Source organism: Clostridium sp. AF32-7AC, from assembly GCF_003477925.1.
GTDB classification, from domain to species: domain Bacteria; phylum Bacillota; class Clostridia; order Lachnospirales; family Lachnospiraceae; genus Otoolea; species Otoolea fessa.
Genome location: NZ_QUEG01000003.1, coordinates 135,926 through 251,268, shown reverse-complemented (window position 1 = coordinate 251,268; position 115,343 = coordinate 135,926). Strand labels below are relative to the sequence as shown.

The following is a 115,343-nucleotide window of genomic DNA, read 5'->3' as shown; positions in this document are numbered from 1 at the left end:
ATATTTGAGGTGATTTTATGAAGCTTTTATTTAAACAGCGGTTATTTTCGTGGTTTGACAGTTATGATATTTATGATGAGTTTGGCAATACAGTATATGTGGTAAAAGGCCAGTTATCCTGGGGCCATAAGCTGGTGATATATGATGCAGACGGCAATGAAATTGGAATGGTTGTTCAGCGTGTACTGACATTTCTGCCCAAATTTGAGATATATAAAAACGGCACCTATATCGGATGTCTGAGTAAAGAAATCTCTTTTCTGACACCGCATTACAACATTGATTACAATGGCTGGCATATCGATGGTTCGATTATGGAATGGGATTATAATATCCTCGATCAAAGGGGATATTCGGTTGCCAGTGTCAGCAAAGAGCTGTTCCATATGACGGACACGTATGTTATTCAGGTAAATGAGCCGGAATATGCATTGGATGCATTGATGTTTGTGCTGGCGATCGATGCGGAAAAATGTTCGAGGACGTAAGAAAGGGTGCGTCTGCTTTTTGCTACAAGAGCACCGAGGCATTCTTGAATAATGACAGGACGATATGGTGAACACAAAAAAGAAACGAGCACCCCGCTTAAGCAATAGCTGTACGGTAACAAACCCATTTCTTGATTATATGATCATTGAACAGTATTAAATGTCAACGAAAAAAAGCATAAGAAATTTCAATGAAAAGCCAGCCAAGCTATTCATCGGAAAGACCATAGAAAAGCTAGGTTCAGATACACTGATTACTCTCCGTGCGTCCGGACCTGTTTTTTGTTGCTATCGTTTCTTTCAGTTGCCTTTGCCACGCCTGCTCTTGGGAGATTTCAGCATATCAGATTTACGAAGAATGCCCATGTTCGATATGGAGAATGTACAAGCCGCCTGGGAAGAGCGAGATAAGAAAATGTTGAAAGTTCTACTGCATGGGTATGTGTGGAACCATATAGAAGGTTAGTAAAAACATTCTTGAAATTGTTGATTCGTTACAGGTTGACAGTTACTGTCATCCTTGGTTTGTAATTGCATTTTTGTTAGATATAATTGATTTTATGAATTATCAATTGCATTGCAAAAAGAGTTCAGCATATATGGGCGTGTATCTTGAAAATGACATTTAGTTTTCTAAAGAAACAAATTATGTGAAACGCGTTTTGGCGATTTTTACGAAAATATAAAGATATTTTGTTGAAAAAACCTATTGAAAACAGAATAATAAAAGTGTATTTTATATATAAATCCTCTTGCTTAATACGAGAGGTAATTTTTAAAAGAATTAGTAAGTGCACTGAACTAATTAAGTGAGTAAGGGGTGTAATATGGAGAAGAATGGAAATTTAGGGCATTTAGAATTAATACGAAAAATTAATCGGACATTGATTCTGAATATGGTCAAGGAGAAACAGCCGATTAGCCGTGCACAGATATCAAAGGCATTAAATTTAAGTAAAACAACAGTTAGTGCGATTGTAGATGAATTAATTAAGAAAAAGCTCCTAGTTGAGTATGGAGACTGTATGTCTCCATCAGGGGTTGGACGCCCATCTACTATGTTGGGATTTAATCCAAAATCTGCGTATTGTATTGGCATGGATATTGGCGGAACAAAACTTTTGTTTTTGATAACAGATTTGGTGGGTAATATTGTGTACGAAAAAAAAATACCAACCAAAAATCAGTTTGAGGAATTAGTCCAGATTGTAGAGGAGTCATTAGAAGCAGCAGGAATTAAACGAGAAATGATATTTGGCATGGGAATTGGAGTCCCGGGAACGGTGGATTCAGATGGAACAGTGGTGCGTGCCAAAGCATTATCGTGGAATCAATTTCCTTTGCAAAGTTTAATGAATGAATATTTTTCATTTCCAGTGTATGTCGGAAATGATGTGAATCTGGCAGCATTAGGTGAACGTTGGATAGGTTCAGGTGAACAGACGGATGATATGTTGTTTATTGCATTGGGAACAGGTATTGGCGGAGCATTAGTATGTGGTGGACAGTTGGTATTGGGGGCTCAAGGAAGAGCAGGAGAATTAGGATATTATTTAGAAAGTTCTGATGTGGAAAAAGGGGAAATTAATAAATTAGGACAACAGGGAATTTTAGAAAAAAAATGTTCTGGCTCGGCACTGGATCAAATTGTTGGTTCGGCAGAAGCATTATTTACAGCATATAGCCGAGGAGATGCCTCAGTAATACCGGTAATAGACAAATTTGTTCGTGATTTTTCAGTTGCGATAGCCAATACGATTAGTCTTTTAAATCCAGAGAAGGTTGTAATAGGCGGTGGAGTTTCTGATTCTATGGGATCTGTGATTCAGCGGATTCGAGAGGAGGTTGGCAGGCTTACGCCAATTCAGGCGGATATTTGTTTGGCAAACTTGGGAGGAAAAGCAGGAGCTCTAGGAGCAATTAATTTTGCTTCAAAAAAAATCGAAGAGCAGGACATACAGGTAAAAAAATAAAATAGAGAAAAATACAAGAGTTGGGAGGCATACATAGAATGAAGCAAACCATGAAGAGCTGTATATTGGAACAGCCAGACACAATTAGAAGAGTTTGCCAAAATGCAGAAAAAGTGTGTGATAGTGTGTATTCTATAGTGGGAAAAGGTCCATTTGATAAAATCTATTTAATTGGTTCTGGAACCTCACTTCATACAGCAATTGCGGCTAAATATGCATTTACAAAATGGTTCAATGCAGAGGTTCAGGTGTTTACCCCATTTGATTTTTTGTATTACTATCCACATTATCGACTAGATGAGAAAACGCTGATTTTAGGAATTTCACAGACGGCACGTAGTATTGGGACGATACATTGTTTGGAAAAAGGAAGAGAGTATGGGGCTAGAACCGTTATGGTAACAGCCGAGCCTGATAATCCTGGCGGAAAAAGTGCTGAGGCAATTTTGGATACATGTACAGGAGAAGAACTGGTAGGGGCCAAAACGAAGGGATTTACTTCGACTATAGCAATGTTGTATTTATATGCTGCGGGATTAGCTGGTAAGGAATTAGACATTTCGTTAGTTCCAAAATGGATGGAGCAAAGTTTGAGATGTACATCTGAAGAAATTGAAGATTTTGCGGAGGAGTATAAATCTGCTCCATCTGTGACAATTATCGGAGGTGGTACTTTAACAGCTGCAGCTAAAGAAGGGGCTCTTAAGGTATTAGAAGGAGTGCGAATCCCGGTAGAGGTATATGATGTGGAAGAGTACATGCATGGTCCGTATCATTGTCTTGAAAAGTGGTCATATTTGATTTTTTTGGTAAACGAGGGACCTGGAGTAGAGCGAATAAAGAGAATGATTCAATTTGCTCAGGAGCATTCGGATCACGTGACAGTTATTGGTTACGAGGGCTTTGAAAAAGAGATTGAAATAAAAGGTCGTTTTATCTCGCTTCCAGGAGGAATGGATGAAATTTTAACTCCATTATTTTACATTATTCCATTACAATGGCTGGCTAATGATGTAACAGAAAAGAAAGGACGTCACCCGGAACAATCAAGATACCCAGAATTTCATAAGATGCTAGGAAGTAAATATATGCCGAAAGTAAATTATTACCAGGGATAGAGATAAAGGAGGATGAAAAATGGCTAAATTGAAATTAGGTGTAGATGTAGGAGGAACGTTTACCGATGTAGTCGGAATAAATGAAGATGGTAAGGTGTATTTTGCAAAAACGCCTTCTACACCTGAAGATCAAAGTATAGGTGTTCTGAACGGAATTAGAGCACTTTTAGAAGAGTTGGGAGTAGCACCAGATTGTGTGACGGGTGTTGCACATGGAACGACAGTGGCTACAAATACACTTTTGGAACGAAACGGCGCTGTAACAGCATTAATAACAACAAAAGGATTTAGAGATGTTTTAGATATTGGTCGCCAGAGCAGACCAGAACTTTATGATTTACATGCTAGAAAACCAGCTTCATTAATTCCCCGATATCTTCGTCGGGAGGCAGACGAAAGAATGGATTATACGGGAACTGTATTGGTGCAGTTGGATATGGAGGAATTAAAGAAAACGATTCATGAATTAATGGAAGAGGGAGCGGAATCCATTGCAATCTGTTTTCTTCATTCTTATGCGAATGATGAAAATGAGAAAAAAGCGTTGGAAGTTATTCGTGAAATCGCACCAGATTTTCCAGTGTCTGTATCTAGTGAAATTTTGCCGGAGTTTCGTGAATTTGAACGAATGAATACAACCGTTATGAATGCATATGTTCAGCCAAGAATGCAGAAATATGTATCCCAGTTGCGTAGACGATTAGATGAAAATGGGATTAATTCTCCATTGACTATTATGCAATCTTCTGGAGGTATGATGACCGATCAGATTGCAGCTCAGAAGAGTGTGAATACGTTATTATCTGGTCCGGCTGGAGGTGTTTTGGCTGCCGAATTTCTTTCCAAGATTACGGATTATCATAATATTATTACTGGAGATCTTGGAGGAACGTCATTTGATGTAGGAATTGTGCAGAATGGTTCTATTGGTATCACAGGTGAAGGAGTGATTGAGGGATTTCCGGTAAAATTCCCACATATAGATATTACTACGATTGGAGCAGGAGGAGGCTCTATAGCATGGCTGGATGCTGGCGGAGCGCTTCGGGTTGGTCCTCGCAGTGCAGGAGCAGTACCGGGACCGGTTTGTTATAGCAAAGGAGGAACAGAACCAACAGTAACAGATGCTCATGCTGTGTTAGGTCGTGTGGGTGAAAAATTGCTAGGTGGAAAAATGCACCTGGATGTGGCGGCTGCACGGAAAGCGATAGAAGAAAAATTGGCCGTAAAATTAAATATGACAGTGGAGGAAGTAGCAGAGGGAATTCTTCGTGTAGCGAATTCCAACATGGTCAGAGCAATTAGAGTTATGACGGTAGAAAGAGGAATCGATCCGAGAAAGTTTGTGCTTCTGCCATATGGAGGAGCGGGAGCACTTCATGCGGTTGAACTGGCAAGAACTCTGGATATAGGAACAGTTGTTATTCCTATCGCACCTGGAAACTTTTCTGCTTTTGGATTATTAGTTGCACCAATTAGATATGATGAAGTATGCACGTATCATAAACATGAAAAAGATGTTTCTTTCGACCATATGGAAGAAAAATTTGAAAAATTAGAGGCTGAAGCAAGAAAAGAAATGGCTCGAGATGGCGTATCAGAGAGTAGCGTAAGTTTTGAGAGAAAAATAGATATCCGTTATTTTGGTCAGGCCTACGAATTAACGATTTCGGTACCCAATAGCCCGGTGAATCAGCTGGTTTGGGATAAGCTTGTGAATGATTTCAGTGATGCACATGAGCGTTCTTATGGATTTAAGAAGAATGATCCCATGGAGTTGGTTAGTTTGCGTCTTTCTGTAGTTGGGGAAATGGACAAAAGTAACTTGTATTCAAAAGGAGAAATTAGCAAGGAACTTCCAAAACCAGAAGAAATTCGAAAAGCTTATTTTATGGGAGAGTGGCTGGATACAGCCGTATATAAACGAGATGCTTTAAAAGCAGGTAACAGCTTTATCGGTCCGGCAATCATAGAGGAAACAGGAGCTACGTCCGTAGTAGGGCCTGGCGATAAGGTGACAGTAGATGAGAGAATGAATTTGGTTGTGAAGATTGCAAATCATGAGACTGGGAAGATGGAAGCATTAGAAGAGAACTAAAAGGAGGAATGAAAAGATGGATGCAATCACATTGGAAGTTATGCGAAATCGTTTTTTTGCAATTACAGAAGAGATGGGAGCAGCATTAATTCGGACAGCCTATTCCACAAATATTAAAGATAGAAGAGATTGTTCGTGTGCGTTATTTGATGTAAATGGAGAGACGATTGCACAGGCAGAGCATATACCTGTTCATTCAGGAGTGTTGCCTTGGGGAGTAAAGGGAGCTTTAAAGCATATTAACAAAAAAGAACTGAAACCTGGAGATGCTATCATGCACAATGATCCATTCATTGGTGGAACTCATTTGCCAGATATTATTATCTTTTCTCCGATCTTTTTTAAAGGAGAGCTAGTAGCTTTTGTAGGAAATCTGGCGCATCATGTAGATGTGGGAGGAAAGGTTCCGGGTTCGTTAACACCAGATGCAACGGAAATTTTCCATGAAGGGATTTGCTTCCCACCAGTAAAGATAAAAAAAGAAGGAAAAGTAGATCCTGAGATTTTTGCTATGTTTCGCTCTAATATCCGAACAAAATACGAAAGTAGCGGAGATTTGATGGCTCAGATTGCAGCAAATAATGTAGGAGAAAAGCGGTTTGAGGAATTATGTGATGAGATGGGCGTAGAAGTAGTTCTTGAGGCAATTGCAGAGTTAGAGAACTACTGTGACCGGCGAATGGGAGCAGAGTTAGAAAAACTTCCGAAAGGGACATTTGAATTTGAGGATTTCTTAGAGGGAGATGGAATTACGACAACAGAGCCATTAAAAATCAAGGTAACAATTACTACAGGAGGTCCACATATTAAAATTGATTTTACGGGAACATGCCCTCAGGTAAGAGGACCTTTGAATTGTGTTCGTCCGATGGCGTTGGCTTGCATTTATTATGTTGTTCGAGCAGTGACGGATCCCACGATTCCACCGAATTCTGGAACATATCGCCGCTTTGAGGTTATAACACCGGAAGGTTCCTTGGTAAATGCGGTATATCCAGCAGCTACCGGTTCTGGAAATTCTATTACGTGTCAGCGTTTGGTAGATGTACTGCTTGGTGCACTGGCTCAAGTGGTTCCAGAAAAAGTATGTGCGGCTGCTTGTGGATCTATGAATGGAATTCAGCTGGGTGGTTATAATCCAGAAACACATTCGTTCTTTGCTAATGGTGAAACTGTTGGAGGAGGATATGGTGGAATGTGCGATCAAGATGGAACCAGTGGAGTTAATACGCATATGACTAATACCAGAAATACACCAGTAGAAGTTCTTGAAAGAATCATGCCGGTTAAGGTAATACGATATGGTTTAGCTCCAAATTCTGAAGGACCTGGTAAGCACAGGGGTGGATTTGGAATTGAGCGAGTCCTGGAATTCCAGACAGATGAGGTGGACTGCTTTATTGCCTCTGATCGTGTTAATACGGCACCGTGGGGATTGAATGGTGGAAAAGCAGCATTAGGAGCTCGTTTTACAGTAAATAGAGCTGATGGAACGGAAGAACATTTGCCTTCGAAAGCAAGGGTGCGTTTTTATAAGAAAGATAGACTCTATATTCAGACAAGTGGCGGCGGAGGTTGGGGTAATCCGCTTGAGAGAGATAAAAAAGCATTAAAGTGTGATGTGAAAGATGGCTTGATCAGCCAGGAACGAGCAGAAAAAGAATATGGTGGATGTTGAAAAAGGAGGAGTACAATGAAAAAATTAATTGCAACGACAATGGCAGCAATGATGGCATTAACTATAGTTGGATGTGGAGGTAATAATACAGTTGCACTGCAGAGCGATAAAGCGGAAGAAACTACGAAAGCAGATTCAGATGCAACTCATCTTGTTTTGACAACATCAGCGTTAGATCCAGAGGTTGCCCCGGATTATAATCCCTGGGCTGATGGACTACTGAAATTTAAAGAAGAGGTGGAGAAAAATAGTAATGGCCGTTATGTAGTAGATATTTATTGGTATTCCAGTTATGCCAGCGATGCGGAATCCTTTCAGATGATTCAGGATGGGGAGACGGATTTTAACTTTGGTGCCGGAATGTCTAATGTAGATAAGAGATTTGCATGGCAAAGAATTCCATTTTTATTACCTGATTTAGACACAGTGAGGGAAAAGCTTGCTAATCCGAATGCAGAAGGATTTGCTATTAATACAAAGCTTTATGAAGAAAATGGAATTAAACTTTTGGCACAAAACAGTGGCTTACAGCGCCACATCTTTTCGACAGATAAATTGATTAAAGTGCCGAAGGATCTGGCGAATGAAACGTTTCGAACATATGAAGATGCTATTGTTAACGAATTTTATGGCGGTTTGGGAAATATCGCAATTATGCCATACGGAGAGTTATATACATCGCTGCAGAATGGTTTGATTACGGCTACGGATCAGCAGATACCTTCATATATTATTGAAAATTATTATGAAGTAGCACCATTTTATTCATATGTTGGAGCTCAGTGGACTTCGTATAGTTTGATGATGAATTTAGATAAGTTTAATCAGTATAGTGAAGAGGATCAAAAGATATTTGTAGATGCTGCCTGGGCGTGTTCAGAGGCTGAATATGAATCTTATAAAGATATGAAAGCAGACGCAGAAAAATTCTTTGATGAAAAAGGAATTACATATTATCAGCCAACAGATGAGGAATTGAATCAATGGAAAGAGTATGCGGCTTCTCTGTCGGATAAGTGGAGAGAACTGATTGGAGAAGAATTATACAATCAGGTATCTGAGCTGTTTAATTATTAATGGTATGGGGGATGCTGCAAGTGGATTGATATCTATGTTTGTAGTATCCCCTGCTTTTTTATTTACCGTTAAAGAGAGGAGGAACGTGGTGAAATTTTTAAAAAAATTAGATCATATAGTTGAATTTGTGGTTGGAAATTTAGCGGGTATTTTGTTGATTGTGATGATGATTATGGTTAATCTGACAATCTTCAGTCGTTGGGTATTTAATATTAATATGCACGGCTATGAGGAATTGCCAACAATTCTATTTATTGTATTTGTATGGCTTGGAGTAATACTGGTTGTGCGTGATGACAATATGCTAAAAGTCGATTTCTTCTTGAATCTGTGTAAGACGGAAAAGTCAAAAGAAGCACTTCATTTGTTTAGTTTGATTATTTCTACTATAATATGTGGATTATTTATGCCATTAACATTTAATTTAATGATGACACATATTGAACGTAATACGGTGTCTCCGGCTGTTGGATTTAGCATGTGGTGGGTATATGCTTCTGTATTTTTAGGAGCTTTGGGGATGATGGTTTATTATGTGGTGAATGTTTGTAAATCTATAAGGAGGTTACGCACATTATGATATTTGGAATAGCTGCAGTATTAATTTTACTCATGATTTTTTCCGGCGTTGCAGTTCCGTTAGCATTTTTGGGCGGCTCCTTTTTTGTGGCATATATGGGGCTTGGAAGTACAGGAACGTTTGCAACGAATGCGTTTTACATTTTGAACTCTATTTCTATGTTGGCGATTCCGCTTTTTATAGTAGGAGGTTCTTTGATTGAGCGAAGCGGAATTGCAAATGTGCTGATTCGGGTAGCGGATAAGATGCTACATAATGTAAAGGGAGGATTGACGGCCACAATTCCAGTAGTTTCCTGCTTTTTTGGAGCCCTTTGCGGTTCAGCATTGGCAACGGCTAATACACTGTCAACAGCTATGGTGCCAGAATTGGAAAAGAAAGGATATGATAAAGCATATTTAGCGGCATTAATTGCAGCTTCCAGTCCTTTTGGCTTTATGATTCCACCAAATGTAAATGCTATTATCTTTGCATCCGTGTCCTCGGCATCGGTTGGTGCTTTATTTATGGCTACGATTGTGCCGGGATTAATATGGGCAGGGCTCTATTTGATCATTAATCGGATTATTTATATAAAATATTATCATCCAGAATATGCGGGTAAAACAGTTGCATCCGTTTCTGCATGTACTGAAGATAATGAGCCTAAAGAAGAATCAGAAAAAAATGCGCGTGAGACTATAAGCCGGAATAGATTTTTTTTAGAGCTTGTTGTAGCAGTTTTAATGCCGGTAATTGTGTTAGGGGGTATCTATGGCGGCATTTTTACAGCGACAGAAGCAGGTGCAATTACCTGTTTATATGGAGCGATCATGGGAGTGGTAGTTTATAAAAAGCTTTCTCTGGTTCAATTGATGGGCGTTTTTTCTAAGGGAGTCAAGGATGTTTCGGCATTGGTTATAATGTTTCCAATGACTTTGATTTTCAGTCGCTTGATGACACTTAACCATATTCCTGAGTTGGTGGCAGAGTTAATGTTGGGAATTACCAATAATCGTATTGGTCTTATCCTGTTAATAGATCTTCTGCTGTTTTTTATAGGTTTTTTCTTGGATGGAAATGTTATTATTTTGACGCTGGTGCCGCTTCTTACACCGATTGCTACTGCATGTGGGATTGATACAATTCAGTTAGCAGTAATCGTTTTTGTTTCGATCGGTATTGGCTCAATTACACCGCCAATGGCTACTTGTCTGATGGCATGTTCCAGAGTTTGTGATGTTCCGATTCATAAACTTATTAAACCTATTCTTCCATTTTTGCTTTTTGGTGCATTACCTATTTTGCTGCTGGTATCGTTTGTTCCTGTCGTATCAACCTGGTTGCCGGGCTTGTTTTATAGTTTCTAGTCAACGCTATTATAACGAATGGATTGCTTTTATGAGTTTTTTTAGCTGAGGCGCTGAACTATCAAGGTGTTGTCAAGTGATTGTTGAGTTATTGGTAGAAAAAAGAAAATTTTTTTCAAAGAAATTCTCTAAGTAAATGATATTGCCTGTGGAGAGAACGTGAAATTTGAAAACAGGAAACACAGAAAAAACAAAAATTTGGATTATTGAAAAAAATATATATCCAGTCTTTGGCAGTTGAGTGAAAATAAAATCGCTGTAACCCTTGTATTTGCTGGGGTGCAGCGATTTTTGTTGCTGTTGCAGACTATAGTATTTTTTCTTCCTTGTCCATTTTTGGAATTGTTCTCATTTTACTGTTCGTTATGAAGTGATAATCCGTTCGGAAACCGGAAACATTCTTCGAGCTGTCATCTGCTTTCATTTACTTTCAAAATTTCACTAACCTGATTATGCAACTATTAAACTCCCGTGCCAAGAATTAACAACCAGATCTGTCCGTAACTGGAACCGTACAAATTGGAAAAGAATGCATAATCATACAAAACCCTGTAAAAAACAGGAATTCAGGCTTGATTATTTATAAAAATGCGGTATAATGTATTCCTAGATACAGTAATAAAAGTAAGAATATTCGTATTTACTGCATAAAAATACAAAAGCAGCGAATAGAAATGAGGAGGAATTTATTATGAAAAAGAAATTAGCAGCAATCGCTATGGCAACTGCTATGGCAGCATCGTTAGCAGCATGCTCTTCCAAACCGGCAGAGACAACCGCAGCCGCAGAGGAGAATGAGGAGACAACCGCAGAGGCAGCAGAGGGCAGCGAGGCAGCAGAAGCTGGCGACAGCGCATTTGCAGGAAAGACTCTGGTTATGTCCACCAACGCTGAGTTCGCACCGTATGAGTACCACGATGGAAATGATATCGTAGGTATCGACGTAGATATTGCAAACGCTATCTGCGAGGATATGGGAGCATCTCTGGAAATCACCGACGTAGCATTCGATTCTATCATCCCGGAGGTTCAGTCCGGCAAAGCTGATTTCGCAGCAGCAGGTATGACTGTTACCGAGGATCGTCAGACCCAGGTGGATTTCTCTGACACTTACGCAATCGGCGTTCAGTCTGTTATCGTAACAGAGGACAGCGACATCGCATCCCTGGATGATTTAAAGGGCAAGCAGATCGGCGTTCAGCAGGGTACCACCGGCGACCTGTACTCCACCGATGATTTCGGCGAGGAGAGCGTACAGAGATTTTCCAAGGGCGCCGATGCAGTACAGGCGCTGTCCACTGGCAAGATCGATGCAGTTATCATTGACAACAAACCGGCACAGGTATTTGTAGACGAGAATGAAGGCTTAAAGCTTCTGGAAACACCGTATGCAGAAGAAGAGTACGCAATCGCAGTTAAGAAGGGCAATACAGAGCTTCTGGACGCTATCAACGCATCCATCGCAAACCTGAAAGAGTCTGGAAAACTGGACGAGATCGTTGAAAAATACATTACCGCTGAGTAATATAAAAGAGAATTGAAATGAATCGTCAGATGGATGGATTCAGGTGATCCGGAAAACACCCAGAGTGCTTCCGGTATCTGACGGAACGGAAAAAGGTTGCTGCAGAATGGCGAAAACACGGTTCGGCGGCAGCCCTTTTTCAAGTCTATATCACCTTACAAGGAGGAAAACAGATTGGAGAAACTCAAGCAGGCCTTATATTTAAACCTGATCAAGGATGACAGGTGGCAGTATCTGACAGGGGGCCTGAAAAATACCCTGATCATCACGTTATTTGCGACCCTGATCGGCATTGCCCTTGGTCTGCTGATTGCGATTGTTCGTGCAACTCACGACAAAACTGGAAAAATGAAATTTTTAAATGGTGTCTGCCAGGTATATCTGACGGTCATCCGGGGAACGCCGGTTGTCATCCAGCTGATGATTTTCTACTACTGTATTTTTGTATCGCGTGTATTTGCTGGCGTCTTTGTCGGTGTGATCGCGTTTGGTCTTAACTCGGCAGCGTATGTAGCGGAGATCTTCCGTTCCGGTATCATGTCGATCGACGAGGGACAGATGGAGGCAGGTCGAAGCCTTGGTTTTAACTATGTGCAGACGATGCGCTATATCATTATGCCGCAGGCATTTAAAAACGTACTTCCGGCACTTTGCAATGAGTTTGTTGTTCTTCTGAAAGAGACTTCGGTAGCCGGTTACGTGGCGGTGCAGGATCTGACGAAGGGCGGCGATATCATCCGTTCCAGAACGTATGACGCGTGGACACCGCTTCTGATAGTGGCTGCTGTTTATCTGGCGCTGACGATGATCTTCAACCACTTTGCACAGAATCTGGAAAGGAGCCTGAGAAAGAATGAACGATAAAGTACAAAACGGAGAAGTGATAATTGACATCAAGGATCTTTCCAAGGCATTCGGTGATTTAAAGGTCCTGACTAATATTTCTACCCAGATACGCAAGGGGGATGTTGTCTGTGTGATCGGACCATCCGGTTCCGGTAAATCCACATTTCTGCGCTGCATGAACCTGCTGGAAACCCCGACCGGCGGACACATCTATTTTGAGGGAACGGATATCACGGATCCGAAGACAAGCATTGATAAACTTCGTCAGAAAATGGGAATGGTATTCCAGCAGTTCAACCTGTTCCCGCACATGACGATTCTTGATAATATGACGCTGGCACCGATGAAACTGCTCGGACGCCCAAAGGACGAGGCAGAGACGGAGGCACTGAAGCTTCTGGAACGCGTCGGATTAAAGGAAAAAGCATCCGCCTATCCGGGACAGCTCTCTGGCGGTCAGAAACAGCGTGTGGCGATCGTCCGCGCCCTGGCGATGCATCCGGATGTGATGCTCTTTGACGAGCCAACCTCCGCGCTTGACCCGGAGATGGTAGGTGAGGTATTAAATGTAATGCGCCAGCTTGCCGAGGAGCACATGACGATGGTCGTGGTTACCCATGAGATGGGCTTCGCCCGCGAGGTGGCAACCCGCGTCATGTTCATGGAGGGCGGCAACTTCATCGAAGAAAACGAACCGAAGGAGTTTTTCGAGCATCCAAAGAGCGAAAGATTGAAGGCATTTTTGAGTAAGGTGCTGTAAGGAAATTTAATATTAGGAAAAGTCCGGTAGGGAGAGAATGTCATAGCACATTTTCTTTCTGCCGGGCTTTTTTTATGCCTGTAATATCTTTATGCGTTTTCTATTATCCATCTGGTTCTTCTAACTTCCGTTTTGAAAAATGTTTATTTGGAAAGAAAAGTTGTTAAAAAAATTGCAAATATATAAAACCAAATGAAATCTCCCATCGTCTTATTAGTAGAACAGCAGAAAAGGAGGAAGATTCTGAAAAGAAGGCGGAACAGAATGTTGAGACAAAGCTGGACAGTGGGAAGCAGGAGAAAAAAGAGAATGCGGTAGAACGGTCGGGTGAAAACATTAGAACCGATAGCGCTGAGGAAGCACTTCCATATGAGCTCGTGATTGTGGAGGCAGAGAAAAAATAAATCTATAATAAAGGGGAAAGAATTGTGGAAAATGGCAGTTCTTTCCCCTTTTATGGTTTTCACACGCCTGTGCCTACCACGTCACCACCCGGTCAATCACTGTCTGCTGTTCCTGACTCGATTTCATCAGGTAAATCCGGGTTGTCTCGATGCTGTCGTGTCCTAACAGATCCGCCAGCAGGGAAATGTCATTGAACCGTTTCAAAAAATTGATGGCGTAGCGGTGCCGGAAAGAATGCGGGTACATTGTTGCCGGATTGATGCGGTAGCGCTTTGCGATATTTTTTAACTGCATCTCGATGGCGCGTGCGGAGATGCAGGTGCGGCGGCGGGTCAGGAAGAGAAAGCCGCTGTCGATGCCGCGAGAGGCAAAGTAGGGGATTGCTTCCCCGCAGAGGGAGCGGGGGAAGAACAATCGCCGTATCTTGCCGCCTTTGGAGTAGAGATCGAGATAGCCAAGCTGCAGATCCTCCATTTTGATCTGGCGCAGTTCACTGACGCGCGCGCCGGTGGAGGCGAGAAAACGCACGATGAAATACCAGAAGTAATTTTCATCCTTTTTTAGCCGCCGTTTGAGCCGGTCATAATCTTTCTGGGAGATCACTGTATCAAGGTAGGTGTGCTTCTGCTCCCGGATGGGGCGCAGGCGGTAGTGACCCGTGGGAGTGATGCGGAGTGAATCTGTGGGGGCGGATATGGGGGATTGAAAATTCGCCTTTTCATTATCCAACAATCCTCTGTTTTGCATAAAATCCAGAAACCGGTTCATCCCCAGAATCCGCGTATTCACTGTCGATGGCTTATAACATTCCAGCAGCCAGCGCCGGTACGACTGCAGGTGCTCGACTGAAAGGCTGTTATAATGCGAAAAAAACAGCCGGACGGAACAGCTGTAGACCCGGATGGTGATGGCGGCGTGCCCCTGTTTTTCAAGGTAAATGCCAAAGTCGGAAATAAGTGTTTCAAAATTCATATGTGCTTCATTTCCTCCTCTCTACCAGGTGACTACCCGGTTGACAATCTCATACTGCTCGCTGCTGGAACGACGCAGGTAAATCCGGGTTGTTTCGAGATTTTTGTGTCCAAGCAGATCGGAGAGCAGGGAAATATCGCCGCATTTTTCGATAAAACTCTTGGCAAACCGGTGGCGGAATGCATGCGGATGTACCATTTCCGGTGTCATGTGGTAGGAGAGGGCGATGGTTTTGAGCTGGCTGCGGATGCCGCCTGGAGAGATGGGGGAATCGAAGCGGTTGAGGAAGATGGGACCGTGGGATTTGTGGAGAAAGGAAAGCCATTTGAGGGTATCGGTTCGGAGTGACTGTGGGATGTAGATGCGCCGGACTTTATTTCCTTTGGAATAGATGTCCTTATAGCCGGAGAAAATATCTTCTGCCTGGAACTGAATCACCTCGCTGACCCGGACGCCGGTTGCCGCCATGAAACGGATGAGAAAATAGTAAGTGTACCGTTCATCCCGAAGCAGGCAGCGTTTCAGGTATTCATAATCCGCCTCGCTGATCATGTGATCCAGATATGTTTTCTGCTGGATTTTTACCATGGGAAGATGCCCGGGATAGAGCTTTTTAAAATCCAGGTAGGCATTCAAAGCCCGGATCCGCTGGTTGATGGTCTGCGGCTTGTAGTGCTCGAGCAGAAAGATTTTGTATAGCTTTAAATTGGGGTAGGTAATGTCACGGTAATAGGTAAAATACTGCCGTACCGCATAAGTGTAAGCGCGGAGTGTCTCATCGGCAAGGTTGCGCGTGAGCAGGTAGCGGGCAAATTCGTCCGCGGCCTTTTGGGCTCTTGCAGGTGTGGCAGCACGCGTTTGACCGGAAAGGCGTGGAATGGCAGCAGAAGTTTGCCTGGATGAGAGGGGGAGAGTGTGCTTGCTATGAGTAGCGTGTGGAAAAATATGATTTTCTATCATTTGTGGCATAATATGTAGGAACCTTCTTTCTGTATCATTGAGAAACGTCCATTGGCACAGAAAGAAAACTCTGCCGAGGTGTGGAACACACCGGAACGGATGAAAGGATGAAATGGCAGAGAAATCAATCCGGAATGCTGCTGGACGTTACAAAAGTCAATTATACAGGATTTAAAAGAAAGCGGAGAAAAAAGTGTCTCCGGTGTCTTTATCATATGGATACATTCTTCGCAGGTTCATCGGTTTCACAGTTGAATTTCTTCATTAATTCCATCAGGCGGCACAGGCACTCGTCCATCGATGCCAGTTCTTCCGGGGTGTAAGAGCGCAGCCCAAACAGGGTGGAAGACAGCATTTCCTGCTTCATCTGGTTCATCATCTCACGGCCGGAATCGCAGATGCGGATGTAGACGCGGCGGCGGTTGGCTGTATCATGGATCCGCTCGACCAGACCGCGTTCCTCAAGAACCTTGATCATATGGGAGAGCTGCTGCTTTGTGATACTCAGCTTGTCCGCCAGCTCAGACATGGTATAGTCCTGATCTGCCCAGCTGTCGAGCGCGATCAGGGCAAAAAATGGAAGCGAGTTGACTTTCATATCATGGCTTGGCTGGTAGTGGCATTTCGCCAGGGAGAGAAAGCCGAGTGCAAACTCCAGGAAGTGGATACCGGTGTTTTTTAAAAGATTTGAATTTTTTTTGCCTGGATTCATAGGAAAACCTCCAAATTTAAATATCAAAGTAATAAAATGCGGTCCATTTCACAAACATAAATTGCAAACAAGGAAACATCAATTTACTTGTACTCTAGCACATCCAGACAAAAAGGTCAACAAATATAAAAAGTAAATAAATATTTACTATTATGGATTGACAAATAACAAAGAATGCTGTATATGTTAATGTATCACGAAACGATGTGACAGAAACACAGAAACCATCTGTCACAGACTCACAATAAGGAGAACAATCTATGGTAGAGAACACGAACGGCGGCGGAAAGCAGCCGCCCAGAAAATCATTTTTATATTATTATGGATTGGTTATGCTGATTGTCATGCTGTTAAATATTTTCCTCTTTCCATCTATGATGGATCGGACGCAGCAGGTGCGGTTTGACCAGTTCAGCGATCAGTTGAAGGAAGATAATGTCGATGAAGTGTATGTGACGACGAACAATGAGATCGTTTATACGCTAAAAAATGACAATAAAAACACAGCGTGGAATGTCACCTATAAAACCGGCGAGATTCCGGGTGTCAACCTGTATGATCTGCTGGATGGTAAGGATGTGAAATACAGTGCGGAGATCAACACACAGGCGTCACCGCTGCTGAATTTCCTGCTGACCTGGATCCTGCCGCTGGTTCTCTTTGTGGGAATCGGACAGCTCATGGGACGTTCGTTGATGAAACGGATGGGTGGCGGACCTGGCAACGCAATGACGTTTGGCAAGTCGAATGCGAAGATTTATGCAGAATCCGAGACGGGTATCACATTTGCAGATGTGGCTGGCGAGGAAGAGGCGAAGGATGCATTAAAAGAGATTGTCGATTTCCTGCATAAGCCGGAAAAATACTCGGAGATCGGTGCGGTGCTGCCGAAGGGCGCCCTGTTAGTCGGACCTCCAGGAACCGGTAAAACGATGCTGGCGAAGGCCGTTGCCGGGGAAGCACACGTTCCGTTCTTCTCGATCTCCGGTTCGGAATTTGTTGAGATGTTTGTCGGCATGGGTGCGGCGAAGGTGCGTGATTTATTTAAACAGGCCAATGAAAAAGCGCCGTGTATCGTATTTATCGACGAGATCGATACGATTGGTAAGAAGCGTGACGGCGCCGGCATGGGCGGCAATGACGAGCGCGAGCAGACGCTGAACCAGCTTCTGACTGAGATGGATGGTTTTGACGGCAAGAAGGGTGTTGTCATTCTGGCGGCGACCAACCGTCCGGAATCCCTCGATCCGGCGTTGCTTCGTCCGGGACGTTTTGACCGCCGGATTCCGGTAGAGCTGCCGGATCTGAAAGGCCGTGAGGCAATTCTGAAAGTCCATGGCAAAAAGGTTAAAGTGGATGAGAGTGTGGATTACAATGAGATCGCCCGTGCCACCAACGGTGCGAGCGGCGCGGAGCTGGCAAATATTGTCAATGAGGCGGCGCTGCGGGCAGTCCGGATGGGACGAAAGACCGTGTCCCAGCAGGATCTGGAAGAGAGTGTCGAGACGGTTATTGCCGGATATCAGAAGAAGGATGCCGGTGTTTCCGGGGATGAGAAGAAGATTGTCTCCTACCATGAGATCGGTCATGCGCTGGTAGCGGCGCTGCAGACGCACTCGGCTCCGGTCCACAAGATCACGATTGTGCCGCGAACCTCCGGGGCACTCGGATATACGATGCAGGTGGAGGCGGATCAGCGCTTCCTGATGAGCAGGGAAGAGGCGTTCAACAAGATCGTGACACTGACCGGCGGCCGTGCGGCGGAGGAGCTGATCTTCCATTCTATCACGACAGGGGCTTCGAATGATATCGAACAGGCAACCAAGATCGCCCGTGCGATGGTGACGCGTTACGGCATGAGTGACCATTTCGGCATGGTAGCGCTCGAGACGGTCAACAACGCCTACTTAGGCGGCGATACTTCCCTGGCTTGTTCGGCAGAGACGGCGGCGAGGGTCGATGAGGAAGTGATTGCGCTGGTAAAGAGCGCGTATGAGAAAGCGAAAGCTATTCTTTCCGGGCATGAGGATAAGCTTCATGAGCTGGCAGACTATCTTCTGGATAAGGAGACGATCACCGGTGAGGAGTTTATGAAGATTCTGGAAGAGAAGAAAGAAGATGGCGAGGCAGAGGCTTAAAACAGAGCCGTGTATTATAAGGTGGACGGTTACGTGTTTGCCGAAGTTATAAGAGAAATCAGTTACAGTGAGCTGAGCAGGTATCAGGCATTTTGAAAGGAAATGTCTGGTGCCTGTTTTTGTGTTGTCTGCGTCGAAAAAAGATGCTGGCAGCTGATTCCTCCGGTGTTCCCTTCCTGCATATCGGGGGATTACAGGAGAGAAAAAGAAATAAGTAAAACTTATGAAAAGAGATTAATAAATATCACAGTAAAAATCAGGCAAATTCCTTGAAAATCGTCTGTAAATATGCAATAATATCTCCTGTATCGATCTAAATTTTCGGGAATGCGGTTTTATTTTCGGATTTCAGGTTCTGCGAGGGAATTCTGACAAACGATGAGAAAGGGAGAGAACCGCATTCGCAGGCATTCTTAGGAGGAAATGTTATGAGAAAAGTAGTAAGCGTGTTACTGAGCGCTGCCATGGCGCTGTCCCTGTGTGCAGGCTGTTCTTCTTCGTCTTCTGATACAGCAGATACGAAGGCAGCGGAGGAAAAGGGAGCTGACGCGGCAGACACAGAAGCAGGCGAGGCAGCAGAGGGCGTGATGCCGGCAGTTGCTAAAGAGGATCTGAAGGTCGGAGTGATTCATATTGGAAATCCGGCGGATGGTTCCGGTTACAGCTATACGCATGATCAGGGTATCGTAGCGATGCAGAAAGCCGTTGGTCTGGAGGATGATCAGATTATCCGCAAGAACAACGTAGCGGACGATGATCAGACTGCCATCGAGACAGCAATGCGCGAGTGTGTCGAGGAAGGATGCCAGATTATCTTCGCGACAAGCTGGGGCTACATGGATGCATGCGAGGCACTGGCAGAAGAATATCCGGACGTTATCTTCTCCCATGCAACCGGCTACAAATCCAACGGTGTGAACTTTAACAATTATTTTGGACGGATTTATCAGTCCCGTTACCTCACTGGTATCGCGGCTGGTTTAAAGACAGAGAGCAATAAGATCGGTTATGTCGGCGCCTGGGGCAAGGACAATGCCGAGGTTACCGGCGGATGTGACGCATTTGCAATGGGTGTATATTCTGTAAACCCGGATGCAACCGTTTACATCAAGACCACCAACAGCTGGTACGATCCGGAAGGTGAGAAACAGGCAGCCGTAGCCCTGATCAACGAGGGCTGTGATGTCATTGGACAGCACTGCGATACACCGAACCCGCAGCTGGCAGCTGAGGAAGCTGGCGTATTTGGTGTTGGTTACAACTCTGATATGAGCAAGGATGCTCCGAAGGCAGTTCTGACCTCCACCGTTTGGAACTGGGGCGCTTACTATACCAAAGCTGTACAGGATCTGATTGATGGTACATGGACAGGCGAGAACTACTTCGGCGGTCTGGAGGAAGGTCTGGTAGACATTTCCCCGTTATCTGACCTGTGCGTAGATGGTACGCAGGAGAAGATCGATGAGGCACGTGCGAAGATCGAGTCTGGCGACTGGGATGTATTTGATGGCGTGATCGAGTGCAACGACGGAACCACCGTTGGCACCGAGGGCGAGCATATGTCTGATGCAGATATCACAGGCAATATCCACTGGTACTTCAAGAACATCGTAGAGAAATAATCACGGAATTATATACCTGGAAGCGATGCTGAAACAGGTTCGGAAACGCTTCCGGGTGTTGCAGATTTCAAGAGTATATAACAGATAAAAGGAGGCAGCTTCAAATGGATCCACTTTCATTTGCGGCACCTCTTTTTTCTTTTTTAGGAAATTGATAAAAAATTGGTTAAATATTCATTTGAGGTGACGATATGACAGAACAGTATGCCATTGAGTGTAGGCAGATCACGAAAGCATTCGGAAGCGTCGTGGCGAACGATAAGATTGATCTGACCGTCCGGTACGGCGAGATTATGGCACTTTTGGGAGAAAATGGTTCCGGTAAGACAACGCTCATGAACATGCTTTCCGGTATCTACCACCCAGATGCCGGTTCGATTCTGGTTGGAGGAAAAGAAGTCTCCATAAATTCGCCGGTAGATTCGAGAAATTTAGGAATAGGTATGATTCATCAGCATTTCAAACTGGTGGATGTGTTCAGTGCGATGGATAATATCGTGCTGGGAACCAAGGGAAAACGGCTGGGAAGAAAGGCGTTGCGGGAAAAAATTGAAGCGCTTGGACAGTCATTTGGACTTGAAATTGAACCGGAGAAAAAGGTCTACGACATGTCGGTCAGCGAGAAGCAGACGGTCGAGATCCTGAAGGTATTATATAGAGGCGCCCAGATCCTGATTCTGGACGAGCCGACGGCAGTCCTGACGCCGCAGGAGACGGAGCGGCTGTTTAAAATCCTGCGCCGGATGCGGGAACAGGGCTGTGCGATTATTATTATTACCCATAAATTAAATGAGGTCCTTTCTATCAGTGACCGTGTCACGATTCTGCGAAAAGGAAAGAGCATCGAGACGGTGGAAACTGCCGGATGTGATGAGAAGAAACTTACGGAGCTTATGGTTGGACGACCAATCAGCCTGAATATCGAGCGCCCGGAGATGGAGAAGAGAGAGACTATTTTGAAGATTGTCGATCTGACCGTCGATAAGAGTGACGGCGGCGTGGCGCTGGATGATATTTCTTTTGAGATTAAAACAGGCGAGATTCTGGGCGTTGCCGGTGTTGCCGGAAGCGGCCAGAAAGAACTCTGCGAGACGCTGACCGGGTTGATGGACGCGAAAAAGGGCGCTATTTTGTACCGTAAGGAAAATATCATCGGTAAGACTCCGGCGGAGATCATCCGCCTCGGAATCAGCATGAGTTTCGTGCCGGAGGATCGTCTCGGCATGGGACTGGTTGCTTCAATGGGTATGGTTGATAATATGCTGCTCAAGTCCTATTCGGAAGGGAAAGGATTGTTTGTAGACCGGAAACCGGCGAGGGAGATGGCAGAACGCCTGATCGGAGAACTGGGAATCGTGACGCCGGGCGTTGATACGCCGGTGCGTATGATGTCGGGGGGAAATGTCCAGAAGGTACTTTTGGGACGTGAGATTGAGTCGAGCCCGCAGGTGCTGATCACGGCTTACCCGGTGCGAGGGCTTGATATTAATTCTTCCTATCTGATTTACGACCTCCTGAACCAGCAGAAGAAAAAGGGCGTGGCGGTTGTCTATATCGGTGAGGATCTGGATGTGCTTCTGGAGCTTTCAGACCGGATCATGGTACTCTGCCATGGAAAGATCACGGGTATCGTGGATGCGAAGAAGCTCACGAAAGAACAGCTGGGACTGATGATGACCGGTACCGAGGCGGGCGAGCTGGGGCTGGATAAGAGTATGGCATCCGAAAAGAAGGAGGAACAGGCATGAAAGAACCGTGGATCCGCGTTGTAAAAAAGGCGGAACTTGGAAAAAGAGAAACATTGATCCTCCGTCTGGAGGCGATCGTGCTGGCTCTGGTGGCAGGCGGATTCTTTATCCTGCTGATTGGGCAGAATCCATTTGTCATTTATCAGACGATTGTAACCGGAGCGCTGCGAAGCGAGATGGCGATACAGGCGACGGTCAAAATCATGATTCCACTTTTAATTGCGTCGCTGGGCGTGACGCTGGCATTTAAAATGAAATTCTGGAACATTGGAGCCGAGGGACAGATCATTATGGGCGGTATTTTTGCCTCGTATTTTGCCCTGTTCCATGCAAACTGGAATCACTGGCTGCTGGTGATCGTGATGTTTCTGGCAGGCGCGATCGGCGGAGGTCTGTGGGGACTCATTCCGGCGTGGTTTAAGACCCGGTATGATACGAACGAGACGCTGTTTACGCTGATGTTAAACTATATCGCGCTGAATGTCATCGTATTTTTGAGAGAGGGCGCATGGCGTGACCCAGGTTCCCAGGGATATGCGAAGATTGCCCGTTTCAATAAGAATGCGGCGCTCGATAAGGTGTTCGGCATCCAGTTCGGCTGGGTGATTGCGCTGATTCTTGTGGTAGTGATAGCGGTTTACTTAAATCGTTCCAAGCAGGGATATGAGATCAGCGTCGTGGGAGAAAGCCAGGAGACAGCCCGCTATGCCGGCATGAATGTAAAAAAAGTGGTTCTGCGGACGATGTTTCTGTCCGGCGCTGTCTGCGGCATCGGCGGCATGGTGCAGGCGACCGGTTCGGATGTCACTCTGACGACGGCAGTTGCCGGAGGTGTCGGATTTACGGCGATCATCGTGGCATGGCTGGCACAGTTGAATCCGCCGGTGATTCTGCTGGTTACCTTTTTGTTCAGCGTGCTGGAAAAAGGAAGCAGCGTAGTTCAGTCTTCATTCGGATTGTCCTCGGACTGCGCGGATGTGCTGCAGGGAATCATTCTGTTCTTTATTCTGGGATGTGAACTGTTTATACGGTATCAATTTGTATTTCGCGGAAAAGGAGGTACACGCGCATGAGCAGCGAGATCGTAATTAAATTTCTGGTGGCGGCTGTATTGGCGGGTACGCCTTTTCTGTTTGGCACGGTTGGCGAAATTTTGAGTGAGAAGGTCGGACACCTGAATCTGGGCGTCGAGGGCATGATGTCGATTGGCGCGTGCGCCGGATTCATGGTCGGCTATCAGACGGATAACTTTGTTGCGGCGCTGTTAGCTGCGGCGGTGGCTGGAATGCTGTCGGCATTGATTTACGGTGTTTTGACTGTCACATTTATGGCAAATCAGAACGTAACGGGATTGACCCTGACGATTTTCGGCGTCGGATTAGCCAATTTTATCGGCGTCTTTATGCTGGAAAAATCAGAGAACGGCACCCTGAAACTTCCGGATGCGGTGACGGCACAGATGCGTAACATCCACATCCCGGGACTCAGTGATCTGCCGGTGGTCGGAGAATTATTATTTTCCTATAACCCGTTCGTTTATCTTGGAATCATCATCGCGATTGTGGCGAGTTTCTACTTATATAAAACACAGGTTGGTTTAAATGTGCAGGCGATCGGAGAAAATCCGGGCGCAGCAGATGCGGCAGGTATCGAAGTTACAAAGTGGAGATACATTAATATACTGCTATCCGGTGCGATCTGCGGTATCGGCGGCGCATATTGCTCGATGATCATCAACGGCGGCGTGTGGCTGCGCGACAGCGTCGGCGGTCTTGGCTGGATTTCCGTTGCCCTCGTTATCTTCGCGGCGTGGAAGCCGATCAATGTTATTTACGGTTCCTTTATTTTCGGGGCGCTGCGCGTGCTGAAATACTATGTGCCGAAAAACACGTATGCGATTCCAACGGCATTTTTCGATGCCCTTCCGTTCATTATCACCGCATTGGTGCTGGTGATCGCGTCGATGCGTAAGAATAAAGGGGCACATATCCCGGCGCATCTGGGCGAGAATTATTTCCGGGAGGAACGGTAGGAAAATGAAGGGGAACTTATAGGATTTGTGGGAGGGCTGCAAAAAGTAGTCACATGAAATAATAAGGGAAGCCCTTGATAGGTGATGTCAGATGGCGGCTTGAGATGATAGGACGACATCAGAAATGATATAGCAATAATAGAAAAGACGGTTTTTTGTCAAAGATTTTAAAGGGATAGAACAGAAAGATCGGACGAAAACCGTCTTTTTCTGTTTGAAATGGAAGGAAAGGTTATAAAACGATGTGGCAGGTTCGGAAATTCAGAAGATAAAAGGAAGAATTTGAAAAATGAATTTCGGACATAGAAAGGCTGATGGGAGGAAAATCTATGGTTGCATCGAAACAGATTGCAGAAAATTATGTGGAGACGGGCAGAAAAAAGGCGGAACTTCCGGTGTCTCATATGCTGATACTCGGCTTTTTCGCCGGAATGTTCATCGCGCTGGCAGGCGCAGGGGCGTCGGTTGCCTCGGCAGCAATGACAAATGCCTCGGCATCGCGGATTGCTTCGGCACTCGTATTCCCGGCAGGATTGGCGCTGGTGGTCTGCACCGGGGCGGAACTTTTCACTGGGAACTGCCTGATGACGATCTCGGCGCTGCAGAAACGGATTTCCGTGGGCGGGCTGTTTAAAAATCTTCTGTTTGTCTATCTGGGAAATCTGATTGGCGCGATCTTTGTGGCGGTTTTATTTGTCTACGGGCATATTCCAAGCCTGTACGGCGGCGATCTGGCGCAGGTTCTTCTGAATACAGCCGTTTCCAAGGTGACCCTGACTCTGCCGGAGGTGCTGTGCCGTGCGATCCTCTGTAATGTGCTGGTTTGTATTGCAGTCTGGGCGGCGATGAGCTCCGAGCAGGTATCTGGCAAAATTCTGGCGCTTTATCCGCCGGTGGCGATTTTCATTCTCTGCGGCTTCGAGCATTGCATCGCCAATATGTTTTACATCCCGGCGGGGCTGATGATCATGGGCGAGTACGGTCTGGCAGCGGAAGGGCTGACGATCGGAACCTTTATTCTCAATAATCTGATTCCGGCTACGATCGGAAATATGATCGGCGGGATGCTGGTGATTGGAGGCGGGTACTGGCTGGTGTATCTTCGGGGAACGAAAAATCGTGAAATAAAATGAATGCGTGAAAAAATGAAATAGGACGAAAGGGTATTTTTGTCTGGTCTCCATGCTAGGTTTGGAGCCGGGCGGAGGTGCCCTTTTTGTATTAGAATTGATGAAAAGTTTGACTTCTACTCCCAAGGAATATCTATGTTTAGCTGATTCAATTTTATCAAACAGAACAAATGTTTGCAAAGGCTTTTGGAATGTGTTATACTAAGCATAATTACAGGGAAGACTGTGACTATAATGACTATAAAATAAGTCAGCAGCGACATGATAAAACAGAGCAGAGTCAATGATAATTGAGGTACAGATATGGCGAAGCAATATATAAAGATACGAGGTGCCAATGAGCACAATCTGAAAAACATTTCCATTGATATTCCGAGAAACGAGCTGGTCGTCCTGACCGGACTTTCTGGTTCGGGTAAATCATCTCTGGCATTTGACACGATCTATGCCGAAGGGCAGCGGCGGTATATGGAGTCCCTGTCGTCCTATGCGCGTCAGTTCTTAGGTCAGATGGAAAAGCCGGATGTCGAGAGCATCGAGGGCTTGTCCCCGGCGATCTCTATCGACCAGAAATCGACGAACCGGAATCCGCGTTCGACGGTCGGCACAGTGACGGAGATCTATGATTATATGCGTCTTTTGTACGCACGGATCGGTATTCCGCATTGCCCGAAGTGCGGTCGTGAGATCCGCCGCCAGACGGTTGATCAGATGGTTGACCAGATCATGGAGCTGCCGGAGCGCACGAAGATCCAGCTTCTTGCCCCGGTCGTGCGCGGGCGGAAAGGACGCCACGAGAAAGTGCTGGAGCAGGCAAAGAAGAGCGGCTATGTCCGTGTGCGGGTGGACGGCAGCTTATACGAGCTTTCCGAGGAGATCACGCTGGATAAAAACATCAAGCACAATATTGAGATTGTGGTCGATCGTCTGGTGGTCAAGCCGGGGATTGAGAAGCGCCTCTCGGATTCGATTGAGACGGTCATGGGACTTTCCAATGGCCTGATGCTGGCCGATACGGCGGTTCGGGATGAAAACGGCGAAGAAAAGCACGATACCCTGACGTTCAGTCAGAATTTCTCCTGTCCGGACTGCGGCATCAGCGTGGATGAGGTCGAGCCGCGCAGCTTCTCCTTCAACAATCCGTTCGGCGCGTGTCCGGATTGTTTCGGTCTTGGTTATAAGATGGAGTTTGACGAGGATCTGATGATTCCGGACAAGAGTTTGAGCATCAACCAGGGTGCGATCACGGCGATGGGATGGCAGTCCTGCACGGACAAAACGAGCTTTTCCGGCGCGATCTTAAATGCATTGGCAAAAGAATACGATTTCAGTCTGGATACTCCGTTTGAGGATTATCCGAAGGAGATCCATGATATTTTAATTTACGGAACCGGCGGCAAGGTTGTGAAGGTGTATTACCGTGGACAGCGTGGCGAGGGAATTTATGATATTGCCTTTGAGGGGCTGATTCAGAGCATGAACCGCAAATACCGTGAGACGTTCTCTGATTCAATGAAGGCGGAATATGAGACATTTATGCGGATCACACCGTGTCCAACCTGCAAGGGGCAGCGGTTAAAAAAAGAATCTCTGGCGGTCACGGTCGGCGGGAAAAATATTTTCGAGGCGACCGATATGTCGATCGTCAAATTCCGCGAATTTATCGATGCGTTGGAGTTGACGCCGATGCAGCAGGCGATTGGTGCACCGATTTTGAAAGAAATTCGGGCGAGAATCAGCTTTCTTATCAATGTCGGTCTGGAATATCTTTCCCTGTCGCGTGCGACTGGCACGCTGTCCGGAGGCGAGGCGCAGCGAATCCGCCTGGCAACCCAGATCGGATCCGGTCTGGTCGGTGTGGCATATATTCTGGACGAGCCGAGTATCGGACTTCACCAGCGGGACAACGACAAGCTTCTAGATACCCTGAAACACCTGCGGGATCTGGGAAATTCAGTTCTGGTGGTTGAGCACGATGAAGACACGATGCGCGCGGCAGACTGTATCGTGGACATCGGTCCGGGCGCGGGCGAACACGGCGGCGAGGTCGTGGCGATCGGCACAGCGGAAGAGATCATGAAAAATGAAAAATCGATTACCGGTGCATATTTGAGCGGGCGCATTCAGATTCCGGTGCCGTCCGAGCGGCGGAAACCGACGGGATGGCTTACTGTCAGAGGAGCGGCAGAAAATAATCTGAAAAATATCGATGTTAAATTTCCGCTGGGCGTGATGACCTGCGTGACGGGCGTTTCTGGTTCGGGAAAGAGCTCACTTGTCAATGAGATTCTTTATAAAGCGCTGGCAAAGAAGCTGAACCGCGCACACACGATTCCGGGAAAACATAAGTCCATTGAGGGCGTCGAGCAGCTTGACAAGATCATCGCGATCGATCAGTCTCCGATCGGACGGACACCGCGTTCCAATCCGGCGACCTATACGGGGGCATTCGATTTGATACGCGATCTGTTTGCCGCTTCCACCGATGCGAAAGCTAAAGGTTACAATAAAGGCCGTTTCAGCTTCAATAAAAAAGGTGGACGCTGTGAGGCGTGCTCCGGCGATGGAATCATCAAGATCGAGATGCATTTCCTGCCGGATATCTATGTGCCGTGTGAGGTTTGCGGCGGCAAGCGCTATAACCGGGAAACGCTGGAGGTCAAATATAAGGGGAAAAGCATCTATGATGTCCTCAATATGACGGTCGAGGAGGCGATGAAATTCTTCGAAAATGTGCCGTCCATACACCGGAAGATTGCGACACTCTACGATGTAGGACTTTCCTATATCCGTCTGGGACAGCCATCCACCGAGCTGTCCGGTGGAGAGGCACAGCGAATCAAGCTGGCGACGGAGTTGAGCAAGCGTGGAACCGGCAAGACGATCTATATTCTGGACGAACCGACTACGGGACTTCATTTTGCCGATGTACACCGTCTGATTGAGATATTAAGACGTTTGTCGGATGGTGGAAATACCGTGGTTGTCATTGAGCATAACCTGGATGTCATCAAAACTGCTGACTACCTGATCGACATCGGACCGGAAGGCGGCGAGGGCGGCGGAACCGTGATTGCGAAAGGAACACCGGAAGAGGTGGCAGCGACGCCGGGATCGTATACGGGGAAGTATGTGAAGAAATATTTAAATGTTTAGGACAATAAGCGGGAATCCTCGGCAATTCAATTACCGATATGAAAGCGCAGGGGGTGCATATCTGCACAATGCAAATAGTATAATAATTCTCATCCTTTGCTCTCAGTTGAGAAGCCCCACCTCTTTAGGTGGCGAGTAATAACAAATTTGTCTCAGTGGGAGTTAGGTCTCCGATTGAGATAAACGCTCCGCGAGGATGCGCAGTGATTCTGCATAGAATATGCATTTTTACTTGCGGATAGGAATTTTCTGCACTGAAAATTCCGTACGATATCATACTGGTAGCGGATTTTGCCGATGCTTCGCTGACCAGAATCACGCGCCAAGTCTCACGGATGTTCGACTTGAATTGAATCGAAAAGCATTTTTCTGAAAAAAGTGCCTGAAAATACCGTAAAAATGGCTTGTCTTTAATTGCCGGGTATTTTATAATAAAAGTTACAGGAATTGACAGGAAGAGAACGTGGTATAGCTGCTGAACAGATTGCGACCGGTTATTTTTCGATTGGCGGCGATGGGGCTGGAACGGAGTGATTACCTGCGGCAGCAGTATGACTGTTACAGTTCACATGTTGTGCAAGCGTGTGACCATAAATCCTGGAAGTTGATTCGAAGCTACAAGTTGATGAAGTACGGATCGCAGCATAAAATTATAGGAGGAATACTCGTGGAGAAAGAGATGATCATTGTACTGGACTTTGGCGGACAGTACAATCAGTTGATTGCCAGAAGAGTAAGAGAGTGTAACGTATATTGTGAGGTTCATCCTTACACCCTGCCGCTGGAAAAAATCAAAGAGATGAACCCGAAGGGTATCATTTTCACCGGCGGACCGAACAGTGTATACAAGGAGGAATCTCCGAGATGTTCAAAGGAAATCTTTGATCTGGGAATCCCGGTACTGGGTATCTGCTATGGCGCACAGCTGATGTCCTACCTGTTAGGTGGCGAGGTTGCCACAGCACCGGTCAGCGAATACGGAAAGACTGAGGTAGAGGTAGACACAACATCTAAGCTGTATGAGGGTGTATCCCCGAAGACCATATGCTGGATGAGCCATACCGACTATATTTCCAAGATGCCGGAAGGTTTCCGTGTGACAGCCCATACTCCGGTCTGCCCGATTGCAGGTATGGAAAATGAAGAAAAAGGCTGGTACGGCATCCAGGCACATCCGGAGGTACTTCATACACAGGAAGGCTCCAAGATGCTGCATAACTTCGTATACAGTGTCTGCCATTGTGCGGGTGACTGGAAGATGGATGCGTTCGTAGAGAAATCCATCGAAGAAATCCGTAAAAAAGTAGGAAATGGTCGTGCCCTTCTGGCTCTGTCCGGCGGTGTAGACTCTTCCGTAGCAGGCGTCCTGATGGCGAAAGCGATCGGCGACCAGCTGACCTGCGTATTCGTCGATCACGGTCTGCTTCGTAAAAACGAGGGTGACGAGGTAGAGGCAGTATTTGGTCCGAACGGTCCGTACAAGCTGAACTTCATCCGTGTCAATGCACAGCAGCGTTTCTACGACAAGCTGGCAGGTGTAACCGATCCGGAGCGCAAGCGTAAGATCATCGGCGAAGAGTTCATCCGCGTATTTGAGGAGGAAGCAAAGAAGATTGGCAAAGTAGATTACTTCGTACAGGGTACGATTTACCCGGATGTGATTGAGTCCGGTCTTGGAAAATCCGCTGTTATCAAGTCCCACCACAACGTAGGCGGACTTCCGGAACACGTAGATTTCAAGGAGATCATCGAGCCTCTGCGTATGCTGTTTAAAGATGAGGTCCGCCGCGCCGGTCTGGAGCTTGGTATTCCGGAAAATCTGGTATACCGTCAGCCGTTCCCGGGTCCGGGACTTGGCGTTCGTATCATCGGTGAGGTAACCGCAGAGAAGGTACGCATCGTACAGGATGCAGACGCTATTTACCGCGAGGAGATCGCAAAAGCAGGTATCGACCGCACACTCGGTCAGTACTTCGCAGCCCTGACCAATATGCGTTCCGTAGGCTGCATGGGCGATGTCAGAACCTATGACTATGCCATCGCACTTCGTGCCGTCCTCACATCCGACTTCATGACCGCAGAATCCGCAGAACTTCCGTGGGAAGTACTTGGAAAAGTCACAAGCCGAATTGTCAATGAGGTAAAAGGTGTAAACCGCGTACTGTATGATTGTACGGGGAAACCGCCGGCTACGATTGAGTTTGAATAAATCGAGTTGCTTAAAAAAGCCAGTGTTTATGCGGGTTTCAGCGATTTCGATTAGTCTTTTGATAACAAATTGATAACAGTCATAGCAAGTGCCATTATTCTTGTTATCCAGTGGTTTATGGGTAACGGAACAATTAACAGGTGGCTTGCAGACTAAAGTTCGGAGCTTGGCTCTGAACAAATTCCATATTATAAACTAAGCCCTTAGCTGTGGTTAATAACCATAGTTAAGGGCTTTTTTGTCGTTGCCAAAGCATCTGTAGGGAGCTGCCAGTGGCAGGTCCTGTAGGTGCTTATTTATCTTTCAAGTGGTCTTTGAATGCTTCCACGAGAGCGTCACTTAATTCCTGTGATGGAACTTTTGCCCAACGCTGTGTGGTGTCGAACTCTGGATAATGGTAACGCCAGTTATCGTATTCTTCTCTGTTGATTTCTTCGGAAGATAGCTTGTCTGCCTGTTCTTTCCAAGCATACAGCATTTTGAGGAGTTCATATGCTTCTCTGCCTTTGTCCTTGTTGACCTTTAAGCATACCTCTCCGTCTGCTTCACTGACAGTAAGACCGTAAATATCTTCAAGGGTAAACAGAGTGTGCATAAGACCGATATAGCTGTCTATGTCAGGAACATCAAGAGCCTGTGGAGAAACATCAAGCACCTGTGCCAATGCATTTGTAAGGTCTGCTTTCGGTTTGCGTGTACCAGTTTCGTACTGTGCCAAACGCACATCAGCACTCTTTTCTGGAAAACCGATTGCTGTACCGAGATACTTTTGTGTCATACCACGCATTAGTCTGAAAAAATGTATTCTTTCGCTGATAGCCATAATGATACGCTCCTTTTATATTTAGTGAAATAAGTATAGCAGAAATGTTTAGTGGAAGTCAAGAAAAACCGAAACAAAAATGTTTAATATTTTCTTTGCAACCACTTGACAATAGCAAATATGTTTAGTAAAATAAATTACGAATTAAACAAATATGCTTAATGCGACAACTGAATGACCGTCCGAAAAGCCAAACCGCCAAGACCTCGTCGGAGCAAGTTCCGTATCGTTCGCTTGTGTGCAAGCACAAAAGCTCATTCGCTGCACTGCTCCTCCTCTTCCCCAAAAGTCTCCGACTTTTCGGGAACCCCTATACGAGCGAGCGCCTGATGTACTGCGGTGCATTGGGACAGCACAGCGCCTGCCGACAAGCAGGAGTGCCTGTTGGAACTTTAACACGGAGAAAGCGGCAAGCAAAAAATTATTTTAAGAAAGGAAGAAAAAGGATATGGAAAACAGATTTATCCGAGCCGAAGATGTGGCTCAGGAACTAAACGTATCAAAACCTTATGCATATAAACTCATCAGACAATTAAATGAGGAATTGAAAGCAAAGGGCTTTATTACGATTGCAGGGCGTGTAAATCGCCAGTATTTTTACGAAAGGCTCTACGGAGCAGGAAAGGGGGAAATGTAAATGCCGGTATTTAAGAATGAAGATAACGGTACTTGGTATGTGATGGCAAGGTATGTGAACTGGAAAGGGGAACGCAAGCAGAAATGCAAGCGTGGCTTTGCTACCAAACGAGAAGCACAGGAATGGGAAAGAATGTTCAAATTGCAGACTTCTTCAGACCTTGATATGAGTTTTGAAGCCTTTACGGAGCTTTATATCAATGATGTGAAGAACCGTTTGAAGGAAAACACGTGGCTTACCAAAGAGCATATCATACGCACAAAGATACTTCCGTATTTCGGGAAACTGAAAATCAGCGAGATTTCCACAAAGGAGATTATTACTTGGCAGAATGAAATGCTTGCCTATCGTGATGAGAAGAAAAAGCCTTATTCACAGACGTATCTGAAAACGCTGCACAATCAGTTGTCCGCCATTTTCAATCACGCTGTCCGCTACTATGAACTGCGTTCCAATCCTGCGGCAAAGGTGGGAAATATGGGACGTGAGGAACACAAGGAAATGCTGTTCTGGACAAAGGAAGAATACAAGAAATTCTCTTTTGAGATGATGGACAAGCCTGTTTCCTTTTATGCGTTTGAAATGCTTTACTGGTGCGGTATCCGAGAGGGCGAGCTGTTAGCTTTGACTCCGGCAGATTTCAACTTTGATAAGGAAACAGTCACAATCAATAAATCCTATCAGCGTTTGAAAGGGCAGGATGTGATTACTTCTCCGAAAACGAAAAAGAGCAACCGCACGATTAAAATGCCGAAGTTTCTGTGTGAGGAAATGAAAGAATATCTCGGTATGCTTTACGGATTGAAGAAGAAAGACCGTATCTTTACGGTGACGAAAAGCTATCTTCATCACGAGATGGACAGAGGGGCAAAGGCGGCAGGCGTGAAGCGTATCCGCATTCACGATCTCCGTCACAGCCACATTTCACTCTTGATTGATATGGGCTTTTCTGCGGTGGCGATTGCTGACCGAGTTGGTCACGAAAGTATTGATATTACTTATCAGTACGCACACCTCTTTCCGTCAAAGCAGATTGAGATGGCAGAAAAATTAGATGATTTAGGGAAAGGAGATTTTGAAAATGTCAGCTAAGAACAGAGATAACAAAAATCGTTGGAGGAATATCACAGTAGGGTTTCGAGTATCGCCCGAAGAAAACGAACTCATTAACAGAGCTGTAGCTCTATCAGGATTGCCAAAACAGGAGTATTGTTACCACCGTTGCTTAAATCAGGATGTGGTGGTACAGGGCAATCCGAGAGTGTATAAGGCGTTGAAAACGGAATTTGCCACAGTCCTTGCGGAACTGAAAAGGATTGAAGCAGGAAAAGGTGTGGATGATGAACTGCTGAGTGTAATAGAACTGATTTCCATTATTCTCGGCGGTTTGAAAGGAGAGGATGCGAATGGAGAATAAAAAAGAAATGACTATTCCAAATGTATCTGCGGCAACAGATGCGGAACAGTCACTTTCCAAATGTACTGACAATAGTATAGTCAATCAGGATACGGATTTCAAGGGGTACGAGCAATCTTTTGAAGAAATGCAAAGGGAAATACTCAGACAGTTAGACCCTTCCTATCTGAAAACAGTATCAATGACAACGCTGTATGATACGGTGTTTGAGGTTCAGACACCACTTATCGACGGTCTGCTCCAAAGGGGAACTTACCTTTTCGTAGGTTCCCCGAAAGTGGGAAAGAGCTTTATGATGGCACAGCTTGCCTATCATATCAGCACAGGCACACCGCTTTGGGAGTATAAGGTGCGTAAGGCAACGGTGCTTTATTTTGCCCTTGAAGATGATTACCCACGTTTGCAGAAGCGATTGTTTCAGATGTTCGGTGCAAAGGAGACAGGCAATCTGTATTTCGCAACGGAATGTAAAACGGTCAATGGCGGACTGGAAGAACAGATAAGAGGGTTTATGAGGGAACACCCAGACACAGGCTTGATTATCATAGACACCTTAAAGCGTGTGCGTGAAGCAGGCGGAGCAGATTACAGCTACGCAAGTGATTATGATGTTGTGGCAAGGCTGAAAGCGTTGGCAGACAGTTACAAGGTTTCAATGCTTATTGTTCATCATACACGCAAACAAAAATCGGAAGATATATTCGATATGATTTCAGGCACGAATGGTCTGATGGGTGCGGCAGACGGTGCATTTGTTCTCAGTAAGGACAAGCGTACTTCCAACAATGCCACACTTGATGTTGCTGGCAGAGACCAGCAGGATATGAAAATCCATCTTGTAAGGGACAGCGAGCGATTGGTGTGGAACTTTGCAAAATCGGAAACGGAGATGTGGAAAGAACCGCCCGAACCTCTGCTTGAGAAGATAGCGGATACGCTCTTTTCGGAAAGTGACAGATGGGAAGGAACTGCTTCGGAACTTTGCGAAAGGCTTGCGGTGGATATAAAGCCGAATGTACTTTCTTTAAGGCTCAGTATCAACGCAAGCAGGCTGTTTCGTGATTACGGTATCCGTTATCAGAACAGCCGCACACACGACGGAAGAAAGGTTTCACTTTGGAAAGAAACCGAGCAGACGGCGTGACAAACGGTGTCAAAGGTGTCAATGTTTTTGAGAGCAGCACGCTGTGAAAAACATTGTCACCATCGTCACACTTTGACACCGGATAAAGTTTAGGGGAGTGTGCAGAGAGTGCCTTTTCAAAGGCGGCTCTTTGGTCTCGCCTGCTGGCTCGGTCGGTTCGCAGGCGTGTGTGCCACCGGCACACGCTCACCCCTCGGAGAGCCTTCGGAGAACGCAAAACCTGTTTACAGGTCGCATTTTTGATGGGTGTACCCGTCAAAAGTGCTTTTGCGTTACTTTTGACAAAAGTAACAAAACCTGAGAATGTTGAAATTTACAGATGGGAGATGAAAAAATGCAGAGAACGATAAGTGCAATGGTCGGTAAAGGCTCGGTCAATCACAATAGCCGAAAGTTCCGAGCAGAAAATGTAGACGGAACTCGTACTCATCTCAATATCGACTACTGCAATGAAAATATAAAGACAGTTTATCACGAATTGTTTGATGAAGCATTGGAAAGATACAATGCCAAGCAGATAAGGTCAGACCGAAAGATAAAAGATTATTATGAAAAAATCCGAAGTTCCAAGCAGGAAAAACCGTTCCACGAAATCATTTTACAGGTGGGCGGTAAGGGAAATATGAACGCCGATACGGAAAACGGAGAACTGGCAAAGCAGATTTTAGATGAATACTATCAGGGTTTTCAGGAGCGAAATCCACAGCTTCGGGTGTTCTCGGCTCATCTGCATATGGATGAAGCTACACCACATCTGCACATAGATTTTGTACCTTTTACCACAGGCAGCAAGCGTGGACTTGATACAAGAGTGTCACTAAAGCAGGCTCTTGCAACGCAAGGTTTTAAGGGCGGCAGTCGTGGCGATACGGAGTGGTCGCAATGGATACAGTCCGAAAAAGAACAGCTTGCGGCGGTGATGGAACGTTATGGGATTGAGTGGGAACATTTAGGCACACACGAAAAACATCTTTCTGTTTTGGATTATAAAAAGCAGGAAAGAGAAAAAGAAGTGGCGGCATTAGGTGCGAAAATCGAGCAGAAACAGATTGAATTTGATGTGTTGTCGGAACGAGTATTGAACTATGATAAGGCAAAAGACGAGCTGTCAAATCTTGAAATAGAGCTTGATACTGCACCGAAATATCAGTTGCCAGAACCAGAGAAATTTATGACTGCAAAGGCATATAAAACCAAAATGGCAGAGCCGGTTGTAAGGAAATTGAAGCAACTTGTCAAAACGGTGCTTGCCCGCTGCTTTGAGGGGTGGGACAACTATCATAGGCTGAATACAGCGAATGCACAGTTATACCGCACCAATCAGCGTTTGGAGAAAGTCAATGAAAGATTGACCGAAGAAAACAAAATCCTAAAAGCAGAAAATAAAGATTACAGCCTGCTCCGTAAGGTTTTTGGTCGCAAACAGATAGATGATTTGTTGGAGCAGGCAAGAACAGTTAAAGGTCGCAAGCGTGATAATACACGATCACGATAGACAAAAATCACAGGAGGAAAAGGAAAATGACAAAGACAATTTTTGAAGAAATGGGCGGAACTTATAGACAGGTGGGTGATTATTTATTGCCGAACATCACAGTACCAGCCGAAGAAGAAATAGAGCCGATTGGTTTATGGGGGAAACGACATGCAAGGCATTTAAAGGAACACTATAAAGTGTTATATATGAACCTGCTGACAAGCGGAAAGCTGCATAGTTATCTTGCAGAAGTCGATAAGCAAGCAGAGGATATGTTTCTTCGACTGGTAAAGGAATATGCCGACAGACAAGATGTGACGGAACAATTAAAGAAAGATAATCCCTACGAATGGATTGGAAGAATGAATAATATTCAGGCTTGTGTGAGGGAAGTTGTAGGAACGGAGTTGATTTACACATAAGCGTTTTACGGTATGGTGCTCCTGCGTTTGCTGGAGTGCTGTGGTTGTGGTTGTAAAGAGGTTGTGAAAGATTGAATTTCGTAATGGTTGGATGTATAATTAGGAAGTGAAAATTTTAATTTGCACTTCCATAAGGTGAAATGTATTGACACAAAAAATACAGTATGATAGTATTGCCATTAGAAGAAAGAAAGGCACATTTTGTGTAAGGTGAGGAAATGATTAATAGATAATTTGATTTAAGTAAGACACATATAGTTATTGAGCCTGTAGAGAATAGGTTTGTTTTGTGTACGCTTAAGTTGGATTATCGCAAGAGGCATTTCCTTTGTTTTCCTTTTGGAAAAGAAATAAGGGTCTATTTAGCGAGTCTATTTTTGCGTATGCAAAAAAGACTCGTTTTTGTGTGTTCAAAATAATAATTGGCTCAGACTTCGAAAAGGAGAAACTTTAATGTTGCAGATAAAAAAATTAAATTTAACACATAAAAAAGACCTGAGAATAATTCTTAATGATTTCAACCTTGTGCTAAATGATGGAGATAAGGCAGTTATTATTGGAGAAGAGGGAAATGGGAAATCGACATTAATGAAGTGGATATACAATCCGTCGCTTGTAGAAAACTATATAGAAGCAGATGGGGAAAGGATAATGGGACACGAACGTCTTGGTTATCTTCCGCAGGAGATGCTCGATGAAGATAAGGAAAAAACAATATACGAATATTTTTCTGAAGAGGAAATATTCTGGGAGAAAACGCCTAAAGAATTGTCTGTTATTGCGGGAAAATTTGGAATGAAAAATGATTTTTTCTACAGTAACCAGACAATGGGTAGTCTTTCAGGAGGCGAAAAAGTCAAGACACAACTTATGAGGCTTTTCATTCGCGATGTTTCTGTGCTGTTGTTGGACGAACCTTCCAATGACATCGACATTGCGACGCTTACATTACTGGAAAAAATCATAAATGACTGGAAGCACATTGTGCTTTTTATTTCACACGATGAAACGCTGATAGAGCGTACTGCCAACATGGTGATACATATCGAGCAGATTATACGAAAAACAAAGGCGAGATATACCGTGGCAAAGCTTCCCTATAGACGCTATGTGGAAGAACGGCTTCATAAATTTGAAATCCAAAAACAGCGGGCACTGAGTGACCGTAGGGAGAAAAAGATTCGCGATGAAAAATATCAAAGAGTTATGCAGAGTGTACAAGGTGCATTAAGAAGTTGTACCAGACAAGCACCGTCTGTTGCCAAAAACTTAAAGGACAAAATGCATACGGTTAAGGCAATGGAACGAAGATTTGAAAAAGAAGATGAAAATATGACTCAGATGCCGGAACAGGAAGAAGCAATCTTTGTCAAATTAGGGGATGAAAACTCACACATTCCCGCAGGAAAAACGGTCATAGAATATGAACTTTCAAAGCTTGTGACTCCGGATGGCAAAAGAATTTTAGCAGAAGGAATTCATTTAAAAATAAAAGGTTCAGAAAAAATCTGTATGATAGGAGCCAACGGGGCAGGAAAAACGACTCTTCTAAAAAAGATAGCGGAAGAACTCCTAAATCGGAATGACATTAAAGCAGAATATATGCCTCAAACTTATGAAGACCTGCTGGATTTGGATGTTACACCGGTTGATTACCTTGATAAAACAGGAGATAAAGAAGAGCGTACAAGAATTAGAACATACCTTGGTTCACTTAAATACACACCAGATGAAATGGAGCATCCGATTCGGGAGTTATCAGGCGGACAAAAGGCGAAAGTGCTTCTCTTGAGGATGAGCTTAAGTGGTGCAAATGTTCTTATTCTGGATGAACCGACAAGAAATTTTTCACCATTGTCCGGTCCGGTAATAAGAAAAATGCTCCGAGAATTTCCGGGGGCTGTCATTAGCATTTCTCACGATAGAAAGTATATTGAAGAGGTGTGCGATAAAATATATCAGCTAAATCCTAATGGATTACAGCTAATTGGTGATTGATAACAAAAAGGATGAAAGACTGACAAATTTCAGGCTTTTAGTGAGTTGGAAAGCATACAAAGATTTGAATTTGGAGGATAGATTATGGTACGTACAGAAGATGCATGTGAAATTATAAAATATGCTTTGCAAAACGAAATTAAAGTATATTTAGATGGCGGATGGGGTGTTGATGCACTTCTTAAAAGAGAATCAAGAATACACAATGATATTGATTTGTTTGTTGAACTGAAACATTATCATGATTATATTTATGTGATTAAGCAGCATGGATTTGAGGAAGTAAATACTGATTATACAACGGATGGTCATACTGTCTGGAAAGATGATAAACAAAGAATCATTGATTTACATTGTTTTGAATTTACAGATGACGGAATTGTTTATGAGGGAGATATATTTCCATCAAAAACTTTTTCCGGTATTGGAAAAGTTGGAGATATAACTGTTTCTTGTATTGAACCATTGAGTCAGGTAATGCTTCATTTGGGATATGAACACGATAAAAATGATGTGCATGATGTGATGCTGTTGTGTGAAACATTTCAAATAGCAATACCAGATGAATATAAGGAAAAGTAAAATTTCAGTTTTGTGTTGAATCTCTAAGCAAAATAGCTTATAATTTGACATGCTACATATAGTTATTATCCACAGTTATCGAGTAGGTGTTATCAATGCCGATAACAAAATGATAACATTAGCTCGTATAGGCAGGATAATATGGATATATCAAATAATCAAAAGAACGAGAAACATTACAGAGAATAATTCCTAAACAAAAAGCGTTAGTCTTTGTAGAGTTTGAATAATCCACACAACCAAAAGAAACCAGTATTTATGCGGGTTGCAAGCAAATTTGCTTAGTGATTGGCAACAAAATGGCAGCATTTTGTGATTATTCAAGAGATAGAAATTTTATTTCATAACGTATATAAAGAAACCTTACTGATTTTCAGAAGTAAAAAACTGAATATCGGTAAGGTTTTTCTATTCTCTTCTTTTATTTTTCTTTTTTAGTCAATTCTTTTACGAGGTAATCACTCAGCTTCTGAGATGGTACCTTGGCACGTTTCTGGTAAGTATCCAGTTCCGGGTACTTATATCTCCATTCATCATATTCTTCCTTGCTGATTTCATCGTTTTCCAGTTTGTCAGATTGTTCCATCCATGCACGAAACATTTCATCGACAGATGAGCCGGGAGCAGATATGGAAGAGTCAAGGCAGAGATGAGGTTGTCCATCTACATTTTTTACCTTCAGACCATACATATCTTCCAGTGCAAATAGTGTATGCATCAGACCTATGTGAGTATCAATATCTGGAACTGTTAAGGCATGAGTATTGATATCAAAGATCTGAGACATTTGTTTTACAAGATCAATCTTAGGAACTCTGGCTTCAGATTCATACTGAGCCATGCGGACATCTGAGGTTTTTCCCATGAATCCCAGTTGTTCTCCGAGTTGCTTTTGTGTCATGCCTTTGCGGTTGCGAAAAAATTTGATACGTTGTCCGATTGCCATTCTTGTTTGCCTCCTTATAGTGGTCATTCGTGTTGCCGTAATTAATTGTGATAGAAAATAAAACAATTCTGTTTAGGTTCAGTATAGCATGAGCAATTTTGGATAGCAAGAAGAACTTAAACAAAAAAATTTAATGTCCTCATAAAATCGCTTGACTTAAATTAAAATGTTTAGTATCATGCAAATGTAGTAACTTAAACAAAATGCGTTAAGATAGAAAGGAGAGATGAGATGTGACGAACAGAACTTTTATGACAGTAGAAGAAGTTGCAGCGGAACTGGGAGTTTCCAAGTCTTATGCTTATAAGATTGTCAAACAGTTAAATGATGAATTACAGAAGCTGGGTTATCTTACGGTAGCTGGCAGAGTAAACACCAATTATTTCCGCAAAAAAGTATGTTACAGCGAAGTGTAAGAGAGAGGAGAATTTGTATGAGTATTTACAAAGATAATGTCACTGGGAAGTGGCGAGTGGTTTATCGGTATACCGACTGGACAGGGAAAACGAAACAGACTTCAAAACGAGGATTTCCTACGAAGCGAGAAGCGCAGATGTGGGAACGAGAGCTATTGCTGAAGAAAGAAGCCAAATTGGATATGACTTTCGAAAGCTTTTATGAGATTTATGTGGAGGATATGCAAAATCGAATTCGTGATAATACCTGGGGAACGAAGACAAATATTGCCAGAACTAAAATTCTTCCTTATTTCGGAAAGCGTAAAATAGGAGAAATTGAGCCAAGGGACATTATTGCATGGCAGAATGAATTGCTTGCGATCCGGCAGCCAAATGGAAAGCCATATTCCACCTCTTATCTGCAGAAAATTCACAGTCAGTTAAGTGCTATTTTCAATCATGCAGTTAATTTTTACCATCTCCCATCTAATCCAGCACAGAAAGCTGGAAATATGGGAAAAGAGGAACACCGGGAAATGCTGTTCTGGACAAAAGAAGAATATCTGAAATTTGCAGATGCCATGATGGACAAGCCTGTTTCCTATTATGCATTTGAAATACTTTACTGGTGTGGGCTTCGCATGGGCGAGTTATTAGCACTTACACCGGCAGATTTCAATTTTGAAACGCATACACTACGGATTAATAAGTCCTATCAGAGACTGCACCGGGAAGATGTGATTACACCACCAAAGACGTTAAAAAGTAATCGAACCATTAAGATGCCGCAGTTTTTGTGTGATGAGATGCAGGATTACCTGAAAATACTGTATGAGCCGAAAGAGGACGAACGGATTTTCAAAATTTCCAAATCTTATCTGCATCATGAAATGAACAGAGGATCAAAAGTGTCTGGGGTAAAACGAATTCGTGTGCATGATTTGCGACATTCCCATGTATCGTTATTGATCAATATGGGATTTACGGTATTGGCAATCGCAGACCGAATGGGACATGAGAGCATTGATATCACTTACCGATATGCACATCTGTTTCCAAGTGAGCAGACGCAGATGGCAGAACAGCTGGATATTGAAAGGATGGAAAAATCAAATGGAGAAGAATCTGGACAGTAAAGGAAGATGGAGAAACAAAATCGTAGCATTTCGGGTATCACCGGAAGAAGCAGAGCAGATTGATGCATGTGTCCGATTGTCAGGACTTAGCAAGCAGGACTATATCACAAAACGATTAACTGATCGGGAAATTGTGGTACAGGGAAATCCGAGAGTGTATAAAGCATTGCGAAATCAGATGGCAGAGATTTATGAAGAATTGAAACGTCTGGAAAAATGCAATGAGGAAAATGAAGAGTTGCTAAGTACCCTGAGATTGGTCGCAGAGACATTGTATGGATTGAAAGGGGAAAATGAATGACAGCAAAAGAAAAAATGACTGCTCCGATTGCATCTGTTGGCGCAGATGTGGAACAGCCATCAAGTAATAAATTAACCAACCAAAGTATAGCAGATTTGCCCGGTAAGGGCAATCTGCAAGCCACAAATAATGCGAAAAATACAGCAAAATCAGCAAATAAAAAGAATCCAGATGATCTGGAAACAGTTTCCATGATGGAATTATACGACACCGCATATCCACCAAAACTGCCGATTATAGATGGACTTCTGTATAACGGAACTTACCTGTTTGTTGGTTCGCCGAAAATTGGAAAATCATTCTTTATGGCACAGATCGGGTATCACATCAGTAAAGGACTTCCATTGTGGGAATTTTCAGTCAGACAGGGGACGGTTCTGTATCTGGCATTGGAAGATGATTATGCAAGGTTGCAGAAGCGGTTATCACAGATGTTTGGAATGGAAGGCAGTGAGAACTTTTATTTTGCTACAAAGTCTAAATCATTAAATGCCGGATTGGAACAGCAGCTTGTGCAGTTTGTAACAAATCATAAAGACGCAAGGCTCATTATTATTGATACGCTTCAGAAAGTCCGGGAAGTCGGTGGAGATAAATTCAGCTACGCCAGTGACTATGAGATTGTGACGAAGCTGAAAGCATTCAGTGACCATTATGGAATTTGCTTTCTGGTGGTGCATCACACAAGAAAAATGGAATCCTCAGACAGTTTTGATATGATTTCCGGCACAAACGGACTGCTGGGAGCTGCGGATGGAGCATTCGTTATGCAGAAAGAAAAAAGGACAGATAACAAGGCAGTGCTGGAGGTGGCAGGTCGTGACCAGCAGGATCAGAAGCTGTGGCTGAATTTTAATCGGGAAAGATGTGTCTGGAAACTTACCAAGACAGAAACAGAACTTTGGAAAGAACCAGAAGATCCAGTGTTGGAAAAAATTAAAGAACTTGTAACAGAAACTACGCCAGAGTGGGCAGGAACAGCAACAGAGCTTGTGGAAGTATTGCAGCTGGAAATGCAGCCGAACGCATTATCACGAAAATTAAATGTCAGCCTGGAACGATTGATTCTGGAATATGGAATCCAGTATAAAGCGGAACGAGGACATGATGGAAGAAAGATCAGATTAGCCTTTGTAGGAAAATAAGCGTGACGATATGTGACGGTTGTGACGGTATTTTATATAGCGTGTCGGTAGTGAAAATATCGTCACTATCGTCACGACCGTCACGGAAAGGAGAAACATGGAAAGAAAATCACAGGTGCAGATACCAAAAGATTTATTACTGGCATTGTTCCAGTATCATCTTGCCGGGAACGAGGAATATTTGCCGGAGATAGAAAAAGCATTGATGGAAAAATTAGACAGTATGGTAAAGCGTCAGTTATATACAACATTCAAAACAGCACCAACCGAGGAAGAACGGGAAAAGGCAAGACAAGAGTATTTGGATAAGTGTGGAATGCATGAGAACTTTCGTTGGTAAAGATTTTGCCTGATTACCTAATAACAGGAGCGTGGCACGCACCTGTGGATAGCAAACAAGGAGAAAGCGGTAAGGTGCAGTCGGGAGTTGGCTGGCGAAGTAAGGAGATTTTCAAAAGGGAGCCCTGATTCAGGGCGTCCTTGCAGGAACGATAAATGAAGGGAGAATAATCAAATGAGAGAAGGAAGATTAGGTTACAACAGTTATAACAAGAGATATGGCTTATTATCATCAGACTTATGGATTGATACGGGACTTCATTGCGGAGAATGTCTGGAAGTTCTAGTTGATGATCAGTGGGTAAAGACACGAATGGAAATGAATCTGGCGAGAGAATGGTATTTGGTTGGAACACCATATTGTGGAGATCTGGAGTATGTACGGGTAAGGATACCGGAATAAAGCAGACAGGAGAGTAATAGTCGGTTTGTTGTTAGTGAAAAAATAAGCCCGGATACGGGCAGAAAAAGAGGGCGGATACGCCCAAAATGAAAAGCGAAAGCCAAGTTGTGGTAGATGTAAGAAGCATCTCACAAAGCCCTCGGCGTTTGAGAGCGAAATACACCCATCGCACAAATTAAAGATTTGTACTCAGGATATTTCGCCCTGCCGGGAGCTGTTCCGCCGACAGGCGGATAGTTCGTAAACGGATGCCGATGCATCCACTCACAAATGATATGGCAGAATTTATTTTGCCGAAGACAAGGAGGGAGTGCCTATCGGAAGAAATTCATTTATTCAAATGACAAAACTAAGCAATGTAAAAGGCAGGATCACTTATATATCCAGTCATGCAAAACAGGAAAACCTCTATGCAGTTTATGAAACCACAGAACGGAAATTCTGGCGGGAACTTGCAAAATGTAATCAGGAAGAATTTGCAAAAAGTGGAACAGAAGGAAAATGTATTGAGGCAAGAGAACTGATCATTGCTTTGCCAGAGAGTTTTACAGAATATCAGCCGGATAGATTGCTACAGCTTTTTACAAATCATTTTAAACAGAATTATGGAACAGAGTGTATTGCTGCTTTGCACCACAATAAAAGAAAGACCAATTATCACATTCATTTGATATTTGCAGAACGGAAACTACTGGATGAACCAATCATTAAGATTGCCAGCAGAAATATGTTTTATGATGAAAATGGAAAACATGTCCGAACCAAGAAAGAGATATTAGGAGAAGATGGCGAGATCCGAGAAGGCAGCAGTATTGTGAAGAAAGGAGAAGTCTATGAGAAGAAGCTGTTTACTGCGAAAGATGAACGCTTCAAGTGCAATTCATTTCTGGATGAGGTAAAGCATTCTTATACAGATTTAATCAATATTTATGTGCAGGACGAGAAACAGAAACTACAGGTATTTGAGCGTGGCAGTGTTTATCTTGCAACAAAGAAAATCGGAAAAAATAATCCGAAGGCACAGGAAATAGAAGTGGATAATCAAAAACGCCGGGAATGGAACAGAGCTGTTGATATGGCATTGATTAGTGGAGTGCCGGAACCGAAGATAATGGAAGTGAAGCGGAAAGAAATCACGGAGCCAATCAGGGAATCAATTGCCCGGCGTGGAAACAGACCACGATTATTTTCCAGAGTTGTAACAGTGGCTGTTGAGGTATTGGAGTTTTTGATAGCAAGTGTGCTTTTTAAGAAACCCAGGGAAGTGCCAAAACAGACAGAGCAAACGGAAGCAGAACACCCAGAGCATGTTGCTGAAAATAGCACGGCAGCAGTCAAGACAACAAAAGAAGAAAAGGCAGAACCGGAACAACCTAAAATGACGAGGCTTGCATCAAAGTATCCGAAACTATTTAAAGTGAATAAAGAACTGGAAGATCAAAACGGTGCAATTCAACAGAAACAAAAACAGCTTTCTGCAAAGAAGAAAGAACTGTCAGAAGTCACGGGATGGTTTAAAGGAAGAAAGAAAAAAGAATTGCAGAAAGAAATTGATGAACTGAAAAGCCAGATTAGAGATATGAAAGATTATCTTCCAAGGATTGTGCAGAAAATCGGATATAGAAGTGTACAGGAATTTTTAAAGGATTTTAAGGCTTCTCAAACTGAGTATAGTCAGTATCGAACTGCAATAGAAAAATGGAAGAAAGAAACAGGAAAAGAGCCAGTAGCGCATGGTATTAGGGCGAAGCTGGCAGAAAAGAAACAAGAAATACAGAATGAACAGAAAAATAAACAGCATACCCATAGTCAGAATAAAGACCGGGGAGCAAGATAGGAGGACAATCATGGAGAAACACATTATGGGAGAAAATGGAATCAGTTATACTTTAGGAGAGGACGGTCTGTATTATCCAGACCTGTATCTCCCGGAAGAGACAGAGTATCCGATTGGGAAGTATGGAATGTTGCGAAAGACGTATTTAAAGGAGCATCGGAAAGGACTATATCTGGAGCTGGTGCTTGCTGGAAAGTTAAATAAACATTTGCATCAGATTGACGAAGAGTGTAATCAGATGATGGACAGACTGGTGGAGCAGATGAAAGAAAAGCAGGGAATGACAGAACAGTTGAAGGTAGAAAATCAGATGTTGTGGGTTGGAATGTGTAATAATATCCAGCATAGTGCGGAGGAAGCAGTGTTGAAAGAAATTGTATATGCGTAGATTGGAGGGCGGTCTGATGACTGCCCTATTTACGATTTTATGGCGTATTATAATGGAATTATAGAAATGTATGTGGTAAACTATTTATGTATTCATTACAATTTTGAGGAGGGTTGTCATGGGAAAAGAAGAAAAATCAAGTTCTATTGAGCAACAAATGGCAGAGCAGATTATTTTTCAGAAGGTAAATGACTGGTTGGGCGTGGAGTTGGTAGAAAATGCAAAAATCTTTGTAGGCAATACATTCATGCAACCCGATTTTTATTCTAAAGCGGATGGGATAATTGGAGAAATTTATGCACATATTGGAAAACCCAAGAAAGCTCAAGATAATAAGATTGCAAATGATATTCTGAAAATGCTTCTCCTTGAAAAAATTGAGGGAAAGATATACAGAAAAATTATTGTAGTATGTGATGAAGATGAGATAAAAAAATTAAAAGGTACATCTGTTCTTGCGAAATGTATCAGACAATTCGATATTGAAGTGAAAATGATAGAGATAGAGACCGATTTACGAGATACCTTGATTGAAGCACAGAAAAGGCAACGAATGGTAAATGCGTAAAATATAATAAATTTAGAGGTTACGAATGATGGAAAAAGATTACATAGAAGTGAAATCGTTTGGAAAAGTGTTTCCTAAAAAGGGAGCAAATGCGAGAATACCATATGAACATCAAAAATGTGCAATGGAAAATCTCGATATTATGAATAAAAATGCGAAGTATAGCACCATGATTGTACTTCCTACTGGTGGAGGAAAAACGTACACAGCTTCTATGTGGCTTTTAAGAAATGCACTGGACCAGAAAAAGAAAATATTGTGGATTGCACATCGTCAGATGTTACTTGACCAAGCAGCAGAATCTTTTCAGAAGTTTGCGTATTCAGAGGTAATACCACATATTCCGTCCTTCCAGTATAGGATTATATCTGGGGCATCTACCCATGATAGAACTATTGATATTCAACCCACGGACAATTTGTTGATTATGAGCAAGGATAGCATAGGTAGAAATTTACAGTGCTTAGATGTATGGATCGAGGGCGAAAAGGAAATCTTTTTAATTGTAGACGAAGCACACCATTCTACTGCCAAAACTTATCGAAAAGTAATTGATTATGTAAAAACAAAGGTATCAAATGTAAAATTGATTGGATTGACTGCTACACCATTCCGTACTGCTGATGGGGAACAGGGACTTTTGGCAAAAATTTATGAGGACGGTTTACAAGGTGGAAAGGCGGTTCATGGAAACATAGGTATTACATATCAGATAGGGTTAAAAGAGTTGATAAATCGACGTATTTTATCAAAACCTATTTTTGAAAGTTATTACACAGATGAAATGTATGGAGAATCATTAGGTTTGAATGGTTGGGAGAGTATCCAACGATTGGACGTATTGCCGGAAGATGTAGCAGGACAAATGGCAGATAGTGCAGCACGAAACAAGCTGATTGTCCAGACATACAAGGCAAAAGAGAAAGAGTATGGACAGACTATAGTATTTGCAATCAATGTAGTTCATGCAATTCATCTAAGTGCGTTGTTTAATAAAGAGGGAATAAAGTCGGAGTTCATTGTGTCTGATGTAAAAGATTCTGTGACAGGAGTGAGAATCAGCAAAGAAGACAACGAGAGGAAATTAGAAGAATATAGAGAAGGAAAAGTAAAGGTACTTGTGAATGTAAATATTTTGACAGAGGGAGTGGACTTGCCACAAACCAAAACAGTATTTTTAGCAAGACCAACTGTTTCTACAATCCTTATGACACAGATGATAGGACGGGCACTTAGAGGAGAAGCTGCTGGCGGAACTTCTTCAGCATATATAGTTTCTTTTGTAGATAATTGGAATGAACATATTGCGTGGGTAAATCCAGACAGTCTGTTCAGTGGAAATAATGAATTTACAGATAATTCAACAGAGCATATGAAGCATGAATTACGCATGATAGCGATTTCTAAAATAGAAGAGTTTGCTTCTGTGCTTGACGATTCTGTAGATACCACAGTATTAGAAAAAGTACCATTTGTACAAAGAATTCCGATTGGAATGTATGCGTTTACCTATTTGGAAGAAAATGGAGTGGATTCTTCCTATCAAGTGATGGTATATGACAGTACGAAAAAAGCATATGAAGAATTGATGAAAGGCTTACCAAGTCTGTTCCAAAGTTTTCAGTGTGAAGAAGAATATCCGACAGAAGAATTGCTTGAGGAAATGGCTGAGCAATGTAGAAACACGTTTTTCTTAGGAGAAATGATACCGCCATATGAAGAAAAAGATGTGATACGAATTTTAAAGTATTATGCCCAGTACGAAACTTCTCCTCAGTTCTATTCATTTGATGATATAGACAGAAGCAAGTTAGATGTCGCTGCGATTGCAAAACATATTTGGGATGAGGATATGGGGCAGAGACAGAAAACAGAATATGTAAATGCCTTATGGGAAAATAGTGATGATAATTTGTTAAAACTGTTTTTTGGACGAAAATTGTATTTCTGGAGGCAACTGGATATAGAGTTAACAAAACTGTCTAATCCGCATATTTATGATGAAGAAGAAAACGTGCAGCGAGGTATTAGAAAGCTGGAGGATTTACCATTGTTTGAGATTGGAAAGGTAAATCCGGAACTGGAAAAAAATCTTCGAGATACAGCATTTGCTAAGTCAAAAGATACAGATGGAAATTATACCTGTGCTTGTTGTGGAGCAAAAGGCAAAGACCGTATTTTCTTTCAGGTAGACCACGTGATACCAATGAATAAAGGTGGAAAAACTGTGGCAGAGAATTTGCAGATACTTTGTAGACAATGTAATGGTGTGAAGGGGGATAAAATTGATAGAGTTATATTATGATTCATTTGATCTTGCTTGTATCATACATAGTCTGGACATGGGAACTAAGACAGCGAGTATCATGTTGGAAAAAATTTGGAAAGAAGATAATCAATATTTAAGTCCATATTATCGAACAAATTTGCGTCAATTATATTTGGATGTGCATTATTGGACAGATTATTTGTGCGACAAACCAGAAATAGATAAGGAGTTTCCAGCTATTCAGAAAGATTTTCATTCTTTTGGTAAGGATGTGGAAGAAGAAGCCTTCATTACGGATTATTTTGATATTGATTTATTTTTCAAAATGAAACGAGTGCAGATTCTTTATTTGGACGGACAAGATTATGTGAGAATGAAACTACGGACATTATTAAAAGCATATGGATATAAACGTCGGACACAAGAGTTGTTGAAATACCTTAGGGAGTGTATGATGTTTTACCATATGCAGACATATCTTCGTGGAAAAGAAGAATGTGATATTGGAGAGATTGGACTTGATGAGATGATAACGATTCGGGTGCTCTGATACATTGTGTTTTTTAATATAAAATAGGAAGGCAGGGATGAGTCAAATGTCAATAGAAGATGAAGTTTTATTGGAAAATGAAGAAGAATTAAATGAGTTAGAGTACTTTGGAGATGAGGAAAAGCCAATTTTTGAGTCTGTTAGGGTAACGAAAAAGGATTTTTCAATATATGAACTTTACAGGAAATATAAGAAAAATCAATTGATATTAGAAGTTGATTTTCAAAGAAATGAAGTTTGGGGTCCTAAACAGAAGTGTGAATTGATAGAAAGTATTTTAATGGGCTTACCATTACCAATATTTTATTTCAAACAGCAGAATAATTCTACATATGTAGTGGTTGACGGAAAGCAAAGATTATCAACATTATTTGATTTTTTAAGTGATGGTTTTCCATTAAAATCATTAAAGATATTGAAATTTTTGAATGGAAAAAAATTCAAGAATTTAGTAGATGAATTGGGAATATATCAGTCTCAGTTGGAAGATTATCAAGTATATTCACATGTGATTTTACCACCTACGCCGGACAAAATATTATTTGATATTTTTGATAGAGTTAATAGGGGTGGAACAAAATTAAATAAGCAAGAAATTAGAAATGCTCTGTATCATGGCAGAGGGTTAAATATGATAACTGAAGTAGTTGCATCACAGGAATTTTTGCAAGCTACACGTATTGAGTATAAAAAAGATCAAAGGATGAAAGGCTCTTATTTAGTTACAAGATTTTTAGCATTTTATTTGTTTTTTAATGACTTGTTATTTAAAGATGGAAAAAAATATGAATATACAGGCAATCTGGACGATTTGATAGAAACTACATTGACAAAGTTAAATCAGTCATCATTGGAAGAATTAGAAGAAATTAGACAAGTTACTATAAAGAGTTTAGAAATGGCAAGAGATATTTTAGGAAAAGGTGCATTTAGAAAAGAAAACAATGAATCAAAACCAATTAATATGAATATTTTTGAAACTACACTATATTTTATGACATTATTACCAAAGAATAATATTGCAGTATCAAGAGAAGAACTGTTAGAGAAAATAAAAACTGTAATAAGTAGTGAAGAGTTTTTGTATTATATCGGAAATAGTAGGGATAATACTATGAAAGTATATGGAAGATTTCAATTGATGGAAAAATTATGTAAGGAGATAAGCGATGATTGATAAAGTTCATATTCTGGCCTTAAAATCTATCAAAGATTTGAGTGTTGAATGTTCAAAATTAAATTTGTTTGTGGGAACAAATTCATCTGGAAAATCCACATTTTTACATGCATTATTAGCATTGACTCAAAGGAGTCTTAATGGGAAATATATTTCCATAGGAGATTTTAGAGAAGTAAGAAATTATTATATGTCAAATTCCTCAATAAAGATTGAAATATTAGAAAAGGGCAAAACGAAGCCAGCTTGGGTAGAATTTGTTGAGGACAAGGAAAATGAGGCATATAAAGTATGTACATCTTCGGATGATATATCTGTGACAGAACTTTTATTGGATGGAGAATGTGATGATCCAGAACAATCAGATTTGTTATTGGAGGATTTTGGATTTCATTATTTGTCTTGTCATCGAATGGGTGTCAATGACATATATGCTAAAAATATGTTAAATGATAGTGACTTTGGAATAGATGGAGAGTACGCATTAGCCTATTTATTACAAAACGAGGGTATGATAGTTGATGATAATCTTGTTGTAAAGGATACAGATTTTACTAATACTTTATTGGATCAAGTAAATTATTGGTTGAATGATATTATAGGTACTACATTGTATATAAGTGATTTAAAAAAAACAAATTATCTACAGGTAAAATATAACAATAATCCCGCTAATGCAGTCTCCGAAGCGTTGTATTGCAGACCGGTAAATGTTGGGTCTGGAATTAGTTATTTAATAAGTATTATAATTTTGTGTCTGGGTGCGGAAAGTGATTCTGTTATAATTATAGAAAATCCAGAAATTCATTTGCATCCAAAAGCTCAGTCAAAATTATGTGAATTTTTGTATTTTGTTAGTCAATCAGGTCGTCAATTATTCATTGAAACACATAGTGATCATATCTTTAATGGATTAAGAGTAGGCGTTGCCAATGGAAGTATGAACCAAGAAGATATTTCTGTTAATTTTTTTGCAATGAATGAACAATATGAGACACAGTGCAATCCAATTATATTTAAAGAATATGGAAAAATAGTAGGAACCAATGAAGACATGGATATAGATGATTTGTTTGATCAGTTTGAAATTGACTTGAATAGAATGTTTGGATTGTAGGAAAAGGAGTCTACGAAAGAAAATGGATTATTATTTGAATGAATATTCATTGAGAGGACAATTTGCGAGTGTAGAAGATTTTTTTGAATCTCTTAGAAATTATACTTTTCCTATTTTAAATAAAATAAAAGACAAAAATGAAAATATCATATGGAAGAAGGATACATTTTGGCAATCAGAAATCTGTAAAGGGGTATGCCTGACGAATATACCTAAAAAGAGGAATGAACGTTCATCAGAAATTGCACAGTTACAAATGCAGTTAATGAAGATTGCTTACGAAGAACCTTTTTATGGTGCCGATTCTGCTTCTGATTTAAAGGTAAAAGAGTATCAATTTGATGAAGAGTATAGAGAATATTTTGAAGAGAGAAATTGTTTTACAAATGCAATAGAAAACGAGGGAATTATAATATCGTTTATTCATCCAGCATATTCTTGTATGAAACTTCCTCTTTGTGTTGAATATAACGATACAGAGAGTACGTATAATATTGATAATATATATTCTTTAGAGTGGTGGAAGCGTGAGCCAGAAATAAAGACATGGAGAATTGGAAGAAAGTACCTTGTTGAGGTACGTGCCAATGAATTTGAATATCACCCACCACATTTTCATGTAAGTTGTAATGAGTTTTCAGCAGTATTTAAAATGAGTGATGGGAACTTATATAAAGATGGTAAGAAGAAATGGACATACCAAATGGTCACTGAAATAAAAGATTGGTATGAAACAAATAAAGAAGAATTACAAGAGGCGTGGAAAAATTTACATAGTAGTTGCTTTTAAAGAGAAACATGGTTATAATCAATTTAATAGCAACAATTTGGCAACAGAAAATCAGCAAGCCAAAATAATATATGTAATTGAGATAAAATATCGGCAGAAAAGATATAAAACTTAAACAAAAATATTTAAGAATAATTATGGACTTGCCGAGTTTGAATAAGAGCCACAAGTCTTGGAATCCGCTAAACAAGCGGATTCCGAGACTTTTTCTTTTGCTCTGCTACTAATTTGCTACTAATAGCAACTACTCTTTTTCTATCGTTTTCAGTTGGTTGTCATTAACTTTAATAGCAAGAAACCCTGATGACTGCTGGGTTTCTTTTATATGATCTTTCTTTGTGGCATCTGGATGATTTTCCCTGATGCGGTATTTGGTGGTACTAACGCAGGTCCAAACTGAGGTCGGATTGTTACATCTGAGCCGTTGTCTTGAGTCTGAGACACTTCACATGTGATACCTGCTGCTTTAAGCAGAGGGTTATCAGATGGTGGTTCAGGTGTTGGCGAATCTGTCGCCTGCAATGATTCCAGACTATGCACAAGCTCCTGCTGTTTATGTGGAAACAGATGAGAGTATGTGTTAAGTGTTGTGGATACTTTCTCGTGTCCGAGCCTGTCTGCTAACATCAGCGCATCACAGCCCTGATTAATAAGTAAGCTGGCGTGCGAATGCCTGATATCGTGGATTCGTATCTTCTTTACACCTGTTTTTTTGCAACCTCTTATCATCTCGTGTGAGAGATATGATTTTGTTACCGGGAACAGCCTTTCATCTGCGTCAAGCATATACCTTGACTGGATATAGTCTGATAGCTCCTGGCAGAGAAAATCCGGAATCGGAATCTTTCGCTTACTTTTTCTTGTCTTAGGTGATGTAAATACATCTTTTCCTTCTATCCGCTGATATGTTCTGTTGATGGATATTGTCTTGTTATCAAGGTCAATATCAACAGGTGATAGAGCAAGCAGTTCACCTTCTCGCATACCAGTCCAGTACAGGACTTCAAAGCATATATACGATAGCGACTTGTCTTTTACACCCTCACGGAAAGCAATATATTCATCGTAAGTCCAGTAATCCATTTCCTCAGCCTTTGCTTTTCCAATGGTGCCTGCCTTGCTGCAGGGATTGGTGTTAAGGTCATAGAAACGCTTGGCGTAATTGATGATGCTGTTAAGCTCCGTGTTAATCTTTTTCAGATAGGTCTGGGAGTAATTATTCGGCGAACTCATAAGCTTCGCCTGCCATCTTCGTACATCAGAGGCTTTGATTTCATTTATCGGCTTGCTACCGAAGAATGGAAGAATATGCGTCTGTAGTACCGCCTTTTTTGTCAGAAGAGTTGACTGCTTAAGTCTTGCAACCATATCCTCCATATAAATTTCATAAAGGTTTTGAAATGTCATGTCAGGGTTGGCAGACTGTTTTTCCAGAAAATCCCTTTCAAATCCTAAGGCTTCCTTTTTGGTGGCAAAGCCTCTTTTCCACTTCTGTTTTTTGATTCCCTGCCAGTTCGTATAATAGAACTTGGCGAACCATTTACCAGTTTTTTCATCTTTGTAAGCTGGCATAAATATCATCTCCTTTTTGTAAAATTGTTGTGCAATCATCAAAGGCTATGATATAATCTACTTGTTCAGGGTGATTATAAAGCCTTCGGGTCAATCACTTACATAGCTTCGGTTATTCCTTTTGCGAGAAGGAGTGTGCCGGAGCTTTTTCTTTACTAAAGGTGTAAGCCTGCAATTATTCAGTTTTTAATCGGCTTCATTATCCAGTCTGGAATCCTTATAATATGCCAACATATCTGATTTCCATGAATCAAACTTTTCTTTTGAAATTTTTCCTGTCTGAAGCATATTCTTCTTTTCTATCCAGTTTTCCATAAAGAGACAGAAGTCTGCATCATATTTTCCATTGCCTTTGCCATTAACCTTGATCCCGGCAGTCCATTCAGGATTTTCAGGAGGTTTGGTGTTGGTCAGCTCAAATGAAAAATCAGTAAGTTCAGTTATGGCAAAGAGAGCGTTGATAACATCTGACATAGTGTGGAATTCATATGCCGGATATTTAGTAGTCGTATTATCTTTGGGAATATTATTATCTTCTGGAGATAAAAGCTCCTGCCATGGAACATTTAATTCATTAGCAATCTGTTTTAAAACATCTATCTTCATTAGTATTTCACCAGACTCATATTTCTGGATAGTGCGTTCTGATTTACCAAGATGCTGTGCAAACTCTTTTTGAGTAATCTTCTGTGCTCTGCGCTGTTTCTGTATTGCCTTCCCGATTTCTTCTGGAGAAGACATAGTGATTTTAATGGAATGAGAATTAGTCATTCTGTCCACCTTCCTTTATATGAAATAGTCCGTTGTAAAGATGCGTATAAGATTGATAATAAATGAAATACGTATCAGTAAGTGACTTATTTATGATTGTAAGATTACTTTATCATAAGCAAAAACGAATTGCAAGTGCGTAATTACAAAAAATTTTATTGACAAATTTTGAAAAGGATATTAAGATAAACACGAATTAGAAATGCGGATTAGATAAAGAACAGGATAGTGACTTTGTGAAAAAACGTATTTAAAATAACAATTTATGAAAGGAGGAGCTGCATGAAGGGTATAAAGGAAGCATTCATAGATGCAGGTGAGATAAGCCAGATGCTTGGTATCGGGATGACAAAGGCATATGCGATTATAAAGGAATATAATGCAGAGCTTGAGGCAAAAGGTTATTTCACCATGCGGGGCAAATGTCCAAGGAAGTACTTTGAACAGAAAATCTATGGTTACGAAGATTATTACAATCCGGATTATGAGCCACAGCGTAACCGAAGCAAGGTTGTAGAAGAAATGGATTATGAAGCGGCAGTTGGGGATTCTGTGATAAGTGAACAGGATGAAGTGGATATACCGCCTGAAACAAATGAATTGTCGGAAGATGGTGCTGAGATAGCAGAAAATGTGATGTTGGATGCAGATGTAATGGTGAAAGAGACAACTGAATAGGTGAATCCAGCGAGTGGGGGCAAAAAGCGCCACCACTCAGATAAGCGAGAAAAAAGTCATGGTGGCGGAAAGTGCCATCAAAATGGAAAAGTGGTGGCGGAAAACGCCACTAAAACAGTAAAATGATGGCAAAAAACGCCACCATATCAGTAATTGTGGTGGGATATTAACCACCACATATTATATACAGGGTGCAGGTGCTCCTGCCAAGACGGAAAACTGTGTAAACGCTGATGCGTTTATATTTTTTCGGGAAAAGGTCCGACCTTTTCCACATCTTGCAAAACCTATGAACACATTTTTAAGAAAGGTTGGAAAAGCAATGGTACAGATAAAAAGAGATTGGTTTGATACAGCATTAGAAAACTACGAAAGGGGAGAAACGCATGGCAGATGGAAAGAGAAGATACAAGTCTGACAGGAAAGATTATAAGGTATCTGTGAAGCTGTCGGAGAAAGATATGGATATTCTAAAAGAGGCACTTAAACGGACAGGAATGACAGCAAGTGTTTATATAAGAGAATTAATACGGACAGGTGGCAATATAGATACAAGTTATCCAGAGGACAGGGCAAGAGTAATCCGTGTTATTGCCGGTATTGCAAATAATATTAATCAGGCAGTAAAGCTTGGCAATTCACAGGGAAAGTTATATTACAGCGATATTGATAAACTGCAGAGCGGTCTGGATGATGTAAAGAAAACAGTGCTGGAAATATGGCGATTACAAAGATCCTGAATATCATGGAATCGGAAGGCAGAAATCCGGCATCGCACCTGAAGAATGCTTTGGAATATATTCAGAATCCGGATAAGACAGAAGAATGTGTACTGGTGGGCGGTATTAACTGCCTGCCGGATACAGCATTTGAGCAGATGGAAGAGACAAAGAATATATTTCATAAGACAGGTAAAAGGCAGGGCTATCATGTGATTATATCGTTTTCACCGGAGGAAAAAGTAACAGCAGAGCAGGCAATGTATGTACTCGAGCATTTCGCAAAGGATGTGCTTGGTGATGATTATGAGGCGGTGTATGCAGTCCATACTGACAGGGAACATATGCATGGGCATCTGATCTGGAACAGTGTCAGCATGACAACCGGTAAGAAATACAATTCACCTAAAAACAATTGGAAAAATCATCTCCAGCCTATTACAAATAAATATTGTGATGAGCTGGGACTTTCCGTCATGCCGGCAGAGTACAGCAGAAACCCAAAGAATATCAGCAGGGACAAATGGGAAAAGGAAATGTCAATGAAAGAGATAATTCTCAGAGATGCTAAGATGCGTGCATATGCTGCCGGGAATGTGGAGCATTTTAAATATCTGATGAAAAGACTTGGATATGTATTCAAGAAAGATGCGTGGATGGAGGTGCAGGCACCGGGATTCCGATATTATCATAGTCTGGCAAAGATGGATGAAATGTTTGCAGAGGATAGGCTTAGACATCATGTGGATATGCCTTGGATGGCAAAGCCTTATTTTTATTCGTCGGATATTAGAGGATTGCATAGGGAGAAACTATCACCATACCAGAAACGATTTTATGCAAAGCTGTATCAGTTAAGGATTGTAGAGCAGAAGCGCTTTGTAGTTGGTGGAGCAAAGTACACAGAGGATTTGAAGAGGTTTCATCAGTTACAGGATGAATATCTGCTGCTTGTGAATAATGACATCAAAAGTGTTGTGGAGCTTGTGGATTTCATAAGTCAGCAGGAAGAAAAGATTCAGCAGATTGAGAACAGACAGCATGAGATATACAGAGAAAGTTCTAGCCGGAAACGGAAGATTAAGACGGATGAGCAGTATCGCGAGTATCAGATATGGCATGTGGGAGTGCAGGAAGAACTGGACGAGTTGAAGCAGGAGAAAAGGGAAATTAAGAGGCAGATACAGCTTGTGGAAGGTATTATGCAAGAGGATTTGTATACGGCATATTATGTGGTATCGGAGGATGAGGAGATTGTTGGTGATAGGGAAATTGAGATACCGGGGATGGAAGAAGAGACTGAGGTTGAGAAAGTAACAGGAGCAGTTGTTTATCCGGATATAAATGTAACGGGAATGAATTCTGCCAATATTCATAATGATGGAAATGGGCAGAAGGAGCAAACTAATATAACGGGTAAAAGTGAATTTGGGGGAACAAAAGAAACTGTGCCTGTGGGCAAAGCAAGTTGGATTGTTAAGAAAATATCAGAACTTGGTGATTATGAGAATGTCAGTGATTCCGTTAAGGCTGATATATTCGGATTTGATATTGCTGATGTTAGTGGAAGCATAAGGTTGTTCTCGGATGTAATGAAAAGGCTGGGGATAAAACTAGACGGAGATGAGCTTTATGAGGAGTTTCAGAGAATTTACGATGAGTGTGTTATTAGAAATGCTGATAAAGTAAAGGCCGAAAATAGGTTGTGGAATAAGGGAAGAGGGAGATGATTCCTCTGCTCTTATTCTATTAGGATAGGTGGAGCAGGTCAAATATACTACAGATTGAAAAAATCAATTTGAGATTGAAATAGAATAATTCAAATGATATACTAAAGAAGTAATAAATAGTTGTGATGTCATGAAAGGGATTAATAATGGCAATCAGATACAATAAATTATGGAAACGATTAATAGATGAAAATATGATGAAAGTTGACCTTAGAGACCAGGCAGGAATTACAACAAATGCGTTGGCAAAACTAGGGAAGAATGAACATGTGAGTACACAAGTATTGGAAAAAGTATGTAACGTATTGCATTGTGAGATACAAGACATTATGGAATTCGTTCCAGATGAGGAAAGGGAAGAAAAGTAATATGGCTAAGAAGAAAACAGTTGAAAAAGCATTGAACTTAGATAGTATTTTATTTAATTGTAGGGATTACCTACGTGCGGCACGTAACTCAGGCTCATTCTTTGAAAAGAGAGATATGATGCTTACACTTGTATTCTTAAGATTTATTGGAGAAAAGTATGAAGACGGAATTGAAAGGTTAAAGCAAACGCTGATAGAACAGGGATTAGACCCGGAAGATGAAAATATAAGAGCAGCCTTTTTTGATGATGCTACTTTCGCAGATGGAACATATAATTTACCACCAGAAGCAAGATGGTCGACAATCATTAATACACCGGCTCCGGGATTAAATGTTGCACTTGATACTGCTTTGCAAAGACTCGAGGAAGAAGATTCACAATTAAAGGGGTGTTTTGTTAAAGGAACATTTATTGCACGAAATCTAGCTGCCAATGATATAAAGAAAATTGTTGATGAGGTAAACAAAATCAACCATAAGGCATTTGGCGAAGAGAAGGATCTTATTGGTCGTGTATACGAATATTTTCTTAAAGAATTTGCAGTAAATGCAACAAAAGAAGAAGGAGAATTCTATACACCGCATGACGTGGTTCAATTGATTGCAACTATGATTGAGCCTTATGATGGCACTTTATATGACCCTTGCTGTGGTTCGGGAGGAATGTTTATTCAGAGTGCTGAACTTGTAAAGTCAAAGCAGGGAAACTTAAATGGCATCAATATTTATGGTCAGGAAAAAGAACCAGCAACATATCGTCTTGCAAAAATGAATCTTGCACTTCGAGGAATTAGCCATAATCTTGGTGATGAAGCTGATTCTTCATTCACTCATGACTTGCATAAGGGATTGTATTTTAATTATATAATGGCAAATCCCCCATTTAACCTTAAAGGCTGGTATAACGACAATTTAAAAAATGACGCTCGTTGGACAGACTATGTAACACCACCGGAAAGTAATGCTAACTATGCCTGGATTCTGCATATGCTTTCGCATTTGAAGAAAGCTGACGGAGTTGCCGGTTTTCTTCTTGCAAATGGTGCATTAAACGACAGTGACACTTTAGAAATTCGTAAAAAATTAATTCAGAAAGATAAGGTGGAAGCTATTATTGTTCTTCCTAGAGAATTGTTCATTACTACTGATATCAGTGTTACCTTTTGGATACTGAATCAGAATAAAAAAGGCGGTAAATATCACGGTAGAAATCTTCGTAATCGTGAACATGAAATTCTTTTTATGGATTTACGTCAGTGGAGGGAAAACCCAGTTAAAGGCGAGAACAAAAAGAAGGTACGTTTGGTAACGGAGCAGATTGAAAGAGCAGCAGACATATACCATACATGGCAGAGCGAAGGCACTGATGGTACGAATTATGAAGTGCCTGAACTTTGTCGTAGTGTGGGTATTGATGAGATTGAAAGCAAGGGATGGACACTTACTCCGAGCAAATATATAGAATTTATTGACCGTGATTTGGATATAGATTATGAAAAGGAAATGGCTCGTATTCAGGCGGAAATGAAAGAAGTTTTGGCGCAGGAAAAGAAATCCCAGCAGATGCTGGAAGATGCATTTAGGGGGATTGGTTATGGAATTGACTAAATATAAACTTGGGAAACTGATTGAACAATGTGATAATCGAAATACCGATGAAGAATATACGGCTGATGATGTTAGGGGAATCTCTACAGGTAAGGAATTCATTGAAACTAAAGCTAATATGGATGGAGTTAGCTTAACATCGTATAAGATAGTTAAAGAGAATGAATTTGCTTATGTAGCAGATACCTCAAGGCGTGGTGATAAGATTGCTGTTGCATTTAATAGAAATGAAGGCAATATTTTGATTTCCTCAATATATACCGTTTTTTATGTAAGTAATCCAGAATTACTCCTTTCCGACTATTTATTTATGTTTTTTAATCGTTCTGAATTTGATCGTTATTCACGATTTAATTCTTGGGGGTCTGCAAGAGAAACTTTTAGTTGGGAAGATATGTGTGATATAGAAATCGACCTCCCACCACTTCCAATTCAGCAAAAGTATGTTGACATTTACAATGCTATGCTTGCAAATCAGCAAAGCTATGAGCGTGGGTTGGAGGATTTAAAACTGGTTTGTGATGCGTATATTGAAAATTTAGGACGAAAATTGCCTTGTGAGATTATTGGTGCGTATATTGAGGAATTTAATCAGAAAAATGGAGGTGGTCTGACTTTAGATTCTGTAAGAGGAATTGCAACAAGTAAAGAATTTATAAATACTAAAGCTAATATGGATGGAGTTTCTCTGAATAATTATAAAGTAGTAGAGCCTGGGATGATTGCTTTTATTTCTGACACTTCGCGAAGAGCAGATAAAATGTCGCTAGCCTTGAATCAGTCAGATGAGAACTATTTGGTATCCTCAATATCAACTGTAATGCAAACTGATAGTGCTAAGCTACTTCCTAAGTATTTGTTTTTATTCTTTTGTAGAGCTGAATTTGATCGTTATGCTCGTTTTCATTCATGGGGGAGTGCAAGAGAAACATTTAGTTTTGAGGACATGAAAGATGTATCGATTCCAATACCAAATTTGGAGATTCAGAAATCTATTGTGGAGATACACGAAGCATATATAACGCGTAAAGAGATTAACGAAAAACTCAAAGCGCAAATAAAAGATATCTGCCCGATTCTTATTAAGGGTTCTATCGAAGAGGCGAGAAAAACAAAGGAGGCGTAATCTATGGCTAGGTTAAAAGAATACAATGGTTACTATTGTGAATCGGAATATGAGTATGCCTTCATTGGTTTTTTGGAGACTGAGGGCTGGATATATTCTTCTGGTAACAACATTTCTCGCGTAACCAAGAGAGATGTGCTGATTGCTGATGATTTCAAGAAGTTCATAGTCGATACAAATCCAGATTTAACCGAAGATGAGGTGACTCAGATTTTTGATAATGTTCGACTTGTCGGAAGCGAAAGTGACTTTGCTACCTTGCATAAGGTTTATGGCTGGATGGTTAATGGCATTCAGTTTACACCTCAAGATGGTATTGCAAGGATGATACCTCTCATCGATTTTAAAAAAGATAGCAATAAGAATATTTTTCGAGTAGTAAACCAGTTCACAGTGGAATATACAAACAACGGTCAGAAAGAAAATCGTAGACCGGATGTACTCTTATTTGTAAATGGTATGCCACTGTGTGTTATTGAGTTAAAAAATCCTGCGGATGCAAATGCGACCATTTATGATGCGTGGGAGCAAATTAATATCCGCTATTGGAGAGATATTCCACATCTTTTGCATTACTGTACTTTGGCTTGTATCTCCGACGGTGTTAAAACAAGACTGGGAACAGTCCATACTCCTTATGAGCATTTTTATGCATGGAGGCGTGTGAATGATGGTGATGCAGTATATACTTTGCCTTTTGAAGAAACCGAAACAATGATAAAGGGTGTTTATGCACCTGAGCGATTCTTAGAGATTTTCAGAGATTATATTTATTTTCAAGATAGCATTTACGATAGTGACGAAGTTGAAATTGTATGTCGTTATCCACAGTTTTTTGCTGCAAGATTACTCAGGCAAAGTATTATTAATTCTGTTGTTCAAAAAAGCGGTAAAGGTGGAACATATTTTGGTGCGACAGGATTCGGAAAAACATATACTATGGCTTTTCTTGCCCGTCAGCTTGCACTTCGCTGTACAGATATACCGGAAATCGGCTCACCGACAATTATCCTGATTGTTGACCGAGATGAACTTCAAAAGCAGGGAGCAAAGCTTTTTACAAAGAGTAAGGAATTTTTGAACCTTGGTGAAGTAGCTGTTGTAAAAAACAGAGCACAGTTAAGACAGGAACTTGGCGCAAGGCAAAGTGGCGGCTTTTACATTTGCACAATTCAGAAGTTCTGCGACCGGGAAGATGACAAAATCGGTCTTATTAATGACCGACAGAATATTATATGTTTCTCTGATGAAGCACACAGAACTCAGCTTGAACATTCTAAGAAGATTCAATTCAGCAAGGATGCTGATGAAAATATGAAAGCTATGGTTTCAAAGCCATACGCAAAGGTTTTGAAAGAAGCATTCCCACAGGCTACTTTTGTTGGATTTACCGGTACTCCTATTGCAGAGACTTATCAGACTTTTGGTGATGAAATTGATAGATATACCATGGATCAGGCAGTTGCAGACGGATTGACTGTTTCTATCAAATATCATCCTCGTATTGCAAAGGTTTTACTTGATAAAGTAAAAGTAAAAGAGATTGAAGATTACTATAAAAAATGTGCTAATGATGGTGCAACATATGAGGATATCGAAGCAAGTAAAAAAGCAATGAGTTCTATGGAGGTAATTCTCGGAGAACCTTCACGATTAGAACGTCTTGCTACAGACATTCATGATCATTATATTTCTTCCTGTGCAGGTGATCCGGATAGAATACAGAAAGCAATGGTTGTTTGTTCAAACAGAAAGATTGCGTATGCGTTACTTCAGAAATTCAAGGATAAATATCCAGAATGGTTTGAAGAAAAGAAATCACCTGACGGAGTTGCTGTAACCGAAGAAGAATTGAAAGAATTGAAGCCAATGCCATTTATCGCAATGGTGTCTAGTGTTGGTAGTAACGATGAAAAAGATATGTATAATTATTTGGGCGGTGTTAAGAATGATAAGCGTTCTGAAGAACTAGACGCTGCTTTTAAACAGGAAAAATCAAACTTCCATATTGTTATTGTTGTAGATATGTGGATTACAGGCTTTGACGTTCCTTGTCTTACATACTTATATAATGACAAGCCTCTTAAGAAGCATTTGTTGATACAGACGATTAGTCGTGTAAACAGAAAATATCCTGGAAAACAATTTGGTATGGTAATTGACTATATCGGCATTCGCAACAATATGCGTGAAGCAATGAAGGTTTATGGTGGAGATACTTCTGTTGCACCTACATCTGATGATGTCGAACAGGCTACATCAGTGTTCAGGGAAGAGTTAGAAATTTTAAAAACGCTGTTTAGTGATTATGATTTATCACCTTTCTTAAATCCAGATTGTGCTCCTATCGAGCGTTACAGACTTCTTGCTAAAGCTGCCGAGTATGTATTTGCATCAACGCAGAAATTACAAACAGAAGGAAATAAGGGGACTCAGAAGGTTTCATTTAAAACCTATTTTTTAAAGACAGTAAAACGAATGAGGGCAGCTTTTGATATTTGTCAGCCTTCCGGTTATCTTGGGGAAGAAGAATCTGCACTTGCACAATGCTTTATGGCTATAGCAGGTTTTGTTCGTAAGATGAGCGGAACAAGTGAAGTAGACACTGATACGATGAATCGTGCAGTTTCAAAGATGGTTGAAGAAGCATTAAAATATAATCAGGTGGAAAGTGTTCTTGAAAGCGGAGAGGAAGAAGATATTTTTTCTCCGGAATATTTTGAAAAATTATCTGATGTCAAAATGCCAGCAACTAAATTGGAACTTCTTGTGAAAATGCTCCGTAAACAAATTAAGGAATATGGAAAAGTTAATCAGTTAGCTGCAAAATCATTTCAGGAAATGTTGGAAAAGACGATTGCAGAATATCATGAAAGACGTAAACATCTTACTGCTGAAGAAGCCGGTGAGACACAGGAAAAGGCATCAGAGGATATCATTAAGATTGCAACGGAACAGGCTTTAGCTATTCTTCGTCAGATGAACGAAAATAGAGAGAGTTTTCGAAAAATTGGCTTAACATTTGAGGAAAAAGCATTCTATGATATTTTGATTTCTCTGCGTGACCAATATAACTTTGAGTACGGAACAGATAAAGAGGTAGATGGTGTTGCAGTCAATGATAAATGTAAAGCATTAGCTAAGAAGATAAAGGATATTATTGATACAAAATCCTCATTTGCTGATTGGCTCAATAATCAGAATGTTCGTAACCAATTAAAACTTGATATAAAAATCTGCTTGGTGAAGAATGGTTATCCACCACAGTATAGTCCGGAAGTATTCAATAAAGTTATGGAACAGGTGGAGAATTTTGAGGAGTATTCCATAACAGAAGATATAGGAAATGAAGTAGATAATTCTGCAAAGATTTATCAATATGAGCCAGAGTATAGGGTGATGAAGGTTGCGGAAGATTCGGCAAAATATGGAAAAGATTAAATGAAGTATTATTTCTAGGAGGAGTTAAATTGGATTACATAGATATTATTGAAAAGAGTATATATAATATTGATTCAAAAATCTGTGGAATAATTGATGACTATAAAGTATTGCAAGATTCTCAAAAAGTTGCAGACTATGTAATTCAATTTTTTCGCACTTATTTAGAACATATTGCAGCACGTATATATGCTCATGAAAATCCTAATAAACAAGTACCAATTAGAGGAAAAGATAAATGGTATACCCAATATATGAAACCGCTCAAAGAGAATAATGAATATGGATATATATGGAATTTACATCATTCACTCCAGATTACGACATCTCATTATGTACCTGCAGAGGATGGGGCTATTCGTTTAATGGATGGTTATTTATCTCAATTATATCAGTTAAGAGATCAGATGAGAGAAAAGTTTGGATTAGTTCTGATGAGTAATCTCGACGAGTATCCGCAGGAGAAGAATTCTGAATTAGATCCATATTATGAAAAAATTTATTTTGCATTAAAGGGTATACATTTGGAATATGGCACAAAACATACTAACGATAGATATTACATTACAAGGAAAAAATACCGAACGGTAAATGGAAAAGGCTTTTTTGAATATACACTGTCATATGCACAGGAAGAAATAACTAAATTTGATCGATTTGTTGCATATTCATTTAATGATATTCCGGATAATTATTCTATTCAATGTGATTTCGCTCAAGCAAATGTAGATTTTAACGGAGTTGATATTGACATAAAGTGCCTCATTGCTTGGAATGTTTCTATACGTCCGTGCGAATTGGAGAAGTTAGCTGCAATATGTGGATATGAAATTAAAGTAAGATCTGATGATTTGTATTACAAAGCATTGATGAAATTTCTTAGTAGAACTGGAATGAATCTGATGGACATTCTTTTGGCAGATGAGGGGGACTATGAGATTTATATTCAGCAAGTGGAACTGAGTAAGAAACCTGAATTGGAAGAAACTTTTGATAAAATAAGAGAGATTATCATTGGTGAAAAACCAGGAAGTAACATTTTAAGATACATCACCGCTTATTTGAAGAATGATGTAATTAGAGACCAGTTGTCGGATCGTTCAAATAATCGTCTATCGTATTTATATCTGAAGAATGAGGCAATACCATTTGATGAAATGCCGTATGCTTCAAGTTTATGTGGACATAATTTACTAAAATCAAGATTGAATAAATGTTTAGAGATATATAATTGCGAACATCAATATGTGTCGGCAATGGTCAATAGAGAAGCATATGATAGTAATACATTATATGTAACGGTGGATGAAAATCAATTGGATTATTATCAGTATGAGGTGGAGAAATTTAATCAAAACTTGTATGAAAGCACGAAACAGCAACTTAGAAAAATTGAGACATTTACAAACCATTTGTATGTTAAGAATTATTATGAGATAACCAAATCTGTTATAGAAAAGTTACAGCAATATACTTCGGAAGCTGTCGATGGTTATTCTGATATGCTTGCAGACAAAGCAGAATTTATGAATGAAATTGATGATGTTGAAAAGCAAAAAATATTAGAAAATATCTTTATAAATTCTAGATTAGGAATGGTTTATGGTGCAGCAGGAACAGGTAAAACAAGAGTAGCAGAGTATATTGCGAAATTATTTGATGATAAGAATATTCTTTTGCTTGCTAACACAAATGCTGCGAAAAATAATTTGGAGAGAAGAATAAATTCTTCTTGTGATTGCTACACAGTATATGACTATTTGAAAAATGGATATAGCTGGAAAAGGTATGATCTGGTTATTTTGGACGAGTGTAGTACAGTATGTAATGAAGATGTTTTTAATCTGTTTGAAAAGTGTAATGCGGAAGCATATTTACTTCTTGGAGATATATACCAGATAGAAGCAATAAAGTTTGGAAATTGGTTTAGTTTTGCAAGATATTTTGTTGATAAAAAATCTGTTTATGAGCTATCAACTCCGTACAGGGCAAAGGATAAAGCAATTTTGCTTGATATGTGGACTTGCGTGAGGAAATTTGATGAAAATATGTTTGAAAGACTACAAGCAAATGGATTTATATCAACTTTAAATGAATCTATTTTTGAAAAAGATGATGAGGAAATCATTTTATGTTTAGGATATGATGGATTGTATGGAGTCAATAATATTAATAGATATATGCAGAAAATCAACCCGTCTAAGCCGATTGAATGGGGGAATTGGACATATAAGATCGGAGATAAAGTTTTGTTCAATGAGAGTAGAAGATTTGGAAACGTCTTATATAACAATTTGAAAGGTCGTATACTATCAATTGACAAGAAAACGGATGAAATAGTATTTCAAGTATTGGTTGATAAAGTTATTGATAAGACAGAGGCTGGTTTTGCAGGTATTAAACTTGTTGAGTGTGCTTATGATGATAAATCCATTGTTGAGTTTAATGTGAAAAGGCGAGTTGAGCGTGATTCTGATGCTGATTATTCTGAAGAAATCGTACCATTTCAAATTGCTTATGCGGTATCTATACATAAAGCACAGGGTTTGGAATATGAATCTGTGAAGGTTGTAATTACAGAGGATGTTGACGAAAGAATATCACATAATATTTTCTATACTGCAATTACAAGGACAACAGATAGGCTTAAAATATATATGAGTAAAGAAACACAGAATAAACTGGCAGAGAAGTTTGTAAAAAGTAATGTAGGCTTGCAGCAGGCACAATTATTTGCAGGACATGCTGGATTGAAATTGAAGAATAAATTGTCCTCATAAGTGAGTCAGTGTAAATAATCAAGAATATAATTTGTTAAAGGAGTGACACCGAATGATTGATATATACACAGAAAAAAAGGATACAAAAGATTGGATTATCAAGAATGATTTATTCTTTAATTTAAATACAAGTAATGAAGAAATGTCTGATAATGAAGTAGCATTAATTAAGCAAATCGATGATGCAAAATTGAAACCAGACAAGCATATAGAAACCAAGTATGGATTGGGAACTATCCGTAATCTTTCTTCTGGATGTAAGACATTGCTCAATATAGTAAAGCATCCCGAAAAAGTGGTGTGCGTAGAGGAATGTGGACCGAATGTGCTTAAGGTGATATTTGCCATGGATAAAATAAAGATTTATATGTCACGACCATCTCTTGCAGATATTCCGGATGATGCAATTATTAGATTTAATGATACGGATGTTGTGACAGGAAGTGCTGGATACAATGCGTGGTGGAGTAAGGAATATGAAAGGAGAGAGGCGAATGATTTATAATAAAATAGCATTTCAAGCAGATCCTTTTTCATATGATTTGGTGTTCGAAGATCGTATTACTCTTGTTGGCGGAGATAGTGGTACTGGAAAGACGGTACTTTATGACATGTTGGAGGACTTGAAGCAAACCGAAGAATATAATGCAATTAAACTATTCAATTATAAATCTGAGGATGTATTAGAGAAATTGAAACAGTGCAGAAACAATTTTGTTGTTATTGATAATGCTGATATTTTGATGGATGACGAGGTAAGGCGATTCATCAATTTTGAATTTTCGAATCAGTATATGTTATTCCTAAGAAATTGCGATGGACTGAACGTCTCAGATAAGAGTTTTAAGGTAATGAAGTTTAAGAGTAATAGGATTACTTTAGAAGAGGAGTTGTGATATGAAGTATTTATGGACAGAGGACACAGGTGCTGGACTCCACTTCTGGAAGTTAGTCAATCAGCTTTTCTTTGATAATGCACTTGTAGTTGAAAGTAAAGAGAGTAACCAAGGCGTCTTGTATTCCTTGACATCATTGAATGCAAAGGAAGAAGATGAATATTACATAGCATTTGACTATGTGCCAGATAATTAGGATATTGGAAATAAGTATCGCCAGTTGAAACAATTAGTGGAAAAGTCAGAAGCAAAGATTATTATTCTTGATATGATTTGCTTTGAATACTTTATATTGGCATTCGATAAGTTGGTGTCTTGGACTGGAACCGGTAAGACGGATAAGATAAAAATGCGCGAAGATATTCTTGCAGCAATAGAAGATCACAGAATAGATTTGTCGAAGATTGAGAATCAGAAGACAATGCAGTATTTGTTTGGATTTAAGAGATATTCTACAGAACGAGTGATGAAAACGTTGGTAGGTGAATTTATACAAAACGAGAAGTGGTCTGTTAAGGGGCAGCTTATGGGTGAATGCTGGTATAAGGATTGTTGTGTATCTGAACATATGGATAGTCTTAGGTGTGGAAAGCCAGAGGTTGAGGATGGAAGTGAGAAGATGAGGGCGTTGATAGAGTCGGAGGAAGTACAGAGGAAAATAAAGGCTATCTGTAGTAGTTGTTGATGATAGGCGTACTTTGAAAAATGTAGTTTTGATTTTGGGTCCAGTAACAAAAGAAGATGCAATGAAATCAGAGAAGTACCTTCTTTATGAAGCATTGAAAAGAGTGCAGAGGGGGAGCTTTGTCACTATCTATGGAAGAAGACTGAAGTTTTTAATTTGATATATATGGAGGTATACTTTATAAAGAAGATTAGAGTCAATACATCAATATAAAGTGAAACAAATTATAGCAACAATAGTAATTACACGGATTGTAGTATTTGTTTGCAAGTATGAGATATTGCATTTCATGTGATTATTATCTAGAGGAAATTTATATATGTATAAGAAAAGTGAAATAGAAATAGAAGTATTACCAGCGAATGAGGGGGACTGTATATTAATTACAATTGAAAAAGAAGATATACATATACTTATAGATGGTGGAACTGCAGAGACATATAGAAATTATTTAAAAACTCGTTTGATACAGTTAAGAAATGAAGGAAAGGAAATTGACTTATTAATTGTTACACATATTGATAACGATCATATAGGAGGAATAATTGAGCTGCTTAAGGAAAATGGCTCAGATATGGATTCCAAAATAATCAGAATTAAAAATATATGGCATAATAGTTACAGGCATTTACAGTTTGATAAAAATCAGACGTTAGGTAAATCTGAAAAAAATATATTGAATAAGATTATTGCTAATGGGGAAGTTTCCTTAAATTACAATGTTGGTAAGAGTAGTCCGATTAGTGCAATACAGGGAACAACACTTGCTGGGTTAATATTTGAAGGCTACTATCATTGGAATGAACAATCTGAAGGGCAGGCTATCATTAATAATGGAATAAATTATCAGTTTGGAAAAGAATGTTTTATATCAGTATTAAAACCCAATATTTCTGACTTAGAGAAACTTGGTAAGAAATGGAAGATAGATTTAAAGAAATCAAAATACTCATTTGTATTTTCGGAAGATAAGTTATTTGATGACGCTTTCGAATACTATTGTCGTTGTATGCCAACAGATGGAAATGGAAATAATGAAAAGATATGTTACTCGAACCATAATACAGAAGAAATGACTATTGAAGAAATTTCTAGGGAACCAATGAGTGAAGATAATTCTATTACGAATAGGTCTTCTATTTCAGTAATAATTAGATATAGAAATAAGAAGCTCTTGTTTTTGGCGGACAATATAGCTGATGATGTTCTAGAGTATTTATCACAAGAAGACAGGGGGTATTCATTAGTAAAATTACCACATCATGGTTCCGCAAATAATATTAGTGATGATTTTGTTGAATGTATAGAATCCGATACATATTTGGTTTCAACAAATTCAGAAAAGTATAATCATCCTGATATAGAAACATTGGCAAAGATTGCATGTAAGAGAACAGAGTATGTTAAGAGAATATATTTTAATTATAAAATTGACAAAGTTGCAGATTTTGAAAAGAAAATTTATGGAATGAATGATATAGAGTTTGTTTATTTAGGGGAAGGGCAGAAAATATATCTGTAGAAGGTGAACTGAAATGGATAATTTAAAATCTGCTGTAGCTTTACTCATCTGTGGAAAAGAACAAGGTACAGCATTTCTAATTAGCAACATATTAGCACTAACGATGACACATTGTGTTGAGGATGCAATTGAAAATGGAGAGGATATAAAACTTGCCTTTAAAAATATTCCTGGTCAAGATGAAATAAATATAAAGGCATCTATTGTATCATATGAAGAAGATTATCCTGTATCAGTTTTAAGATTGGATAATGAAATTCAAATTGAACCATTGGGTATATCTTGTTATGAAGATCACATTAGTCAAGAAGAAAAACTTATAGCGTATGGATATCCTCATGTAAAAGGGGATGAGGGATATCCTATTAATATATTTATCAATGACTATTTGAGTGAAAATGTAGTCAATGATGGTGATGTGACGTTAGTAATTGATCCTAAAATTCGAATAGAAAACTTTGCAGGAATGTCTGGAAGTCCAGTTGTTTATAGAAACAATGTGATAGGAATATTGATTGAGCAGGGAATAGAATCAATAGGTAATAACCGAAAAGCTGTCGATGTAAAAATGATTAGTATTAAAAGAATACAAAATTTGCTCGACAATGTTAGAATTCAGTATTTATCAATAAAGTACGCGGAATTACAAGATGAATTAAGAAAGATGCAACAACCAAAGGAGTATCGTGAAGATGGTTGTTATTATGATGAAAGAAAAAAGAATTACAAAGAAAAATACGTTGCGGATTACTGTGAATTAGATGGTGCTATTGAAGATTATGAAAAATCAATTGAAATTAAATTGAAAAGTATTTTCTCAATTAAGAATAAGGGCAATATAAAAAAGGCCTGGGATGAATTGCGAGAGTTGACAGCGATGGTGAGAGGAAGTAAAAGTAAACCATCTAAAATGCTATCACGTTTATATTATTTACAAGCATGTTGGTATCTTGATGATTATGAGGATAGTGGCAATGCACAAAAATATATCAAGAAAGCTTTGGAAATAAACCCGGATTATGATTGTAGAAATTATAATGCGAAAAAACTCTTTAAAGAGGGAAATGTTGTTGAAGTCAAGAAAGAGCTCTATCCAATTGATAATGTATCTATATTAAATACATACATACAACTATGTGTATATAATATCGAAATTGAAGATGCGTATGAAGTTTTTGAAAGTAGTAAACACTTGGCTAATGATGGGACTTACTATTTGATGTCCTTAATATGTATCTTGGACGGAGATTATGCATTAGCGCATCAGTATATGAAGAAGGCAAATGAAGAAGATAAGGATATGCCACTTCATATTATGATGGAAGGAGTAATTTTGTATTGGGAGTTACTTCCGTCAAATATGATATATGGAGATAGTCTGTTGCCTTCTATGTATGTAAATTCAATGCTTTTGCTAAATAGCGAATTGAAGCAAAAAGTCGATGAAATAGTGTCTTTATATCAAAAAGCATATGAACTGGCTGAAATTGCAGAAAACACGGAATTACAGAAACAGATATTAGCTGTATGGTTGAATACACTTTCGATATCTGATGAATATAGAGAAGAAGGTTATAAAATTGCCTCTAAACTAATGGAATTAGAACCATATCAGTGTCAAGCAGTTATTTTCTTTTGCGTTACTGGAAAGGAAATACCACTTAGAAAAGATTTTAACCCAACAGAGATTGTTCAAAAAAAAGGAAACAATATTGAATCAATGATTTCTTGTGTGTATTTGTTCATGAACAAAAAGGATTATGTGTCAGCATATAAAAAGTTAAAAGAGTATCGTTTTAAATTTGAAGAGATGCACATGATGAGTCATTGGTTTGAACTGGCGGTACGATGCTGTGATGATTCAAAAGAGTTGAGCCAAATGCAAGATAGTTTAGATAAATTCGACATGGATTTAACTACAAAAGAGAGAATTGACGGAATGATTTTAGAGGCGCTTGGGGAAAATGAAAAGCTCATAAATCATGCATTGTCATTATATCAGCAAACAAATCTAGAAATAGATTTGATAAATCTTATTAATTGTTATGAAAAAAATCAGGATTGGAAGAATGCTGAATATTATTGCAACGATTGGTTAAAAAAATTTCATAATCCTATGGCAAACATAAAAATAGTAAGATATCTTGCATTACAAAATAGACAAGAAGAATGTTTGAATAAGGTATGCGAGCTTAGAAAATCTGGACAGGAAGAATGTCTTACAAAAGAGGTCTTGTTTTATGAAGTTCAGGCACTTAAAATTTTGAGAAAATATAGTGAAGCGATAGAAAAAGGTGAAAACTTATGGAGTAAAGAAGTGTCTCCTAAAATACTTTTTTTGCTGGCGGAATGTTATTATTTGAATGTTCAGGAACAAGAGGCAATTTACACTTTAAGAGACGGCATTAAAAAGGGAATAAAAAATGTTGAAGTATATCAGATGTATGCGGAATTCAATAAAAGAATTAGTGTTAGCGAGTCTGAGAAATATGTAAAAAAAGCGTTGATACAATCGGATAACGATCCTAATGTAATGATGTGGGCAATGAATTTCCTCTATTCAATTGGAAAGAGTGATAGTGCATCCAAATTATTTGTTAAACTACAAGCTTTAGACAAAGTGGATTGCTTTAGAACATTGACTTTTAAAGAAGCTAAGGAATGGATTGAGAAAGTTGAGGAAGAAAGTAAAAAACGATATGAAATGTATATGAAGTGTCAATTCCCATATCACTTATTCTTTGACCACTCAGGGAATGCTAGTTATACATTGTATTGTCAGCAGTTATGGAGTAACAATATTAATAATTCAGTAGGAAAACAATTGTTATTAACAACGTTCGGAGGGCATCATGCTTCAATTGAAGAAATAAAGAAAACATTGGGACAAGCAATAACTATTGATTTCTCTTCGTTAATTCATTTGAAACATTTTGAGATATTAGATGATATTAAATCGTGTTGGAACCCAATAGTTATATCGGGAAATATTAGCAATATTATTGCTTCAGAACAAAATAAATGTTTGCCAAGTCAACCTGATATGTTAGCAGCAAAGGAAAAAATGGTGGCTACATGGAGAAGAAAAACGCTTAATTACATTGAATTACCTTCACAAAACGATTTGAAAAACTGGGTTGAAACTGGAATTAATCTGGGTGATATTGTTCCGTATGAGCTTGCAAAGTGTAATAATTTGATTTTAGTTTCTGATAATTTTATATCTGATTTATTAGAAGAGTCATATAAAATAACAGACGAAATGAGAAATGATGTTATTTCGCCCTATGAATTATTAGCCATTTTAGAAAAGAGAGGAGATATTAATAGTGAATTTAAAAATAAATATAAGGGAGGTAGAAAACTAAGAGAAGGAAATGAATTAATTGATACACTTGTTGGCTATAATGGAAAGTTGCCTATTTTAGTTGGTGAAAATTTTTTGCGAGAAATGTTCGAAATGGATGGAGTGTCAGTTATTTCGCATAAATGTAATATTCATGTAATTAGCAATATTTTTGATAATATTGAGAGTGAAATGAAGCGAGTCGAATTGGCAAAGGAAGCTTATGTTTTTTTGGAAGATTTAAAAAACGATATTCAAGAGAATAAAGAAGCTGGATATATTGGTTATTATGGCTTCTACGAAGATGAACATAAAAGAAAGAATGAAATATTTACTAATGATTTTCTGGATTTATTTCACTATGCATCTTTAAATAGCCATATACTTGTTTGTGATGATAGATGGGCAAATAGTTACAATAATTTTAATGATTGTTTTATCTATTCCGTTACTGATATTGTAGAGTTACTACATGAGCAAAGAATTATTTCGGATGAGAAGTATATTAATGTTATTACACAAATGTTTAATGAAGGTTATGCATATATTGTTCCGCCATTTGAATATATGAAATTGTTATTGGAACAAGTGCCAGATGGAAAGGATGTTAGTCAAGAGATTCCAGAAGAACTCTCTATAATGTGTGATTATTTGGTTTATATAACGGCATCAGAAAGCAAATTAGATGATGATATGATACATCAGGGTGTAATGCCAGAATCTGCCGGATACATGTATAACCTGCAAAGAGAATTAACAAAGCTTATGAAATATGTATGGTGTACTGAACGAGGTGAGTTATGGAAATGCCAAGTATCAGATTGGTTATTAGCTAATTATTCTGTCTTTTCATATCGCACAGTGATGAACGAGAGTGTTGACAGTGGTAATCAAAATTATTATGAGTTAGAACTTTCAAATTTCTTGTTTTCAGGTTTTTGTGAAATTCCGGGTAATTCATATAGGAAAGAATATTATAGTTGGTTATTTAACTGGTTTAGCAAAAATAATCAATGGAAAAATGGTTTAGAGGATAGACTAATACAATCATTAGCTAATCTTATAAGTGAAGTATATAGACATGAAAGTGGCACTCCATATAAAGATATTGGGATTGGAATGTTAGTTTTATCTGTAACAGCTGATATGCCAGAATACTATAGAAATCTGATCAGAAAAAATGCATCAATAGCACCAATAATAGAAAAATTTGAGGATAATTTTGTTTATTTAGGAGAAAAAGATTTTATTCTACGAGAACATTTTAATCAATGGCTTGAGGATGCAATGAAACAGGGAATTGATTGTAGTATCATAAGAACAAACGAAACAACGAAGAGAGAATATACAATAACATTCATTGTAAATGAGTTGTTTCACCAAGGGTTTAGGATTGAATACATTGACGATGCTAGAAATAAGAGAATATATTACTTTAGAATTGATCAAGCAATGTTACTCTGTCAAGATGCTCTGTTGAGAACAAAAGGATTGCTCTCTCTGAGTAGCTTTATTACGGATTTAGATATGAAAGAATGCCAGAGAAATCTAAATCGCAAAAATTGGGGAGAGATAGTTGATAAGGTTGTGTCAGAAATAAAATCGAGAGAAGATTATATTGTATACATCATTCGTTATATGTTGGAAAATGAAACTCAATTGTTTTCCATAGAAGATTTATTTCCGGATAGTATAGAATTATTTGAGAATGTACTAGCGAATAATTCAGAGGATGATGTATTTAAAAGGGGGAATCAATGGTTACAAGATAGTGACAAAAATGTCCTTAATATATTTTGTCAATTGATTATATACATATATAATTATTTTAGGAGAAGTGAGACTTATTTGACTTTTACAGAAAAAGATTCTCTTGTTGTTGCAAATTATTTTTCAGATATTGTACTAACACAAATTACTCAATTAAATGAAAGCAAGAGGCTAAAGTATACTTTACAAGAATTGTCAAATTGGTTGTTACAGCTAAATGATAGTATGGGATTCCTTGATAATTTTAAAAATAATGTCATCTCACAAGAAGAAAAAGCTGGAATAGAACAAGAGATAACTGAGTATTTTAGTTTAACCAATTTACAACATGCAAGTGGTAATGAGATAGTAAGTATTTGTAAAAAAATGTATTTTTTTGAAGGCGAGGATTTACAAACATATTTATTGTTAATAAAAGAATGGATAATAGAACATTGTAAAAAAGAAAAAGAAGGAGTAGATGAGGAAAAGGAACTCCTAAGTGTTATGGAGTATTATGTGTGTGTTGTAAATAAAGAAAAGCCAAATCAAATTGTTAATAGCTATCTTGAATTATGGGAGGAAATTTTAAATCAAGGTATTCATATTGAACTGTCAAGGAGCTCGATGTATATACTTCGAAGATGTATTACGGGTTTTAGTTTCGAACAAGGAATAAGGATGAGAAAAATTATTGAAAAGATAAGTTTACAAAGGTAAATGAATATTCTTGATTCAAGAAACCACAATTCTGGAAAATTGGAAACCGATATTCCGGATGTTAGAAACCAACTTAATTCTGCTTAGGTGACATAAACTTATATTGGCTTCATTTGTCAAGATCTTGCCGTGTAAGCGGTGTGAAGCAAGCTTTACATATGAAGAAGATGTCTTGACGCTGACCTTGATTGATATAGGAATGCTAGCGGATTTGTTTAGCATGTGATAGTAAACGAATAATTCTAATTCTAAATCTATTTAATTCAATAGGTTTAAGGCGAAAATTGGTGATAATGCTTTTGCATTAACGTCATACCAATGGGTAAAGATAACAGATAATTTCTAAATAATTCAGTTGCATTTCATCCTCATCCACACTATAATATCCTCGTGGCAACAGTTTGGCAACAACCATTCAGTAGGTCAAAATAAATAGTGTAATTGATATATAAATATGCCCCATATAAGACTAAAACTTAAACAAAATAAGTTAAGTGCGACCTGGGACATATTGAGTTTGAATAAACAAAAATGTTTAGTAAATCCAGCGTTTATGCGGGTTTGCAGCACTTTTAAAAGTCTTTTGATAACAATTTGATAACGGTTGCATGAGAGCCATTATTCTTGTAATCCAGTGGTTTTAGGGTTAGAGAATGATTGACAGGTGGTTGTGCAACAAATAAATCCATATTTATCTAAAAAGCCCTTAGCTGTGGGTATAAAACTCATAGCTAAGGGCTTTTGTCGTGCTTATTTATCTGGTTTGAGTTTGTCTTGGAACATTTCGATCGTAAATAGTAAACCACACATCTCTAGAACTACACCTCCAAGTTTGAGATAATGTTGGAAAAGTTGTACAATACACTTTTCCCATTTTTCACACTAGGAGGTCAATTATGAACACCAAACTTGCCACAGCACAGATCCGTGTAAAAAACTGGGCTGCTATTATTCAGGAGCGCAACGAATCTGGTCTGTCTGTCAAAGATTATTGTGCACAGCATCAGCTTTCATGAGACTCTTATTATTACTGGCTCCGCAAAGTGAAAGAGGCCCTGCTTGTAGAAAGCGGCTTTGCTGAAGTAACGCAGCCAAAGCAGTTCCCTGTGCAGAGGTCTGTAACAGCTGATCCAAATGAAATGTTAACGCTCAAATTCTTCTGTGGTTCCAGTAACCGGAAGATCAAAGGGCTGGTCTGGGAGGAAGACGGCTTCCTGCTTATTTATAAGCGGCTGGAGGCGGGAACTTTTCAATGGCCCCGATCGGAAGCGGAAGCCCGGAACATCACTTCGGAGCAGTATCATCTGCTCATGAGCGGATACTCCATAGCTCCATCTGTCCATAAGATCGATCCAAAACATCCAGTGTGACTTTGGTACAAAACAGAGAAGTTTTCTGTTTGATTCGAAAGCCTGTATGGGGATAAAAAGTTCTGTTTTTTATCCGCTTAACATGAATTGTGGACAGTCTTCTCTGCTACATGAAAAGTAAGCCGGATCCACCTGTTTTCAGGCAGCCTGGAAGGTATTCTCTACAGAAAGAACTGCTTTTGGAGCAGGAGTTTTCCACCGTCAAAATACCGAAAAGATATCGGTCTGATTTTTGTGTTTTTTCGCTTCTTCTGTTATACTGGATCCATAAAAGCGAAGGAGACTGATCGTCCGTATGGCACTTGCGTTATCAAAAGAACAGCTGGCAAAACTGAATAAAAAAGATATCCTGCAGCTCTTGCTTGAAAGCATGGAGCAGGAAAAAGAATTACGTAGCCAGCTGGCTGTTCTTACGGATGAGTTGAAACGGACAAACCAGCAGATGCAGGTGATCCTTGAAAAATGGAACCTTGCGCAGGCAACTCGCTTTGGACGTTCTTCTGAAAAAATGACATATGATACCGGAGCCTGCCAGCAGTTGGAACTAGCCATCATGTACGCGGAATGTTTCAATGAAGCAGAAGCATGTTTTTTACGGCAAATCTTGCTAATAACCCCAGGTTTCGCCTATAATAGGATTCAGTATGAATAATAGAAAGAAGGGGGTTAAGCAATGCAGGCATATACATATATTTCTAAGGGAAAGTTTGAATTAGTGGAAAAACCAAAACCGGTGCTTATGCACGAACGGGATGCGATTGTAAAGGTAACACTGGCCAGCATCTGTTCCAGTGATCTGCATATCAAACACGGAAGTGTGCCGCGGGCGGTCCCTGGAATTACAGTCGGCCATGAGATGGTAGGAATTGTGAAAGAAGTTGGGGCAGCGGTGACCCATGTGAAGCCGGGGGACAGGGTCACTGTAAACGTAGAGACCTTCTGCGGTGAATGCTTTTTCTGTAAAAATGGATATGTAAATAACTGTACGGACGAGAATGGCGGCTGGGCCCTGGGATGCCGTATCGATGGCGGACAGGCCGAATATGTGCGGGTTCCATTTGCAGATCAGGGATTAAATAAGATTCCGGATGGAGTGACAGACCGGCAGGCACTGTTTGTGGGAGATGTGCTGGCGACCGGTTATTGGGCGTCGAGAATCTCTGAGATCACGGAGAAAGATACAGTTCTGATCATCGGTGCCGGTCCGACGGGTATCTGTACCCTTCTCTGCGTAATGTTAAAGAAACCGAAACGAATTATTGTCTGCGAGAAAGATGAAAACCGCGTCCGCTTTATAAAGGAGCACTATCCGGATGTATACACCGTTTTACCGGAGGAATGTCTGGAATATGTTCAGAAAAACAGTGATCATGACGGAGCCGATGTGGTTCTTGAGGTGGCAGGAGCATCCTCTACTTTCCGGTTAGCCTGGGAATGTGCAAGGCCTAATGCAATCGTCACGGTGGTAGCGCTCTATGACGAAGCCCAGACGCTGCCGCTTCCGGATATGTATGGCAAGAATCTTACCTTTAAAATCGGCGGTGTAGATGGATGCGACTGTGAGGAGACGCTTCGCCTCATTGCAGAGGGCAAGATCGATACGGAACCGCTTATTACCCATACCTATCCGCTTAGCCGGATCGAAGATGCATACGAGCTTTTTGAGAACAAGAAAGATGGAGTGATTAAGGTAGCGGTGGAGTGCTAGTTGGATAAAGAAAGGTAAGAGATACATGCAGAACATCAGATGGGCAGTTCTTGGAACCGGAGTGATTGCAAATGAAATGGCCGTGGCCTTAAAGAAAAACGGGCGAAACATCGATGCGGTGGGTAACAGAACCCATGAGAAAGCGGTTGCATTTGCAGAAAAATATGGGATAAAAAAGGTATATGATAATTATAATGACATGTTTACAGACCCGGATATTGATGTAATCTATATCACAACTCCCCATAATACCCATATTAATTTTATGCGCAGGGCAATTGAGAATGGAAAGCACATTCTGGTCGAAAAATCTATCACCTTAAACAGCCGGGAACTGGATGAGGCAATTGCTCTGGCGGATAAAAAGGGTGTTGTCATAGGTGAGGCCATGACGATTTATCATATGCCGATTTATAAAAAACTGAAGGAAATTCTTGAGTCAGGGAAACTTGGAAAGGTGAATCTGATTACTATGAATTTTGGAAGCTTCAAAGAATATGATATGAACAACCGCTTTTTTAATAAAAACCTGGCAGGAGGTGCCATGCTGGATATCGGGGTGTACGCGCTTTCCTTTATCCGTTGGTTTATGGATTCCAAGCCGGATCAGCTTTTATCCCAGGTAAAACCGGCACCTACAGGAGTGGATGAACAGGCAGGATTGCTGCTGATGAATCAGGAAGGCCAGATGGCATCTGTCATGTTGTCGCTGCATTCCAAGCAGCCGAAAAGAGGCATGGTATCCTGTGAAAAGGGATATATAGAAATCATGGAATATCCGAGAGCCTGGGAAGCGAGAATCACCTATACAGATTCCGGAGAAACGGAAGTGATTCAGACCGGTGAGCATGCAGATGCGCTGGCCTATGAGCTGGCGGATATGGAGAAAGCCATCCGTGGGGATGCAGAATGCATGCATTTGGATTATACAAAAGATGTGATGGGTATGATGACGGAATTCAGAAAAGAATGGGAATTTCAGTATCCGGAGGAGATGTAAATTATGGTACGAAAACACATCTTTTTTTCAGGTGATGTCCAGGGCGTCGGCTTCCGCTACCGCTCCTTTTATATCGCCCAGTCCCTTGGCCTGGCCGGCTGGGTGGAGAACCTGTGGGACGGAAGAGTGGAGATGGAAGTGCAGGGAAGCGAAGCTTCCATTCGGGAAATGTTAGATCGGATTCAGCAACAGAGATGGATCAACGTGGCGGATATGGAGATCACAGAGATTCCCTGTGAAGAAGAAAGAGGATTTAAGATAAGATAGAGATAAAAATGAGGGGGATGTTACTATGTTTATCAATTTTTCCAATCATCCAAGCAGACTTTGGGCAGAGGAAGAGAGAAATGCGGCTCTTCAGTATGGAACGATTGAGGATCTGGCCTTTCCGCAGGTTCCGGAAGGCGCAGTCTAATCACTGGCTAAGCCAGTGGTCATGATTTGCATTACCAGAGCCAATTCCATTTTTGGGTGTATAAAAATACAGGAAAATGACAAAAAACATGTAAATTTTTAGTTGGCTTTTTAGCATTCTATGGTACACTAATATGGTACATCAAAAAATGGGAGGAAGACTCAAAAATGAGCAAAAAAGAAGAAAAAGGGCTAAAGTCCTTTAACAAGGGATTCCAAGTGCCAGATACCTACATTATTATCTTTTTAGTAGTCGTTATCGCAGCACTTCTGACATTTCTTGTACCAAAGGGATTTTACGAAACACAGGATATTTCATATATGATCAATGGTGTTGAGAAAACCCGTACAGTAATCAAGGACGGAAGTTTCCAGTATCTGACAGATGATGCAGGAAATGTAGTAACAGAAGGAGTAGCACTCTTTAGCGGAGATGGTGGAACAGGATTCTTCAACTATATGTATAACGGAATCGTAAATAGTTCTGCAATCGAGATTATCGCATTCCTTATGGTAGTAGGTGGTGCATTTGGTATCATGATCCGTACAGGTGCGATTGAATCTGGATTGATCGGATTGATCCGTAAGGCCAAGGGAGCAGAAAAACTACTGATTCCGATACTTTTCGTACTGTTTTCTCTTGGTGGAGCAGTTTTCGGAATGGGAGAAGAAGCGCTTCCGTTTACTATGATTCTTTGTCCGTTGTTTGTAGCAGTTGGATATGATTCAGTTATCGCAGTTCTTGTTACTTATGTTGCCACACAGATTGGTTTCGGTTCATCTTGGATGAATCCGTTCTCTGTAGGCATTGCACAGGGTATTGCAGGTATTGACGTATTCTCCGGTGCAGGATTCCGTATGGTAATGTGGGTCGTATTTACAGCACTCGGCTGTGGAATGACTATGTTCTATGCATCAAAGATTAAAAAGAATCCGACAATCTCAATCGCATATAAGACGGATTCATATTTCCGTGAGCAGAATGAAACAACAGGAATTGACGAAGGACATTCATTTGGTCTTGGACACATTTTAGTCCTTCTGACACTGGCTGTTACAGTAGTATGGGTAGTTTGGGGAGTTATGACTCAGGGATACTACATGCCGGAGATTGCAACACAGTTCTTTATTATGGGAATTGTTTCCGGTGTGTTTGGAGTTATCTTTAAACTGAATGATATGAAACTGAATGATATTGCAACATCTTTCAAAGATGGAGCAAAAGACCTGATCGGTGCTGCCCTTGTCGTTGCTATGGCACAGGGAATCATGCAGGTTCTTGGTGGTTCTGATCCGACAACACCTACAGTTATTAATACAATTATGTATAATATTTCAAATGCATTGTCTGGAGTTTCCGGAGCAGTTGCAGCCGTACTTATGTATCTGTTCCAGTCCGTATTTAACTTCTTCGTTGTATCCGGAACAGGACAGGCTGCCATCACAATGCCTATCATGGCTCCGCTGTCAGACCTGTTAGGTGTTTCGCGTCAGACAGCTGTAGTTGCATTCCAGCTTGGTGATGCATTTACAAACCTGATTGTTCCTACATCCGGATGCTTGATTGGATCTCTTGCAATTGCAAAGATTGAGTGGTCTAACTGGATTAAATTCATGTGGAAATTCCTTGGTGTCTTAATGATTGGTGCAATCATTACAGTTCTTGTTGCAGTTGGAATTGGATTCTAAAATATGTATTTTATCTCAGTCGAGAAGACTCCCACCTCTTTTGGTGGCGAGTAATAGCAAATTTGTCTTAGTGGGAGTGATTTGTGATGAAATTAATTCAGGATATTGATGTTTATGCTCCACAGCATCTGGGGAAAAAAGATGTACTTATAATCAATGATAAGATTGTTAAGATTAAAGATGCGGGTTCTATATCCGCAGACGGATTTCTTTCTGAGGCAGAAAGGATCAATGGAGAGGGGCTACTTTTAACTCCGGGATTCATTGATAGTCATGTTCATGTACTCGGAGGCGGTGGCGAAGGCGGATTCGCCAATCGTACTCCGGAAGCAACCATGGAAGGACTTACGAAGTTTGGAGTGACAACCGTTGTTGGCTGCCTTGGAACAGATGGAATCGGTCGTGATATGTGTGCACTGGTTGCAAAGACAAAAGGATTGAATGAGCAGGGAATGTCTGCATACTGTTATACCGGAAGTTATCAGATTCCGGTCCGCACGTTGACTGACAGTATTGTGAAAGATATTATGATGATTCAGGAAATCATTGGAACGGGAGAAATCGCGATCTCTGATCATCGTTCTTCACAGCCGACTTTCGAGGAATTTGCACGTGTCATTGCGGATACAAGGCTTGGTGGTGTTCTTTCCGGGAAAGCTGGCATTGTAAATGTTCATCTGGGCGATAGTCCGAGATGCTTAGATCTGATTGAACGAGTAGTCGATGAGACAGAGATACCGGCAACTCAAATACTGCCAACACATATCAATCGAAATGAGATGCTTTTTGGCAAGTCGATTGAGTATGCACTGAAAGGCGGAGCAGTAGACTTTACTGGAAATGAAGATATGGACTATTGGGAAACTATCTGTGATGAGGTACGTGTATGTAATGGTATCAAACGGATGTTAGATGCAGGAGTAAATCCTGACCGCATAACAATTTCTTCTGACGGGCAGGGAAGCCTTCCGATGTACAGTAGTGATGGCAAATTCCTTGGAATGGGCGTTGGACAGTCCAGCTGCCTTCTGAAGGAAGTAAAGGAATGTGTATTTAAAACAGAAATTCCTTTAGAAATAGCAATTTCTACAATTACATCGAATCCAGCAGATATTCTTTGTCTTAAGGAAAAAGGTAAGGTTGAAGAGGGCTATGATGCGGATCTTTGTATTCTCGACCAGGAACTTCAGCTTGTTGAAGTGATTGCAAAAGGGAATACAGTTTATAAAAAATAAAGGATATCAGATGTGAGAAGCATCAGTCACTTAGTTGGCTGGTGCTTTTTTGCGTGCTTATACAGTTGATAAAATGATAACCTTGCATAAAAAGAGATGCTGTCTACTGGTAGAATTAAAAAGAAAAAAAGTTGTTGACATACACCACAAATATAATTACACATTCTAAATGTTTGAATTGTAATTATTCTATATGATAGAAGAAGGAGATAAATAATAAATGGATGATTCCTTTCACTACTTGGGAGAGTTATTCTTTTATCTATTTAAGCGACCAACTTAAGGCAAAGTTGACGGTATATCGGACGTTTTGTCCGAAACCATAGCCTGATCCCTTCTTTTACATACGACAGTATGCCTGAGATACCTTTAGCCAGCCGATAATAGCTGAAATGGATTTTTTCTTTTATAGGGTCTGCTTTCTGTATGATTGCAACCTTCAGGGCATGCGTTTCTGATTTCATGGATATATGTGCCAGAAATGCCATGCACAGGGTAATATAAAAATTTAGGGCATTGATTGCAGTGAGCTTCCTTACACGGAAGTTTTCAAACTGAAACATCTGCTTTTTTAGAGGTTTCTGGGCTTTGTGCTTGCAAAATGCTTGCAGTAAGTAAAATTTCTTATAATTTGAAAATACCAAGATGAAAATATCAAGGAAAGAAATCCCTTGACATTTCCCACCAACATGCCTAAAATAATAAACAGATTGCATACATGAAATCAATCAAACCAAACAAACCAAAAGCTATGATCGTGTTTTATAAGATACTGTTTCCGGTCAGAGAGAAGAGGTCAGCGGCTGTGAGCCTTTTTCCGTTCAGACAGATATCCGAATTTCCCACGGGAGCTGCATTGCTGAAATTTAGAGTAGGCATTGCCGTCTGGTGTACGTTACATACCGGAAAGTGTCTGTGGCAGACGAAGAAATGACCTGCCGACAGGAAGCTGGGTGGTACCGCGGTATAGATATGATCGTCCCTTTGCACGTTTTGTGCGAAGGGATTTTTTTATGTCATGTCGCAAGCGACCGCGCGAGACGCCCGAATGTGCCAGAGAACATTCTTTATGCACAAATTCGTGTCCACAAGTTAAAGCAATATCAAGATAAAAAGCAACAAAAGTAATAGAAGGAGAGAAATCATGCAGGATTTAAAAGAACTGAATGAAGTGATCACTGCGATCAAAGAGGAAATCCGCCAGGGTGCGGATGCTCTGACGACTTCCAAGAGTGTCTATGAGTTTAAGAAGACCTTTCTGGATAATAAGCAGGGCAGAATTGGTCTGCTGATGAAAGAAATGCGCAATGTTGCCAATGACCAGAAAGCGGAATTTGGTAAGACTATCAACGGCGCCAAGGAGTGGGCAAACAATTTCTTTGACGAGCTGGATCAGAAATTAAAAGAGAAAGAGCAGCAGCAGCGCTATGAATCGGAGAAGATTGATATCACGATGCCGCCGGTTAAAATCCGTTACGGTAATCTGCATCCAGTTACGACGGTCCGCAATCAGCTGACGGATATCTTCACCTCTATGGGATTTGAGGTATATGAGGGAACCGAGATCGAGACCGATTATTATAACTTTACAGCATTAAATACGCCGCAGGATCATCCGGCGCGCGATATGCAGGATACATTCTATCTGTCTCCGGAATTCTTGCTCCGTACCCAGACATCGGCTGGACAGGTTCATGTCATGGAAGCGAAAAAACCGCCGATCAAGGTTGTTTCCCCGGGTAAAGTATTCCGTTCTGACGATGATGCGACCCATTCTCCGATGTTCAGCCAGATGGAAGGTCTGGTTGTTGATGAGGGCATCACCCTGTGTGATTTAAAGGGTATGCTGGATATGTTTGTTCAGAGAATTTTCGGTGAGCAGACAAAAACGAGACTTCGTCCGTCCTATTTCCCGTTCACGGAGCCGTCTGTTGAGGTCGATGTAAGCTGCTTCCAGTGCGGCGGCAAGGGTTGCCGTCTGTGCAAGGAAACAGGCTGGATCGAGGTTCTCGGCGCTGGTGTGGTAAATAAGAAGGTACTGGAAAACTGCGGCATTGATTCCAATAAATATAGTGGATTCGCATTCGGATTGGGTCTGGAGCGTATCGCAATGCTGAAATACGGCATCAACAACATCAAGATGCTTTTTGAGTCTGATCTGCGTGTGCTGGATCAGATCGATGACTGATCAGGACAGGAGGATTAGAAATGCTTGTACCGTTAAGCTGGTTAAAAGATTATGTAGATATTAATATTTCCGCAGATGAGCTGGAGAAGAAGCTTTTTGACTGTGGATTTGAGGTAGAAGAAAAATGGCAGGTTGGCAAGGATATCAGCGGCATCGTCGTTGGTTATGTTGACTCCTGTGAGCCGATTCCGGAAACACATCTTCATGTGTGCCAGGTCAATGTAGGTGGTCCGGAACTCTTACAGATCTGCTGTGGCGCTGACAATGTAAAAACTGGCGGAAAATTCCCAGTTGCCATGATTGGCGCGAAAGTATATGCAACTGCAAAAGACCATGTGACGATCGAGGGCGTGGCCACCATTAAAAAGGGTAAATTGAGAGGTTATGAGTCCCAGGGTATGCTGTGTTCCGGTACCGAGCTTGGCTTAAACGAGGATCTGTATCCGGGTGCTGGTTACAACGGATTGCTGGTTCTGCCGGAGGATGCGGAAATTGGTTCGGATGTCAAAGAGCTGACCGGCTTAAATGACTGGATCTTCGATGTTTCTATCACGGCAAACCGTCCGGACTGCCAGAGTATTTTCGGTCTGGCAAGAGAGGTTGCCGCCGCACTGGGCGAGCCGCTCAAGACACCGGCACTGGATTACACTGAGACAGAAGTTGAGAAAGAAGGCTTCAACGTAACGGTAGAGGCACAGGATCTTTGCCCGCGTTACATTGCACACTATGTATATGACGTAAAACTGGGTCAGTCCCCAGCATGGATGAGACGCCGTCTGGCTCTGGTAGGGAATAATTCCATTTCCAATATTGTTGATATTACAAACTATATCATGCGTGAGTTAGGTCAGCCGCTTCATGCGTTTGACTGCGATTATCTGGAGGGCAATGCGATCAACGTAAGACGCGCGGCCGAGGGCGAGAAGATCGTGACGCTGGATGAGAAAGAATTTACCTTAAATCCGAACAATCTGGTTATCTGCGACGGCAAAAAGCCGGTAGCACTTGCCGGAATCATGGGTGGTTTAAATTCTGAGATCCGTGATACCACGACGGAAGTGATGTTCGAGGCAGCTAAATTTGCCCGTGACAACATCCGCAGAAGCTCCCGTGCATTAGGACAGGGATCCGACGCGAGCCAGCGATATTCTAAGGGCGTCGATGAGTACACAACCGAGATGGCGATGAAACGTGCCCTGCACCTGGTTGAGGAGCTGGGAGTTGGTAAGATTTCCAAGACCCATAAAAATGTAAATACCGGAAACTCCTTAGAGCCGGCTACCTTCAAGACAAGTGTTAAGAAAGTAAACGCTGTTCTGGGTATTACCGTTCCGGACGAGGATATTTTACGCATCCTGACTGGCTTAAACTTCCAGCCGGAGATCAACGGCGACGAACTGACCATGCATTTCCCGGCATACCGCGAGGATATGGAAGATTATCCGGATGTTGCCGAGGAAGTGATCCGTATGTACGGCTACGATCACATCACATCGACCTTCATGCCGAGTGCTAAGGTGACGATCGGTGGAAGCAACCTGCGTCAGAGAACAATTCTGAAAGTAAAGAGAACGCTGTGCAGTGTTGGCGCATTTGAGGGAATACACTATTCCTTCTTCTCCCCGTCGGATCTGGATGAAATGGGATTTGCAGAGGACGCGCCAGAGCGCAGGGCGATCCGCATCATGAATCCGATCAACGAGGATCTGTCCCTGATGAGAACAACACTGGCACCGCAGATGATTCATGCAATGGGACGCAACCAGAAGAGAGGCATCTTCGAGGGACGTATCTTCGAGATTGGAAATGCATTTATTCCGAAGTCCCTACCTCTGACGGAATATCCGGAAGAGCGAGAGACGCTGTGCATCGGTGCATTTGGTAAGGAAGAGTCCTTCTTTACCTTAAAGGGAATGGCAGAGGCAGTTGCCGATGTTTTAAATATTACTTTTAACTATGAAAAAGCAGAGAAACCGTTCCTGCATCCGTATCAGACCGCAGCGATCTTCTGCGAGGGCGAGGAGATTGGTTACCTCGGTAAGGTAAAATATGAGATCATGAAGGAAGAGGCAATGCGCGAAGATGCGTATGTGTTGGAGATCAGCATGAAAGCGCTGGAGAAATGGTATGGAAAAGCCAAAGTATTTGAGCCGCTTCCAAAATTCCCGGAGGAAAAACGTGATCTGGCGCTGGTTATGGACAAAAACATCACCTGCGGACAGGTTGAGGGCTGTATCCGCGAGGCTTGTGCTTACGTCAAGGATGTTAGTCTGTTCGACGTATACGAGGGCAGACAGATCGCAGCCGATAAGAAATCGATGGCATTTACCGTTCTCTTCACTCCGAAGGAAGAGGCGTTCAAGGCAGATACCGTTGACGGATATGTCAAGAAAGTGCTGAAACAGCTGAATAAGATGTATGGAATTGAGCTGAGAAGCTGATTTTGAAGGAAAGAAAAGGCTGCTGTCCAGAGAGAGAAAATTTGGACGGCAGTCTTTTTGTGTAATAGGAAATTCCTTGGAATTCCCTATTACACAAAAAGGCACTAACGTGCCAATGATGCGCACTCGCGCGAAGCAGAAACATGTCGCAAGCGACCGCGCTCGGCGCGAGAATGTGCCAAGGCACATTCTTTTTCACGTTCATAAAAAAATGTTTGATGATAAGTTTGATTACGCTTCATTTTCTATTCGTATAATCACAATATCATTTAATTTCAAAACCATATTTTTCTGCGGAAGCACCGACAGATCATCGCGCAGCACCAGAAATATCTTGATATTCTGCTCTTCTTCCATCTCTTCAATGGTTTTTCCGGCATATCGTTTATCGACGAAAACCTCGGCAATTTCCTGAATATCCGCGTCCTTCATGCTGGACAGGCTGCTCTTGCGCTGGTACTGTTCGACGAAACCGGCGCTGATGATACCGGTTGGGATCGCGACGGCACCGACTCCGAGGTAGGCGATGCAGATCGCCATCACGCGCCCAAGCGTTGTGACCGGGTAAATATCGCCGTAACCGACGGTCAGCAGCGTGGACATACTCCACCAGATGCCGCTGAATGCATTGCGGAAAATGTCCGGCTGAGCGTTGTGCTCGACACTATACATGCACATGCTGCTCGCCAGCATCAGCACCATGACGATGAACACAGAGGAAATGATCTGGTTCCGTTTTTCATAGAGTACGGTGGTAATGATGTTGAACGAGTCGTATTTCGCATTGAGCCGGAACAGATGGAAAATCCGCGCCACGCGCAGCATACGGAAAATGATGAAGCCCGAAAGAAAAAAGACCGGGATGATCGTCAGCAGATCCACCACTCCATCAAAGGAAATGAGAAAGCAGAATCGGGCGCGTCCCGGCGTTTTTTCTGGATAGAGATAGTCGGCAGTCCAGATGCGCAGCGCGTATTCAATACAGAAAATCAGGACACTGGCATGTTCCAGCATGGTAAACAGACCACCGAAGGATGTTAATTGATCGAATGTTTCCAGAAACGTGACAATGATATTGCAGATGATCGTGAAGGTGATGAAAATATCGAATGCACGGCTGATACGGTTGCTTTTGTCGCCGATCTGGATGATGTTAAATATTTTTTCTTTCATAGTGGATATTTTTATAATAATTTTTGGGTGAATGTGTTTCCCTGTTGGTATAAAAGAGGGGGGTATCTCAGTCGAGAAGACTCCCACCTCTTCAGGTGGTGAGTAATAGCAAATTTATCTCAGTGGAAGCCTTGTCTCCGACTGAGATAAACGCTCCGCGAGGTTGCGCAGTGATTCTGATAGGAATATGTCAGCTTCGCTGACCAGGATCACGCGCCAAGTCTCACGGACGTTCGACTTGAATATAGTTGCAGATATTATTATTGTATCATTTTCAGGCATCCCTTGCAATCTTTCTGGTGTCTGGGTATAATTTCTGTAGGTAATTTAAAAAGGTAAAATGCTTTGTTTAAAACGGCCGCATTTAAAATAGAAGGTGCCGTATAATAGCAAGCATGCTCACAAAGGAGGAATACGATGCTGTTTATTTATTATCCAAAATGCAGTACCTGCCAGAAAGCGAAAAAATGGCTGGATACACAGGAAATTTCATATACAGAGCGCCATATCGTGGAGGAAAATCCGACGTATGAGGAATTGAAGAAGTGGCAGGCGAGAAGCGGGCTGCCGATCAAGAAATTTTTCAATACGAGCGGGATGCTATATAAGGAAATGCAGTTAAAGGATAAGCTGCCGCAGATGAGCGAGGACGAACAGTTGAAGCTGCTTGCCACCAATGGGATGTTGGTAAAACGCCCTGTCATTGTGGATGGAGATACTGTTTTAACGGGATTTCGGGAGAAGGAATGGGAAGAGAAGCTGCGGTGATGGACTGGGAGCAGAAGTTTCCTTTCTTACGTGAAAAAGGACACGTGGTCTCGCTGATTGGCGGAGGCGGAAAGACGACGCTTCTGTATGCGCTGTCGGCGTACTGCACGGCGAAGGGATGGCGGGTGCTGATGGCGACGACGACGCATATTCGGAAGCCGGTAAATGTGCCGTGGATTGCGGTAAATGAGGAAGAAAATACCGCGTGGGAGAATGCCGGAAAAGAGCGCGATCGTCTCTGGCAGCAGGGAACCTACGTCGTAGCCGGAACCCCAGCCCCACACGAAAAATTGACAATTCTGCCAGAAGCGATTCGAAGCGAGTGGATTTCGGATGCAGATATCACATTTCTGGAGGCGGATGGCGCGAAATGTCTTCCGTGTAAATTTCCGGCGGCGCATGAGCCGGTGATACTGCCGCAGAGCGATATCGTGCTGGCGGTCGCGGGGCTGAGTGCCCTGTATCGTCCGCTGGGGGAGGTGTGCTTCCGGGCGGAGCTGGCGATTGAGGCGTGGAACAGGGATGTGTGCGAGTATGGGGACGCAGCTTATCCCAAAGAAGGAAAAAGACTGCTCAAAGAAGTGCCCATTTCGAAAGATACGCCTTTGACCCCAGAACTTCTGGCGTGGCTTCTTGGTAGCGAAAACGGTGCCAGAAAAGATATATCGGGGCGTTTGTTTTTTGTGGTTCTGAACCAGGCGGACACGTCAGAGCGCCGGGAGGATGGCAGAAAGGTACTGGATATCCTGAAACATAGCTACGGAATTCAGGGAATTTTAACTTCCTTTTCAGGACCAGAACGAAATCAGGAGTGAGAGAGATGAGTGAGAAAAGGGATATCGTATTTTGTACGGGCGGCGGCTGTACGGCAAAGCTGGGAGCCGGTGTTTTAAGCCGCATTTTGGAAAAACTACCGCGCGGCGAGAAGGATCCGAATCTTTTAGTCGGATATGACAGCCGGGACGATGCGGCAGTGTATCAGGTCACAGAGGATCTGGCGCTGGTGCAGACGGTTGATTTCTTCCCGCCGATGGTGGACGATCCGTATATTTTTGGACAGGTTGCAGCGGCAAATGCGCTGAGCGACGTGTACGCGATGGGCGGTGAGGTCAAGACGGCGCTGAATCTGGTGTGTTTTCCGGAATCAATGGATTTGAATGTTCTGGGACAGATTTTACAGGGCGGCGCGGAGAAGGTGGCAGAAGCAGGCGGCATTCTCGCGGGCGGTCACTCGATCGCGGACACGGGCGTGAAATACGGTTTGTCCGTGACGGGACTGGTAAATCCGAAAAAGCTGTACGCCAATGATGCCGGACAGCCGGGCGACCGCCTGATTTTGACAAAGGCATTGGGGGTTGGGCTGATTTGTTCGGCAAACCGCGTCGGAGAAGTGACAAAAGAGCAGATGGACGGGGCGGTACAGTCGATGACGACGCTCAATAAAACAGCGGCGGAAATCAGCCGGAAGTACACGGTTCACGCGTGCACAGATGTGACTGGGTTTGGTTTTCTGGGGCATCTGCATGAAATGATGGGGCGCGGGCTGTCGTGCGAGATTGATGTGAACCATATTCCGGTGCTTCCGGGCGCACGTGAGTCGGCAGATGCGTTTTTATACACGGCGGCAGGACAGAGAAACCGCAACCATGTCGGGGCGGCGGTGCAGTTTGAAAATGTACCGTTTTCAATGGAAGAGGTCTTGTTTGACCCGCAGACCTCCGGCGGACTTCTGATGGCAGCTGCCCCGGATGAGGCGGAGAAACTGGAACAGGAGCTGCAGAACGCCGGGCTTCCGGCGCGGATCGTGGGAACGATCACGGAACCGGGAGAGATTGAAATTTTTGTACGAGGATAGGAGGAAACAGAAATGAAGAAAGTAGATGCAAGAGGAGACGCATGCCCGATTCCGGTCGTAAAGGCAAAACACGCGATAGAGGAACTTTCGGGTGCCGGACAGGTGGAAGTGCTGGTGGATAATGAGATTGCAGTTCAGAATCTGACGAAAATGGCAGAGCAGAAGGGCTATCAGAGCAGTGCAAAGAAGCTGGCGGATCAGGAATATCAGGTTATCTTTACGGTGGGTGAACAGACAGAAGAGGAAAAAGCACAGGCAGGAGCCGGATGCGAAGCCTGTATTCCGGACAGCCGTACCGATACCGTGGTTGTGATTGCCAATGATAAGATGGGCGAGGGCAGTGAGGAACTTGGAAAGACGCTTTTGAAGGCATTTACATTTGCCCTGACCCAGCAGGACAACTTGCCGAAAACCATTCTTTTCTATAACGGCGGAGCCAGTCTGACCTGTGAAGGATCTCCGATGCTGGAGGATCTGAAGACACTGGAGGCAGAAGGTGTGGAGATCCTGACCTGCGGCACCTGCCTGAATTTCTATGGTCTGACCGAGAAGCTGGCAGTCGGCGGTGTAACCAACATGTATGTCATCGCTGAAAAAATGCTGGGCGCTGGAAATGTGGTAAAACCATGATTTATATGGACAATGCGGCGACTTCGCGTCAAAAGCCGCTGCAGGTGGAACAGGCAGTCCTTGAGGCGCTTCGCACCGCAGGAAATCCGGGGCGCGGCGCGCATGAGGCAACCTTACATGCTTCAAGACTGGTGTACGGGGCACGTGCGGCAGCAGCAGAATTGTTTGATGCGGAAGATGCGTCGCGGATTGCCTTTACGGCAAACGCAACGGAGGCGCTGAACATAGCCATTTCCGGGCTGATTCGTCCGGGCGATCACGTGATCACGACGGTCTGTGAGCATAATTCGGTGCTGCGCCCTCTTTATCGTCTGCGTGATCAGGGAGCGATGCTTAGTTTTGTGGGTGTGGATGCGCGTGGAAATCTAAAATATGAAGAGTTGGAAGCATGTCTGCGCCCAGAGACGCGTGCGGTGGTAATTACCGGCGCGTCCAACGTGACAGGAAATGTGACGGATCTTTCCTATATTTCTTCGTTTGTTAAACGGAATGGACTGCTTCTGATTGTGGATGCGTCGCAGACTGCAGGGGAAGAATTGTTTTCCGTGCAGAAGCTCGGAATCGACGTGCTCTGTTTTACCGGGCATAAGGCGCTTCTGGGACCACAGGGAACCGGCGGGCTGTATGTGAAGCCGGGACTTTCGGTGGAACCACTTCTGGTTGGCGGCAGCGGCATTCACAGTTATGATGAACACCATCCGAAGGAAATGCCAACGGCACTCGAAGCCGGGACGCTCAATGTCCATGGTCTGGCGGGGCTGGCAGCAGGCATCCGTTACCGGATGGATCAGGGGATCGAGAAATTGCAGAAACGGGAGCGGGATTTAACACGCCGTTTTTACGAACAGGTGAAGGAAATTCCGGGCATCATTGTGTATGGAGATCCGGCGGCAAAATGTCATGCGCCGATCGTCTCCCTCAACCTTGCCGGGGAAGATTCGGCACGTGTGGCGGATGCACTCTGGGAAGAATACGGCATCTGCGTCCGCGCGGGGGCACACTGTGCGCCGCTCATGCACCGGGCGCTTGGAACGGTAGGTCAGGGAGTGGTGCGGTTCAGTTTTTCGCATTTTAATACGGAAGAGGAGATTGAGAGGGCAGCAGAAGCAGTTCGGGCACTGGCAGAGGAAGCGTAAAAACTGGGGAAAAAATCGGGTTTTCAATGGGTCTGCAAAAAAGTAGGGAATGAGGAGAAAGCGGCAGTATGAGAGAAAAACATCCATTTATTGTTCTATCTTTTCACACGACCGTGGCGGCGATGGAATGGGAAAAACGATGTATGGAAACGGGCATTCCGGGACGTTTAATTCCACTTCCGAGGGAGATTTCTGCTGGCTGTGGTCTTGCGTGGCGGATGCGTCCGGAAGAGTGGGAGCAGTGGAGCGGACGGATAGACACTTCTGTTTATGATAAGGTGTCGTGTGTGTGGCAGTAAAAAGAATTACTCTAAAAGCAGAAAACACAATCAAAAGAATTATTTGAAGAAGAAGCTGCATAAACAGGTAATGGAAATAATAGTAACAAAAGTGAGATAGGAGAAGGCATCCTCATGAAACGAGATGATTTAATTATTGTACGCGGCGGCGGTGACCTGGCAACTGGGACGATTCATCGGCTCTGGGCGGCAGGGCTTCGGGTGCTGGTGCTGGAGATCGAAAATCCGGCAGCGATCCGGCGACAGGTAGCTCTGTGTGAGGCGGTTTATACAAAAACAACTGAGGTCGAGGGGCTTCGTGCTGTCCGGATTGATCGATATGAGGAGGCAGAAGCGGTCTGGCGGGAAAATAGCGTGCCGATTTTGATTGATCCGAAAGGCGTGTCGATTGGAGCGCTGAAACCGGCTGTTGTGATCGATGCGATTCTGGCAAAGCGAAATCTTGGAACCCGCCGGGATATGGCACCGCTCACGATTGCACTTGGTCCGGGCTTTACGGCAGGTGAGGATGTGGATGTTGTGGTGGAGACAAAGCGCGGTCACCGGCTGGGGCGAATTATCCGCGAGGGTGCGGCAATCCCGAATACGGGGATTCCGGGCGTGATCGGTGGATACGGTGCAGAGCGAGTGATTCACGCACAGGCAGCGGGTATTTTCAAAAATGTGCGTGTGATCGGTGATATCGTCGAAGCCGGGGACACGATCGCGGAGATTTGGCAGGAGGACGGAACGAAACTTCTGGTTCAGACACAGATCACGGGCATTCTGCGAGGTCTTTTGCGGGATGGTTATCTGGTGACGGAACATTTCAAGGTAGCAGATGTCGATCCGAGAAAAGAGGAACTTTCCAACTGTTTTCTGATCTCGGACAAGGCGAGATGTATCGCGGGAAGTGTACTGGAGTTGGTGTGTGCCCAGTTATGGAAGTAAAAGAGAGACTATAGCAATAGTTCCTTTGAGAAAAATTCTAAGAAATTTCATCCTAATCATTGACGTATAGCAAAAAAACAGCGTAAAACTTTCTGGATAAGCTCCTTTGGCAGGCAGCTTTGATAAACATCAGGATCTGGTTTTGGAAGATGATCTCTATGATTGTTAGAATCTTCATGTCATAGGAAACTTCGTCCTATGACACAAAAATGCTCCGCGGAAAAGCACAGCGAACTATAAAGACGCTGTGCCTTCCGGGGTTTCTTCCCCTTCATTTGCTTCCTCCATGGTGACAATCGGCTGGATGGCCTCATCGGTGTAGCGGACGCGCAGAACTGCCTGCGGCCAGTTAAGCTTAATGAGGGCTGTTTTCTGCCGTCCTTTTCCGGCTTTTTCGATTAGGTCGAGCAGTTCACGCAGAACTTCCTTTGTCAGATAGCCGCCGCGCCAGTGAAACGTCAGTGTTTTTCCTTTTTTGGCCGCCTGTAAGGAGCGCTTGTAAACGTCCTCCTGTTTGGTAAAGGAGAGCTTCTTTTCTTTATAATAGAAATGGTCGCTGTCCGTGCAGGCAGGCGCCGGGGCGATGAGCGGTTCGTGGTCGCGGAAGATCGCCTTGTCGTCGAGATTGAAGTAATCGTAGCGGATTTCCTCGCCGGTCTGGAGACATTTGCCGAGACTGTTGTCGAAGGTAGCGTCCAGATGGTAGTACGTTTTCCCGATCTTGACGATGTTCCAGGTATGGCGGTATTTGATGCCCTTTTCAGGGTTATTGCCGCAGAGCGCGATCATGCACCAGATGCCGAGCGTATCACAAAGAATTTTGACCGATTTGGCGATGCCCTCGCAGACGCCGACGCCCTGTCCCAGAGGTCCGATGATCTCATGGGAGTAGGGCTTTTTTAATTTGTCATAGTGAACGTGTTCGCAGATAAAATCGTGGATATAGCGTTCTTTTTCCAGTTCAGTCAGCTTCATTGCCGGGCGGGCAAGTTTTTCGACGCGGGCGCCCATCGCTTTCTGATGTTCGCGGATCTTGCCCTTGTCAAAGAGGTATTCCGGTATCAGGATCAGGTTCGGGGAATCTGGGTAATACTTATATTTAAAGCCGGAAGCCCAGAAAATCTCCGGGTGATCGAGCCGCAGTTCAAAAAATACATTGCTTAAATCCTTTCCCTCCAGGCGCGGAATCTGAAATTCGTCGGAGAGATTGGTAAGTCCCTGCTGCATGGCGCGGTAGGCGGCTTGCTGGTTCTTGTTCATGTGATTATAGTAAAATGGTTCCATTTTGATATTCCTTTGTAACTCTTTATATTTTAGTGTGATTCAGCCGCTTTCTCAATCTGCCCGGATTCCGGGTCAAACCAGACGCGATCGCCCTCATTGATTCCGGCATCATAGAGTGCCTGATCCGCGGTGCGTATCGTGTATTCTGGATGCTCTGAGAGGTTTGCATTTTCAGTTGTGTCCAGCAGACGGACACAGACCATCGTTTCCTGTCCGTCCGGGCGTTCTTCACAGCCAAAATCGGCTTCGTATATTTCTAAAACCCGGCAAAGACGCAGGAATGTTTGATTGCTGTTCATTGTGTATATGCCTCATTCCATGGGAAAATTCCTGTTTTTGTCTTTTTAATTTTAGCAGAAGATGATAAGGCAGGCAAGTAGAGATGAAGGGGGGAAAATAAATTAAATGCGAAGCCACGGCAAATTCCGTTACTGGGCATGATGCGTGAACAGTAACGATGGGGCGGCTGGGAAGAAAAGCGGGAGGGGGAGAAATTTGAGGAGAAAATTGCCGGCAGATACTTGTAATTCTAATAAAAACAGGTAGAATAGAAGCTGTCTATGTCCTCGGGAGACGGACATAAAAGTTACAATCACGGGGGTTATAAGTAAATGGCAAAAAAGAAAAACAGCTTCAGCGGTTCGCTGGGGTTTGTGCTGGCAGCAGCCGGAAGTGCCGTCGGTGTAGGAAATATCTGGCGTTTTCCGTATTTATGTGCGAAAGACGGAGGCGGACTGTTCCTGCTGGTGTATCTGGTGCTGGTGGCGACATTTGGATTTGTACTTCTGACGACGGATGTGGCGATCGGCAGAAGAACGAAGGAGAATGCGCTGCAGGCGTTTGGAACGCTGCATCCGAAGTGGAAGTTTGTCGGATACCTGACGTTTCTGGTTCCGATGTTAATTATGACGTATTATTCGGTCATCGGCGGATGGATCACGAAATATTTCTTTGAGTATTTGACGACATCCGGCAGGGATGTGGCGGAGGACAGATATTTTACATCGTTTATCACGGAAAAGAATGCGCCGCTGATTTTCACGGGAATCTTTCTGGCGCTCACAATCTGGGTTGTATACAGAGGTGTAGAGAAGGGAATTGAGAAATTTTCCTGTTTTATCATGCCGGGACTGATCCTGTTAGTCATCGGAATCGCGATTTTTTCATTGACGCTTTCCTACACGGACGCGGATGGGACGGTCCGGACGGGAATACAGGGATTCCTCGTCTACGTGCGCCCGGATTTTACGGGACTGACGGTAAGAGGATTTCTGGAAGTACTGCTGGATGCGATGAGCCAGCTCTTTTTCTCACTGAGTGTGTCGATGGGAATTATGGTAACATATGGTTCTTATGTCAAAGATGAGATCGATTTGAACAAGGCGACCAATCAGATTGAATTTTTTGATACAGGTGTGGCGCTTCTGTCCGGTATGATGATTATTCCGGCGGTCTTTGTATTTTTAGGACGCGATGGCATGGCGTCCGGTCCGAGTCTGACCTTTATTTCGCTTCCAAAGGTATTTCAGGCGATGGGCGGCGCCGGTCATATCGTGGGACTTGCATTTTTCCTGATGCTTGGCTTTGCGGCGCTGACATCCTGCGTTTCTGTCATGGAAACGCTGGTTGCCAACTGCATGGAAGTGTTTGGAAAGACGAGAAAACAGATGTGTGTGATGGTCGGAATCTATTCCCTGATCACGGCAGTTCTCATTTGTCTGGGCTACAATGTTCTGTATTTTGAGTTGAAGCTGCCGAACGGTTCCACCGGACAGCTGCTTGATGTGATGGATTATATCAGCAACAGCTTCCTTATGCCGATCATTTCCTTCTTAACCAGCATCCTGATCGGATGGGTGGTCGGACCGAAGTGGATCGTGGAAGAAGTCGAGAAAAATGGGGAACATTTTTCAAGAGCAGGTATGTACAGCTTCTTAATCCGGTATATTGTGCCGGCTGTCATGCTGGTTCTTTTCCTGGTATCGACCGGGTTTATTAATATGCTGTAATGAAAAATGGTTTTAGCCGATTTTCACGGAAAGTGCGAGAATTGGTTAAAACCTTTTTTATAGAAAAATGCGTCCCATTATTCTTCACGGTCATCCGACTCGATCTCATAGGTATATCCGGCATTTTCGATCGCCTGAATTGTATCCTTGATGCCCTGTCCGCCTGCTTTTTTTATAGGATTCAATAAAAACAGGAATCTGTTCGGAATAAAACCTATTAAATACGTAGGAAAATAGGAACTATTAAAACCGATTTTATCATTTTTACCGGCTAGTGTCAACTTATAAAATTGTAAAAGTTTACAATCAAAACTGGACAATATATCGATTTTTTGCTATGATAAGCTAGTTAGAAAGAACTAACTTGCAGGAAACGTGAAAACGCAGTAAATTAGGTGCATAGGTGTGAAAGCTAGGCAGCCTGATTGGATAGAGTGGAGAAACAATGCGGTATTTGTGGATAAATCCGGTTTCTGCCGGGATGTGTGAGGAAGATTCGCTGAAGCGTTTTTTAGAACGGCATGGTCTGACGCGGGTCGAGTGCCGGGGCGATTGGGGACGGATCGTCCGGGAAAGATATGAAGCTAGTCTGCGGGCGGGCGTGACGCTTGCGGATGCGCGCTGTCCGGAGGCGGTTCGGCTGCTTGAAGAGATACAGAAGGAGCCGGAAAACGAATCTGGAATTGAAAACCTGAAAGTTGCCCCGATCGAGCCGATTTTACTTCACTGTGCGCGGGAATTAAGCACGCGTCCGGATCTGGCGGATGGGGAGAAGATCATCACGACGCCATGCCAGAGTCTTGCGGTGCTTGGAAATTCGCTGGGACTTGAGAATACGCGGTTTATCGCATGGAATCGTCTGGCAGGCGGTGAGGTGCGCGTCCGGGCGATCGAAGACAGCCCGATTCCGCCGGGGTATTTTGCGGGAATCTGCCGGAAAGATGGGCAGGCGGCGAAGGTAGAGAGTGTCAGCAGTCCGGAGAAAATCCGGGCATATGTGGAGAGCGGAAGCTGGAAGCAGGCGGATCTGCTGGAACTTTTGTATTGTAAGGATGGATGCCATCACGGGGATGGCGTGCAGACAGAGTGAGAGAAATCTGCGGTTCATGGAAAACGCTTGAGGAAGCGGAAAATGCATGAATTGCGGCAAAAGAATGGGAAGAATGAAAGAAACGAAGAAATTCAAGGATAATTGGCAGAAATACTTCGGTCCGGCGCTGGGAATCGGAGCGGTATTTCTGATCTGGTGTTTGGTCTGCCGCATGGAGATGGTCAGTGCGTATGTGCTGCCGTCCCCGGCGCGGGTGTGGACGAGCTTTTTAAAAATGGTGAAAACCGGGGAACTGTGGGGGGATATTTCAATCAGTTTCCTGCGTGTCATGAAGGGATTTGCGATTGCGTTCCTGTTTGCCTTTGTGCTGGGAATGTTCCGGGCGCTGTTTCCGGGCAGCAGCGTTTACTATGAGTATATTGTGCAGTTTTTCCGCAATGTCCCGCCGCTCAGCATGATTCCGTTGCTGATTCTCTGGTGCGGAATCGGAGAGACGACGAAGACGGTGATTATTGTGCTGGCGTCATTTTTCCCGATGTACTTAAATATCGTGAAGGGATTTACCGGGTGCGATTCGAAACTTCTGGAAGTGGGCGATATGTTCGGCTACTCGAAGCGCCGCAAATTTTTCCGCATCATTCTGCCCTATGCGATGGCAGATATTCTGGTCGGAATGCGGATCGGGCTTGGATATAGCTGGCGCGCCATTATCGGTGCGGAGATGGTGGCGGCGTCCACCGGGCTTGGACATATGATTTTATTTGCACAGCAGATGTCGCGGACCGACAAGGTGATCGTGGGGATTCTGGCGATCGGGGCAGTCGGATATGTGACGGACCGCCTGTTTGGATGGATGATAGGATTTGTGCTGAAAGGATCCGGGGAAAATGGCTGGAATTGAACTGATTGATATTCATAAAACATACCGGGTGGATAACCGGGAGATTCCCGTTTTAAACGGGATCAACCTGTCGCTTCCGGCGGGGAGAATCACCGTGATTCTGGGGCAGAGCGGATGCGGGAAAACGACGCTTCTGCGGCTGACCGGAGGACTGGAGACGGCGGACAGCGGAGAGATCCGCTGGGAGAGCGCCCACAAGACGGCATTTGTCTTTCAGGAACCGCGCCTCATGCCGTGGTTGACCGTCTGGGAAAATGTGGTGTTCGGGCTTTCAAAAAAGGAGACAGATCCGGGGAAAATAGAGGCGGTTATACGCACGGTCGGATTATCTGGATTTGAAAAAGCATATCCGGCACAGCTCTCCGGCGGAATGCAGCAGCGGGCGGCGATCGCGCGGGCGCTGGCGTATGAGCCGACCTTTATCATGATGGATGAGCCGTTTGCCGCGCTTGACTATTTTACAAGGGAACAGATGCAGAAAGAGCTTCTGCGCGTCCAGCAGGAGCGCAGTGCGAGCATTCTGTTTGTGACGCACAGCATCGATGAGGCACTGATTCTGGGAAGCCAGATTGCGGTCATTGAAAAGGGCATGGTCAAGGCGCTCTATGAGGTCAAGACGCCGCAGGAAGAGAGGAATCTTTTGGAGGATGAGATGATAACCCTGAAAAGGGATATTATAAATAATTTACATTTTATTTAGAGGAGGAACGATTATGATGAAACGATGGATGGCAATGGGAATGGCACTCTGCCTTACCGCAGCTTCCCTGGCAGGCTGCTCCGGTACAAAAGATGCGGCTGAGAGCACGCAGGCAGAGGCAGAAACCAGCGCAGAGGAGGCGGCAGCCGAGGAGGAGACAGCGAAAGAATCTGATCTGGATAAGCTGACCTTTACGTATGTAACTTCTCCGCTCAATGTGCCGACGATCATCGAGAAAAATCAGGGTATTTTTGAAAAAACATTTGGCGATATGGGGATTGAGGTTGATTATGCGGAGCTGACCTCCGGGGCAGATCAGACACAGGCGCTGGCTTCCGGCGATGTGCAGGTTTTGTATGCGGTTGGCGGTACTTCGGTGATTCTGTCTGCAGCAAATGGAGCGGATATCAAGGTATTAAATATGTACAGCCGTTCTCCGAAGGCATTCTGTATGTATTCTAAGGATGAGTCCCTGACGACGCCGGAAAGCCTGAGAGGAAAGACAATCGCAGGACCGACCGGAACCAACCTGCATGAGCTTCTCGTTTCCTATCTGGCAACGGCTGGCATGACGATCGACGATGTCAACTATGTCAATATGTCGATCCCGGATGCAAAAGCAGGTCTGGACGGCGGCAGTGTAGACGTGGCTCTGGTTGCTGGCGCAACTGCTTACAATGCAGGGAAGCAGGGTTACCACCTGGTAGCCGACGGCGAAGGCCTGATTAAGGCGATCATTGCAGTGGCAGTGACGCAGAAATTCTATGACGAGCACCCGGAGATCATCGAGAAGCTGGAAGAAGCACAGACCGAGATTGCTGATTTCATGGAAGAAAAACCGGATGAGACGATGCAGATCGTAGCCGATGAGCTGGATCTGGACACCGATGCAGTCAAAAGCATGTACGATCTCTATGATTTCTCTACCGAGATCACAGATGATGACAAAGAAGGCTTCCAGAAGACCGCTGATTTCATGTATGAATCCGGCATGATCGACGAGGCATTTGATGTAAAACAGTTATTTATTGAAAAATAATCAGTGAACATTTGAGAGGATAAACGATTGAAAAGCAGCTCCCGGAGTGTGGATTCCGGGGGCTGCTTTTACGATTGCATATGCAATTATGAAAATACGGAATGTTTACGCTAATACCTTTTTAATCGCTTCTAACAGCTCATCATACGTCTCATAGGCCGGAATCTGCGGATATTCTGCCTTGATCTCCTCCGTCGTGCGGAAGAGGAAGCCCGCCTTGCTTGCCTCAATCATGGCGAGGTCGTTGTGGCTGTCGCCGCTGGCGATCGTCTCGAAGCCGCAGGACTGGAGTGCTTTGACGGTGGTATATTTGGATTTCTCACAGCGCATCTTAAAATCGGTAATCTCACCATTTTCGCTGACAACCAGAGAGTTGCAGAAGATGGTCGGATAGCCAAGTTTCTTCATCAGAGGTCCGGCAAACTGGGAGAAGGTATCGCTGATGATGATTACCTGAGTGATTTCTTTTAATTTGTCTAAAAACTCCCTTGCGCCCGGAAGCGGATCAATTTTAGAGATCGTTTCCTGAATTTCCTTGAGTCCCAGTCCGTGCTCGCGCAGGATGTTTAAACGGTAATTCATCAGTTTGTTATAATCCGGCTCATCGCGGGTGGTGCGTTTTAACTCCGGGATTCCGGTTTCTTCAGCAAATGCGATCCAGATTTCCGGCACTAATACACCTTCTAGATCTAAACATACAATATCCATGTCTCCTCCTGTCTGATACAACGCCTGTCAGCGCTGTGCTCGGTTGAAAAATTTGCTTCCTATTATAGACGAAATGCAGGGGAAATACCAGAGAAATTTGAGAAAAGATGAAAGAATAGAAAAAAGTGCGTTACTGGGCACGTATGTGTGAACAGTAACAAAAGTACCAATTATTCGCGGTGAGAAAGATTCAGAAGTGAAGAGTTGGCATCATATAGCAGCAGAGTGGTTATCAATAGAATTAAAAAATACCAAAAAAGGGAGTCTCTTTTCGTGAGCGAGAGACACCCTTTTTGGCACCTATAGTCGGGTTATAATTTGATTTTGATGAAATCATTAGCAATGCGCCGGTTTATTCATTTCAGATCTTTTATCGTTTTCTGTCTTCGAAGCAGTCGATTTCGAAAACAGTACTTTACCGGAATGAACCACAATAATCACACCCAGAACCATCAGCAGAACCGCGATGATAAGCTGCAGTCCTTCTACCATAAAGACAGCGGTTCCGGCATTGTAAGCCTTTACCAGTGCGATGCAGCGCTCAACGAGTGCGGTGAAGGTAACGCACAGCATAACAACCAGTGGAACCAGCAGCGTGCGGTTTTCACGACCGGTGACGCGTAAGAAGACGCACAGGGTGATGAGAACCAGGGCGCTTAACAGCTGGTTGGCGCTGCCAAACAGCGGCCAGATGTTGGAGTAGCCGATCTGCGTTAAAATGTAGCCGCATACCAGGGTGATAACCGTTGCAAAATATTTGTTGCAAAGAAGTTTTCTCCATCCTTCGGCGTGTTCCATGTCATCAACGCTGAACAGCTCCTGGAAGGACATACGTCCGATACGTGCAACGGAATCCAGGCTTGTCAGGGCAAGTGCGGAGACGCACATCGTCATAAAGCACTGGGCGGCGTAAACCGGGATGCCGAACATCTCCAGGAATCCGGCAACACCGGAGGAGAAGATAGCAAACGGAGTACCGGTTGCAGGCGTGCCATCAGCGGAAGCGGCAGCACCGGCAACGCACAGAGCCAGGACAGCCAGTAAACTTTCCAAAAGCATAGCGCCGAAGCCAACTTTCGGCATATCCTTTTCATTGGTGATTGCCTTGGAGGAAGTACCCGAGGAAACCAGGCTGTGGAAACCGGATACGGCGCCGCAGGCAACGGTTACAAACAAAATCGGGAACAGGTCACCGGATTTCTCATTGTGGAAACCAGTGTAAGGCGCCAGGTTCATTGCCGGATGTGCGACAAGCAGTCCAACGACGGCACCGATAATCATACCGGCAAACATAAAGGTTGTCATCAGGTCACGCGGTTCCATCAAAAGCCACATCGGAAGAACGGCTGCGAGGAAAATGTAAGCGAATACCATGTAGGACCAGTTCGCCTTGGTGGTAATGAGCGGGCAGTTCATGCCGATGACGAAAGCAGCTACCGTGCAGACAAGTCCGAGCAAGGTCTGTTTCCAGCCATGGAACTGAGCCTTTTTCTGAATCAGTCCAAATACAACGGCAAAGGCAATGAACAGAAGGGAAATGCTTCCGGCTGCGCCGTTAACAGTTGCGGCGGCGGATAAGCTGGTCACGCCGTCTACCGTCTCATATGCATTGAATGTACCAGCAACCATGTCGGCAAAAGCGGCGGTTACAATTAAAGTAAAGAGCCAGCAGAACAGAAGAAACAGCTTTTTACCGGTTTTGCCGATGTACTGTTCAATCAGAAGTCCCATCGATTTGCCTTCATTTTTAACGCTGGCGTACAGGGCACCAAAATCGGTAACAGCGCCGAAAAAGATGCCGCCGAGGATGATCCAGAGAAAGACCGGAACCCATCCAAAGACAGCCGCCTGAATAGCACCGGTGACAGGACCGGCACCGGCGATGGATGAAAACTGGTGGGCAAATACAACCCAGCCATCGGTCGGAACATAGTCCTGACCATCTTCTTTTGTGACGGCCGGTGTTTTTGCGTTTGGATCAATGCCCCATTTATGGGCGAGCCATCTGCCGTAGAGCAGATAACCAGCCGCCAGACAACAGGCTGCGATAACTACGATAACTAATGTGTTCATAAAGATACCTCCATTCCCATAGGTCAAATGGTTTTTAGTGTCCCGGCAGTTTGCCGGAGTTTCGGGAGCGGGGAAACAAAAAAGCCTCCGTCCTCCTGAAACTTTTAAAAGTTCAAGAAGACGGAGGCATAAGCATCCGCGGTACCACTTCTTTTACCGGCTGTAAAGCCGATCTCTCAGCCATATCCATCATTCTGAATATGTTCCTCTTTAACGGTAGGAATCCGGACCGGACTACTGGTATCCTACATGCGTTTGTTCGGTCAGCTCACAGGGGATAACTTCCATCGGCGTTACTGTCTTTCATCGCCCGACAGCTCTCTGAAAACGTGGAAAATTGGAAATCGTGTCCTGCTCAATGCTTTTTACAAGTACGAATTATAGACTTTTTTGAAGGAAAGTCAATCGAAAAAATAGCCGGAAGTTTGTGACAGAAATTTTACAAATCCGTCATTTTGACAAAAAAATCACAACTAAGAAATTTAACAACTGCTTATCTAGAAGTCTGAGTTACTGTTTACGCATACGTGCCCAGTAACAAGTCGGAAGCATTCCTGTGTTAAAACTTCGAAAAAACTGGACACACCCTTATTTTGCTGTATAATAGGTAATTGTCGGTTCTTTTTAGGGCTGGCAATTACTTTTTATTTAAATTGGGAAGAAAAAGGGAGAGTTTTGGGTATGGAAAAAATACGTCCAATGTTGTTTACAACATTGAAGAAGTATTCCGGCGCACAGCTGATGTCAGATGTGGTAGCGGGTATCATCGTGGCGATCATCGCGCTGCCGCTTTCGATCGCGCTGGCGCTGGCTTCGGGGGTAGGTCCGGAACAGGGTATCTACACGGCGATTGCAGCCGGATTTGTGATTTCATTTTTAGGGGGCAGCCAGGTACAGATTGCAGGTCCAACGGCGGCATTTGCAACGATCGTGGCAGGTATCGTGGCGAAGAGCGGCGTGGAAGGACTGGCAGTTGCGACGATCATGGCAGGTATCATCCTAGTTATCATGGGATTCTGCCATTTTGGTTCACTGATTAAGTTTATTCCGTTTACAATCACGACCGGCTTTACCTCCGGTATCGCGGTGACGATCGTCATCGGTCAGTTGAAGGATTTCTTTGGCGTAACCTATCCGGCAGGCATGGAGACGATCGAGACGATGCAGAAGCTGAAAGCGTTCGCGGCTGGATTCGGAAGTGTCAACCTGCACGCGATCATCGTCGGCGTGGTGTGTCTGGCGATTCTGATCGTGATGCCGATGATCACGGAAAAAATTCCGGGATCGCTGGTAGCGGTTATTGCAGGTATTTTAATGGTAAAATTCCTGCCGCTGCATGTGAATACGATCGGCGACCTTTACACGGTCAGCAACAAGCTTCCGGCGTTCCGTCTGCCGGTGTTCAGCTACGATGTGATTCAGGGTTCCCTGTCGGATGCGTTTACGATTGCAGTTCTGGCGGCGATTGAGTCTCTGCTTTCCTGCGTGGTAGCGGACGGCATGATCGGCGGAAAACACCGTTCCAACACGGAGCTGGTGGCACAGGGCGCGGGTAATATTATTTCCGCCCTGTTTGGCGGTATTCCGGCGACGGGCGCGATCGCGCGTACCGCAGCCAATGTCAAAAATGGCGGCCGTACCCCGGTTGCAGGCATGGTTCATGCGGTTGTCCTGCTTCTGATTCTGGTAGTTCTGATGCCGTGTGCAAGCTGGATCCCGATGCCGACCATCGCGGCAATCTTGTTTATGGTTGCCTACAATATGTGTCAGTGGAGAACCTTCGTCCGTCTGACCAAGACGGCTCCGAAGAGTGATATTGCGGTTCTGGTGATGACCTTCTTCTTAACCGTTATCTTCGATCTGGTTGTAGCGATCGAGATCGGTATGCTGTTATCCTGCCTGCTGTTTATGAAGCGGATGAGCGATGAGACGGGCGTCAGAAGCTGGCTCTATGTCGAAGAAGTAGAGGAGCAGAAGCGCAAAGAGCAGGAAGTAAGAAAAGCGAAAAAAGCCGGAAAAGAGCTTTCAGTGGAAGAGGCACAGCTCTTAGCGGCAGCTGCAGAAGATGAAGAAGCAGCCATGAAAGAACAGGCACGTCTGCGGGAGATTCCGAGAGAACTGGCTGTTTATGAGATTACGGGACCGCTGTTCTTCGGTGCAGCAGACCGCATCAACCAGATTGAAACCCGCGAGGAGACGAAATGCCTGGTTCTTCGTATGCGTGCCGTTCCGGCGGTTGACAGTACGGCAATGAACTCGATGGTTGCCCTCTATGAGCGCTGCCAGAAGAAGGGCGTTACACTGATTCTGTCCCATGTCAACGAGCAGCCGATGCGCGTCATGGAGAAATCTGGATTTGTAGATATGGTTGGAAGAGAGCATTTCTGCCAGAATATTGAGGCGGCTCTTGACCATGCAGATGAGGTGCTGGGAAAATAATTATGGACATCTATCGGAGAATGGAAGAAGTATTTAAGCGCATTCCGGACGGCTGCGTGACGACCTACGGTCAGGTCGCGCTTCTGTGCGGTGCACCGCGCCATTCCCGTCAGGTGGGATATGCGCTCCGCACCAACCGCCTGGGCGATGTCCCGGCATTCAGGGTGATTAATTCCAAGGGCTTTCTAAGCGGCGCAGCGGCGTTCGACTATCCGGGACAGCAGAAAAAACTGCTGGAACAGGATGGAATACGGGTGGACTCCACCGAGGACGGCGACCGCGTCGATTTGAAACAATATGGATGGAAACCTTCGATGGACGAGGCAGAAGAATTGTATGCGTTGTTTCGGAAGTTGGGGATCTGAGTGGGAATCAAGGAAAATGCATCTGAATGAGATGTTGGTAAGCGAAAGAAGTGAAATGAGATGGATAAGATGGCAGACGATAGGGGCTGCATCTTATCCATTTTTAATAGACATTTCTGACCGTTTATTATTAAATTGCCTCCGCGATTTGCCGTGCCACATAGACACCGCTGGCAGATGCATGGGAAAGGGAATGGGTAATACCGCTGCCGTCACCGATGACGTAGAGTCCATCATGACAGGTCATCAGGTTGTGATCCACTTCCACCTCCATGTTGTAGAATTTTACCTCCACTCCATAGAGAAGCGTGTCATCATTCGCCGTACCCGGTGCCACCTTATCCAGGGCATAAATCATCTCGATAATACCGTCCAGAATCCGCTTCGGGAGAACCAGGCTCAGATCACCGGCAGCCGCATTGAGGGTTGGAACCGTAAAAGATTCATTGATTCGCTGCTGCGTGCTTCTTTTTCCGCGGATCAGGTCTCCAAAACGCTGCACAATTACGCCACCGCCCAGCATGTTGCTGAGTTTTGCAATACTCTCTCCATATTCATTGGAATTCTTGAAAGGCTCTGAAAAATGTTTCGCCACCAGAAGGGCAAAGTTCGTGTTATGGGTCTGCTTTGCAGGATCCTCGTAGCTGTGGCCATTTACCGTTACGATGCCGTTGGTATTTTCATTTACCACAGCTCCCTTGGGATTCATACAGAAGGTGCGCACGTAATCCTCGTATTTTTCCGTACGATACACGATCTTGCTCTCATAGAGTTCATCTGTAAGATCCGAAAAGATCTCAGCCGGCAGTTCAACCCGGACACCCAGATCCACACGGTTGGAATTCGTATGGATATCCAGATCCCTGCATACCTTCTGCATCCACTTACTGCCGCTTCGTCCGGCGGAAATGATGCATTTCGTACCCTCAAAGGCTGTATCATCGCTGTAAACCTTGTAACCCTTCTCGGTCTTCTCCACGGTTTCGATGGAACAGTCAAAATAGAAATCTACCTTATCCTTCAGATGATCATAGAGGTGCTCCAGAACAACATAATTAATATCCGTACCCAGATGGCGGACCGAAGCATCCAGAAGATGCAGACCATGCTGCATGCAGGTTTTTTTGAACTTTGTTCCTGCAGTGGAATACAGCTTCGTTCCCTCCCCGCCAAAACGGAGGTTGATTCCATCTACGTATTTCATCAATTCAATGGCCGTCTTCTTTCCGATATACTCATAGAGAGTACCGCCGAAATCATTGGTAATGTTGTATTTTCCATCAGAAAATGCACCGGCGCCGCCGAATCCGCTCATGATGGAGCAGCATTTGCAGTGAATACAGGACTTGATTTTATCACCATCAATGGGACATTTACGGTGCTCCAGCGGATGTCCTACCTCAAAAACAGCGATCTTTAAATCCGGTTTACGTTCCATCAGCTCATAGGCAGAAAAGATACCGCCGGGACCGGCGCCGATAATTAACACATCATACATATTGAAATTCTCCTTGTTTTCCTGAAATTTGATTCCCTCTTTCTGTATTATAGCATAAATTCGAAAAAATAGGCAGCGCGTCATGCGCTGCCCCGAAACAGTATCCCCCATGTCGTCATGGCATCTTCCGTTATCATATCATCACCTCAGAATAAAGCTTTTTTTATGGCTGTAACCATCAGCCTGATTCCCTTTGTAAAATTACCGGAGGTGTTTTCGAGCCTGATGACCTCTCCGGCGCTTCTTGGCAAAGGGCTGGCGCTGGGACTTGTATCTACCTTTTTTCCGTTTGTAAGCTACACACTGGGACTCCGCCAGATGGAGGCAGGAAAAGCCTCGGTTCTGGCGTTCTCTGAGCCGATGGTGGCAGCTGTGGCTGGGATTGTGGTATTTGGAGAAATGCTGCGGGTTGAAAATGTGCTGGGCATTCTTTTGATTTTCACAGCATTGGTGGTGTTGAACAGCCGGAACGTAAAACGGTAAAATCAGGGGCTAAGCGATAATGGAACTGTGACGAAAACACGGATCACAAATCTTAAACGGATATCCAACCGGCAGCATCCGTCCGCAGCGCTGGCAGCGGGCGATGTAGCTTTTTTTGCCCTTGGACAAATACTGCATGATCGTGCCTTCAGTGCGGCTGCGTTCTTGTTCGAGCCAGTCCTCGTCGATGATCTTGTCAAAACGGTGGGAGAACTGGTAGTAGAGGTCGAGCTTGCGGTAATATGTTTCGTATTTCTGCAGCCCCAGCTTGGAGCCGGCGCCTTTGTCCGGGTGTTTCAGGCGCTTGTCCGCCGGGTAATCCTTGCAATAGCGCAGCCATTGCAGGACAACCTGATGATCCTTGATATCGATGGGACAGCTGATCATGCGGTAGAGAATCCGTTTGTCATCGAATCCGTAGATATCGTTTCTGTAGCGTTCTGCCTGCGCATAAAGGCTTAAAATCTCATCGACGCTGACCTTTTCAAACGGAGGCGTCGGCTCAACGGATTTCCAGACTTTGATGATAACGTCCAGCGGCTCGTCCAGATCGAGGAGAATCTGCGGGAAACCGAGGCTGACTTTTTCGATCGGTTCTTCCTCCTGAGTAAGCTGTTCCCGGATATAATCGAGGGATTCCTGTCCCATCGCATTGACGTAGCCGGTGTCAAAGAGTCCGAAGCGTCCGGCGCGCCCGGCGATCTGCTTGATCTCCGGTACGGTCAGACCGCGCCGGGTGGTACCGTCAAATTTCTGGGTCTGGACGAATACGATACGCCGGACAGGCAGGTTGAGTCCCATGCCGATCGCGTCGGTGGCGACGACCACCTTGGTTTTGCCGCTGGTAAAAAGCTGCATCTGGCGTCGGCGGATCTCCGGCGGCAGGCTTCCGTATATAACACTTGCCTTGATACCTTCTTCTTCCAGACGTCCCGCCACATCCAGCACAGATTTTTTGGAAAATACGACGAGTGCATCGCCGGGAAGAACACTTTCCGGGAAGGAAAATGGCGTGTCCTCACAGATGAGCGCAGTTTTGCGCTGATACCGGCAGATGGCAAGGCTGTCGCCGCACAGATGGATCAGGTGTGTGACAGCAGATTCAGCGGCGGGACTCATGCAGACATGGATTTCGTGAGCTTTCAGCCCCAGAATCGCCTTTGTCCAGCAATGCCCGCGGTCTGGATCGGCGGTCAGCTGTGCCTCATCAATCACGGCAATATCGTATTCTTCCGAGAAATCTGCCATCTCGATCGTCGAAGCTGTGATCCGGCTGTCATCGTCGGCGATACACTCCTGACCGGTCAGCATGGTGCTGGGAACGCCGCAGTCGTGCATTTTTTCATATACCTCAAGCGCCAGAAGGCGCAGCGGACCGAGGTAAGTGCCCTTTTTCGCTGTTTTTAAGCGTTCCAGCGCGTGAAATGTTTTGCCGCTGTTGGTCGGTCCGATGTGGAGAATGAAACGGCGGTTCATCGCCATAGTCTCCGGAAATTCCAGCTCTGGGCGGGATGGGACGAGATCCATGATTTTATACTGGATGACGTAGCGCTTATAGATCTGGTAAAGCTCCAGAAGTGTCTGCGTGCAGAGCTGACCATCCAATTCTGTTTCCAGATAATTCAGAAAATCCACGGAAATATCATCGCGCTGGGCGGGCAGAAACATTGCCTCATCCAGGCGGATGAGCTGTGGCAGCAGGCTGGTTTCAATGAGCTTTGTGACAGCATCGTTGTGCGAACGGTACGCAAAATAAGCCAGATTTTTGATCTGGCGGTGCCATTCCTCCAGCGAGAGGCTGGTGACCTGTGTCGGTTTGGTGCGTTTCAGTGTTTTAAACAGCCGGTTGGTCCGCTCGCTCAGATCGCGGGGGCGGGAACTGGTCTTTCTTTTTTTCTTGCTTGCCGCCTGATACTGGCGGATATATGTCTGAAGAAGCTGGTTTGGCTCGATCATTTGAAAGTCTCCTCTTTATGTAAATATCTTGTCCGATAAATCTTCTGGTTTAAAGCTTCATTTGATATAGGAATGTTTCTATTATCGCAGAAGTTGCATGGATGTGCAAGAACGGGAAATCAGATTGCAGAAAAATATAAAAATATTTGATATAATAAGAACACTTAGTTAAAACAGAAAGGTCAACATTATATGGCATCAAACTATAAAACGGGCGCCAGCCTGAATTTAACTCCTTTCGAAATGCAGCTTCTAAGCCGCAGCCCCCTGTTTCGAGGCGCGGGCGAATCCGGAATCGGGGAGATGCTGTCCTGTCTGGGGGCGGAGGAACGCAGTTATGAAAAAGAAGAAATGATTTATCGCGCGGGGAATACGGTCACATCTCTGGGTGTGGTGATGCACGGAAGTGTGATGATTGTCAACGATGATCTGTGGGGCAACCGCAGCATTCTAGACCGGGTAGAACCGGGACAGATTTTTGCGGAGACATATGCGTGCGTGCCGGGGGAAAAGCTGCTGGTCGATGTGTTTGCAGCGGAGGTGACGGAAGTGCTGTTTTTAAATGTTGGAAAAATGCTGTCGCAGTGTCCCAATTCTTGCGGACATCACACGCAGCTTATCCGCAACCTGCTTGCAATCTCGGCGCAGAAAAACTTGCAGCTGTCCCGCCGGATCTTCAATACATCGTCGAAATCCATCCGGGGACGGCTTCTGTCGTACCTCTCCGATCAGGCGGTAAAAAATGAGAGCGAGAGATTTGATATCCCATTCAACCGCCAGCAGCTCGCCGACTATCTGGGCGTGGACCGATCGGCGCTGTCGGCAGAGCTGGGGAAAATGCAGCGGGAAGGGCTTCTGGAATTTAGAAAAAATCACTTTCATTTATATGAAGAGGTTAGAAGCTTGTAGATTACAAACAAAAATACCCTGTCAGGAGCATTAAAATCCGATCGACAGGGTATTTTTAGTGAAAATCCCTATGGGTGTAACAAGACCGGCTGTCCATTCCCTATACTTTCCTGCACCGGCTGTTTCAGCATATCCAGAAATGCCTGTGCCGCCGGCGTCAGAGGGCGCATCGGGTTTTGCAGGATGAGGATCTGGCGCTTCGGGATAGGGATATTTAAGTGAAGCTGGAACACGCGGTAGTTGAGCAGGTAGTTCCGGGCAAATTCCGAGGGAACAAAGCCGATTCCCAGATTGTGGGAGACGGTCGGGGCGATCAGATCGTTGGAAGAAACTTCGATGCTCGGGTGCAGATCCAGCCCCTGTTCCTCAAAGAGATTGTCCCAAAAAAGCCGCGTCGTCGTGCCGGACTCCATGCTGACAAGCGGGTGCATACAGAGCTCTTCAAGGGAGAGTGTGCGGTTCTGCAGCTCGGAAAAACGGTTTCCGGCGATGACGATATCCTGGAACTCGGCAACCGGCATCACGTGAACCAGATCCAGCTCCTTCATGATCTCGTGGATCGGAGAGATGATGACGGCAAAATCATTTTCCCCGGCCTTTAAGGAAGAAGCGGTGATCGGCGCAGAGTTGGAATGAATCTGTACGGTCACATTCGGAAAACGCTGCTGGAACTGTTCAATATAAGGAAGCAGAAAGAAGCGCATCGTCAGCTCGCTCGCACCGATCGAAACCCTGCCGCTCTGACTGTTCGTATATTCTTTTAAAATCTCTTCCGCGCGTCCCATCTGCTGGCAGGGACGGTTGATCTGGCGGAACAGGATCCGCCCTTCATCGGTCAGGGTCACGCCTTTTTGGGAGCGGTTGAAAAGTTTGCACTGAAGCATATCTTCTAAATTATGAATGTATTTTGTTACGGTTGGCTGCGTGAGGCAGAGATTCAAAGCCGCCTGGGTAATATTCTGGCACCGAGCCACCTCATAGAAAACCTTGTAGTAGTCAAAACTGATGTCCATGTATGTAGTTGAAATCCTTTCTGTATGTCGGGCTGTTTCTGCCTGATTGAAACAGTGTTTATCTGATTTTATATCTGTACTTATCTGTATGTCTATTTACCAAATATAGTCACACTTTATCGTATTTTTCCAGAAATGTCCAGCCGCAATAACGATTACCAATAACTATCACCATTCATTTTATCTATGGATATAGGAAAAAAATATAATTTTACCATTTGTATTTCTGGGAGTAAGATCGGGAACAGACGGGAAGAATGTGGAGACACAGGAGAAAACGTTACTGGGCACGTATGCGTGAACAGTAACTAGAACACGTGGCGGCATCGGGAAATGAAAGAACAATAGCCGGGGCAGCCGCGGGAGAACAACCCGGAGAGAGGAAGTGACAGTATGGGAGATCTGGGTGCGACCCTGATCAAGGAATTGAACTGTGAGACAGCCTTTACAATTGGCGGGATCGGCATATCAGAATCCGTTGTGGTTACATGGATCATGATGGCAGTGGTGCTCGTGGTTTCACTGATTGTGACGCACGGTCTGAAAGTTGAACATCCCGGACGCGGACAGCTCCTTCTGGAGAACGCTGTTACGTGGCTGCAGGGCATTGGCGAGGGAATCCTCGGAGAGGAAGGAAAAGGCTATGCGCCGTATCTGACATCCGTGCTGATGTATCTGGGCGTGGCGAACCTGCTTGGTATACTGGGATTCAAGCCGCCAACCAAGGATTTGAACGTCACGGCAGCACTGGCGCTGATGAGTATTGTGCTGATTGAGACAGCAGGGATTCGGGTCAAAGGTTTAAAAGGATGGTTAAAGAGCTTTACAGAGCCGATCGCCATCGTGACACCGATCAATATCATGGAGGTATTTATCAAACCGTTGTCGCTGTGTATGCGACTGTTCGGAAACGTGCTGGGCGCGTTCGTCATCATGAAATTGATTGAATACATCCTTCCGGTAGGGCTTCCGGTATTGTTCAGCGCTTACTTTGATATTTTTGACGGTCTGATTCAGGCGTATGTATTTGTCTTTCTGACAGGGCTTTTTATCAAGGAATCAATCGAGTAATAGAAGAGAAATAGAAAATTACAAAAAGGAGACTTTATTATGGGTACAATCATTGCAATCGGAGCAGGTCTGGCAGTTCTTGCAGGCGCAGGAGCCGGAATTGGTATCGGAATCGCCACATCTAAGGCGACTGAGGCAGTCGCAAGACAGCCGGAGGCAGAGGGAAAAATCACAAAGATTCTATTGTTAGGTGCGGCACTTGCCGAGGCAACTGCTATTTATGGTTTCGTTATTGCCCTTTTGATTATTATTCTTTTAAGCTGATACGATAGAAAACGAAAGGTGGGGCAAGGCTATGTTACGGTTGGACATCAACCTGGTTTTTACGATCATCAACCTTTTAATCTGGTATGCGATTATCCGTATTTTCCTCTTTAAGCCGATCAACAAAGTGATCGATAAACGGAATGCAGCCATTCAGGAAAAGTATGATGAGGCAAAAAAGATGCAGGAAGAAGCGCAGGCGGAGAAAGAGAAATACGCAGCCTGCCAGGATGAAATAGAAGCAGAGAAAAACAAGGTGCTGGATGCGGCGCGTGCGAGTGCACGTGAGGAAGGACGCCAGCTGATTGAAAACGCCCAGAAAGAGGCAGATAAAGTCATCCGTAAGGCGGGCGAGGATGCACGCCGGGAGAAGGATAAGATGCTCGAACAGGCGAAGCATGAAATTTTGTCGCTGGTTCTGGACGCGGCGGCTGGTTCGATGAACAAGAAGTCGGATGACAGCGCTCTTTATGATGAGTTTTTGAAGAAAGCGGGTACGACGGAGAATGAAGAAACTTGATGTCTATTTACAAGAAATAAAGAGGCAGAAGATTTCTGTCGATGATCTGCAGCATGCGGCTGAGATACTGGC

At 42.8% G+C, this 115,343-nt stretch carries 102 protein-coding genes and 1 other annotated feature (2 of these 103 running past the window's edge); of the genes, 87 read left to right on the top strand and 15 right to left on the bottom strand.

Annotation, left to right across the window (positions count from 1 at the left end):
* From DWZ45_RS06810 to DWZ45_RS06750, 12 genes are all read left to right on the top strand, one after another.
* Positions 1-21 carry the 3' portion of a methyltransferase domain-containing protein gene (locus DWZ45_RS06810; RefSeq protein ID WP_107000571.1) on the top strand. 579 nt of this gene lie to the left of the window's left edge, so the window shows 21 of its 600 coding nt (coding positions 580-600); the start codon falls outside the window, past its left edge; the stop codon is at positions 19-21.
* Positions 18-488 (top strand): LURP-one-related family protein, encoded by a 471-nt coding sequence (locus tag DWZ45_RS06805; RefSeq protein ID WP_118468278.1) that lies wholly within the window; start codon positions 18-20, stop codon positions 486-488. The genes DWZ45_RS06810 and DWZ45_RS06805 overlap by 4 nt, the downstream gene beginning before the upstream one ends.
* 827 nt (positions 489-1,315) lie before the next feature.
* Positions 1,316-2,461 carry an ROK family transcriptional regulator gene (locus tag DWZ45_RS06795; protein ID WP_117796220.1) on the top strand — a complete coding sequence of 382 codons (1,146 nt, stop codon included), beginning with the start codon at positions 1,316-1,318 and terminating at the stop codon, positions 2,459-2,461.
* Positions 2,462-2,499: 38 nt separating this feature from the next.
* Entirely contained in the window at positions 2,500-3,579 is a 1,080-nt protein-coding gene (locus DWZ45_RS06790; protein ID WP_118468274.1) for an SIS domain-containing protein, read from the top strand.
* 19 nt (positions 3,580-3,598) lie between these two features.
* Positions 3,599-5,677 carry a hydantoinase/oxoprolinase family protein gene (locus DWZ45_RS06785; RefSeq protein ID WP_118468272.1) on the top strand — a complete coding sequence of 693 codons (2,079 nt, stop codon included), beginning with the start codon at positions 3,599-3,601 and terminating at the stop codon, positions 5,675-5,677.
* 16 nt (positions 5,678-5,693) lie between these two features.
* A complete protein-coding gene (locus DWZ45_RS06780; RefSeq protein ID WP_118468271.1) occupies positions 5,694-7,355 on the top strand; it encodes a hydantoinase B/oxoprolinase family protein in 1,662 nt (553 codons plus the stop codon).
* Positions 7,356-7,370: 15 nt separating this feature from the next.
* Positions 7,371-8,432: a TRAP transporter substrate-binding protein gene (locus tag DWZ45_RS06775; protein ID WP_117796218.1), complete on the top strand. Its 1,062-nt coding sequence runs from the start codon at positions 7,371-7,373 to the stop codon at positions 8,430-8,432.
* Entirely contained in the window at positions 8,386-9,012 is a 627-nt protein-coding gene (locus DWZ45_RS06770; protein ID WP_117796217.1) for a TRAP transporter small permease, read from the top strand. Before DWZ45_RS06775 ends, DWZ45_RS06770 begins: the two co-directional genes overlap by 47 nt.
* The gene (locus DWZ45_RS06765) at positions 9,009-10,361 is read left to right on the top strand and encodes a TRAP transporter large permease (protein ID WP_117796216.1); all 1,353 of its coding nucleotides are present in this window, start codon (positions 9,009-9,011) and stop codon (positions 10,359-10,361) included. The genes DWZ45_RS06770 and DWZ45_RS06765 overlap by 4 nt, the downstream gene beginning before the upstream one ends.
* A gap of 691 nt (positions 10,362-11,052) precedes the next feature.
* On the top strand, positions 11,053-11,886 hold the full coding sequence (locus DWZ45_RS06760; protein ID WP_117796215.1) for a basic amino acid ABC transporter substrate-binding protein: 834 nt from the start codon (positions 11,053-11,055) through the stop codon (positions 11,884-11,886).
* Between the two features lie 174 nt (positions 11,887-12,060).
* A complete protein-coding gene (locus DWZ45_RS06755) occupies positions 12,061-12,750 on the top strand; it encodes an amino acid ABC transporter permease (protein WP_022360148.1) in 690 nt (229 codons plus the stop codon).
* The gene (locus tag DWZ45_RS06750) at positions 12,740-13,492 is read left to right on the top strand and encodes an amino acid ABC transporter ATP-binding protein (RefSeq protein WP_118468269.1); all 753 of its coding nucleotides are present in this window, start codon (positions 12,740-12,742) and stop codon (positions 13,490-13,492) included. Before DWZ45_RS06755 ends, DWZ45_RS06750 begins: the two co-directional genes overlap by 11 nt.
* A gap of 477 nt (positions 13,493-13,969) precedes the next feature.
* Here the strand turns inward: DWZ45_RS06750 and DWZ45_RS06745 are convergent, their stop codons facing one another.
* The 3 genes from DWZ45_RS06745 to DWZ45_RS06730 all read right to left on the bottom strand — a co-directional run bounded on the left by DWZ45_RS06745 (position 13,970) and on the right by DWZ45_RS06730 (position 16,541).
* Positions 13,970-14,869: a tyrosine-type recombinase/integrase gene (locus DWZ45_RS06745; RefSeq protein ID WP_118468267.1), complete on the bottom strand. Its 900-nt coding sequence runs from the start codon at positions 14,867-14,869 to the stop codon at positions 13,970-13,972.
* 21 nt (positions 14,870-14,890) lie between these two features.
* Positions 14,891-15,838, bottom strand: coding sequence for a tyrosine-type recombinase/integrase (locus tag DWZ45_RS06740; RefSeq protein ID WP_243023463.1), 948 nt, complete (start codon positions 15,836-15,838; stop codon positions 14,891-14,893).
* Positions 15,839-16,040: 202 nt separating this feature from the next.
* On the bottom strand, positions 16,041-16,541 hold the full coding sequence (locus tag DWZ45_RS06730; RefSeq protein WP_118468263.1) for a MarR family transcriptional regulator: 501 nt from the start codon (positions 16,539-16,541) through the stop codon (positions 16,041-16,043).
* 260 nt (positions 16,542-16,801) lie between these two features.
* Here DWZ45_RS06730 and ftsH point away from each other — a divergent pair, with 260 nt between their 5' ends.
* From ftsH to guaA, 8 genes are all read left to right on the top strand, one after another.
* Positions 16,802-18,679 carry an ATP-dependent zinc metalloprotease FtsH gene (gene ftsH, locus DWZ45_RS06725; RefSeq protein ID WP_118468261.1) on the top strand — a complete coding sequence of 626 codons (1,878 nt, stop codon included), beginning with the start codon at positions 16,802-16,804 and terminating at the stop codon, positions 18,677-18,679.
* Positions 18,680-19,107: 428 nt separating this feature from the next.
* Positions 19,108-20,301, top strand: a complete 1,194-nt coding sequence (locus DWZ45_RS06720) for a BMP family ABC transporter substrate-binding protein (RefSeq protein WP_107000564.1) — start codon at positions 19,108-19,110, stop codon at positions 20,299-20,301.
* 191 nt (positions 20,302-20,492) lie between these two features.
* Complete coding sequence (locus DWZ45_RS06715; protein WP_107000563.1) at positions 20,493-22,049, top strand: ABC transporter ATP-binding protein; 1,557 nt, start codon at positions 20,493-20,495, stop codon at positions 22,047-22,049.
* Positions 22,046-23,122, top strand: a complete 1,077-nt coding sequence (locus DWZ45_RS06710) for an ABC transporter permease (protein ID WP_022360157.1) — start codon at positions 22,046-22,048, stop codon at positions 23,120-23,122. Before DWZ45_RS06715 ends, DWZ45_RS06710 begins: the two co-directional genes overlap by 4 nt.
* Entirely contained in the window at positions 23,119-24,081 is a 963-nt protein-coding gene (locus tag DWZ45_RS06705) for an ABC transporter permease (RefSeq protein WP_022360158.1), read from the top strand. Before DWZ45_RS06710 ends, DWZ45_RS06705 begins: the two co-directional genes overlap by 4 nt.
* A 329-nt stretch (positions 24,082-24,410) precedes the next feature.
* Positions 24,411-25,214, top strand: coding sequence for a formate/nitrite transporter family protein (locus DWZ45_RS06700; RefSeq protein WP_182426226.1), 804 nt, complete (start codon positions 24,411-24,413; stop codon positions 25,212-25,214).
* A gap of 300 nt (positions 25,215-25,514) precedes the next feature.
* On the top strand, positions 25,515-28,367 hold the full coding sequence (gene uvrA / locus DWZ45_RS06695; RefSeq protein WP_118468259.1) for an excinuclease ABC subunit UvrA: 2,853 nt from the start codon (positions 25,515-25,517) through the stop codon (positions 28,365-28,367).
* A 667-nt stretch (positions 28,368-29,034) separates the two neighbouring features.
* A complete protein-coding gene (gene guaA, locus DWZ45_RS06690; RefSeq protein ID WP_117796206.1) occupies positions 29,035-30,576 on the top strand; it encodes a glutamine-hydrolyzing GMP synthase in 1,542 nt (513 codons plus the stop codon).
* 292 nt (positions 30,577-30,868) lie between these two features.
* Here the strand turns inward: guaA and DWZ45_RS06685 are convergent, their stop codons facing one another.
* Positions 30,869-31,399, bottom strand: a complete 531-nt coding sequence (locus DWZ45_RS06685) for a helix-turn-helix transcriptional regulator (RefSeq protein WP_009247529.1) — start codon at positions 31,397-31,399, stop codon at positions 30,869-30,871.
* A gap of 448 nt (positions 31,400-31,847) precedes the next feature.
* Between DWZ45_RS06685 and DWZ45_RS06680 the strand changes: the two genes are divergently transcribed.
* The 8 genes from DWZ45_RS06680 to DWZ45_RS06645 all read left to right on the top strand — a co-directional run bounded on the left by DWZ45_RS06680 (position 31,848) and on the right by DWZ45_RS06645 (position 39,076).
* Entirely contained in the window at positions 31,848-32,036 is a 189-nt protein-coding gene (locus DWZ45_RS06680) for a transcriptional regulator (protein ID WP_009247528.1), read from the top strand.
* A complete protein-coding gene (locus DWZ45_RS06675; RefSeq protein WP_009247527.1) occupies positions 32,037-33,128 on the top strand; it encodes a site-specific integrase in 1,092 nt (363 codons plus the stop codon). It abuts the gene before it with no gap.
* On the top strand, positions 33,118-33,453 hold the full coding sequence (locus DWZ45_RS06670; RefSeq protein WP_118468257.1) for a hypothetical protein: 336 nt from the start codon (positions 33,118-33,120) through the stop codon (positions 33,451-33,453). Before DWZ45_RS06675 ends, DWZ45_RS06670 begins: the two co-directional genes overlap by 11 nt.
* Positions 33,443-34,597 (top strand): AAA family ATPase, encoded by a 1,155-nt coding sequence (locus DWZ45_RS06665; RefSeq protein ID WP_009247525.1) that lies wholly within the window; start codon positions 33,443-33,445, stop codon positions 34,595-34,597. The genes DWZ45_RS06670 and DWZ45_RS06665 overlap by 11 nt, the downstream gene beginning before the upstream one ends.
* 334 nt (positions 34,598-34,931) lie before the next feature.
* Positions 34,932-36,092, top strand: coding sequence for a plasmid recombination protein (locus DWZ45_RS06660; protein WP_009247524.1), 1,161 nt, complete (start codon positions 34,932-34,934; stop codon positions 36,090-36,092).
* Positions 36,093-36,118: 26 nt separating this feature from the next.
* Positions 36,119-36,496 carry a TnpV protein gene (locus DWZ45_RS06655; RefSeq protein ID WP_009247523.1) on the top strand — a complete coding sequence of 126 codons (378 nt, stop codon included), beginning with the start codon at positions 36,119-36,121 and terminating at the stop codon, positions 36,494-36,496.
* Between the two features lie 453 nt (positions 36,497-36,949).
* On the top strand, positions 36,950-38,494 hold the full coding sequence (locus tag DWZ45_RS06650) for an ATP-binding cassette domain-containing protein (RefSeq protein ID WP_009247522.1): 1,545 nt from the start codon (positions 36,950-36,952) through the stop codon (positions 38,492-38,494).
* 84 nt (positions 38,495-38,578) lie between these two features.
* Positions 38,579-39,076, top strand: a complete 498-nt coding sequence (locus DWZ45_RS06645) for an aminoglycoside nucleotidyltransferase (protein WP_009247521.1) — start codon at positions 38,579-38,581, stop codon at positions 39,074-39,076.
* Positions 39,077-39,497: 421 nt separating this feature from the next.
* Here DWZ45_RS06645 and DWZ45_RS06640 read toward each other — a convergent pair whose 3' ends face one another.
* A complete protein-coding gene (locus DWZ45_RS06640) occupies positions 39,498-40,022 on the bottom strand; it encodes a helix-turn-helix transcriptional regulator (RefSeq protein WP_118468255.1) in 525 nt (174 codons plus the stop codon).
* Between the two features lie 233 nt (positions 40,023-40,255).
* On the opposite strand from DWZ45_RS06640, the gene DWZ45_RS06635 reads away from it, so the two are divergent.
* The 14 genes from DWZ45_RS06635 to DWZ45_RS06570 all read left to right on the top strand — a co-directional run bounded on the left by DWZ45_RS06635 (position 40,256) and on the right by DWZ45_RS06570 (position 52,440).
* Positions 40,256-40,438, top strand: a complete 183-nt coding sequence (locus tag DWZ45_RS06635; protein ID WP_026650251.1) for a transcriptional regulator — start codon at positions 40,256-40,258, stop codon at positions 40,436-40,438.
* A gap of 17 nt (positions 40,439-40,455) precedes the next feature.
* Positions 40,456-41,556 carry a site-specific integrase gene (locus DWZ45_RS06630; protein WP_118468253.1) on the top strand — a complete coding sequence of 367 codons (1,101 nt, stop codon included), beginning with the start codon at positions 40,456-40,458 and terminating at the stop codon, positions 41,554-41,556.
* Positions 41,534-41,857 carry a mobilization protein gene (locus DWZ45_RS06625; protein ID WP_118468251.1) on the top strand — a complete coding sequence of 108 codons (324 nt, stop codon included), beginning with the start codon at positions 41,534-41,536 and terminating at the stop codon, positions 41,855-41,857. The genes DWZ45_RS06630 and DWZ45_RS06625 overlap by 23 nt, the downstream gene beginning before the upstream one ends.
* Entirely contained in the window at positions 41,854-43,002 is a 1,149-nt protein-coding gene (locus DWZ45_RS06620) for an AAA family ATPase (protein WP_118468249.1), read from the top strand. Before DWZ45_RS06625 ends, DWZ45_RS06620 begins: the two co-directional genes overlap by 4 nt.
* 97 nt (positions 43,003-43,099) lie before the next feature.
* Positions 43,100-43,342 (top strand): hypothetical protein, encoded by a 243-nt coding sequence (locus tag DWZ45_RS06615; RefSeq protein ID WP_055284201.1) that lies wholly within the window; start codon positions 43,100-43,102, stop codon positions 43,340-43,342.
* 174 nt (positions 43,343-43,516) lie between these two features.
* A complete protein-coding gene (locus DWZ45_RS06610) occupies positions 43,517-43,744 on the top strand; it encodes a DUF5348 domain-containing protein (protein WP_118468247.1) in 228 nt (75 codons plus the stop codon).
* 310 nt (positions 43,745-44,054) lie between these two features.
* Positions 44,055-45,581, top strand: coding sequence for a MobA/MobL family protein (locus DWZ45_RS06605; RefSeq protein ID WP_333491438.1), 1,527 nt, complete (start codon positions 44,055-44,057; stop codon positions 45,579-45,581).
* A gap of 10 nt (positions 45,582-45,591) precedes the next feature.
* A complete protein-coding gene (locus DWZ45_RS06600) occupies positions 45,592-45,969 on the top strand; it encodes a TnpV protein (protein ID WP_118468246.1) in 378 nt (125 codons plus the stop codon).
* Positions 45,970-46,087: 118 nt separating this feature from the next.
* Positions 46,088-46,537, top strand: a complete 450-nt coding sequence (locus tag DWZ45_RS06595) for a hypothetical protein (RefSeq protein WP_118468244.1) — start codon at positions 46,088-46,090, stop codon at positions 46,535-46,537.
* A 25-nt stretch (positions 46,538-46,562) separates the two neighbouring features.
* On the top strand, positions 46,563-48,842 hold the full coding sequence (locus DWZ45_RS06590; protein WP_207663765.1) for a DEAD/DEAH box helicase family protein: 2,280 nt from the start codon (positions 46,563-46,565) through the stop codon (positions 48,840-48,842).
* Positions 48,823-49,356: a hypothetical protein gene (locus tag DWZ45_RS06585; protein ID WP_118347966.1), complete on the top strand. Its 534-nt coding sequence runs from the start codon at positions 48,823-48,825 to the stop codon at positions 49,354-49,356. Before DWZ45_RS06590 ends, DWZ45_RS06585 begins: the two co-directional genes overlap by 20 nt.
* A 46-nt stretch (positions 49,357-49,402) precedes the next feature.
* Positions 49,403-50,533 (top strand): DUF262 domain-containing protein, encoded by a 1,131-nt coding sequence (locus DWZ45_RS06580; RefSeq protein WP_243023462.1) that lies wholly within the window; start codon positions 49,403-49,405, stop codon positions 50,531-50,533.
* A complete protein-coding gene (locus DWZ45_RS06575) occupies positions 50,526-51,650 on the top strand; it encodes an AAA family ATPase (RefSeq protein WP_118348724.1) in 1,125 nt (374 codons plus the stop codon). The genes DWZ45_RS06580 and DWZ45_RS06575 overlap by 8 nt, the downstream gene beginning before the upstream one ends.
* A gap of 22 nt (positions 51,651-51,672) precedes the next feature.
* Positions 51,673-52,440, top strand: coding sequence for a DUF4160 domain-containing protein (locus tag DWZ45_RS06570; protein WP_118468240.1), 768 nt, complete (start codon positions 51,673-51,675; stop codon positions 52,438-52,440).
* A 321-nt stretch (positions 52,441-52,761) separates the two neighbouring features.
* On the opposite strand, the gene DWZ45_RS06565 is transcribed toward DWZ45_RS06570, so the two are convergent.
* Together DWZ45_RS06565 and DWZ45_RS06560 are read right to left on the bottom strand one after the other, a co-directional pair.
* Positions 52,762-54,012 (bottom strand): site-specific integrase, encoded by a 1,251-nt coding sequence (locus DWZ45_RS06565; protein WP_182426642.1) that lies wholly within the window; start codon positions 54,010-54,012, stop codon positions 52,762-52,764.
* Positions 54,013-54,198: 186 nt separating this feature from the next.
* Positions 54,199-54,783, bottom strand: a complete 585-nt coding sequence (locus DWZ45_RS06560; RefSeq protein WP_118468236.1) for a helix-turn-helix transcriptional regulator — start codon at positions 54,781-54,783, stop codon at positions 54,199-54,201.
* A gap of 282 nt (positions 54,784-55,065) precedes the next feature.
* Here DWZ45_RS06560 and DWZ45_RS06555 point away from each other — a divergent pair, with 282 nt between their 5' ends.
* The 25 genes from DWZ45_RS06555 (at position 55,066) to pheT (ending at position 88,197) form a co-directional block, all read left to right on the top strand.
* Positions 55,066-55,461: a hypothetical protein gene (locus DWZ45_RS06555; RefSeq protein WP_118468234.1), complete on the top strand. Its 396-nt coding sequence runs from the start codon at positions 55,066-55,068 to the stop codon at positions 55,459-55,461.
* 386 nt (positions 55,462-55,847) lie between these two features.
* The gene (mobC, locus tag DWZ45_RS06550; protein WP_118468232.1) at positions 55,848-56,201 is read left to right on the top strand and encodes a plasmid mobilization relaxosome protein MobC; all 354 of its coding nucleotides are present in this window, start codon (positions 55,848-55,850) and stop codon (positions 56,199-56,201) included.
* Positions 56,180-57,910: a relaxase/mobilization nuclease domain-containing protein gene (locus DWZ45_RS06545; protein ID WP_118468230.1), complete on the top strand. Its 1,731-nt coding sequence runs from the start codon at positions 56,180-56,182 to the stop codon at positions 57,908-57,910. Before mobC ends, DWZ45_RS06545 begins: the two co-directional genes overlap by 22 nt.
* Positions 57,911-58,056: 146 nt before the next feature.
* Positions 58,057-58,278 carry a helix-turn-helix transcriptional regulator gene (locus DWZ45_RS06540; protein WP_118468228.1) on the top strand — a complete coding sequence of 74 codons (222 nt, stop codon included), beginning with the start codon at positions 58,057-58,059 and terminating at the stop codon, positions 58,276-58,278.
* Position 58,279: 1 nt separating this feature from the next.
* Positions 58,280-59,887 carry an N-6 DNA methylase gene (locus DWZ45_RS06535; RefSeq protein WP_118468226.1) on the top strand — a complete coding sequence of 536 codons (1,608 nt, stop codon included), beginning with the start codon at positions 58,280-58,282 and terminating at the stop codon, positions 59,885-59,887.
* Positions 59,874-61,013 carry a restriction endonuclease subunit S gene (locus tag DWZ45_RS06530; RefSeq protein ID WP_118468224.1) on the top strand — a complete coding sequence of 380 codons (1,140 nt, stop codon included), beginning with the start codon at positions 59,874-59,876 and terminating at the stop codon, positions 61,011-61,013. Before DWZ45_RS06535 ends, DWZ45_RS06530 begins: the two co-directional genes overlap by 14 nt.
* A gap of 3 nt (positions 61,014-61,016) precedes the next feature.
* Positions 61,017-64,454, top strand: a complete 3,438-nt coding sequence (locus tag DWZ45_RS06525) for an HsdR family type I site-specific deoxyribonuclease (RefSeq protein WP_118468222.1) — start codon at positions 61,017-61,019, stop codon at positions 64,452-64,454.
* A 29-nt stretch (positions 64,455-64,483) separates the two neighbouring features.
* Positions 64,484-67,234 carry an ATP-dependent RecD-like DNA helicase gene (locus DWZ45_RS06520; protein WP_118468220.1) on the top strand — a complete coding sequence of 917 codons (2,751 nt, stop codon included), beginning with the start codon at positions 64,484-64,486 and terminating at the stop codon, positions 67,232-67,234.
* Positions 67,235-67,286: 52 nt separating this feature from the next.
* Positions 67,287-67,739, top strand: coding sequence for a DUF4869 domain-containing protein (locus tag DWZ45_RS06515; RefSeq protein WP_118468218.1), 453 nt, complete (start codon positions 67,287-67,289; stop codon positions 67,737-67,739).
* A complete protein-coding gene (locus DWZ45_RS06510) occupies positions 67,729-68,130 on the top strand; it encodes an ATPase (protein ID WP_118468216.1) in 402 nt (133 codons plus the stop codon). The genes DWZ45_RS06515 and DWZ45_RS06510 overlap by 11 nt, the downstream gene beginning before the upstream one ends.
* Position 68,131: 1 nt before the next feature.
* Entirely contained in the window at positions 68,132-68,326 is a 195-nt protein-coding gene (locus DWZ45_RS14650) for a hypothetical protein (RefSeq protein ID WP_227589621.1), read from the top strand.
* 24 nt (positions 68,327-68,350) lie between these two features.
* The gene (locus DWZ45_RS06505) at positions 68,351-68,815 is read left to right on the top strand and encodes a hypothetical protein (protein WP_227589622.1); all 465 of its coding nucleotides are present in this window, start codon (positions 68,351-68,353) and stop codon (positions 68,813-68,815) included.
* 319 nt (positions 68,816-69,134) lie between these two features.
* The gene (locus tag DWZ45_RS06500) at positions 69,135-70,337 is read left to right on the top strand and encodes an MBL fold metallo-hydrolase (RefSeq protein ID WP_118468214.1); all 1,203 of its coding nucleotides are present in this window, start codon (positions 69,135-69,137) and stop codon (positions 70,335-70,337) included.
* 13 nt (positions 70,338-70,350) lie between these two features.
* Positions 70,351-76,152: a serine protease gene (locus DWZ45_RS06495; protein WP_118468213.1), complete on the top strand. Its 5,802-nt coding sequence runs from the start codon at positions 70,351-70,353 to the stop codon at positions 76,150-76,152.
* 1,043 nt (positions 76,153-77,195) lie between these two features.
* A complete protein-coding gene (tnpB, locus tag DWZ45_RS06490; RefSeq protein ID WP_347475379.1) occupies positions 77,196-77,522 on the top strand; it encodes an IS66 family insertion sequence element accessory protein TnpB in 327 nt (108 codons plus the stop codon).
* A gap of 295 nt (positions 77,523-77,817) precedes the next feature.
* Positions 77,818-78,174 (top strand): hypothetical protein, encoded by a 357-nt coding sequence (locus DWZ45_RS06485; protein ID WP_118468211.1) that lies wholly within the window; start codon positions 77,818-77,820, stop codon positions 78,172-78,174.
* A gap of 21 nt (positions 78,175-78,195) precedes the next feature.
* Complete coding sequence (locus DWZ45_RS06480) at positions 78,196-79,230, top strand: alcohol dehydrogenase (protein WP_118468209.1); 1,035 nt, start codon at positions 78,196-78,198, stop codon at positions 79,228-79,230.
* Positions 79,231-79,255: 25 nt separating this feature from the next.
* Complete coding sequence (locus DWZ45_RS06475; RefSeq protein WP_118468207.1) at positions 79,256-80,230, top strand: Gfo/Idh/MocA family oxidoreductase; 975 nt, start codon at positions 79,256-79,258, stop codon at positions 80,228-80,230.
* Between the two features lie 3 nt (positions 80,231-80,233).
* Positions 80,234-80,497, top strand: coding sequence for an acylphosphatase (locus DWZ45_RS06470; RefSeq protein WP_182426641.1), 264 nt, complete (start codon positions 80,234-80,236; stop codon positions 80,495-80,497).
* Between the two features lie 25 nt (positions 80,498-80,522).
* Positions 80,523-80,645 (top strand): hypothetical protein, encoded by a 123-nt coding sequence (locus DWZ45_RS14740; protein WP_022360385.1) that lies wholly within the window; start codon positions 80,523-80,525, stop codon positions 80,643-80,645.
* A gap of 167 nt (positions 80,646-80,812) precedes the next feature.
* Positions 80,813-82,333, top strand: coding sequence for a putative basic amino acid antiporter YfcC (gene yfcC, locus DWZ45_RS06465; RefSeq protein WP_118468203.1), 1,521 nt, complete (start codon positions 80,813-80,815; stop codon positions 82,331-82,333).
* Positions 82,334-82,419: 86 nt separating this feature from the next.
* Complete coding sequence (iadA, locus tag DWZ45_RS06460) at positions 82,420-83,568, top strand: beta-aspartyl-peptidase (RefSeq protein WP_118468201.1); 1,149 nt, start codon at positions 82,420-82,422, stop codon at positions 83,566-83,568.
* A gap of 915 nt (positions 83,569-84,483) precedes the next feature.
* Entirely contained in the window at positions 84,484-84,696 is a 213-nt protein-coding gene (locus tag DWZ45_RS06450; RefSeq protein WP_147353103.1) for a hypothetical protein, read from the top strand.
* Positions 84,697-84,712: 16 nt separating this feature from the next.
* On the top strand, positions 84,713-85,756 hold the full coding sequence (gene pheS / locus DWZ45_RS06445; protein WP_022359088.1) for a phenylalanine--tRNA ligase subunit alpha: 1,044 nt from the start codon (positions 84,713-84,715) through the stop codon (positions 85,754-85,756).
* Between the two features lie 20 nt (positions 85,757-85,776).
* Positions 85,777-88,197 carry a phenylalanine--tRNA ligase subunit beta gene (pheT, locus tag DWZ45_RS06440; protein ID WP_118468199.1) on the top strand — a complete coding sequence of 807 codons (2,421 nt, stop codon included), beginning with the start codon at positions 85,777-85,779 and terminating at the stop codon, positions 88,195-88,197.
* A gap of 231 nt (positions 88,198-88,428) precedes the next feature.
* Here the strand turns inward: pheT and DWZ45_RS06435 are convergent, their stop codons facing one another.
* Positions 88,429-89,370 carry an ion transporter gene (locus DWZ45_RS06435; protein ID WP_022359086.1) on the bottom strand — a complete coding sequence of 314 codons (942 nt, stop codon included), beginning with the start codon at positions 89,368-89,370 and terminating at the stop codon, positions 88,429-88,431.
* Positions 89,371-89,787: 417 nt separating this feature from the next.
* Between DWZ45_RS06435 and DWZ45_RS06430 the strand changes: the two genes are divergently transcribed.
* The 7 genes from DWZ45_RS06430 (at position 89,788) to yqeB (ending at position 94,988) form a co-directional block, all read left to right on the top strand.
* The gene (locus tag DWZ45_RS06430) at positions 89,788-90,138 is read left to right on the top strand and encodes an arsenate reductase family protein (RefSeq protein ID WP_118468197.1); all 351 of its coding nucleotides are present in this window, start codon (positions 89,788-89,790) and stop codon (positions 90,136-90,138) included.
* Complete coding sequence (gene yqeC / locus DWZ45_RS06425; protein WP_227589724.1) at positions 90,117-90,953, top strand: selenium cofactor biosynthesis protein YqeC; 837 nt, start codon at positions 90,117-90,119, stop codon at positions 90,951-90,953. The genes DWZ45_RS06430 and yqeC overlap by 22 nt, the downstream gene beginning before the upstream one ends.
* Before the next feature lie 5 nt (positions 90,954-90,958).
* Positions 90,959-91,993 carry a selenide, water dikinase SelD gene (gene selD / locus DWZ45_RS06420; protein ID WP_118468195.1) on the top strand — a complete coding sequence of 345 codons (1,035 nt, stop codon included), beginning with the start codon at positions 90,959-90,961 and terminating at the stop codon, positions 91,991-91,993.
* 12 nt (positions 91,994-92,005) lie between these two features.
* Positions 92,006-92,623 carry a sulfurtransferase-like selenium metabolism protein YedF gene (yedF, locus tag DWZ45_RS06415; RefSeq protein ID WP_022359082.1) on the top strand — a complete coding sequence of 206 codons (618 nt, stop codon included), beginning with the start codon at positions 92,006-92,008 and terminating at the stop codon, positions 92,621-92,623.
* Positions 92,620-93,759 carry an aminotransferase class V-fold PLP-dependent enzyme gene (locus DWZ45_RS06410; protein ID WP_118468193.1) on the top strand — a complete coding sequence of 380 codons (1,140 nt, stop codon included), beginning with the start codon at positions 92,620-92,622 and terminating at the stop codon, positions 93,757-93,759. The genes yedF and DWZ45_RS06410 overlap by 4 nt, the downstream gene beginning before the upstream one ends.
* Before the next feature lie 68 nt (positions 93,760-93,827).
* A complete protein-coding gene (locus tag DWZ45_RS06405) occupies positions 93,828-94,058 on the top strand; it encodes a DUF3343 domain-containing protein (protein WP_118468191.1) in 231 nt (76 codons plus the stop codon).
* 114 nt (positions 94,059-94,172) lie between these two features.
* Positions 94,173-94,988 carry a selenium-dependent molybdenum cofactor biosynthesis protein YqeB gene (yqeB, locus tag DWZ45_RS06400; protein WP_118468189.1) on the top strand — a complete coding sequence of 272 codons (816 nt, stop codon included), beginning with the start codon at positions 94,173-94,175 and terminating at the stop codon, positions 94,986-94,988.
* A 234-nt stretch (positions 94,989-95,222) separates the two neighbouring features.
* Here the strand turns inward: yqeB and DWZ45_RS06395 are convergent, their stop codons facing one another.
* Both DWZ45_RS06395 and DWZ45_RS06390 read right to left on the bottom strand, forming a co-directional pair.
* Positions 95,223-96,272 carry a transglutaminase domain-containing protein gene (locus DWZ45_RS06395; protein ID WP_118468187.1) on the bottom strand — a complete coding sequence of 350 codons (1,050 nt, stop codon included), beginning with the start codon at positions 96,270-96,272 and terminating at the stop codon, positions 95,223-95,225.
* A gap of 29 nt (positions 96,273-96,301) precedes the next feature.
* Positions 96,302-96,571, bottom strand: coding sequence for a hypothetical protein (locus DWZ45_RS06390; protein WP_118468185.1), 270 nt, complete (start codon positions 96,569-96,571; stop codon positions 96,302-96,304).
* Positions 96,572-96,883: 312 nt separating this feature from the next.
* Here DWZ45_RS06390 and DWZ45_RS06385 point away from each other — a divergent pair, with 312 nt between their 5' ends.
* The 5 genes from DWZ45_RS06385 (at position 96,884) to DWZ45_RS06365 (ending at position 101,972) form a co-directional block, all read left to right on the top strand.
* Positions 96,884-98,281 carry a sodium-dependent transporter gene (locus DWZ45_RS06385; protein ID WP_118468183.1) on the top strand — a complete coding sequence of 466 codons (1,398 nt, stop codon included), beginning with the start codon at positions 96,884-96,886 and terminating at the stop codon, positions 98,279-98,281.
* Between the two features lie 445 nt (positions 98,282-98,726).
* Positions 98,727-99,371, top strand: a complete 645-nt coding sequence (locus DWZ45_RS06380; protein WP_118468181.1) for a hypothetical protein — start codon at positions 98,727-98,729, stop codon at positions 99,369-99,371.
* A 46-nt stretch (positions 99,372-99,417) separates the two neighbouring features.
* On the top strand, positions 99,418-100,233 hold the full coding sequence (locus DWZ45_RS06375) for an ABC transporter permease (protein ID WP_233430200.1): 816 nt from the start codon (positions 99,418-99,420) through the stop codon (positions 100,231-100,233).
* Positions 100,220-100,933: an ABC transporter ATP-binding protein gene (locus tag DWZ45_RS06370; protein WP_118468179.1), complete on the top strand. Its 714-nt coding sequence runs from the start codon at positions 100,220-100,222 to the stop codon at positions 100,931-100,933. Before DWZ45_RS06375 ends, DWZ45_RS06370 begins: the two co-directional genes overlap by 14 nt.
* 13 nt (positions 100,934-100,946) lie before the next feature.
* Positions 100,947-101,972 (top strand): NrtA/SsuA/CpmA family ABC transporter substrate-binding protein, encoded by a 1,026-nt coding sequence (locus DWZ45_RS06365; protein ID WP_333489837.1) that lies wholly within the window; start codon positions 100,947-100,949, stop codon positions 101,970-101,972.
* A gap of 105 nt (positions 101,973-102,077) precedes the next feature.
* On the opposite strand, the gene thrH is transcribed toward DWZ45_RS06365, so the two are convergent.
* Both thrH and DWZ45_RS06355 read right to left on the bottom strand, forming a co-directional pair.
* Positions 102,078-102,680 carry a bifunctional phosphoserine phosphatase/homoserine phosphotransferase ThrH gene (thrH, locus tag DWZ45_RS06360; RefSeq protein ID WP_022359071.1) on the bottom strand — a complete coding sequence of 201 codons (603 nt, stop codon included), beginning with the start codon at positions 102,678-102,680 and terminating at the stop codon, positions 102,078-102,080.
* Between the two features lie 336 nt (positions 102,681-103,016).
* Complete coding sequence (locus DWZ45_RS06355) at positions 103,017-104,753, bottom strand: carbon starvation CstA family protein (RefSeq protein ID WP_117796188.1); 1,737 nt, start codon at positions 104,751-104,753, stop codon at positions 103,017-103,019.
* 113 nt (positions 104,754-104,866) lie between these two features.
* Positions 104,867-105,121, bottom strand: a binding site (T-box leader).
* Between the two features lie 313 nt (positions 105,122-105,434).
* On the opposite strand from DWZ45_RS06355, the gene DWZ45_RS06350 reads away from it, so the two are divergent.
* Both DWZ45_RS06350 and DWZ45_RS06345 read left to right on the top strand, forming a co-directional pair.
* Positions 105,435-107,192, top strand: coding sequence for a SulP family inorganic anion transporter (locus tag DWZ45_RS06350; RefSeq protein WP_118468177.1), 1,758 nt, complete (start codon positions 105,435-105,437; stop codon positions 107,190-107,192).
* A gap of 2 nt (positions 107,193-107,194) precedes the next feature.
* The gene (locus DWZ45_RS06345) at positions 107,195-107,557 is read left to right on the top strand and encodes an MGMT family protein (protein WP_118468176.1); all 363 of its coding nucleotides are present in this window, start codon (positions 107,195-107,197) and stop codon (positions 107,555-107,557) included.
* Between the two features lie 130 nt (positions 107,558-107,687).
* On the opposite strand, the gene DWZ45_RS06340 is transcribed toward DWZ45_RS06345, so the two are convergent.
* Complete coding sequence (locus tag DWZ45_RS06340; protein ID WP_118468174.1) at positions 107,688-109,055, bottom strand: NAD(P)/FAD-dependent oxidoreductase; 1,368 nt, start codon at positions 109,053-109,055, stop codon at positions 107,688-107,690.
* 165 nt (positions 109,056-109,220) lie between these two features.
* On the opposite strand from DWZ45_RS06340, the gene DWZ45_RS06335 reads away from it, so the two are divergent.
* A complete protein-coding gene (locus DWZ45_RS06335; protein WP_182426640.1) occupies positions 109,221-109,538 on the top strand; it encodes an EamA family transporter in 318 nt (105 codons plus the stop codon).
* 9 nt (positions 109,539-109,547) lie between these two features.
* Here DWZ45_RS06335 and DWZ45_RS06330 read toward each other — a convergent pair whose 3' ends face one another.
* Complete coding sequence (locus DWZ45_RS06330; protein WP_118468170.1) at positions 109,548-111,494, bottom strand: DEAD/DEAH box helicase; 1,947 nt, start codon at positions 111,492-111,494, stop codon at positions 109,548-109,550.
* A 243-nt stretch (positions 111,495-111,737) separates the two neighbouring features.
* Between DWZ45_RS06330 and DWZ45_RS06325 the strand changes: the two genes are divergently transcribed.
* The gene (locus DWZ45_RS06325; RefSeq protein ID WP_181357208.1) at positions 111,738-112,403 is read left to right on the top strand and encodes a Crp/Fnr family transcriptional regulator; all 666 of its coding nucleotides are present in this window, start codon (positions 111,738-111,740) and stop codon (positions 112,401-112,403) included.
* 68 nt (positions 112,404-112,471) lie between these two features.
* On the opposite strand, the gene DWZ45_RS06320 is transcribed toward DWZ45_RS06325, so the two are convergent.
* A complete protein-coding gene (locus DWZ45_RS06320; RefSeq protein WP_118468168.1) occupies positions 112,472-113,416 on the bottom strand; it encodes a LysR family transcriptional regulator in 945 nt (314 codons plus the stop codon).
* 393 nt (positions 113,417-113,809) lie between these two features.
* Here DWZ45_RS06320 and DWZ45_RS06315 point away from each other — a divergent pair, with 393 nt between their 5' ends.
* The 4 genes in view from DWZ45_RS06315 to atpA are tightly spaced (at most 39 nt apart) and all read left to right on the top strand, a layout consistent with a single transcriptional unit that may run on beyond the window.
* Positions 113,810-114,487: a F0F1 ATP synthase subunit A gene (locus tag DWZ45_RS06315; protein ID WP_107000520.1), complete on the top strand. Its 678-nt coding sequence runs from the start codon at positions 113,810-113,812 to the stop codon at positions 114,485-114,487.
* A gap of 39 nt (positions 114,488-114,526) precedes the next feature.
* Positions 114,527-114,751: an ATP synthase F0 subunit C gene (gene atpE / locus DWZ45_RS06310; protein WP_022359062.1), complete on the top strand. Its 225-nt coding sequence runs from the start codon at positions 114,527-114,529 to the stop codon at positions 114,749-114,751.
* Positions 114,752-114,782: 31 nt separating this feature from the next.
* Complete coding sequence (locus DWZ45_RS06305) at positions 114,783-115,271, top strand: ATP synthase F0 subunit B (protein WP_118468166.1); 489 nt, start codon at positions 114,783-114,785, stop codon at positions 115,269-115,271.
* A protein-coding gene (gene atpA / locus DWZ45_RS06300) for a F0F1 ATP synthase subunit alpha (RefSeq protein WP_118468164.1) crosses the window boundary here: on the top strand, positions 115,258-115,343 show its 5' portion. 1,984 nt of this gene lie beyond the right edge of the window; only the first 86 of its 2,070 coding nucleotides appear in the window; its start codon is at positions 115,258-115,260; the stop codon falls past the right edge of the window. The genes DWZ45_RS06305 and atpA overlap by 14 nt, the downstream gene beginning before the upstream one ends.

What these genes read in the sequence shown, in the direction of transcription:
- DWZ45_RS06805 (WP_118468278.1), top strand. Translation starts at nt 18, where the DNA reads ATGAAGCTTTTATTTAAACAGCGGTTATTTTCGTGGTTTGACAGTTAT.
- DWZ45_RS06795 (WP_117796220.1), top strand. Translation starts at nt 1,316, where the DNA reads ATGGAGAAGAATGGAAATTTAGGGCATTTAGAATTAATACGAAAAATT.
- DWZ45_RS06790 (WP_118468274.1), top strand. Translation starts at nt 2,500, where the DNA reads ATGAAGCAAACCATGAAGAGCTGTATATTGGAACAGCCAGACACAATT.
- DWZ45_RS06785 (WP_118468272.1), top strand. Translation starts at nt 3,599, where the DNA reads ATGGCTAAATTGAAATTAGGTGTAGATGTAGGAGGAACGTTTACCGAT.
- DWZ45_RS06780 (WP_118468271.1), top strand. Translation starts at nt 5,694, where the DNA reads ATGGATGCAATCACATTGGAAGTTATGCGAAATCGTTTTTTTGCAATT.
- DWZ45_RS06775 (WP_117796218.1), top strand. Translation starts at nt 7,371, where the DNA reads ATGAAAAAATTAATTGCAACGACAATGGCAGCAATGATGGCATTAACT.
- DWZ45_RS06765 (WP_117796216.1), top strand. Translation starts at nt 9,009, where the DNA reads ATGATATTTGGAATAGCTGCAGTATTAATTTTACTCATGATTTTTTCC.
- DWZ45_RS06760 (WP_117796215.1), top strand. Translation starts at nt 11,053, where the DNA reads ATGAAAAAGAAATTAGCAGCAATCGCTATGGCAACTGCTATGGCAGCA.
- DWZ45_RS06750 (WP_118468269.1), top strand. Translation starts at nt 12,740, where the DNA reads ATGAACGATAAAGTACAAAACGGAGAAGTGATAATTGACATCAAGGAT.
- DWZ45_RS06745 (WP_118468267.1), bottom strand. Translation starts at nt 14,869, where the DNA reads ATGAATTTTGAAACACTTATTTCCGACTTTGGCATTTACCTTGAAAAA.
- DWZ45_RS06740 (WP_243023463.1), bottom strand. Translation starts at nt 15,838, where the DNA reads ATGCCACAAATGATAGAAAATCATATTTTTCCACACGCTACTCATAGC.
- DWZ45_RS06730 (WP_118468263.1), bottom strand. Translation starts at nt 16,541, where the DNA reads ATGAATCCAGGCAAAAAAAATTCAAATCTTTTAAAAAACACCGGTATC.
- ftsH (WP_118468261.1), top strand. Translation starts at nt 16,802, where the DNA reads ATGGTAGAGAACACGAACGGCGGCGGAAAGCAGCCGCCCAGAAAATCA.
- DWZ45_RS06720 (WP_107000564.1), top strand. Translation starts at nt 19,108, where the DNA reads ATGAGAAAAGTAGTAAGCGTGTTACTGAGCGCTGCCATGGCGCTGTCC.
- DWZ45_RS06715 (WP_107000563.1), top strand. Translation starts at nt 20,493, where the DNA reads ATGACAGAACAGTATGCCATTGAGTGTAGGCAGATCACGAAAGCATTC.
- DWZ45_RS06710 (WP_022360157.1), top strand. Translation starts at nt 22,046, where the DNA reads ATGAAAGAACCGTGGATCCGCGTTGTAAAAAAGGCGGAACTTGGAAAA.
- DWZ45_RS06705 (WP_022360158.1), top strand. Translation starts at nt 23,119, where the DNA reads ATGAGCAGCGAGATCGTAATTAAATTTCTGGTGGCGGCTGTATTGGCG.
- DWZ45_RS06700 (WP_182426226.1), top strand. Translation starts at nt 24,411, where the DNA reads ATGGTTGCATCGAAACAGATTGCAGAAAATTATGTGGAGACGGGCAGA.
- uvrA (WP_118468259.1), top strand. Translation starts at nt 25,515, where the DNA reads ATGGCGAAGCAATATATAAAGATACGAGGTGCCAATGAGCACAATCTG.
- DWZ45_RS06685 (WP_009247529.1), bottom strand. Translation starts at nt 31,399, where the DNA reads ATGGCTATCAGCGAAAGAATACATTTTTTCAGACTAATGCGTGGTATG.
- DWZ45_RS06680 (WP_009247528.1), top strand. Translation starts at nt 31,848, where the DNA reads ATGGAAAACAGATTTATCCGAGCCGAAGATGTGGCTCAGGAACTAAAC.
- DWZ45_RS06675 (WP_009247527.1), top strand. Translation starts at nt 32,037, where the DNA reads ATGCCGGTATTTAAGAATGAAGATAACGGTACTTGGTATGTGATGGCA.
- DWZ45_RS06670 (WP_118468257.1), top strand. Translation starts at nt 33,118, where the DNA reads ATGTCAGCTAAGAACAGAGATAACAAAAATCGTTGGAGGAATATCACA.
- DWZ45_RS06665 (WP_009247525.1), top strand. Translation starts at nt 33,443, where the DNA reads ATGGAGAATAAAAAAGAAATGACTATTCCAAATGTATCTGCGGCAACA.
- DWZ45_RS06660 (WP_009247524.1), top strand. Translation starts at nt 34,932, where the DNA reads ATGCAGAGAACGATAAGTGCAATGGTCGGTAAAGGCTCGGTCAATCAC.
- DWZ45_RS06655 (WP_009247523.1), top strand. Translation starts at nt 36,119, where the DNA reads ATGACAAAGACAATTTTTGAAGAAATGGGCGGAACTTATAGACAGGTG.
- DWZ45_RS06650 (WP_009247522.1), top strand. Translation starts at nt 36,950, where the DNA reads ATGTTGCAGATAAAAAAATTAAATTTAACACATAAAAAAGACCTGAGA.
- DWZ45_RS06645 (WP_009247521.1), top strand. Translation starts at nt 38,579, where the DNA reads ATGGTACGTACAGAAGATGCATGTGAAATTATAAAATATGCTTTGCAA.
- DWZ45_RS06640 (WP_118468255.1), bottom strand. Translation starts at nt 40,022, where the DNA reads ATGGCAATCGGACAACGTATCAAATTTTTTCGCAACCGCAAAGGCATG.
- DWZ45_RS06630 (WP_118468253.1), top strand. Translation starts at nt 40,456, where the DNA reads ATGAGTATTTACAAAGATAATGTCACTGGGAAGTGGCGAGTGGTTTAT.
- DWZ45_RS06625 (WP_118468251.1), top strand. Translation starts at nt 41,534, where the DNA reads ATGGAGAAGAATCTGGACAGTAAAGGAAGATGGAGAAACAAAATCGTA.
- DWZ45_RS06620 (WP_118468249.1), top strand. Translation starts at nt 41,854, where the DNA reads ATGACAGCAAAAGAAAAAATGACTGCTCCGATTGCATCTGTTGGCGCA.
- DWZ45_RS06615 (WP_055284201.1), top strand. Translation starts at nt 43,100, where the DNA reads ATGGAAAGAAAATCACAGGTGCAGATACCAAAAGATTTATTACTGGCA.
- DWZ45_RS06610 (WP_118468247.1), top strand. Translation starts at nt 43,517, where the DNA reads ATGAGAGAAGGAAGATTAGGTTACAACAGTTATAACAAGAGATATGGC.
- DWZ45_RS06600 (WP_118468246.1), top strand. Translation starts at nt 45,592, where the DNA reads ATGGAGAAACACATTATGGGAGAAAATGGAATCAGTTATACTTTAGGA.
- DWZ45_RS06595 (WP_118468244.1), top strand. Translation starts at nt 46,088, where the DNA reads ATGGGAAAAGAAGAAAAATCAAGTTCTATTGAGCAACAAATGGCAGAG.
- DWZ45_RS06590 (WP_207663765.1), top strand. Translation starts at nt 46,563, where the DNA reads ATGATGGAAAAAGATTACATAGAAGTGAAATCGTTTGGAAAAGTGTTT.
- DWZ45_RS06580 (WP_243023462.1), top strand. Translation starts at nt 49,403, where the DNA reads ATGTCAATAGAAGATGAAGTTTTATTGGAAAATGAAGAAGAATTAAAT.
- DWZ45_RS06575 (WP_118348724.1), top strand. Translation starts at nt 50,526, where the DNA reads ATGATTGATAAAGTTCATATTCTGGCCTTAAAATCTATCAAAGATTTG.
- DWZ45_RS06570 (WP_118468240.1), top strand. Translation starts at nt 51,673, where the DNA reads ATGGATTATTATTTGAATGAATATTCATTGAGAGGACAATTTGCGAGT.
- DWZ45_RS06565 (WP_182426642.1), bottom strand. Translation starts at nt 54,012, where the DNA reads ATGCCAGCTTACAAAGATGAAAAAACTGGTAAATGGTTCGCCAAGTTC.
- DWZ45_RS06560 (WP_118468236.1), bottom strand. Translation starts at nt 54,783, where the DNA reads ATGACTAATTCTCATTCCATTAAAATCACTATGTCTTCTCCAGAAGAA.
- DWZ45_RS06555 (WP_118468234.1), top strand. Translation starts at nt 55,066, where the DNA reads ATGAAGGGTATAAAGGAAGCATTCATAGATGCAGGTGAGATAAGCCAG.
- mobC (WP_118468232.1), top strand. Translation starts at nt 55,848, where the DNA reads ATGGCAGATGGAAAGAGAAGATACAAGTCTGACAGGAAAGATTATAAG.
- DWZ45_RS06545 (WP_118468230.1), top strand. Translation starts at nt 56,180, where the DNA reads ATGGCGATTACAAAGATCCTGAATATCATGGAATCGGAAGGCAGAAAT.
- DWZ45_RS06540 (WP_118468228.1), top strand. Translation starts at nt 58,057, where the DNA reads ATGGCAATCAGATACAATAAATTATGGAAACGATTAATAGATGAAAAT.
- DWZ45_RS06535 (WP_118468226.1), top strand. Translation starts at nt 58,280, where the DNA reads ATGGCTAAGAAGAAAACAGTTGAAAAAGCATTGAACTTAGATAGTATT.
- DWZ45_RS06530 (WP_118468224.1), top strand. Translation starts at nt 59,874, where the DNA reads ATGGAATTGACTAAATATAAACTTGGGAAACTGATTGAACAATGTGAT.
- DWZ45_RS06525 (WP_118468222.1), top strand. Translation starts at nt 61,017, where the DNA reads ATGGCTAGGTTAAAAGAATACAATGGTTACTATTGTGAATCGGAATAT.
- DWZ45_RS06515 (WP_118468218.1), top strand. Translation starts at nt 67,287, where the DNA reads ATGATTGATATATACACAGAAAAAAAGGATACAAAAGATTGGATTATC.
- DWZ45_RS06510 (WP_118468216.1), top strand. Translation starts at nt 67,729, where the DNA reads ATGATTTATAATAAAATAGCATTTCAAGCAGATCCTTTTTCATATGAT.
- DWZ45_RS14650 (WP_227589621.1), top strand. Translation starts at nt 68,132, where the DNA reads ATGAAGTATTTATGGACAGAGGACACAGGTGCTGGACTCCACTTCTGG.
- DWZ45_RS06500 (WP_118468214.1), top strand. Translation starts at nt 69,135, where the DNA reads ATGTATAAGAAAAGTGAAATAGAAATAGAAGTATTACCAGCGAATGAG.
- DWZ45_RS06495 (WP_118468213.1), top strand. Translation starts at nt 70,351, where the DNA reads ATGGATAATTTAAAATCTGCTGTAGCTTTACTCATCTGTGGAAAAGAA.
- DWZ45_RS06485 (WP_118468211.1), top strand. Translation starts at nt 77,818, where the DNA reads ATGGCACTTGCGTTATCAAAAGAACAGCTGGCAAAACTGAATAAAAAA.
- DWZ45_RS06480 (WP_118468209.1), top strand. Translation starts at nt 78,196, where the DNA reads ATGCAGGCATATACATATATTTCTAAGGGAAAGTTTGAATTAGTGGAA.
- DWZ45_RS06475 (WP_118468207.1), top strand. Translation starts at nt 79,256, where the DNA reads ATGCAGAACATCAGATGGGCAGTTCTTGGAACCGGAGTGATTGCAAAT.
- DWZ45_RS06470 (WP_182426641.1), top strand. Translation starts at nt 80,234, where the DNA reads ATGGTACGAAAACACATCTTTTTTTCAGGTGATGTCCAGGGCGTCGGC.
- DWZ45_RS14740 (WP_022360385.1), top strand. Translation starts at nt 80,523, where the DNA reads ATGTTTATCAATTTTTCCAATCATCCAAGCAGACTTTGGGCAGAGGAA.
- yfcC (WP_118468203.1), top strand. Translation starts at nt 80,813, where the DNA reads ATGAGCAAAAAAGAAGAAAAAGGGCTAAAGTCCTTTAACAAGGGATTC.
- iadA (WP_118468201.1), top strand. Translation starts at nt 82,420, where the DNA reads ATGAAATTAATTCAGGATATTGATGTTTATGCTCCACAGCATCTGGGG.
- pheS (WP_022359088.1), top strand. Translation starts at nt 84,713, where the DNA reads ATGCAGGATTTAAAAGAACTGAATGAAGTGATCACTGCGATCAAAGAG.
- pheT (WP_118468199.1), top strand. Translation starts at nt 85,777, where the DNA reads ATGCTTGTACCGTTAAGCTGGTTAAAAGATTATGTAGATATTAATATT.
- DWZ45_RS06435 (WP_022359086.1), bottom strand. Translation starts at nt 89,370, where the DNA reads ATGAAAGAAAAAATATTTAACATCATCCAGATCGGCGACAAAAGCAAC.
- DWZ45_RS06430 (WP_118468197.1), top strand. Translation starts at nt 89,788, where the DNA reads ATGCTGTTTATTTATTATCCAAAATGCAGTACCTGCCAGAAAGCGAAA.
- yqeC (WP_227589724.1), top strand. Translation starts at nt 90,117, where the DNA reads ATGGGAAGAGAAGCTGCGGTGATGGACTGGGAGCAGAAGTTTCCTTTC.
- selD (WP_118468195.1), top strand. Translation starts at nt 90,959, where the DNA reads ATGAGTGAGAAAAGGGATATCGTATTTTGTACGGGCGGCGGCTGTACG.
- yedF (WP_022359082.1), top strand. Translation starts at nt 92,006, where the DNA reads ATGAAGAAAGTAGATGCAAGAGGAGACGCATGCCCGATTCCGGTCGTA.
- DWZ45_RS06410 (WP_118468193.1), top strand. Translation starts at nt 92,620, where the DNA reads ATGATTTATATGGACAATGCGGCGACTTCGCGTCAAAAGCCGCTGCAG.
- DWZ45_RS06405 (WP_118468191.1), top strand. Translation starts at nt 93,828, where the DNA reads ATGAGAGAAAAACATCCATTTATTGTTCTATCTTTTCACACGACCGTG.
- yqeB (WP_118468189.1), top strand. Translation starts at nt 94,173, where the DNA reads ATGAAACGAGATGATTTAATTATTGTACGCGGCGGCGGTGACCTGGCA.
- DWZ45_RS06395 (WP_118468187.1), bottom strand. Translation starts at nt 96,272, where the DNA reads ATGGAACCATTTTACTATAATCACATGAACAAGAACCAGCAAGCCGCC.
- DWZ45_RS06390 (WP_118468185.1), bottom strand. Translation starts at nt 96,571, where the DNA reads ATGAACAGCAATCAAACATTCCTGCGTCTTTGCCGGGTTTTAGAAATA.
- DWZ45_RS06385 (WP_118468183.1), top strand. Translation starts at nt 96,884, where the DNA reads ATGGCAAAAAAGAAAAACAGCTTCAGCGGTTCGCTGGGGTTTGTGCTG.
- DWZ45_RS06380 (WP_118468181.1), top strand. Translation starts at nt 98,727, where the DNA reads ATGCGGTATTTGTGGATAAATCCGGTTTCTGCCGGGATGTGTGAGGAA.
- DWZ45_RS06375 (WP_233430200.1), top strand. Translation starts at nt 99,418, where the DNA reads ATGAATTGCGGCAAAAGAATGGGAAGAATGAAAGAAACGAAGAAATTC.
- DWZ45_RS06370 (WP_118468179.1), top strand. Translation starts at nt 100,220, where the DNA reads ATGGCTGGAATTGAACTGATTGATATTCATAAAACATACCGGGTGGAT.
- DWZ45_RS06365 (WP_333489837.1), top strand. Translation starts at nt 100,947, where the DNA reads ATGATGAAACGATGGATGGCAATGGGAATGGCACTCTGCCTTACCGCA.
- thrH (WP_022359071.1), bottom strand. Translation starts at nt 102,680, where the DNA reads ATGGATATTGTATGTTTAGATCTAGAAGGTGTATTAGTGCCGGAAATC.
- DWZ45_RS06355 (WP_117796188.1), bottom strand. Translation starts at nt 104,753, where the DNA reads ATGAACACATTAGTTATCGTAGTTATCGCAGCCTGTTGTCTGGCGGCT.
- DWZ45_RS06350 (WP_118468177.1), top strand. Translation starts at nt 105,435, where the DNA reads ATGGAAAAAATACGTCCAATGTTGTTTACAACATTGAAGAAGTATTCC.
- DWZ45_RS06345 (WP_118468176.1), top strand. Translation starts at nt 107,195, where the DNA reads ATGGACATCTATCGGAGAATGGAAGAAGTATTTAAGCGCATTCCGGAC.
- DWZ45_RS06340 (WP_118468174.1), bottom strand. Translation starts at nt 109,055, where the DNA reads ATGTATGATGTGTTAATTATCGGCGCCGGTCCCGGCGGTATCTTTTCT.
- DWZ45_RS06335 (WP_182426640.1), top strand. Translation starts at nt 109,221, where the DNA reads ATGGCTGTAACCATCAGCCTGATTCCCTTTGTAAAATTACCGGAGGTG.
- DWZ45_RS06330 (WP_118468170.1), bottom strand. Translation starts at nt 111,494, where the DNA reads ATGATCGAGCCAAACCAGCTTCTTCAGACATATATCCGCCAGTATCAG.
- DWZ45_RS06325 (WP_181357208.1), top strand. Translation starts at nt 111,738, where the DNA reads ATGCAGCTTCTAAGCCGCAGCCCCCTGTTTCGAGGCGCGGGCGAATCC.
- DWZ45_RS06320 (WP_118468168.1), bottom strand. Translation starts at nt 113,416, where the DNA reads ATGGACATCAGTTTTGACTACTACAAGGTTTTCTATGAGGTGGCTCGG.
- DWZ45_RS06315 (WP_107000520.1), top strand. Translation starts at nt 113,810, where the DNA reads ATGGGAGATCTGGGTGCGACCCTGATCAAGGAATTGAACTGTGAGACA.
- atpE (WP_022359062.1), top strand. Translation starts at nt 114,527, where the DNA reads ATGGGTACAATCATTGCAATCGGAGCAGGTCTGGCAGTTCTTGCAGGC.
- DWZ45_RS06305 (WP_118468166.1), top strand. Translation starts at nt 114,783, where the DNA reads ATGTTACGGTTGGACATCAACCTGGTTTTTACGATCATCAACCTTTTA.